The organism is Nocardia sp. NPDC052316, from assembly GCF_044547795.1.
Taxonomy (GTDB): Bacteria; Actinomycetota; Actinomycetes; order Mycobacteriales; family Mycobacteriaceae; genus Nocardia.
This window is the reverse complement of the sequence record NZ_JBIUBB010000005.1, coordinates 341,087-456,429: the sequence shown is the minus strand read 5'-3', so window position 1 is coordinate 456,429 and position 115,343 is coordinate 341,087. Positions and strand designations below refer to the sequence as shown.

101 protein-coding genes and 3 tRNA genes (2 of these 104 running past the window's edge) are annotated in these 115,343 nt (G+C 67.2%); 50 read left to right on the top strand and 54 right to left on the bottom strand.

Annotated features, from left to right (window positions below; all coding sequences use genetic code 11):
* Window positions 1–711, top strand: partial view of an NADH:flavin oxidoreductase gene (locus ACIHA7_RS25700; RefSeq protein WP_397293491.1) — the 3' portion only. 474 nt of this gene lie to the left of the window's left edge; the window shows 711 of its 1,185 coding nt (coding positions 475–1,185); its start codon lies off the left edge, out of view; the stop codon is at window positions 709–711.
* 133 nt (window positions 712–844) lie between these two features.
* Here the strand turns inward: ACIHA7_RS25700 and ACIHA7_RS25695 are convergent, their stop codons facing one another.
* Complete coding sequence (locus ACIHA7_RS25695; protein ID WP_397293490.1) at window positions 845–2,254, bottom strand: lipase family protein; 1,410 nt, start codon at window positions 2,252–2,254, stop codon at window positions 845–847.
* Window positions 2,255–3,056: 802 nt separating this feature from the next.
* Window positions 3,057–3,139 (bottom strand) — tRNA-Leu (locus ACIHA7_RS25690).
* Window positions 3,140–3,367: 228 nt separating this feature from the next.
* Here ACIHA7_RS25690 and ACIHA7_RS25685 point away from each other — a divergent pair.
* The 8 genes from ACIHA7_RS25685 (at window position 3,368) to ACIHA7_RS25650 (ending at window position 13,853) form a co-directional block, all read left to right on the top strand.
* Window positions 3,368–4,774, top strand: a complete 1,407-nt coding sequence (locus tag ACIHA7_RS25685; protein WP_397293489.1) for an FhaA domain-containing protein — start codon at window positions 3,368–3,370, stop codon at window positions 4,772–4,774.
* 205 nt (window positions 4,775–4,979) lie between these two features.
* Complete coding sequence (locus tag ACIHA7_RS25680; protein ID WP_014980860.1) at window positions 4,980–5,447, top strand: FHA domain-containing protein; 468 nt, start codon at window positions 4,980–4,982, stop codon at window positions 5,445–5,447.
* On the top strand, window positions 5,444–6,937 hold the full coding sequence (locus ACIHA7_RS25675) for a PP2C family protein-serine/threonine phosphatase (protein ID WP_397293488.1): 1,494 nt from the start codon (window positions 5,444–5,446) through the stop codon (window positions 6,935–6,937). Before ACIHA7_RS25680 ends, ACIHA7_RS25675 begins: the two co-directional genes overlap by 4 nt.
* The gene (locus ACIHA7_RS25670; RefSeq protein WP_397293487.1) at window positions 6,937–8,427 is read left to right on the top strand and encodes an FtsW/RodA/SpoVE family cell cycle protein; all 1,491 of its coding nucleotides are present in this window, start codon (window positions 6,937–6,939) and stop codon (window positions 8,425–8,427) included. The genes ACIHA7_RS25675 and ACIHA7_RS25670 overlap by 1 nt, the downstream gene beginning before the upstream one ends.
* On the top strand, window positions 8,424–9,890 hold the full coding sequence (locus ACIHA7_RS25665) for a peptidoglycan D,D-transpeptidase FtsI family protein (protein ID WP_397293486.1): 1,467 nt from the start codon (window positions 8,424–8,426) through the stop codon (window positions 9,888–9,890). The genes ACIHA7_RS25670 and ACIHA7_RS25665 overlap by 4 nt, the downstream gene beginning before the upstream one ends.
* A gap of 31 nt (window positions 9,891–9,921) precedes the next feature.
* Complete coding sequence (locus ACIHA7_RS25660) at window positions 9,922–11,430, top strand: protein kinase (RefSeq protein ID WP_397293485.1); 1,509 nt, start codon at window positions 9,922–9,924, stop codon at window positions 11,428–11,430.
* Window positions 11,427–13,331 carry a Stk1 family PASTA domain-containing Ser/Thr kinase gene (pknB, locus tag ACIHA7_RS25655; RefSeq protein WP_397293484.1) on the top strand — a complete coding sequence of 635 codons (1,905 nt, stop codon included), beginning with the start codon at window positions 11,427–11,429 and terminating at the stop codon, window positions 13,329–13,331. Before ACIHA7_RS25660 ends, pknB begins: the two co-directional genes overlap by 4 nt.
* A gap of 102 nt (window positions 13,332–13,433) precedes the next feature.
* Complete coding sequence (locus ACIHA7_RS25650) at window positions 13,434–13,853, top strand: CBS domain-containing protein (RefSeq protein WP_135234180.1); 420 nt, start codon at window positions 13,434–13,436, stop codon at window positions 13,851–13,853.
* Between the two features lie 230 nt (window positions 13,854–14,083).
* On the opposite strand, the gene ACIHA7_RS25645 is transcribed toward ACIHA7_RS25650, so the two are convergent.
* From ACIHA7_RS25645 to ACIHA7_RS25635, 3 genes are all read right to left on the bottom strand, one after another.
* Window positions 14,084–14,317 (bottom strand): hypothetical protein, encoded by a 234-nt coding sequence (locus tag ACIHA7_RS25645; RefSeq protein ID WP_397293483.1) that lies wholly within the window; start codon window positions 14,315–14,317, stop codon window positions 14,084–14,086.
* 326 nt (window positions 14,318–14,643) lie between these two features.
* Complete coding sequence (locus ACIHA7_RS25640; protein WP_397293482.1) at window positions 14,644–15,771, bottom strand: dihydrofolate reductase family protein; 1,128 nt, start codon at window positions 15,769–15,771, stop codon at window positions 14,644–14,646.
* Window positions 15,772–15,909: 138 nt separating this feature from the next.
* On the bottom strand, window positions 15,910–16,554 hold the full coding sequence (locus ACIHA7_RS25635) for an aminodeoxychorismate/anthranilate synthase component II (RefSeq protein ID WP_397293481.1): 645 nt from the start codon (window positions 16,552–16,554) through the stop codon (window positions 15,910–15,912).
* Window positions 16,555–16,725: 171 nt separating this feature from the next.
* Between ACIHA7_RS25635 and crgA the strand changes: the two genes are divergently transcribed.
* Window positions 16,726–16,989, top strand: a complete 264-nt coding sequence (gene crgA, locus ACIHA7_RS25630) for a cell division protein CrgA (protein WP_107659880.1) — start codon at window positions 16,726–16,728, stop codon at window positions 16,987–16,989.
* Window positions 16,990–17,109: 120 nt separating this feature from the next.
* Window positions 17,110–17,592 carry a PH domain-containing protein gene (locus tag ACIHA7_RS25625; RefSeq protein ID WP_397293480.1) on the top strand — a complete coding sequence of 161 codons (483 nt, stop codon included), beginning with the start codon at window positions 17,110–17,112 and terminating at the stop codon, window positions 17,590–17,592.
* Between the two features lie 91 nt (window positions 17,593–17,683).
* On the opposite strand, the gene ACIHA7_RS25620 is transcribed toward ACIHA7_RS25625, so the two are convergent.
* Window positions 17,684–18,550, bottom strand: coding sequence for a rhomboid family intramembrane serine protease (locus tag ACIHA7_RS25620; RefSeq protein WP_397293479.1), 867 nt, complete (start codon window positions 18,548–18,550; stop codon window positions 17,684–17,686).
* Window positions 18,551–18,554: 4 nt separating this feature from the next.
* Window positions 18,555–19,082: a peptidylprolyl isomerase gene (locus tag ACIHA7_RS25615; protein WP_397293478.1), complete on the bottom strand. Its 528-nt coding sequence runs from the start codon at window positions 19,080–19,082 to the stop codon at window positions 18,555–18,557.
* A 243-nt stretch (window positions 19,083–19,325) separates the two neighbouring features.
* Here ACIHA7_RS25615 and ACIHA7_RS25610 point away from each other — a divergent pair, with 243 nt between their 5' ends.
* Window positions 19,326–19,538 (top strand): hypothetical protein, encoded by a 213-nt coding sequence (locus ACIHA7_RS25610; RefSeq protein WP_397293477.1) that lies wholly within the window; start codon window positions 19,326–19,328, stop codon window positions 19,536–19,538.
* 4 nt (window positions 19,539–19,542) lie between these two features.
* Here ACIHA7_RS25610 and ACIHA7_RS25605 read toward each other — a convergent pair whose 3' ends face one another.
* The 4 genes from ACIHA7_RS25605 to ACIHA7_RS25590 all read right to left on the bottom strand — a co-directional run bounded on the left by ACIHA7_RS25605 (window position 19,543) and on the right by ACIHA7_RS25590 (window position 23,884).
* Entirely contained in the window at window positions 19,543–20,385 is an 843-nt protein-coding gene (locus ACIHA7_RS25605) for an ABC transporter permease (protein ID WP_397293476.1), read from the bottom strand.
* On the bottom strand, window positions 20,382–21,389 hold the full coding sequence (locus tag ACIHA7_RS25600; protein ID WP_397293475.1) for an ATP-binding cassette domain-containing protein: 1,008 nt from the start codon (window positions 21,387–21,389) through the stop codon (window positions 20,382–20,384). The genes ACIHA7_RS25605 and ACIHA7_RS25600 overlap by 4 nt, the downstream gene beginning before the upstream one ends.
* Before the next feature lie 1,024 nt (window positions 21,390–22,413).
* The gene (locus tag ACIHA7_RS25595; protein ID WP_397293474.1) at window positions 22,414–23,343 is read right to left on the bottom strand and encodes an acyl-CoA dehydrogenase family protein; all 930 of its coding nucleotides are present in this window, start codon (window positions 23,341–23,343) and stop codon (window positions 22,414–22,416) included.
* A 40-nt stretch (window positions 23,344–23,383) separates the two neighbouring features.
* Entirely contained in the window at window positions 23,384–23,884 is a 501-nt protein-coding gene (locus ACIHA7_RS25590) for a pyridoxamine 5'-phosphate oxidase family protein (RefSeq protein WP_397293473.1), read from the bottom strand.
* Between the two features lie 327 nt (window positions 23,885–24,211).
* Here ACIHA7_RS25590 and ACIHA7_RS25585 point away from each other — a divergent pair, with 327 nt between their 5' ends.
* Window positions 24,212–24,922, top strand: a complete 711-nt coding sequence (locus ACIHA7_RS25585; RefSeq protein ID WP_397293472.1) for a YoaK family protein — start codon at window positions 24,212–24,214, stop codon at window positions 24,920–24,922.
* A gap of 40 nt (window positions 24,923–24,962) precedes the next feature.
* Complete coding sequence (locus ACIHA7_RS25580; protein WP_397293471.1) at window positions 24,963–26,153, top strand: hypothetical protein; 1,191 nt, start codon at window positions 24,963–24,965, stop codon at window positions 26,151–26,153.
* 506 nt (window positions 26,154–26,659) lie between these two features.
* Here the strand turns inward: ACIHA7_RS25580 and ACIHA7_RS25575 are convergent.
* The 10 genes from ACIHA7_RS25575 to dnaA all read right to left on the bottom strand — a co-directional run bounded on the left by ACIHA7_RS25575 (window position 26,660) and on the right by dnaA (window position 40,082).
* Window positions 26,660–26,732 (bottom strand) — tRNA-Ala (locus ACIHA7_RS25575).
* Window positions 26,733–26,735: 3 nt separating this feature from the next.
* Window positions 26,736–26,843, bottom strand: a complete 108-nt coding sequence (locus tag ACIHA7_RS25570) for a DLW-39 family protein (protein WP_222595215.1) — start codon at window positions 26,841–26,843, stop codon at window positions 26,736–26,738.
* A 29-nt stretch (window positions 26,844–26,872) separates the two neighbouring features.
* Window positions 26,873–26,946: transfer RNA gene (locus tag ACIHA7_RS25565), tRNA-Ile, on the bottom strand.
* 156 nt (window positions 26,947–27,102) lie between these two features.
* Window positions 27,103–28,323: a DUF3566 domain-containing protein gene (locus tag ACIHA7_RS25560; RefSeq protein WP_397293470.1), complete on the bottom strand. Its 1,221-nt coding sequence runs from the start codon at window positions 28,321–28,323 to the stop codon at window positions 27,103–27,105.
* A gap of 42 nt (window positions 28,324–28,365) precedes the next feature.
* Window positions 28,366–30,888 (bottom strand): DNA gyrase subunit A, encoded by a 2,523-nt coding sequence (gene gyrA / locus ACIHA7_RS25555; protein WP_397293469.1) that lies wholly within the window; start codon window positions 30,886–30,888, stop codon window positions 28,366–28,368.
* Window positions 30,889–30,942: 54 nt separating this feature from the next.
* A complete protein-coding gene (gene gyrB, locus ACIHA7_RS25550; protein ID WP_397293468.1) occupies window positions 30,943–32,997 on the bottom strand; it encodes a DNA topoisomerase (ATP-hydrolyzing) subunit B in 2,055 nt (684 codons plus the stop codon).
* Between the two features lie 598 nt (window positions 32,998–33,595).
* Window positions 33,596–34,156 (bottom strand): DUF721 family protein, encoded by a 561-nt coding sequence (locus tag ACIHA7_RS25545; protein WP_397293856.1) that lies wholly within the window; start codon window positions 34,154–34,156, stop codon window positions 33,596–33,598.
* Window positions 34,157–34,473: 317 nt separating this feature from the next.
* The gene (recF, locus tag ACIHA7_RS25540) at window positions 34,474–35,655 is read right to left on the bottom strand and encodes a DNA replication/repair protein RecF (RefSeq protein ID WP_397293467.1); all 1,182 of its coding nucleotides are present in this window, start codon (window positions 35,653–35,655) and stop codon (window positions 34,474–34,476) included.
* Window positions 35,656–35,868: 213 nt separating this feature from the next.
* Window positions 35,869–37,044, bottom strand: a complete 1,176-nt coding sequence (gene dnaN, locus ACIHA7_RS25535; RefSeq protein WP_107653500.1) for a DNA polymerase III subunit beta — start codon at window positions 37,042–37,044, stop codon at window positions 35,869–35,871.
* 974 nt (window positions 37,045–38,018) lie between these two features.
* A complete protein-coding gene (gene dnaA, locus ACIHA7_RS25530; RefSeq protein ID WP_397293466.1) occupies window positions 38,019–40,082 on the bottom strand; it encodes a chromosomal replication initiator protein DnaA in 2,064 nt (687 codons plus the stop codon).
* A gap of 663 nt (window positions 40,083–40,745) precedes the next feature.
* On the opposite strand from dnaA, the gene rpmH reads away from it, so the two are divergent.
* The 9 genes from rpmH to ACIHA7_RS25485 all read left to right on the top strand — a co-directional run bounded on the left by rpmH (window position 40,746) and on the right by ACIHA7_RS25485 (window position 50,213).
* The gene (gene rpmH / locus ACIHA7_RS25525; protein ID WP_005516618.1) at window positions 40,746–40,889 is read left to right on the top strand and encodes a 50S ribosomal protein L34; all 144 of its coding nucleotides are present in this window, start codon (window positions 40,746–40,748) and stop codon (window positions 40,887–40,889) included.
* Between the two features lie 21 nt (window positions 40,890–40,910).
* Window positions 40,911–41,327, top strand: a complete 417-nt coding sequence (gene rnpA, locus ACIHA7_RS25520) for a ribonuclease P protein component (RefSeq protein WP_397293465.1) — start codon at window positions 40,911–40,913, stop codon at window positions 41,325–41,327.
* On the top strand, window positions 41,324–41,722 hold the full coding sequence (gene yidD / locus ACIHA7_RS25515; RefSeq protein ID WP_397293464.1) for a membrane protein insertion efficiency factor YidD: 399 nt from the start codon (window positions 41,324–41,326) through the stop codon (window positions 41,720–41,722). Before rnpA ends, yidD begins: the two co-directional genes overlap by 4 nt.
* A 4-nt stretch (window positions 41,723–41,726) precedes the next feature.
* Window positions 41,727–42,821, top strand: coding sequence for a membrane protein insertase YidC (yidC, locus tag ACIHA7_RS25510; RefSeq protein ID WP_397293463.1), 1,095 nt, complete (start codon window positions 41,727–41,729; stop codon window positions 42,819–42,821).
* Window positions 42,822–42,971: 150 nt separating this feature from the next.
* Window positions 42,972–43,478 carry a protein jag gene (locus ACIHA7_RS25505; RefSeq protein WP_370465417.1) on the top strand — a complete coding sequence of 169 codons (507 nt, stop codon included), beginning with the start codon at window positions 42,972–42,974 and terminating at the stop codon, window positions 43,476–43,478.
* Between the two features lie 146 nt (window positions 43,479–43,624).
* Window positions 43,625–44,413 (top strand): 16S rRNA (guanine(527)-N(7))-methyltransferase RsmG, encoded by a 789-nt coding sequence (gene rsmG / locus ACIHA7_RS25500; RefSeq protein ID WP_397293462.1) that lies wholly within the window; start codon window positions 43,625–43,627, stop codon window positions 44,411–44,413.
* 2,700 nt (window positions 44,414–47,113) lie between these two features.
* Window positions 47,114–48,070: a ParA family protein gene (locus ACIHA7_RS25495; RefSeq protein WP_397293855.1), complete on the top strand. Its 957-nt coding sequence runs from the start codon at window positions 47,114–47,116 to the stop codon at window positions 48,068–48,070.
* A gap of 70 nt (window positions 48,071–48,140) precedes the next feature.
* Window positions 48,141–49,160, top strand: coding sequence for a ParB/RepB/Spo0J family partition protein (locus ACIHA7_RS25490; protein WP_107653492.1), 1,020 nt, complete (start codon window positions 48,141–48,143; stop codon window positions 49,158–49,160).
* Between the two features lie 318 nt (window positions 49,161–49,478).
* The gene (locus ACIHA7_RS25485) at window positions 49,479–50,213 is read left to right on the top strand and encodes a GNAT family N-acetyltransferase (protein WP_135237720.1); all 735 of its coding nucleotides are present in this window, start codon (window positions 49,479–49,481) and stop codon (window positions 50,211–50,213) included.
* 69 nt (window positions 50,214–50,282) lie between these two features.
* On the opposite strand, the gene ACIHA7_RS25480 is transcribed toward ACIHA7_RS25485, so the two are convergent.
* From ACIHA7_RS25480 to ACIHA7_RS25445, 8 genes are all read right to left on the bottom strand, one after another.
* Entirely contained in the window at window positions 50,283–51,476 is a 1,194-nt protein-coding gene (locus tag ACIHA7_RS25480; RefSeq protein WP_397293461.1) for an N-acetylmuramoyl-L-alanine amidase, read from the bottom strand.
* A gap of 188 nt (window positions 51,477–51,664) precedes the next feature.
* Complete coding sequence (trxA, locus tag ACIHA7_RS25475) at window positions 51,665–52,018, bottom strand: thioredoxin (RefSeq protein ID WP_147139870.1); 354 nt, start codon at window positions 52,016–52,018, stop codon at window positions 51,665–51,667.
* A 106-nt stretch (window positions 52,019–52,124) separates the two neighbouring features.
* Window positions 52,125–53,111 carry a thioredoxin-disulfide reductase gene (gene trxB, locus ACIHA7_RS25470; protein WP_397293460.1) on the bottom strand — a complete coding sequence of 329 codons (987 nt, stop codon included), beginning with the start codon at window positions 53,109–53,111 and terminating at the stop codon, window positions 52,125–52,127.
* A gap of 153 nt (window positions 53,112–53,264) precedes the next feature.
* Window positions 53,265–54,110, bottom strand: coding sequence for a hypothetical protein (locus tag ACIHA7_RS25465; protein ID WP_397293459.1), 846 nt, complete (start codon window positions 54,108–54,110; stop codon window positions 53,265–53,267).
* 103 nt (window positions 54,111–54,213) lie between these two features.
* Window positions 54,214–54,888 (bottom strand): RNA polymerase sigma factor SigM, encoded by a 675-nt coding sequence (sigM, locus tag ACIHA7_RS25460; RefSeq protein ID WP_397293458.1) that lies wholly within the window; start codon window positions 54,886–54,888, stop codon window positions 54,214–54,216.
* Window positions 54,889–55,144: 256 nt separating this feature from the next.
* Window positions 55,145–59,026 (bottom strand): murein biosynthesis integral membrane protein MurJ, encoded by a 3,882-nt coding sequence (locus tag ACIHA7_RS25455; protein ID WP_397293854.1) that lies wholly within the window; start codon window positions 59,024–59,026, stop codon window positions 55,145–55,147.
* Between the two features lie 1,149 nt (window positions 59,027–60,175).
* On the bottom strand, window positions 60,176–62,701 hold the full coding sequence (locus ACIHA7_RS25450) for a DUF6049 family protein (protein ID WP_397293853.1): 2,526 nt from the start codon (window positions 62,699–62,701) through the stop codon (window positions 60,176–60,178).
* Window positions 62,702–62,859: 158 nt separating this feature from the next.
* Window positions 62,860–63,396, bottom strand: coding sequence for an NUDIX hydrolase (locus tag ACIHA7_RS25445; protein WP_107659875.1), 537 nt, complete (start codon window positions 63,394–63,396; stop codon window positions 62,860–62,862).
* Window positions 63,397–63,565: 169 nt separating this feature from the next.
* Between ACIHA7_RS25445 and ACIHA7_RS25440 the strand changes: the two genes are divergently transcribed.
* The gene (locus tag ACIHA7_RS25440; RefSeq protein WP_397293457.1) at window positions 63,566–65,026 is read left to right on the top strand and encodes a CCA tRNA nucleotidyltransferase; all 1,461 of its coding nucleotides are present in this window, start codon (window positions 63,566–63,568) and stop codon (window positions 65,024–65,026) included.
* Between the two features lie 17 nt (window positions 65,027–65,043).
* Here ACIHA7_RS25440 and ACIHA7_RS25435 read toward each other — a convergent pair whose 3' ends face one another.
* Window positions 65,044–65,991, bottom strand: coding sequence for a hypothetical protein (locus tag ACIHA7_RS25435; RefSeq protein ID WP_397293456.1), 948 nt, complete (start codon window positions 65,989–65,991; stop codon window positions 65,044–65,046).
* Between the two features lie 35 nt (window positions 65,992–66,026).
* Between ACIHA7_RS25435 and ACIHA7_RS25430 the strand changes: the two genes are divergently transcribed.
* Window positions 66,027–66,782, top strand: a complete 756-nt coding sequence (locus tag ACIHA7_RS25430; protein WP_397293455.1) for a LamB/YcsF family protein — start codon at window positions 66,027–66,029, stop codon at window positions 66,780–66,782.
* Between the two features lie 31 nt (window positions 66,783–66,813).
* Entirely contained in the window at window positions 66,814–67,515 is a 702-nt protein-coding gene (locus ACIHA7_RS25425; RefSeq protein ID WP_397293454.1) for an allophanate hydrolase subunit 1, read from the top strand.
* Between the two features lies 1 nt (window position 67,516).
* On the opposite strand, the gene ACIHA7_RS25420 is transcribed toward ACIHA7_RS25425, so the two are convergent.
* A complete protein-coding gene (locus ACIHA7_RS25420) occupies window positions 67,517–68,992 on the bottom strand; it encodes a DUF4185 domain-containing protein (protein WP_397293852.1) in 1,476 nt (491 codons plus the stop codon).
* A 206-nt stretch (window positions 68,993–69,198) separates the two neighbouring features.
* Here ACIHA7_RS25420 and ACIHA7_RS25415 point away from each other — a divergent pair, with 206 nt between their 5' ends.
* Complete coding sequence (locus ACIHA7_RS25415; RefSeq protein WP_397293453.1) at window positions 69,199–69,867, top strand: hypothetical protein; 669 nt, start codon at window positions 69,199–69,201, stop codon at window positions 69,865–69,867.
* Here the strand turns inward: ACIHA7_RS25415 and ACIHA7_RS25410 are convergent.
* The gene (locus ACIHA7_RS25410; protein ID WP_397293851.1) at window positions 69,860–71,203 is read right to left on the bottom strand and encodes a hypothetical protein; all 1,344 of its coding nucleotides are present in this window, start codon (window positions 71,201–71,203) and stop codon (window positions 69,860–69,862) included. The two genes, ACIHA7_RS25415 and ACIHA7_RS25410, sit on opposite strands and share 8 nt — an antisense overlap.
* A 67-nt stretch (window positions 71,204–71,270) precedes the next feature.
* On the bottom strand, window positions 71,271–71,735 hold the full coding sequence (locus tag ACIHA7_RS25405; RefSeq protein ID WP_397293452.1) for an NUDIX hydrolase: 465 nt from the start codon (window positions 71,733–71,735) through the stop codon (window positions 71,271–71,273).
* Between the two features lie 350 nt (window positions 71,736–72,085).
* On the opposite strand from ACIHA7_RS25405, the gene ACIHA7_RS25400 reads away from it, so the two are divergent.
* Window positions 72,086–72,847, top strand: a complete 762-nt coding sequence (locus ACIHA7_RS25400; protein ID WP_397293451.1) for a pirin family protein — start codon at window positions 72,086–72,088, stop codon at window positions 72,845–72,847.
* A gap of 188 nt (window positions 72,848–73,035) precedes the next feature.
* On the top strand, window positions 73,036–73,530 hold the full coding sequence (locus ACIHA7_RS25395) for a DUF4190 domain-containing protein (protein WP_397293450.1): 495 nt from the start codon (window positions 73,036–73,038) through the stop codon (window positions 73,528–73,530).
* Window positions 73,531–73,538: 8 nt separating this feature from the next.
* Here ACIHA7_RS25395 and ACIHA7_RS25390 read toward each other — a convergent pair whose 3' ends face one another.
* The gene (locus tag ACIHA7_RS25390) at window positions 73,539–74,048 is read right to left on the bottom strand and encodes a hypothetical protein (RefSeq protein WP_397293449.1); all 510 of its coding nucleotides are present in this window, start codon (window positions 74,046–74,048) and stop codon (window positions 73,539–73,541) included.
* A 140-nt stretch (window positions 74,049–74,188) separates the two neighbouring features.
* Here ACIHA7_RS25390 and ACIHA7_RS25385 point away from each other — a divergent pair, with 140 nt between their 5' ends.
* The 3 genes from ACIHA7_RS25385 (at window position 74,189) to ACIHA7_RS25375 (ending at window position 77,531) form a co-directional block, all read left to right on the top strand.
* Window positions 74,189–75,040 carry a helix-turn-helix domain-containing protein gene (locus tag ACIHA7_RS25385; protein WP_397293448.1) on the top strand — a complete coding sequence of 284 codons (852 nt, stop codon included), beginning with the start codon at window positions 74,189–74,191 and terminating at the stop codon, window positions 75,038–75,040.
* A 9-nt stretch (window positions 75,041–75,049) separates the two neighbouring features.
* A complete protein-coding gene (locus tag ACIHA7_RS25380) occupies window positions 75,050–75,430 on the top strand; it encodes a DUF397 domain-containing protein (protein ID WP_397293447.1) in 381 nt (126 codons plus the stop codon).
* Between the two features lie 73 nt (window positions 75,431–75,503).
* Window positions 75,504–77,531, top strand: coding sequence for a M13 family metallopeptidase (locus tag ACIHA7_RS25375; protein WP_397293850.1), 2,028 nt, complete (start codon window positions 75,504–75,506; stop codon window positions 77,529–77,531).
* Window positions 77,532–77,610: 79 nt separating this feature from the next.
* Here the strand turns inward: ACIHA7_RS25375 and ACIHA7_RS25370 are convergent, their stop codons facing one another.
* The 8 genes from ACIHA7_RS25370 to ACIHA7_RS25335 form a co-directional block, all read right to left on the bottom strand.
* On the bottom strand, window positions 77,611–78,690 hold the full coding sequence (locus ACIHA7_RS25370) for an ABC transporter ATP-binding protein (protein WP_397293446.1): 1,080 nt from the start codon (window positions 78,688–78,690) through the stop codon (window positions 77,611–77,613).
* A gap of 69 nt (window positions 78,691–78,759) precedes the next feature.
* The gene (locus tag ACIHA7_RS25365; protein WP_397293445.1) at window positions 78,760–80,088 is read right to left on the bottom strand and encodes an ABC transporter substrate-binding protein; all 1,329 of its coding nucleotides are present in this window, start codon (window positions 80,086–80,088) and stop codon (window positions 78,760–78,762) included.
* 16 nt (window positions 80,089–80,104) lie between these two features.
* Window positions 80,105–80,971 (bottom strand): carbohydrate ABC transporter permease, encoded by an 867-nt coding sequence (locus ACIHA7_RS25360; RefSeq protein WP_135234140.1) that lies wholly within the window; start codon window positions 80,969–80,971, stop codon window positions 80,105–80,107.
* Window positions 80,968–81,897: a carbohydrate ABC transporter permease gene (locus ACIHA7_RS25355; protein ID WP_397293444.1), complete on the bottom strand. Its 930-nt coding sequence runs from the start codon at window positions 81,895–81,897 to the stop codon at window positions 80,968–80,970. The genes ACIHA7_RS25360 and ACIHA7_RS25355 overlap by 4 nt, the downstream gene beginning before the upstream one ends.
* 172 nt (window positions 81,898–82,069) lie before the next feature.
* Window positions 82,070–82,972 (bottom strand): L,D-transpeptidase, encoded by a 903-nt coding sequence (locus ACIHA7_RS25350; RefSeq protein WP_397293443.1) that lies wholly within the window; start codon window positions 82,970–82,972, stop codon window positions 82,070–82,072.
* Window positions 82,973–83,272: 300 nt separating this feature from the next.
* Window positions 83,273–84,676, bottom strand: a complete 1,404-nt coding sequence (locus tag ACIHA7_RS25345; RefSeq protein WP_397293442.1) for a cytochrome P450 — start codon at window positions 84,674–84,676, stop codon at window positions 83,273–83,275.
* 161 nt (window positions 84,677–84,837) lie between these two features.
* Window positions 84,838–86,049, bottom strand: a complete 1,212-nt coding sequence (locus ACIHA7_RS25340) for a serine hydrolase domain-containing protein (RefSeq protein ID WP_397293849.1) — start codon at window positions 86,047–86,049, stop codon at window positions 84,838–84,840.
* A gap of 109 nt (window positions 86,050–86,158) precedes the next feature.
* Complete coding sequence (locus ACIHA7_RS25335; protein ID WP_397293441.1) at window positions 86,159–86,713, bottom strand: DUF6764 family protein; 555 nt, start codon at window positions 86,711–86,713, stop codon at window positions 86,159–86,161.
* A 194-nt stretch (window positions 86,714–86,907) separates the two neighbouring features.
* Here ACIHA7_RS25335 and ACIHA7_RS25330 point away from each other — a divergent pair, with 194 nt between their 5' ends.
* Together ACIHA7_RS25330 and ACIHA7_RS25325 are read left to right on the top strand one after the other, a co-directional pair.
* Window positions 86,908–87,525 carry a hypothetical protein gene (locus ACIHA7_RS25330; protein WP_397293440.1) on the top strand — a complete coding sequence of 206 codons (618 nt, stop codon included), beginning with the start codon at window positions 86,908–86,910 and terminating at the stop codon, window positions 87,523–87,525.
* Window positions 87,526–87,584: 59 nt separating this feature from the next.
* Window positions 87,585–89,054, top strand: a complete 1,470-nt coding sequence (locus tag ACIHA7_RS25325) for an MFS transporter (protein WP_397293439.1) — start codon at window positions 87,585–87,587, stop codon at window positions 89,052–89,054.
* Between the two features lie 61 nt (window positions 89,055–89,115).
* Here ACIHA7_RS25325 and ACIHA7_RS25320 read toward each other — a convergent pair whose 3' ends face one another.
* Window positions 89,116–89,790, bottom strand: coding sequence for a serine protease (locus tag ACIHA7_RS25320; protein WP_397293438.1), 675 nt, complete (start codon window positions 89,788–89,790; stop codon window positions 89,116–89,118).
* Between the two features lie 561 nt (window positions 89,791–90,351).
* On the opposite strand from ACIHA7_RS25320, the gene ACIHA7_RS25315 reads away from it, so the two are divergent.
* The 9 genes from ACIHA7_RS25315 (at window position 90,352) to ACIHA7_RS25275 (ending at window position 99,901) form a co-directional block, all read left to right on the top strand.
* Window positions 90,352–91,170: an MlaE family ABC transporter permease gene (locus ACIHA7_RS25315; RefSeq protein ID WP_397293437.1), complete on the top strand. Its 819-nt coding sequence runs from the start codon at window positions 90,352–90,354 to the stop codon at window positions 91,168–91,170.
* Window positions 91,171–92,034, top strand: coding sequence for an ABC transporter permease (locus ACIHA7_RS25310; protein ID WP_107653465.1), 864 nt, complete (start codon window positions 91,171–91,173; stop codon window positions 92,032–92,034).
* A gap of 6 nt (window positions 92,035–92,040) precedes the next feature.
* The gene (locus tag ACIHA7_RS25305) at window positions 92,041–93,525 is read left to right on the top strand and encodes an MlaD family protein (protein WP_397293436.1); all 1,485 of its coding nucleotides are present in this window, start codon (window positions 92,041–92,043) and stop codon (window positions 93,523–93,525) included.
* The gene (locus ACIHA7_RS25300) at window positions 93,522–94,571 is read left to right on the top strand and encodes an MCE family protein (protein WP_397293435.1); all 1,050 of its coding nucleotides are present in this window, start codon (window positions 93,522–93,524) and stop codon (window positions 94,569–94,571) included. Before ACIHA7_RS25305 ends, ACIHA7_RS25300 begins: the two co-directional genes overlap by 4 nt.
* Before the next feature lie 8 nt (window positions 94,572–94,579).
* Window positions 94,580–95,566, top strand: coding sequence for an MCE family protein (locus tag ACIHA7_RS25295; protein WP_397293434.1), 987 nt, complete (start codon window positions 94,580–94,582; stop codon window positions 95,564–95,566).
* A complete protein-coding gene (locus tag ACIHA7_RS25290) occupies window positions 95,566–96,672 on the top strand; it encodes an MlaD family protein (RefSeq protein ID WP_135234130.1) in 1,107 nt (368 codons plus the stop codon). Before ACIHA7_RS25295 ends, ACIHA7_RS25290 begins: the two co-directional genes overlap by 1 nt.
* Window positions 96,673–96,680: 8 nt before the next feature.
* A complete protein-coding gene (locus ACIHA7_RS25285) occupies window positions 96,681–97,772 on the top strand; it encodes an MCE family protein (RefSeq protein WP_397293433.1) in 1,092 nt (363 codons plus the stop codon).
* Window positions 97,769–98,941 (top strand): MlaD family protein, encoded by a 1,173-nt coding sequence (locus ACIHA7_RS25280; RefSeq protein WP_397293432.1) that lies wholly within the window; start codon window positions 97,769–97,771, stop codon window positions 98,939–98,941. The genes ACIHA7_RS25285 and ACIHA7_RS25280 overlap by 4 nt, the downstream gene beginning before the upstream one ends.
* A 132-nt stretch (window positions 98,942–99,073) precedes the next feature.
* Window positions 99,074–99,901 (top strand): hypothetical protein, encoded by an 828-nt coding sequence (locus ACIHA7_RS25275; protein WP_397293431.1) that lies wholly within the window; start codon window positions 99,074–99,076, stop codon window positions 99,899–99,901.
* A gap of 82 nt (window positions 99,902–99,983) precedes the next feature.
* On the opposite strand, the gene ACIHA7_RS25270 is transcribed toward ACIHA7_RS25275, so the two are convergent.
* From ACIHA7_RS25270 to ACIHA7_RS25245, 6 genes are all read right to left on the bottom strand, one after another.
* Window positions 99,984–100,556 carry a ribonuclease H gene (locus ACIHA7_RS25270; RefSeq protein WP_397293430.1) on the bottom strand — a complete coding sequence of 191 codons (573 nt, stop codon included), beginning with the start codon at window positions 100,554–100,556 and terminating at the stop codon, window positions 99,984–99,986.
* A 10-nt stretch (window positions 100,557–100,566) separates the two neighbouring features.
* Complete coding sequence (locus tag ACIHA7_RS25265) at window positions 100,567–101,037, bottom strand: SRPBCC family protein (protein ID WP_397293429.1); 471 nt, start codon at window positions 101,035–101,037, stop codon at window positions 100,567–100,569.
* A 162-nt stretch (window positions 101,038–101,199) separates the two neighbouring features.
* Complete coding sequence (gene lhgO / locus ACIHA7_RS25260; RefSeq protein ID WP_397293428.1) at window positions 101,200–102,399, bottom strand: L-2-hydroxyglutarate oxidase; 1,200 nt, start codon at window positions 102,397–102,399, stop codon at window positions 101,200–101,202.
* 21 nt (window positions 102,400–102,420) lie between these two features.
* A complete protein-coding gene (locus ACIHA7_RS25255; protein WP_397293427.1) occupies window positions 102,421–103,113 on the bottom strand; it encodes a hypothetical protein in 693 nt (230 codons plus the stop codon).
* 375 nt (window positions 103,114–103,488) lie between these two features.
* On the bottom strand, window positions 103,489–104,280 hold the full coding sequence (locus ACIHA7_RS25250) for a TIGR03084 family metal-binding protein (RefSeq protein ID WP_397293426.1): 792 nt from the start codon (window positions 104,278–104,280) through the stop codon (window positions 103,489–103,491).
* 175 nt (window positions 104,281–104,455) lie between these two features.
* The gene (locus ACIHA7_RS25245; RefSeq protein ID WP_397293425.1) at window positions 104,456–105,811 is read right to left on the bottom strand and encodes a hypothetical protein; all 1,356 of its coding nucleotides are present in this window, start codon (window positions 105,809–105,811) and stop codon (window positions 104,456–104,458) included.
* Between the two features lie 213 nt (window positions 105,812–106,024).
* On the opposite strand from ACIHA7_RS25245, the gene ACIHA7_RS25240 reads away from it, so the two are divergent.
* Window positions 106,025–106,741, top strand: a complete 717-nt coding sequence (locus ACIHA7_RS25240) for a cupin domain-containing protein (RefSeq protein WP_397293424.1) — start codon at window positions 106,025–106,027, stop codon at window positions 106,739–106,741.
* Between the two features lie 5 nt (window positions 106,742–106,746).
* On the opposite strand, the gene ACIHA7_RS25235 is transcribed toward ACIHA7_RS25240, so the two are convergent.
* Together ACIHA7_RS25235 and ACIHA7_RS25230 are read right to left on the bottom strand one after the other, a co-directional pair.
* Complete coding sequence (locus tag ACIHA7_RS25235) at window positions 106,747–107,790, bottom strand: PrsW family intramembrane metalloprotease (protein WP_397293423.1); 1,044 nt, start codon at window positions 107,788–107,790, stop codon at window positions 106,747–106,749.
* Window positions 107,787–108,329, bottom strand: a complete 543-nt coding sequence (locus ACIHA7_RS25230; RefSeq protein ID WP_397293422.1) for a hypothetical protein — start codon at window positions 108,327–108,329, stop codon at window positions 107,787–107,789. Before ACIHA7_RS25230 ends, ACIHA7_RS25235 begins: the two co-directional genes overlap by 4 nt.
* A 246-nt stretch (window positions 108,330–108,575) precedes the next feature.
* Between ACIHA7_RS25230 and ACIHA7_RS25225 the strand changes: the two genes are divergently transcribed.
* The 5 genes from ACIHA7_RS25225 (at window position 108,576) to lon (ending at window position 112,674) form a co-directional block, all read left to right on the top strand.
* Window positions 108,576–108,974 (top strand): dihydrofolate reductase family protein, encoded by a 399-nt coding sequence (locus ACIHA7_RS25225; protein ID WP_397293421.1) that lies wholly within the window; start codon window positions 108,576–108,578, stop codon window positions 108,972–108,974.
* Window positions 108,875–109,141 carry a dihydrofolate reductase family protein gene (locus tag ACIHA7_RS25220; RefSeq protein ID WP_397293848.1) on the top strand — a complete coding sequence of 89 codons (267 nt, stop codon included), beginning with the start codon at window positions 108,875–108,877 and terminating at the stop codon, window positions 109,139–109,141. The genes ACIHA7_RS25225 and ACIHA7_RS25220 overlap by 100 nt, the downstream gene beginning before the upstream one ends.
* Window positions 109,142–109,258: 117 nt before the next feature.
* Entirely contained in the window at window positions 109,259–109,870 is a 612-nt protein-coding gene (locus ACIHA7_RS25215) for a type II toxin-antitoxin system Phd/YefM family antitoxin (protein ID WP_397293420.1), read from the top strand.
* 4 nt (window positions 109,871–109,874) lie between these two features.
* The gene (locus tag ACIHA7_RS25210; RefSeq protein WP_397293419.1) at window positions 109,875–110,144 is read left to right on the top strand and encodes a Txe/YoeB family addiction module toxin; all 270 of its coding nucleotides are present in this window, start codon (window positions 109,875–109,877) and stop codon (window positions 110,142–110,144) included.
* A 169-nt stretch (window positions 110,145–110,313) separates the two neighbouring features.
* The gene (gene lon / locus ACIHA7_RS25205) at window positions 110,314–112,674 is read left to right on the top strand and encodes an endopeptidase La (RefSeq protein WP_397293847.1); all 2,361 of its coding nucleotides are present in this window, start codon (window positions 110,314–110,316) and stop codon (window positions 112,672–112,674) included.
* An 88-nt stretch (window positions 112,675–112,762) separates the two neighbouring features.
* On the opposite strand, the gene ACIHA7_RS25200 is transcribed toward lon, so the two are convergent.
* The 3 genes from ACIHA7_RS25200 to ACIHA7_RS25190 form a co-directional block, all read right to left on the bottom strand.
* On the bottom strand, window positions 112,763–113,200 hold the full coding sequence (locus ACIHA7_RS25200) for a PaaI family thioesterase (protein WP_397293418.1): 438 nt from the start codon (window positions 113,198–113,200) through the stop codon (window positions 112,763–112,765).
* Window positions 113,201–113,262: 62 nt separating this feature from the next.
* Entirely contained in the window at window positions 113,263–113,817 is a 555-nt protein-coding gene (locus ACIHA7_RS25195; RefSeq protein ID WP_397293417.1) for a TetR/AcrR family transcriptional regulator, read from the bottom strand.
* Window positions 113,818–113,877: 60 nt separating this feature from the next.
* On the bottom strand, window positions 113,878–114,483 hold the full coding sequence (locus ACIHA7_RS25190) for a DUF1707 domain-containing protein (protein ID WP_397293416.1): 606 nt from the start codon (window positions 114,481–114,483) through the stop codon (window positions 113,878–113,880).
* Between the two features lie 126 nt (window positions 114,484–114,609).
* Here ACIHA7_RS25190 and ACIHA7_RS25185 point away from each other — a divergent pair, with 126 nt between their 5' ends.
* Window positions 114,610–115,343: the 5' portion of a DNA polymerase IV gene (locus tag ACIHA7_RS25185; RefSeq protein ID WP_397293415.1), read on the top strand. 337 nt of this gene lie beyond the right edge of the window; 734 of the gene's 1,071 nt are visible here — the first part of the coding sequence; the start codon lies at window positions 114,610–114,612; its stop codon lies beyond the right edge, outside the window.

Sequence of the window (115,343 nt, the reverse complement as noted above, 5' to 3'; positions counted from 1 at the left end):
GACGCCGTGGAGTTGCATTTCGGGCACAACTATCTGATCAGCTCGTTCCTCAGCCCGGCCTTGAACAAGCGCTCGGACGAGTTCGGCGGGCCCCTGGTCAACCGCGCCGAACTGGCCAGGCGGACGGCGGACGCGGTGCGGCAGGAGGTCGGCGACGAGATCGCGGTGCTCGCCAAGTTCAATATGGACGACGGCGTGCGCGGCGGCTTCGGCGGCGACGAAAGCCTGTCCGTCGCACGGTGGCTCGCGAGCGACGGCAACCTCGACGCGCTCGAACTCACCGTCGGTAGTTCCCTGCGCAATCCGATGTATCTGTTCCGCGGCGACGTGCCGCTGCGCGAGTTCGCCGACCAGTTCCCGCCGCCGCAGCGCTGGGGTATTCGCCTGGCGGGCCGCCGATTTCTGCGCACCTACCCGTACGAGGAGACCTACCTACTCCAGCAGGCGCTGCGCTTCCGTGCGGAACTGGACCTGCCACTGGTGCTGCTCGGCGGCATCGCCTCGCGCGCCGCCATCGAGACCGCGATGGCACACGGCTTCGAGTTCGTCGCCATGGCTCGCGCGCTCCTGCACGAGCCGGGCTTGGTCAATCGTCTGTGCGCCGACGCGGCGAGCGTGTCCGGGTGTACCCATTGCAATCGCTGCATGCCGACGATCTATCGGGGCACGCACTGTGTGCTGACCGCACCCGTGCCGGACTCGGCGATCTAGTCCGCGACAGCGAGAAGGCCCGGTCCTGCTGGACCGGGCCTTCTTTCGGCGGGTCGAACCACAACGGTCGGCGATGTGGTTCGCGACGTCGGTCAGCCCGACGCCGGTTTCGCCATCCGCACCTGATGTGAAATCAGACGGGCTTGGCCGCGGAAGCGGTCAGCTCCGGACCGACGATCGCCACCCATTCGTTCATCTCCGGGGAATCGTCCTTCGCGATGGCCGCGACATCCTGCCTATTGCAGCCGCTGCCGACGGGCACACCGTCGAAACGCTCCTGCAGCCACTGATATGTGCCCGGCACCGACAAGAATGCCTGCGAGTAGGCCTCGCCGATCTGGATACGGCGGTAGGTGATCTGCCCGTCGTTCTGACAGTAGGTATCCACCAGTCGGTCGGTGGCGTAGGCGGGCATAATCCAGTCACCCATCGACTGGAAGATATATGTCGGCCGGTCGGGAGTCGCATTTCCCATCTTGACCTGATCCAGTATCTGGCTCGGGAGCGGCTCGCGCGTCATGTCCGGTGTATCGAACAGCCCCTTGATGTTCAGGTTCGGGAAACTCGAAACCGACCAGCCCTGGCACACATTGCTGTGCACGGACCGCAGGCCCTGGCCCAGCGGATTCATGTGCTGATCCAGATAGGTCTGCAATTCCGGGTATTCGCGACTCAGGCCGACAATGCCTGCGAACACCGTCCCGGCGGCGGGACCGTTGTTTTGATAGTCGACCAGATCCCGCAGGTCCGCGGCGGTCGAGCCGGAGACGGTGCCGACCAGGTTGACGTCCGGAGCGTAGGTAGCGCGCTGCTCAGCGGCGTGCATCGTCGGGATGGAGCCGCCCGAGTCGCCCCACAGGCCGACCTTGGTGTCGCGGCCCTGGTGCAGCTCCATCGGCTTGAAGTTCTCCGCGGCGCGAATACCGTCGAGGGTGATCCGGCCCGCCAGCGGCCCCGCGGCGAAGGCGGAGAGCAGGCCTTCGTGATCGGGAATGGAGACGCCCCAGCCCTTCGTGACCGCGTAAAGGGCCATCGGCAGCATGAAATTGGGGCCCATCGTGCCCGCGTAGTTCGGCGGCAGCGCCAGCAGCTGGCTGGTGTACGACGGCGCGCAGTGCGCCGCGACCGCGTCCTCCGGGATCTGCACCGACAGCAGGTTGGTCGGGGCTTTGCCGCGCGGCTTCATCACCGTGGTGACCGCGGCGATCGGCTCGTCGCGACTGTTGTTCGACCGGTAGGACAGCTGCCAGGCGTCCACATCGGGCTGAATGATCGACTGGAACGCGGGGTGCACTTCGCGCGCGGCGATGATTTCGCCGGGCTGCTTCGCCTCGACCACTTCACGCGGCGGATTGAGAAACACTTGATCCTGGGCAGGCATGGCCGGCGGAGTAAGCGCGGGCTGAATCGGTACATAGTCATCCGACGCGCACGGGCACGCCGCGGCGAATCCCGCGGTAGCCACCTGAATAACGACCGCGGCACCCGCGGCCAACATCGTTGCCCGCCCGTATCGGCGGTGCCGTGTTTTGAACATGTTCATACCTGATCCTTCAGCTGAGGGAGAGGTGCATGACAAGCTGTGACCGAAGCAGCAGCACCAAATCCCCGACGAATGCAGGTATTTGCGAAGTGACCACTCCGGTGTGAGCCGCCGCAATCGTAGATGAACATTCGAATAATCCAGCGCGAAACGCGAGAGAGAACGCATTCAAGTCGCCGCTACCTCCCACAACATCACACCACCCCGACCCCAATTAACTTCCGCCCGATACTTTTTCCGCCGCGCTTCGGCCCGAAATGTCCGATGTGAAAACAAGTCACCGATCGAAGAGAACAGTCACGTACACAATCCGAAATAACCGAAAATAACGCCCGCTGGGCGGATTTCATGTTGCACACAGCTGTGGATATCAGCAGTTGTACACAGCTTGTGGAGATTCCTCCGCAGCCCCGACACTCGCGTCGGCGAGAAACCAACTCCGCCAGTCCGAGTCGCCCCCACCGATCCCGATGCCAGAAACGAAACCCGGCGAGCACCGGACACGAGTTCCCCCGAGAACGCACCCGACGACCGTGCAACCCACGTAAGCGGTAGACCTCACACACCAGAGCAGCAGCCTGGAATCTCACGCACTCCGAGGTGGCGTCCGCGCTCACAGATCGCACATTCACCAGCAGCGCCCAGCCGCCCCACTCAAGCACCTCACTCGCGGGCGAACCATCGACATGGGGTTCGGGGGCGAAGCCCCGCCGAGCGGGCCTGGGGCTGCGCCCCACAAAGACAAAGGGACGAAACGAGAAAAGCTCGCGCTCTTTGCGAGCACGAGCTTCCCCGAGTGGAGTGGGCGAAGGGGGACTTGAACCCCCACGTCCCGAAGGACACTGGCACCTGAAGCCAGCGCGTCTGCCATTCCGCCACTCGCCCGAGCGACTCGCAAGACAGTATCACGCAGTCCGCGCCGACACGAAATCGGCTGTGTGGGGCCGTGACGCGGGGGCTGGACAGGCGCGGGAACCCGCTGATCGTGCCAAGAGTTACAGGTGTGGACGATCGTGGATATCATGCAATGAACGTGCTCGATGGGCGACACGCCATATGCGTGTGTCGTTGTTACGTATCAGCAGAAGAGACGCTCACCGAAGGGAGGCCGGAATGGGCATCGTTTCACGGTTCGAGCGTCGTCTTCAGGGCGCCGTCGGTGATGTGTTCGCCAGGGTGTTCGGCGGCAACGTCGTGCCCCAGGAGGTGGAGGCGGCGCTGCAACGTGAGGCCGCCGATCATGTCCAAGAGCTCGACGGCGGGCACCTGTTGGCACCCAACAGCTATGTGATCACTATCAACTCCTCCGATCACCAGCAGTTGGACGCCGATCACGACCTCACCACCCGCGCGTTCGCCAAACACCTGCAGGATTACATCCGCGAGCAAGGCTGGCAGACCTACGGCGAAGTACACGTGGCGTTCGAGGCATCCCCTACGCTGCACACCGGACAGTTCAGGGCTAGCGGCCGGGTCGATCCGGACGTCGGTCGCGGAGCTACACCAGCTCACAGCCCTGAACGCACGCCACAACGACCTGCACACCCGCAACCAGGAGCTGGCCCCATGACGCAGAACTCAGGCTACGACCCGAGCCGTGAGCCCGCGGAGTCCGATCCACGCAACCGCGGGTACGCCCCACCGCCTGCCGGTCGCGGCGGTGCGCAGAACGGCGCGTACCGCGAGGACTACGGTCGCGGCGCGGCGCCGTACGGCGCGGACTATCCGGCGCCGGAGGGTCAGCAGGGTTACGGCGACTATCAGAACGGCTACGACTACCAGCAGGGTGGCCAGGCCTACGGCCAGCCGGGGTATCAGGAGCCGGGCTACGCCGCCCAGCAGCCGGGCTACGCCGATCGCGGTTACGGGCAGCCGGGTTACCAGGAGCCCGCGTACGGGCAGCCGGGCTACCAGGAACCTCTGGCCTACGGTCAGCCGGGCTACCAGGAGCCGGGCTACGGGCAGCAGGGTTACGCCCAGCAAGGTTACGGCGATCAGGCCTACGCGGATCCGGCCTACGGTCAGCAAGGCGCGGGCTATGCCCAGCCGGGGTACGGCCAGCAGGGCTACCAGGAGCCCGGTTACGGCGAGCAGGCCTACGCCGAGCCCGGTGCCTACGGCCAGGATGACCAGGGTGGTTACGGCCAGGCCTACTCGCAGCCGCCGGGGTACGGCGCGCAGCCCGGCTATGGTGCCGCGCCCGCGTATGCCGCTCCCCCGCAGGCGGGTTCGGGCTACTCGGCGACTCTTCAGCTCGACGACGGCAGCGGCCGCACCTACCAGTTGCGGGAGGGCAGCAACATCATCGGCCGTGGCCAGGACGCGCATTTCCGGCTGCCCGACACCGGGGTCTCGCGCAGGCACATCGAGGTCCGCTGGGACGGGCAGACCGCGATGCTCTCGGATCTGGGTTCCACCAACGGCACACTGGTCAACGGTTCTCCCGTGCAAGACTGGCAGCTCGCCGACGGGGACGTGATCCGCGCCGGGCACTCCGAGATCCTGATCCGTATCGTCTGATCCCGTAAGCTCGCGATGCAGGTCACGACTTGGCCATCAAGGATTCGTCGGTCGTATCGTGATCGAACTCGACCTACGGCCCTATGATGCTGCCAACACACGCACGGCACCGGAACCCGGGGTCGGCAAGACCAGCATGCTGGTGGGGGTGGTCGAACCGCACCTACGGCACCGACATACACGGTCGAACAGGAGGTGGAACGCCGTGCAGGGACTGATCCTGCAACTGACCCGTGCGGGGTTCCTGCTGCTGTTGTGGTTGTTCGTGTGGGCGGTGCTGCGCACCTTGCGCAGCGACATCTACGCGGCATCCGGCATACGGATACAGCCCAGGGCCGCACGCGGTTCCGCGGTGCTGCCCTCCTTCAGCCGGGGCCAGAAGGGCGCCAAATTTCTTGTGGTGACTCAAGGTTCACTCGCCGGCACCCGCATCTCGCTAGGCACCCAACCGGTGCTGATCGGGCGTGCGGACGACTCCACGCTGGTGCTCACCGATGATTACGCCTCGACCAGACATGCGCGACTGTCCCCGCGTGGCGATGATTGGTACGTCGAAGACCTCGGCTCGACGAACGGCACCTACCTCGATCGCGCGAAAGTCACCACTGCCGTGCGGGTTCCGCTCGGCACGCCTGTCCGTGTCGGCAAAACAGTGATCGAGTTGCGATCGTGACACTCGTTCTCCGCTACGCAGCGCGTAGCGACCGCGGTCTCGTCCGGGGCAACAACGAAGACTCCGTCTACGCCGGCGCGCGATTACTCGCGCTCGCCGACGGCATGGGTGGCCATGCCGCGGGCGAGGTGGCGTCGCAGTTGATGATCGCCGCCCTGGCCCACCTGGACGACGACGAGCCGGGCGACGATCTGCTCGGCAAGCTGGATTCGGCGACCCGAGAGGGCAACGCCGCCATCGCCGATCAGGTCGAGGAGGAGCCCGAACTCGACGGGATGGGCACCACCCTCACCGCGATCCTGTTCGCGGGCAAGAAACTCGGCCTCGTGCACATCGGCGACTCCCGGGCCTATCTGCTGCGCGGCGGTGAACTCGCGCAGATCACCAGGGACGACACGTTCGTCCAGTCGCTGGTGGACGAGGGCCGGATCACGCCCGAGCAGGCGCACACGCACCCGCAGCGCTCGCTGATCATGCGCGCGCTCACCGGCAACGAGATCGAGCCGACGCTGATCATGCGCGAGGCCCGCGCCGGGGACCGCTACCTGCTGTGCTCGGACGGGCTCTCCGATGTGGTGAGCGACGAGACCATCGCGAACACCATGCGCGAGGGCACCACCGACGAATGTGCCGACCGGCTCATCGAACTCGCCCTGCGCAGCGGCGGACCCGACAATGTCACCGTCGTAGTCGCGGACGTGATCGATCTCGACTACGGCCAGAGCCACCCGATCGTGGCCGGTGCCGCCTCCGGGGTGGACGAGGACACGCCACCGCCGAACACCGCGGCCGGACGCGCGGCGGCTATGCGCCCGCCGCGGGCCGCGCCGCGCCGGGCCGCCGCGACACCCGAGCCGGAGCCGAAGGGCAAGGCGCGCAAACTGCGCTGGTTCGTCCTCGCGTTCGCGCTGGTGCTGGCCGTCGGTGTCGGACTGCTGGTCGGCTACAAGATGATTCGCAGCAACTACTACGTCGGGGCCGACAACGGCTCGGTGGTGATCCTGCGCGGGTTACCCGGCTCGGTGCTCGGTTACTCGATCCACGACGTGAATCTGGTCGGCTGCGTCAGCAAGACCGGTGAACTGTCCCTGGTCGACCCCGGCGCCGATCTGCCGTCGTCCTGCAAGCAGCTGAAGGTCACCGATCTCAAGCAGACCGGCCGCGAACAGGTCGGCAAGGGTCTGCCGCCCGGCTCGCTGGACCGGGCCAAGGACCAGATGCGCTCCATCGCGCAGGGTGAGCTGCTGCCGCCGTGCCCGGCGAAGACGTCGGTGCCCCAGCCCGGCGTGCTGCCGACCACCGAGCCACCGCCGCCCGGACCGGCCGCGCCGAGTACCGCCGCCGCCCCGACCTCCGAGCCCGCACCACCGGCTCCGCCGGTACCCGGCAACGGTGACGCGGGCACCGATCTCAAGACACCGACGAAGTCGGAGGCACCGGTTCCGTCGAACCCCCAGATCGCGGGGGAGAACTGCCGGGTGACGGACTGATGTCCGCGCCGGCACCGCCGTCCGCTGGGGCCTTTCCCAGTCCCCCCGGCGGCTTCGCTCCCGCGCCACCGCCGAGCACCAGACGCAATGCCGAGCTGTTGCTGCTGGCCGGCGCGGCGGTGATCACCACGGCCTCACTGTTTCTGGTGGAGGCCAGTCAGGAGCAATCGGTCACCTGGGATATCGCCAAGTACGGCCTGGCCTTTCTGGCGTTGTTCGGGGTAGCCCACCTCGCGGTGCGCCGGTTCGCGCCGTTCGCCGACCCGCTGCTGCTGCCGATCGTCGCGCTGCTCAACGGACTCGGACTGGTGTTGATCCACCGGCTCGACCTGGCCGATCGGCAGAACGCGGTCTACAACTCCTGGCCGATGCCATCCCCGGACGCCAACCAGCAGATCCTGTGGACCACGCTCGGCATGATCGTGTTCATCGGGCTGCTGATCGCGCTGCGCGACTACCGCACGCTGGCCCGCTACGGCTACACCCTCGGCCTGATCGGGCTGATCGCCCTGGCCCTGCCCGCCGTGCTGCCGAGCCGCTTCTCCGAGATCAACGGCTCCAAGAACTGGATCAAGATCACCGGATTCAGCATCCAGCCCGCGGAGTTCTCGAAGATCCTGCTGATCATCTTCTTCGCCTCGGTGCTGGTGGCCAAGCGCGATCTGTTCACCGCCGCCGGAAAGCACCTGCTCGGCATGGAGTTCCCGCGCGGGCGCGACCTCGGCCCGATCGTGGTGGTCTGGATCGTCTGCGTCGGCGTGCTCGTCTTCGAGAAGGACCTCGGCACCTCGCTGCTGATCTTCAGCACGGTGCTGGTGATGCTCTACATCGCCACCGAGCGGGTGGGCTGGTTGGTGATCGGCGGCGCGCTGCTCACCCTCGGATTCTTCTTCGCCTACCAGACCTTCGGCCACGTCAAGATCCGCACCCAGACCTGGCTGCACCCGTTCGACGACTACAACAACACCGGCTACCAGATCTCCCAGTCGCTGTTCGGGCTGGCCACCGGCGGGCTCGCGGGGACCGGCCTCGGCAGCGGACGCCCCAACCAGGTGCCCTTCGCCAAGACCGACTTCATCATCACCACGATCGGTGAGGAGCTCGGCCTGATCGGGCTCACCGCGGTGCTGGTGCTGTTCCTGGTGTTCATCGTGCGCGGCCTGCGCACCGCACTCGCCGTACGCGACAGTTTCGGCAAGTTGCTCGCCGCCGGCCTGGCGTTCACCGTCGCGATCCAGCTGTTCGTCGTGGTCGGCGGTGTCACCAAGCTGATTCCGCTGACCGGTCTGACCACACCCTTCATGTCCTACGGCGGCTCGTCGCTGCTGGCCAACTACGCGCTGCTCGCGCTGCTGATCAAGGTCTCGGACGCGGCACGCGCGCCGGCGCCGGCCCGCAAGAGCGTGCCTGCGGCCCCGATCGCGGAGGCGAACACCGAGCTGCTGCGCAAGCCCGACGCGGGCCGACCGGAAGCGGGGCCCGCCACATGAACACACCACTACGCCGGGTCGCGATCGCGGTGATGCTGATGATCGTCGCGTTGCTGCTCAACGCGACCTACGTCCAGGTGATCAAGGCCGACGACTACCGCACCGACCCGCGCAACTCACGGGTGCTGCTCGACGAGTACTCCCGCCAGCGCGGGCAGATCTCCGCGGGCGGCACCGTGCTCGCCAACTCGGTGGCCACCGAGGACCGCTACAAGTACCTGCGCACCTACCCCAGCTCCCCCGAGGCGTTCGCGCCCGTCACCGGCTTCTACTCGATGCAGTACGGCAGCAACGGGCTGGAGCGGGCCGAGGATTCGGTGCTCAACGGCTCCGACGGCCACCTGTTCGGCTCGCGGCTGGTCGACATGGTGTCCGGGCGCGATCCACGCGGCGGCAACGTGATCACCACCCTCGACCCGGCCATGCAGCAGGTGGCCTACGACCAGCTCACCAGCAAGGGCTATACCGGCTCGGTGGTGGCGATCGAGCCGAGCACCGGCCGGATCCTCACCATGGTGTCCACCCCCAGCTACGACCCGAACCAGCTGTCCGGCCACGACGGCGCCCGCGGCACCCAGACCTGGGAGGCGCTCAGCGCCGACGAGAAGCAGCCGATGCTGAACCGGGCTGTCTCACAGACCTATCCGCCCGGCTCCACCTTCAAGGTGGTGGTCACCGCGGCCGCGCTGGCGAACAACATCGCGACACCGGAGGACCAGTTCACCGCGGCGCCGAACATCACGCTGCCCGGCACCAGCACCACGCTGGAGAACTACAACGGCTCAAACTGTGGTGGCGGCCAGAGCGCCTCGCTCTACGAAGCGTTCCGGCTCTCCTGCAACACCGCGTTCGCCGAGCTCGGCGTCAAGGTGGGTGCCGCGAAACTCAAGGACCAGGCCGCCGCCTTCGGCATCGGCGAGAACCGGGGCATCCCGATCCCGGTCGCCGAGAGCACGGTCGGCACCATGCCGGACAACGCGGCGCTGGCCCAGAGCAGCATCGGACAGCGCGACGTGGCGCTGACCCCGCTGGACAACGCGGTGATCGCGGCGACGGTCGCCAACGGCGGCGTCCGGATGGAGCCGCACCTGGTCGACCAACTGCAGGGGCCCGACCTCAGTGAGTTGTCCAAGACCAAGCCGGTCTCGCTGGGCCAAGCGTTCAATGCCCAGGTAGCGTCATCGCTGACGAATCTGATGATCGCGTCGGAGGAGAACACCGGCGGTAGCAGGTCTTCCCGCTATCAGATCGCGTCCAAGACCGGCACCGCCGAGCACGGCAGCAATCCCCGCAACACCCCACCGCACGCCTGGTACATCGCCTTCGCGCCCGCGCAGAACCCGAAGATCGCCATCGCGGTGATCGTGGAGAACGGCGGCGACCGGGCACTCGGCGCGACGGGTGGCAAGGTGGCCGCGCCGATCGCACGTGCGGTCTTGGACGCCGGTCTGCGAGGGGGCTGAACGATATGGATGTGCGAGTGAAGGTACGGGGATGCTGAACAACGGTGCGATGATCGCCGACCGGTACCGGCTGCAGCGCCTGATCGCGACCGGCGGCATGGGCCAGGTCTGGGAGGCGCTGGACACCCGGCTGGATCGCCGGGTGGCGGTCAAGGTGCTCAAGTCGGAGTTCTCCGCCGACCCGACGTTCCGGCAACGGTTCCGCACCGAGGCAAGGACCACCGCCCAGCTGAACCACCCCGGCATCGCCGGAATCTACGACTACGGCGAGACCACCGACCCGCAGGGCAGTGAAACCGCCTATCTGGTTATGGAATTGGTCCAGGGTGAGCCGCTTAACACGGTGCTGAACCGGCTCGGCAGGCTCTCGGTCGGCCAGGGGCTGGACATGCTCGAGCAGACCGGTCGCGCGCTGGACGTGGCGCATCGGGCCGGCGTCGTGCACCGCGACGTGAAGCCGGGCAACATCCTGGTGACGCCGACCGGTCAGGTGAAGATCACCGACTTCGGCATCGCCAAGGCGGTCGACGCCTCGCCGGTGACCAAGACCGGCATGGTGATGGGCACCGCCCAGTACATCGCGCCGGAGCAGGCGGTCGGCGAGGACGCCACCGCCGCGAGCGATGTGTACTCCCTCGGCGTGGTCGGCTACGAGGCGCTCGCCGGGACCAGGCCGTTCAGCGGCGACGGCGCGATCACCGTCGCGATGAAGCACGTGCGCGAGACGCCGCCGCCGATGCCGGACGATCTGCCCGCGAACGTGCGTGAACTCATCGAGATCACCATGGGCAAGGATCCGAAGGGTCGCTACTCACGCGGCGGCGAGTTCGCCGACGCGGTCGCCGCGGTGCGCGCGGGCCGTCGGCCGCCGACCCCGGCCGGGGCCAACCCGTCGATGTCGATGACCGGAGCCACCCGGGTGCTGCCGCCCGGACCGACCGTCGCATTGCCTTCCACGCCATCGGATTTCGACGGCGCGACGGTGCACTACTCCACGCCCGCAGGCGCGGCACTGCACAACGCGGGCTACGCCAACGGCACCGGTGCGCCCGCGACGATGCTCAACAACGGGACCGGCGGCAATCAACTGCCGCCGGAGAACGGCAAGAAGTTCACCACCACGCAGAAGTGGATGGCCGCGCTCGGCGCGGGGGCGATGCTGCTGCTCGCGATCGTGCTCTACCTCATGTTCGGTGGGGACACCAACCCGGATTCGAAGGTCCCGCCCGCCACCACGACCACGCAGGCGCCGAAACCGCCGCCGCCCCCGGTGACCAGCACTACCACGCCCAAGCCAGTTCCGCCGCCGGTGGTGACCACGGAGCCGACCACCACCGAGCCGACCACCACCACGCCGGAACCGACGACGACCACGCCGTCGCCGACCACAACGCCGCCGAGCAGTACGAAGCCGACGACGACGACACCGGCGACGACCCTGCCCCGAATCCCCACTATCGACATACCATTTCCGGGGAACGGTGCCCGAAGTTCCGCCACCACCAGCGTGCCCAAAACCTCTTCGCAAGGACAACAATGACGACCCCGAAGAATCTCTCCTCCCGCTATGAGCTGGGCGAGATCATCGGGTTCGGCGGCATGTCCGAGGTGCACAAGGCGCGCGATCTGCGGCTGAGCCGGGACGTGGCGATCAAGGTGCTGCGGGCCGACCTGGCCCGCGACCCCACCTTCTATCTTCGGTTCAAGCGCGAGGCGCAGAACGCCGCCGCGCTGAATCATCCGGCCATCGTCGCGGTGTACGACACCGGCGAGGCCAAGGTCGACGACGGGCCGCTGCCGTACATCGTGATGGAGTACGTCGACGGCGACACGCTGCGCGACATCGTGCGCGGGCAGGGTCCGCTGCCGCCGCGGCGCGCCATGGAAGTCGTCGCGGACGTGTGTGCCGCATTGGATTTCAGCCACAAGGCCGGCATCGTGCACCGCGACATGAAGCCGGCCAACATCATGATCAACCGGGCCGGCGCGGTGAAGGTGATGGACTTCGGCATCGCCAGGGCGCTCGCCGACAGCTCCAACCCGATGACCCAGACGGCCGCGGTCATCGGTACCGCACAGTACCTTTCGCCCGAACAGGCGCGCGGCGAGACGGTGGACGCTCGTTCGGACGTTTACTCCGTCGGTTGCGTGCTGTTCGAAATCCTCACCGGTGAGCCGCCTTTCACCGGTGACTCGCCGGTCGCGGTCGCCTACCAGCACGTTCGGGAGGACCCGCGGCTGCCGTCGCATGTGCACCCGGGGGTGCCGCGCGAGTTGGACTCGGTGATCCTCAAGGCGATGAGCAAGAACCCGGCCAACCGCTACCAGAGCGCGGCCGAGATGCGGGCCGACCTGATCCGGGTGCTCGGCGGGCAGAAGCCCATCGCGCCGATGGTGATGACCGACGAGGACCGCACCACCGTCTTCGGCTCGAACGAGCCGGCACCGCGCAGCTACCGCACCGTCGAGCGCAACGACGACACCGCCGAGCAGGGTCCGCCGGAGTCGGGCGGGCCGCGCCGCTCCATCTATGTCGCCGTCGCCGCGGCCGCCGGTGTCGCCGTGCTGCTCGCCCTGTTCTGGGTGTGGGTCGGACCGGGCAGCAAACCGGAACAGGTTGCCGTGCCCGACCTTTCGGGCAAGTCCGCGCAACAGGCGGCCGACACGCTCCAGCAGGCCGGTTTCGCCGTCTCCATTCAGCAGAAGCCGGACAGCAAGGTGGCCACCGGCAACGTCATCTCCACCGCGCCGCTCGGCGGCGCGCGGGCGGACAAGGGCAGCAACGTCACCATTCAGGTATCCACCGGGCCGGCCCAGGTGCAGGTGCCGAAGCTCGACGGGATGAGCCAGCAGGAGGCCGAAGCCGCATTGCGCAACGGCAACCTACAAATGGATCCGAATGTCGTGCGTAAGCCCTCCAGCACACAGGACACCGACAAGGTCATCGGGCAGGATCCGTCTGCGGGTTCGCGGGTAGACGTGGACCGAGCCATCGTCGTCACCATCGGCACCGGCCCGGAACCGGTCCGGGTGCCGAACGTGATCGGTCAGGACATCGACGTCGCCCGGCCGAACCTGGTGGACAGCGCCGGATTCAAGATCTCGATCCAGGAGGTGCCGTCGTCGCGGCCCAAGGGCGAGGTGCTCTCGACCAGCCCCGCGGGCGGCACGACGGCGGAGAAGGGTTCGACGGTCACCGTGCAGGTGTCCAGCGATCAGATCAAGATGCCGTCGCTGGTGGGTCTCACGGTCGCGCAGGCGGTGGACAAGCTGCGCGCGGAGGGCTGGACCGGCACGCAGAGCCAGATCAGCCAGTCCCCGCAGGGCACCTTCGACACGAGCAGCGTGGGCCGGATCCTCAGCCAGCAGCCGTCCGCCAGCGGTTCCATCCCGAAGAACGGGACCGTGTCGGTGGGGGTGGGCGTCCTCGGCCCACCGTGAGGTAGCGGTATCGCCGAAACACCGACCGGTCGCTGTGCTCAGCGGCAGAATTGGGTCTGCTCCATCCGGATCAGCAGTGCTGAGCAACGAGGAGGAAGCCTTATGACTACCGCCAGGGACATCATGAAACCCGGTGCGCAGTGGATCTCCAAGGAGGAGACCGTCGGGAAGGCCGCCCGGGTGATGGCCGAACTCGGCGTCGGATCACTGGTCATCGCCGACGACAACGATCGCATGTGCGGCATCATCACCGACCGCGACATAGTCGTGAAATGCGTTGCGCAGGGCCGTTCCCCGGCCACCACGCGGGCCGAGGAACTCTGCGAGTCCACGCCGCGCTGGGTCGCCGCCGACGCCGACGTCGAGGAGGTGCTCGACGAGATGGAGAGCCATCGGGTCAAGCGGATGCCGGTGATCGACAACAAGCGGCTGGTCGGCATGATCAGCGAGGCCGACCTGGCCAGGCACCTCGACGACAACCAGCTCGGCGAGTTCGTGACCGCGGTCTACGGGCGGCCCTAGCCCCCACTCGGACGGCGTGCTGAGCACGAGGCCTCCGGCGTTCGGGTTCTGCTCGGTCGCACAACTCACGGCCGGAGGCCTCGTCCGCGGCGGGCATCCGCACGGTCCGCTTGGGCCGCGCTCGCACCGTCGCGGTATTTCGGTGTCGAAGAGCCGCAGGTGTCCGGTGATGACAACTTCACCTAACGCAGTGCGGCGCCGGTTGTTTCACCCGAACAGCTGAATTCCGCTCAGTAGTGCTGGTAATCGGATCCGGGACCGGCCATGCAGGTCACCTCACCGATCGGCACCCAGCCCGTTATATGCGGAAGGTGCACGATGTAGTAGTGCACGTTTCCTTCCTTTTTGTACAACTGATACCCGTAGGCATAGCCATCCTCTTTGATTTCGGTGAACTTACCGTCCTGCCCGCAGTGCAAAGGGGGTTTGAGCAGGCTTTGCGCTGAGGCAGTGCCGGCAGCCATGCTGCTCAACATAATGGCGGCGGCGGACGCGCCGACGAGACTCGCGGCGAGCCTCCGAAGGTTTATCATGGAAGTGTTCCAATCTGTGTTGTGAACTGTGAATTGCTGCATGCGTGCAGCTCCGGGTGTTGGGGAGTGGCAGCTCCCCAACACCAGGTTCTTCAAAGATCTTGTGTTCTATAGGATCTGACGCGTCGAGCCCGGAATCGGTTCCATCGAACTCGGAAGTTTTCTCGACAGCCGAAAATGTCAGCCATCGACGTCGGCTCACGAATCTCGTGACGCCGCAACAACGTCGAACACAGCGTGCTGAACTTTGGTCCGCCTCAGGACAGCTCCAGGTGACCGTTCATCGACATCGCCTCCGCCGCCAGCTCGGTCAGCTCGATCACCTCGACGCCGTGCTCGCGCAGCTTCTCTACGCCGACGCAGTTGGTCACGAAGGTCGCGGGCTCGCGCCAGGCCAGCACCACCCTGGGAATCCCGGCCCGCAGGATCCGGTCGGTGCACGGCGGCCTGCTCGCGGTGGCGCGCTGCGAACACGGTTCCAGCGTGGTGTAGATCGTGGCTCGAGCCAGTCGTGGGTCGTCCGCGTCGAGCTTGTCCAGCGCCGACTCCTCGGCGTGCACCTTCGCGTCGGTCTCGCGCGAGTAGCCGGTGGCGATCTCCACCTCGTCGGCCACGATCACCGCGCCGACGGAGAACGCCGTCTCGCTCGGCGGGCACCGCCACGCGAGTTCGATGGCCCGCCGCATATACCGGGTGTCGCGCTCCGCCATAGGTTCGGACTTGGGGCGGTAGCGCAAGACCGCGACGTCGCCGAACAGGGCGACATCGACCAGCCGCATGCGGCGGTGCGGGGCGCCGGGATAGCTCGCGGCGTCGAGGAATCGCGGGGCTTCGGGGTCACCCACCAACAGAGGTGCGACCGCCAACTGCAGTTCGTCGGCGAGATCGGCGGCGAGGAAGGTCGTGTGGATGCGGGTGCCGCCCTCGACCATGAGGCGGGCGACGCCGCGGCGACCGAGATCGTCCAGGAGGGCGCCGAAGTCGAGTTCGGCACCGAGCGAGACGACTTCGGCGAGACCGGACAGACGATCGGCGAGCCGTGCCGCGCCCGTCTCGGTGGTGTAGACCAGCTTGTCGCCGCCGTGGTGCCAGAACCTCAGGCCCGGATCCAGGTCACCGCTCGCCGTGACGGTGATCTTCAGTGGGTACTCCGGCTTGCCCGCCTCGACCCGTGCCGTCCTGCGCTCGGCGCTGTCGACCAGCAGCCGAGGGTTGTCGCGGCGCAGCGTTTCGGCGCCGATCAGGATCGCGTCGGAGTCGGCGCGCACCTGATCCACCCGGTCGAAATCCGCGGGGTCCGACAACCGCAGACGCTCAGGGCTCGCATCGTCGATGTATCCATCGATACTCACCGCCACCGACAGCAGCACATAGGGACGGGTCACACTCACACCTCTCGTCGCTGACCGTGTCGGCTCACTGCCTTATCTCCCGGTCGTTGACCGCAGCCGATCACCGCACGCCTCCCGGTCGCTGACCACGTCCCCGCACCGCCACACCTTCCGGTCGCAGACTGTGTCCGACTACTGCAGCACCAGCGCCGCGACCTCCGCCTCGAGCATCTCCACCAGACCCTCGGCCGGTCGCTCGCCGCAGACACCGAGCCAGTTGGCCAGCATCCGGTGCCCACCCTGGGTCAGCACCGATTCGGGGTGGAACTGCACGCCGTGGATCGGCAGGGTGTGATGCCGCATGGCCATCACGATGCCGGATTCGGTGCGTCCGAGTACCTCGAGTTCGTCGGGCAGCGTGTCCTCCAAGACCGTGAGCGAGTGGTAGCGCGTCGCGGTGAACGGGTCGGGCAGGCCGGCCAGCACGCCGGCGCCGAGATGGAAGACCGAGCTGGTCTTGCCGTGCAGCAGTTCGGGCGCGCGGGTCACCGTCGCGCCGAAGGCTTCGCCGATGGCCTGATGGCCGAGGCACACGCCGAGCAGCGGCACGGCCTGCCGGGCGCAGGCCCGCACCAGGTCGATACTGGCGCCCGCGCGATCGGGCGAACCGGGCCCCGGGCTGATCAAGATGCCGTCGAATTCGGCAACGACGGCGTCGACATCGGCCAGGTTCTGGTCGTCGTTGCGCCACACCACGGCCTCGGCACCCAGCTGCCCGAGGTACTGGACCAGGTTGAAGACGAAGCTGTCGTAATTGTCGACGACCAGAACACGCATGATCCGAGATTACGTCCCCGCACGGCACCGCGTCGCATCCATTACCAGTTGGGATAGCCTAGAGACACACCGGAGGGCGCCAGAGCCTCGTCCACCGTGGCGAGCGAGCTCCGCACAACCACCCGCGCCTGCCCCGCCGGTACCGACCTGCACGCCGAATACGAGGACGTCATGCCCAAGTCGAAGGTCCGGAAGAAGACCGACTACACGATCAACCCTGCCAGCCGGACGCCGGTGAAGGTGAAAGCCGGACCGTCGCCGGTCTGGTACGTCACCATCATGCTCGGTTTCATGCTGGCCGGGCTGGTGTGGCTGCTCGTCTATTACCTCGCCGCCGATCACATCAGCTGGATGAGTGACCTGAACGCGTGGAACTTCCTGATCGGATTCGGCCTCATGGTCGTCGGTCTGATCATGACCATGCGGTGGCGCTGACACCACATCTGGGCTGTTCCAGGCGGCGCGGACACCACATCTAGATTACAGACGTGTCATTCATGCACACCTGTGGATGAACCTGTGGACAACTCGAGGAGTGCTTGGGGAAAGTGACCCGTGACACCTGATTCTCCCGATCCACAGCCCCGCGAGGCCACGCCTCGGCTCGCCTGGACCACGCCGACACCGGCCCTCGTCGCGGTGACCGGTGGCGGCGTCGTGCTGGCCGTCGCGGCGATCCTCGCCAACGACGCCGCGAGCCGCCTACTCATCGGGCTGGCCGCAGCCGGTCTCCTGGTGCTGGCCGGGCTGGGCTTTCGGCAGCGACCACGGCTGACCGCCGTCCCGGGCGCCGAGCCGCGACTGGTCGTGCGCACGCTGCTCGGCGCCGACGAATACACCCGCGACCAGATCATCCGCGCCAGGGTGGTCGACTATCGCCGGCTCGGCCGCAAGATGCCGATGCTGGAGATCGACGTCGACCGCGACGGCACCGAGCGACTGCTGATCTTCGGCCGCTGGGATCTGGGTGCCCGCCCCGACGACGTCTACGACACCGTGGTCCGCACCCTCCGGTTGTCCGGCGAGACCACCCGCTGAACCGCCGCACGTCGCAGCGACGCCGTTGGTGGCTCGGCCGCGCGGTGTAGCTTTCCCGTGTTTCACGTGGAGCCAGCCCCCGAATGCCGGGTCAGGTCAGCGACATAGCGGTAGCGCCGATCACCCCGAATGACACCAGCGCGAGGAGCGCAACCGCGATCCAGCCGACGAGACGTGCGGTCTCTTGCGATTTCACGCGCAGCCAGCCCGGCAGGAACAGAATGCCCAGCGTCGCGAGCGTGCCCGCGGCCAGGCCGCCGAGATGCCCCCACAGCGAGATGCCCGGCAACGAGAAGCTGATGAAAACGTTGATGCCGATCAGGATCAGCATCTGATTCGGGTTCTGCCGCAGCCGGATCAGGATGACGGTGATCGCTCCGAACAGGCCGTAGACCGCGCCCGACGCGCCCGCGGTGAAACTGTCCTGCGCGAACACCATGACGGCGGCGGAACCACCGAGCAGCGACACCAGATAGACCGCGAGATAACGCAGCCGTCCGAGTACCAGCTCGCCGTCCCGGCCGATCACATACAGCGCGAACATGTTGAGCAGCAGATGGATCGGGCCGTAGTGCAGGAAGCCGGAGCCGATCACCCGCCACCACTCGCCTGCGGCCACCGCGGGCGGATAGAGCATCCAGTCGATGAACAACGCCGAGGTCCGGTTCGCCGTCAGGCTCTGCGCCTGCACCGCGGTGATCGCGTAGATCGCCACGTTGATCGCGATCAACGCGTAGGTCACGTAGGGCAGCGACGCCCTGGCCACCGGTGCGCCTGCGACGGTACGCACCGGTGCCACGTCACGCTGCCCCTGCCGCAGGCAGTCGACACAGTGCTGGCCGACGGCGGCGGGGCGCAGGCATTCCGGGCAGGAGGGCCGTCCACAGCGCGTGCACGCCAGGCCGGTCGGACGATTGGGATGGCGAACGCACGTCGGCGCAGGCGGCTGGGCGGTCATAGGCTCATTCGATCGTGATCTTGGTGATTTCGACGGGTTCCAGGGGGCGGTCGTTGCGATCGGTCGGTGTCTTGGCGATGGCGTCGACGACTTTGCGCGACTCCGGATCGACTACCTCGCCGAAGATGCTGTGCTTGCGGTTGAGGTGCGGCTGCGGCCCGACGGTGATGAAGAACTGCGACCCGTTGGTCGCCGGTCCGGCATTGGCCATGGCCAGCAGGTAGCCGCGGTCGAAGCGCAGTTCCGGGTGGAACTCGTCGCCGAACTCGTAGCCTGGTCCGCCGCGCCCGGTGCCGGTGGGGTCGCCGCCCTGAATCATGAACCCGTCCATCACCCGGTGGAACACGGCGCCGTCGTAGAACGGGCCGGAGCTGCCGCCGCTCGCGTTCGCGGTGGTGTACGGCGCCGAGCCGTCGGCGAGCCCGATGAAGTTGCGGACCGTCTTGGGGGCGTGGTTACCGAAGAGCGAGATCTTGATGTCGCCGCGATTCGTGTGGAGCGTCGCCACAGCGGTCTGATTCGGTGAGGTCACGCCGCAATGCTACGGTCCCGCCGCTCAGGAACCGCAGCGCACCGGCGGGTGCCACCCGTGTCGGGTCGCGTCGGTCACCGAGTTCCGGTGCGCCCGGCGAAGATACCCGCGACGCAACGGTCGTCGTCCGCGCCGCCGCGTCGGCCCATTGCCCGAACCGACGGGTGGTGGTCACGGTGCACCCGGGCGGGCCGCTGAGCTGGAGCTACTGCATGAACGGCGCGGTTGTGCCAGCATGGGCCAATGACCATGGGGCCCCTACATGTATCCGCACGTACTCGTAACCGGCTCATTGTCGCGGCGGCCGTCACGCTGGCCGGTGGCGTGGCCTGGCTGGTACGCAGCAAGCGGCCGCAGCCGCCCGCGCCCGCCCCGGCGCCCCCGCGCATCGGCTACTCCCGCAACGGCTCCGCGCCGACCCCGGTAGCCGGAGCAGGCGCGGAGAACGGCCGCTAGCGGTTCAGCGACTGACGGTCTTCTTGTACTGCCGGACCGCTAGCGGTACGAAGACCGCCATGATCACCACCACCCAGATCAGCGTGGTCACCTCCGGGTTGCGCAGCGACCACGCGGTGGGCGGCGGCGCCACCGCACTGGTGTTGCCGAAAAGATCGCGGGTCGCCTGAGTGAGCGCGGAGACGGGATTCCACTCGGCGATCACCCGCAGCACCGTCGGCAGCTTGTCGCTCGGCACGAAGGTGTTGCCGATGAAGGTCAGCGGGAACACCACGATGAAACTGGCGTTGTTGAACACCTCCGGTGCCCGCACCAGCAGCCCGACGTAGGCCATGATCCAGGACACCGCGTAGGCGAACAGCAACAGCAGCAGGAACGCCAGCACCGCGTCCAGGAACGACCCGCGGATCCGCCAGCCGATCGCCAGACCGGTCAGCGACATCACCGTCAGGCTGACCACGTTGATCACCACGTCGCTGAGCGTGCGCCCGATCAGTACGGCCGACGGGGCCATCGGCAGCGAACGGAATCGGTCGATGATGCCCTTCTGCATGTCCTCGGCCAGCGCCGCCCCGGTGAACGACGCGCCGAACACCACGGTCTGCGCGAAGATGCCGCCGATCATGAACTCCCGGTAACTCACCCCGGGGATCTCGATCGCCGAGCCGAAGATGTAGGCGAACAACAGCACGAACATGATCGGCGAGAGCGTCGAGAAGATCAGCACGTCGGGCACACGCCTGATCTTGATGACGCCGCGCTTGGCGATGGTGAGGCTGTCGCTCACCACCATCGACAGTTTGTCGCCGAGCGAGAGCCGCTCGTGCGCCGGAGCCATCGTGGTCATCGGGTCGTTCCTTCCACTGCGGCCTGCCGCTCTGTGGCGGCGCGGCCGTTGTCGTTGGTCAGTTCCTCGGCCTCGTGCCCGGTGAGGGTCAGGAACACATCGTCGAGTGAGGGCCTGCGCAGGCCGACGTCGTTGATCCGCACATCGTGTTCGGCGAGCTGGCCGATCGCCGTGACCAGCGCCTGTGATCCGTCGGCCACCGGGACGGTGAGCCTGCGCAGCCCGGGCTCGACGTGAATCTCGCCGTCGGCCAGGCCTTTCAGCGCCTGCATCGCGGTACCGAGGTTGTCGGCGTGGTCCACGGTGAGCTCGATCCGGTCGCCGCCAACCAGGGTTTTGAGCTCGTCGGCGGTGCCGCGGGCGATGACCTTGCCGTGGTCGATCACCGCGATGGCGTCGGCCAGCCGGTCGGCCTCGTCCATGTACTGGGTGGTGAGCAGCAGCGTGGTGCCGCCGGCCACCAACTCCTCGATGACGTCCCAGAGCGCGAGCCTTGCGCGGGGGTCCAGGCCGGTGGTCGGCTCGTCGAGGAACAGCACCGGTGGGTTCGCCACCAGCGCACCCGCCAGATCGAGGCGCCTGCGCATACCGCCGGAGTACGTTTTCACCGGCCGGTCGGCGGCGTCGCTGAGCCGGAACCGCTCGAGCAGTTCGCGGGCGCGCTCCTTACTGCGCTGCACCCCCATGTGATACAGCCGCCCCACCATTTCCAAATTCTCGAAGCCGGTGAGATATTCGTCCACCGCGGCGTATTGGCCGGACGCGCCGATGCGGGAGCGCAGGGTCCGCGGCTCGCGCAACACATCGATGCCCGCGACGGTCGCCCGCCCGGCGTCCGGCACGAGCAGGGTGGTGAGCACCCGGACCGTGGTGGTCTTACCTGCGCCGTTGGGTCCGAGTAGCGCGGTGACGGTCCCCGCCGGGACCGAGAGGTCGAGTCCATCGAGGGCGACCAGATCGCCATATCGTTTGACCAGACCCTCGGCGACTATTGCGTCGGGCATGATTCTCCTGAGTTCGTGAGTTTTCGTGGGATGTATTTGCACGACGCCAGTGGTCTGGTGCCGACCGAATTCGCTGGGCCGGGGAAATGGCCGATACCCGAGCCAGTATTGCGCCACCCACCGACAATTTCATCCGATTTGCGCCGGTTTTCGATCTTGAAATGACGGAAGCCCGCGACCACCGGGCATCCGCGGTTGCCGAGGTTGCCCTCAGGGCGCGCCGAGGCGCGGCCATGGCGCGCGAAGTGATGCGTAATCGCTCGATCCTTCTGTTGGCGGGCGGCGAAGTCTTCTCTCTACAAAGTACAGAGTTTATGCCGGGTTGCCCACCCCCGATTCGGCCTGGACGTCCCTCCCACAGACGAAGGCCGCACCTCGATCCAGGCGGTGCTCGGGGGTGCCGGATCGAAGTGCGACCGGTTCGATACTCCCGCGCGCGGCCCTCCGAGTCGTGCGTAGCGGACTACCCGAATCATCGCCGCGCGGTACTCGTGCACCGGGGCGCGCCCACGCGAAAGCGCCCGGGCCCCTTGCTCGCTCGGACCATTCGATCGGCCGGAACCCGCTGAACACGAACACATGTTCGCACCGGGGTACGACAGGTTCCGGCAGACGAATACCGACGCACATCGGCGTCGGCCGCCCACCCGAGCCGAATCGTCCTCGAGGGACAGCGATTCTCCACACACAGCGACCGGTCGGCTTGTTTTATCCAGCTCCGACAGCCCCGGGTCGGAGCGCGAAACGAGCGACGATCAGCCTGCGCAACAGTGGTTTTGGCAAACACCAGGCCACCGCCGAACAGTGGCCCCCCGAAGCGCCCCACCTACCCGAAACGGTCACGAACTAGCAGAAAGTAAGCCGACCCAAAAAATCTTCAAAAAGTGGCACTCCCCACGCGCACACAATCGGGAATCATCGCGTAGGATCATTCAAGTCGGCCCCTCCCCCCCGGGCCGACCTTACGCGGGCCTCGGCTAACTCCCCCCCTTCGCCGAGGCCCGCTCCCCATTTCCGGACCAGGTCAGACGACCCGATTCTCGCCGGGTAGCACCGATCGCCAGGCCGTAGCCAGACGCTGATCACGCACCCGCCCGGCGACCCCGAGCAGCGGCCGATCGCGTTCCCACCGCTGTCCGATCACCGAATCCACGGACGCCCACAGCGAATCCAGCTCCGCCAGCAACCGCTCGACGGACTCGAATATGCCGCCGAGCGCGATGTGCACGCCCGGCGAACTCGGCGCATCGAGGTCGAGCCCACGGACCGCCGCAGCCAGGGTGAGCAGTCGCTCCAGCACGGCGCGCGGCCAGCCCGCTTCGCGCGCCACCCGCACCAACCAGCCGAGCGCCGCGGCCAGCACATGGATGTCTTCGATCGTGCGAAACGGCTTGAGGTAATCCAGGTACCCGTCACCCGGTAGTACCTCTGCCGCAACATCTGTCAGCGTGACCATGGCATGCGGGATTTCCGGGGCAAACGGAGTCTCGGGCAGATTCGTCACGTGCACCCCGGTCGCCCGGGCATCGACCACGGTAGCGCGCAACCGATTTCGGCCGTCCTCGCCCGCGCCCACGCTGGCGATCACCACCAACCGCTGTGCCAGCATGCCCAGCGTGGCAAAGGTTTTGGTGCCGTTGAGCCGGAACTCGCCGCGATCTTCGGTCAGCATGGTCCGGATCGCCGCGGGATGCCCGCCGTCCGCCTCGGTCGCACACAACGCGACCAGTTCGTCAGCGGGCAGATCGGGGATCAGCGTGCGCACCGCCTCCTGATACCCGGACAGGAACGCGAAACCGAGCCGGTCGGCCCCGAATCCGCCCGAGAGGGCGACATCGACCGGCTTGCCGAATCGATTCGCGGCCACCCGATGTCGTGTCCACGCCGCGCCGACATCGTCGAGCGGCGTCGCGGCGAGCGGTTCGGTCAGCAGGAAATCGAGCACGGAGTCCACCCGTGCACGGTAACCGGCGATGCGACCGGGAGCAGTTCGGTCACCCGGCGGCGCGTGCCGCCTCGGGCCGCGCCTGCCAGATCCGGCTGCGCAGATCGCGGCCTCGGATCACCTGCATCCGCCAGGGGTCCAGCCGCAGGATCTGCAATGTCGGGTCCTGTGGCGAGTGCCAGAACTGGCCGAGGTCGTATCCGGCGCCCGGCGGGCTGGTCTGCCGATACAGCTGCCACACCCGCTCCCTGATCTCGGGCGCGTCGACCCACTCGGCCGTCGCGTCCACCGCCACCGAATTGTTGCCCGGTGCCCAGTAAGAGAAGTTCACATGGGGATTGGCGGCGATGTGTGCCGCTTTGACCGGGGTCTTGTAGGTGGCCAGCCAGCCGAGCGGAGTGCCGCCCGCGTGCTCCCAGACCGGAATGAGCACCCGCGTCCTCGGCCGGTGCTGCTTGTCCACGGTCACCATGGTGGCGTAGCCGATCTGCCCGACGTAAGCGTCGAACTCCATCTCGATGTCGGCGAAGGCCGTCACCTTGCTCGTCATGCTGCCATTCCTTTCGTGCGACCGGTCACAACGGACCGGCCACTCAGCGACGTACGCACGCTCCGCCCACCTCGCTGCCGAGCCGATCCGGTCGGTTACTTATAGTAACTGACAGCATCATGCGTCACCTGGGCTGAACAGGAAAGACGGCACTTTGAAGTCACTTGGTTACTCCACGGATACCGGCGACCCGATCGACCCGCCCATCGAACGAACCGCTGATTCGATGCTGGTGACCATCCGGCAACCTACGGCGCTGCGCATGCGCGTTCGGCCGACGAGCGGTAACACTGAGGAGAACCATCCGCCCCGAAGGGAGCCCGACCTGTGCCGAAACCGGACGAAGCGCGCAAGAGGGCACTGTTCGACAACGAGGCGCGACTGTCCTGGGTCCTGGCCGCGCTGGCCGGATTGATCGGCGCGGCGGCGTTCATGCATACCGCTGGCTACTTCGTCACGTTCATGACCGGCAATACCGAGCGCGCCATCCTCGGCCACTTCAACGATCAGAAGGACACGGCGGCCGCGGCGGCGGGACTGCTCGCGTCGTTCGTTTCCGGCGTCGTGGTCGCCTCCTGGTGCCGCAGACACTACTGGTCCGGGCATCCACACGGGCCGACCCTGCTGACCACCTTCAGCTTGGCCACCGCGTCGATCATCGACATCGTCCGATTCCAGAACCCGGAGACCGCCGATATCGACTTCGTGCCGATCCTGTTCGTCGCGTTCGGCGTCGGCGCGCTGAACACCTCGTTCGTGAAGGACGGCGAGGTGTCGGTGCCGCTGAGCTACGTCACCGGGACCTTGGTCAAGCTGGCACAGGGCATCGAACGCCATATCAGCGGCGGCGACTACGCCGATTGGCTCGGCTACTTCCTGCTCTATCTGAGTTTCGCGCTCGGCGCCCTGCTCGGTGGCCTGTTGAGCATGCTGGTCGCCGGCTGGGCGATGCTGATCACCGCGACCGTTGTCTGTCTGATCGTGACCGGCTACACCTACCTGCACCTCGATCGGCACGGACCGCTGTCGGGCCGCTGACTCCTGTGCACTCGTCGGTCGGTCCGGTTACGGTTGCCGCGTGGAGGAGAAATTCGGGGTCGACGCCGATCAGTTCGCGGCGCTCGTCCTGCAGCAACTGACCGAGGCCGGCCAGCACGACGCGAAGTACGATCCGGACGAGTTCACGATCACCGTCGGCGACCTGGAGATGTACCTGGGCAATGTCTTTCGGGAGGCCGCCCACCTGCCTGCCGACGACCGGGACGCTCGGATAGCCCGGTACATCGCGGGTATGCAGGACGCGGACGCGCCGGAGACCTGGGCCGAGTGCCGCGCCTTGCTGCGACCGATCCTGCGCCCCAACGGCTTCGGGCTCAACACCCCGACCAAGGAGATGCTGCCGATCGCCCGCCCCGTGCTCCCGTTCCTCGACGAACTGGTCGCGATCGACAAGCCCCATTCCCGCTCGATCGTCTCCGGTGCGACGCTGGAACGCTGGGGTGTTACCGCCGACGAGGTCTTCGCCGCCGCGCGCGAAAACCTCACGGCCCTGGTCGGTTCCCACGGCTTCACCGAAGCGGGCCTGCTGCATTTCGCCGACAACGGCGACGGCTACTGCACCTCCTGGCCGCTGATCCCCGGCTGGCTCGCCGGCTCCGGCGACGGCACCCACCGCCCCATCGCCTTCATGCCCGACGTCGACACCTTGCTCATCGCCCCCGACGACGGCGACCTCACCTCCCTGTTCAAGCACGTCGAGCAGCAGTACCGCGCCGCCGTCCGCCCCGTCTCCCCGCAGGGTTACACCGTCGATGACGACGGCACCGTCATCCCGCTCGACCAGGTGCCCGACCACCGTCACCACGCCCTCGCCCTGCGCGCCCGATGCGGTTTGGCCATCACCGAATACGACGCCCAAACCGAGGCCCTGAAAACCGCGATGGACCGCGACTTCGTCTACCCCCACCACGACGACCTCGACCCAGCCTTCGTCGCCTCGGTCCTCTACGTAGCCTCCGACGAAGGCCCGCACACCGTGACCGTCTGGGGCGAAGACGTCGAATACCTACTCCCCGAAGCCGACCGCATCCTCTTCTGCACCGAAGAAAACGGCGAGATGCAGACCCTCTTCGAGGTCCCCTTCGCCGCCGCAGCCGAAATCACCGGTCTGACACCAATTCCCGGCATGTCCCCCCGCCGCTACGAAATCCGCCACTGGCCGAACCCCGAAACCCTCGCCCGCCTGGAGGCCGCCGCAGTACCGCACTGAGCTCCGAACGCGGGCGGCACGTAACCGCGTGCCGCCCTGAAAGGTTCAGTAACAGGTAGGGGCCCAGCGGAAAACGGTCGCCTGCCAAATGGCTCGAGACTGCCGCCTACATACCGGCTTCATTCTCGTGAAACAAAGAACCGCCCAGCACCACAGCCGTGTCGCTGAATACAAGCGACCTAAGCGTCAGCAAGGCAAGGAAGCTATCTCAGGTACGCGACCACACGAAGGGGTCCGGGGCGGAGCCCCGAAAACACCAAGCCAGCACACAACCCCGAAAAGGCGCACCTGAGAAGGGGGGTCCGGGGGGCGAAGCCCCGCCGGGCGGGGCGTGGGGGGGGGGGCCCCCCCCCCCCCCCCCCCCCCCCCCCCCCCCCCCCCCCCGCCCGGGGGGGGGGGGGGGGGGGGGCCCCCCCCCCCCCCCGCGGGGCGTGGGGGCTCCGCCCCCACAAAACACGCGGAACAGAAAAGGCCCACGCCCTCCGTGGGCATGGGCCTGGTATCTGTGGAGCCTAGGGGAATCGAACCCCTAACCCCTGCCTTGCAAAGGCAGTGCTCTGCCAATTGAGCTAAGGCCCCGAGTCAGCGGGTGGTGACTTCGTGCCACAGGTCGGCGTCGGTGCGCTGGCGCAGCTTGGAGATGCCGATGAGAACCGCGACCACGGCGCCTACCGTGACAAGAAACTTCATGGTTCCCACCCTACTGTGATGTTCGGGAGTGGGCCTAGGAGGACTTGAACCTCCGACCTCTTCGTTATCAGCGAAGCGCTCTAACCGCCTGAGCTATAGGCCCGTATGACTCTTGTGTTCTTCCACCTGAGCCGAGGCTAGAGATTACCCGACTTGCCCGTGAACGACCAAAACGGCTGGTAGCAGGGGTGCAGATCAATGAAAACGGCCGGTGCCGTCCCGGGTGGGGGACGGCACCGGCCGCTGGGTGTTCGACATGCTAGTCGGGATCGGCGAGCGTCACCTGGATGCCGCCGACCAGATCACAGCACTGGTTGTAGATGAACGTGCCGACGGTGCCGAGCGCGGTGAACAGCACCACGTTGATCAGCCCGATGACGCCCGCGTAGCCGAAGACCGTGCCCGCGTCGATGAGCCCGACCGACCCGCTGTCCTGGGAAACCATGTCGGTGAAGGTGTTGTTCAACCGTTCCCAGACGCCCATGCCCTCGAGCACGATGTACAGCAGGCCGACCGCGAGCATCCACACGAAGAACATGGCCACGCTGATCACCAGCGAGATCTTCAGGGTGGACCAGGGGTCGATGCGGCGGATCTGCACGGTGGCCCGCAGCGGCTCGCCGGTGGCGACGGCCGCGGCGACCGCGACCGGCACCGCGGGTGAGATGGGCGGCTGCTGCCCGGTGTGGTGTTCGGCCGACGGCGGCAGCGGGTGCCTGATCTCGGACAGGTCCGGCATGTCCTTGATCAGCTCGGGGCGCGCGATGCTGCGGGTCGGTCCGTCGATGCCGACGGACTTCACCATCGCCGCTTCCTTGCGGGCCGCCTTGGCGGCGAGGTCGGCGGTGGTGCGCGCGTTGGTGACACCGCCGCCGAGACCGCCGCCGCCCGAACCGCTTTGGCCCCCTGAGCCGCTCGGCCGTCCGGTGACCGGCGCCTGGCCCGGCCGGTACAGGTTGGACTGTGGTTCCCGCTGCGGCAGCTGCGCCCAGCCGTCCTGGAACGGCGATTGGCCACCGCCGTTGCCACCGGACTGATCCCCCGACTCGGGCGCACCGGGCTCTGAGTTGTTCATGCGGACAGTCTGATCGAACGGATCTTGGCCGCCGTGACCGGGAGCCTGCTCCGCCCCCGATTGCTTGCCCGCGAAATCGCCTTGCTGGTCCTGCTTTTCGCGTTGCTGTCCGCCCTGCGGCCCGCCGGATCGGTCGCCACCTTGCTGGCCACCGCCCTGCGGGCCGCCGTGCTGGGGCTGGCTGCCGTGTTGCTGCCCGCCCTGCTGGCCAGCGGCGGACTGCCCACCACCCGGTTGGCCACCGTTCGGCTGGCCGCCACCCGGCTGCCCGCCACCCGGTTGGCCGTTCTCGGCCGACGAGTTCGGCCGGGGGATCGGCCGCGGCGGAATCGGTGACGGTGCGATCCGCTCGGTCACACCGTTCGTCGGGTGCCGCTCGTCATTCGGCTGATTCGGAGTGGTCAATGGGAATCCTTAGATCCGTTCGTTGCCGCCGCTGTTGGGTTACTACTCAGAGGAACCGGTGTCGCTGTTCTCGCCGGCGAGCAGATCGGGATCGGGCTCATCGGCATTGCGCGCGATAGCAAGCAACGTATCGCCCTCACCGAGGTTCATCAATCGCACGCCCTTGGTCTGTCGTCCAGCCTTGCGAACCTGCTTGGCCACCGTCCGGATGACACCACCACCGGACGTGATCGCATACAACTCATCCTCGTCCTCGACGATGAGTGCACCGACCAGGGTGCCACGCTTGGGGTCGTACTGGATGGTCAATACGCCTTTACCACCCCGACCCTGCGCCGTGTACTCCTCGATCGCAGTCCGCTTAGCGTAACCGCCCGCGGTGGCCACCAGCAGATATGTATCCGGCCGCACAACGTTGAGCGACAAGAGTTCATCCGAGGCGTTGAACCGCATGCCCTGCACACCGGAGGTCGCGCGGCCCATCGGACGCAGCGCCTCGTCGGTCGCGGAGAACCGGATGGACTGGCCGAGCGCCGAGACCAGCAGCAGGTCGTCGTCGGAGGAGCACAGCACGGCGCCGACCAGTTCGTCCTCGTCGCGCAGGTTCACCGCGACGATGCCGCCGGTGCGGTTGGAGTCGAAATCGGTCAGCTTCGACTTCTTCACCAGGCCGTTCTTGGTGGCGAGCACCAGGTACGGCGAGTCCTCGTAGGACTTGAGCTGGATGATCTGGGCGATCTTCTCGTCCGGCTGGAAGGCGAGCAGGTTCGCCACGTGCTGGCCGCGTGCGGTGCGGCTGGCCTCCGGCAGCTCATAGGCCTTGGCGCGGTAGACCCGGCCCTTGTTCGTGAAGAACAGCAGCCAGTCGTGCGTCGAGGAGATGAAGAAGTGCTTGACCAGGTCGTCCTGCTTCAGCCCGGCGCCCTGTACGCCCTTGCCGCCGCGCTTCTGGCTGCGGTAGAGGTCGGTCTTGGTGCGCTTGGCGTAGCCGGTCTCGGTGATCGTGACGACCACGTCCTCGCGGGCGATCAGGTCCTCGTCGGCCACGTCACCGTCTGCGGCGATGATCCTGGTGCGCCGGTCGTCGCCGTACTTCTCGACGATCTCGGCCAGCTCGTCGCGCACGATGGCGCGCTGGCGCTCCGGCTTGGCGAGAATGTCCTTCAGGTCGGCGATCTCGAGTTCGATCTTGGCCAACTCGTCGATGATCTTCTGCCGCTCCAACGCCGAGAGGCGGCGCAGCTGCATGTCGAGGATCGCGGTGGCCTGGATCTCGTCGATGTCCAACATCTGCATCAGGCCGGTGCGCGCGGTGTCGGTGTTGGCCGAACGCCGGATCAACGCGATGACCTCATCGAGCGCGTCGAGCGCCTTGACCAGGCCGCGCAGGATGTGGGCCCGCTCCTCGGCCTTGCGCAGCAAGTACTTGGTGCGCCGGACGATGACGTCCAACTGGTGCTTGACGTAGTACCGGATCATCTGGTCCAGGCGCAGCGTGCGCGGCACACCGTCGACGATGGACAGCATGTTGCAGCCGAAGCTGGTCTGCAGCTGGGTGTGCTTGTACAGGTTGTTCAGCACGACCTTGGCGACGGCGTCCCGCTTGACGGTGACGACGATCCGCATGCCAGCGCGGTCCGAGGACTCGTCGTGGATGTCGGAGATGCCCGCGATCTTGCCGTCGCGCACCTGCTCGGCGATCGAGTTGATGAAGTTGTCGGTGTTGACCTGGTACGGCAGCTCGGTGATGACGAGGGTGGTGCGACCCTTGTTGTCCTCCTCGATCTCGACCACACCGCGCATCCGGACCGAGCCGCGGCCGGTGGTGTAGGCATCGTGGATGCCCTGGCTGCCGACGATCAGACCGTAGGTCGGGAAGTCCGGGCCCTTGACCCGCTCCATGCAGGCGGCCAGGGTGGACTCTTCGTCGGCATCGTAATTGTCCAGCGCCCAGTAGATCGCCTCGGCCAGCTCGCGCAGGTTGTGCGGCGGAATGTTGGTCGCCATGCCGACCGCGATGCCGTTGCTGCCGTTCATCAGCAGCGCGGGCACCCGGCTGGGCAGCACGGTCGGCTCCTGCGAGCGACCGTCGTAGTTCGGGATGAAATCGACCGTCTCGTGGTCGATCTCGCGCAGCATCTCCATCGCGAGCGGGGTCAGCCTGCACTCGGTGTATCGCATGGCGGCCGCGCCGTCGTTGCCGCGGGAACCGAAGTTGCCCTGGCCGTCGACCAGCGGGTAGCGCAGCGACCACGGCTGAGCCATGCGCACCAGGGTGTCGTAGATCGAGCTGTCACCGTGCGGGTGGTAGTTACCCATGGTCTCGGCGACCGGGCGCGCGGACTTCACATAGCCGCGGTCGGGCCGATACCCGTTGTCGTACATGGCGTACAGCACGCGCCGGTGCACCGGCTTGAGGCCGTCGCGCACCTCGGGCAGCGCGCGGCCGACGATCACGCTCATCGCGTAATCGATGTAGCTGTTCTGCATTTCCTGCTGGATGTCGACCGGATCGATCCGGTCGCCGCCGGTGCCTCCGTACGGAGGCAGCGTCGTGTCGGTCATGAAGTCTCCTTAGCGGGCCTGGTGCGGTTGCGGTGACGGGGCACGCGCACCGGCTTATACGTCGAGGAAGCGAACGTCCTTGGCATTACGGGTGATGAAGCTGCGGCGGGCCTCTACGTCCTCACCCATCAGCACGCTGAACAGCTCGTCAGCCGCGGCGGCGTCGTCCAGGGTGACCAGCTTGAGCACGCGCACCGACGGGTCCATGGTGGTCTCCCACAGTTCCTTGGCGTTCATTTCGCCGAGACCCTTGTAGCGCTGGACGCCGTCTTCCTTGTTGATCTTCTTGCCCGCCGCGAGGCCGGCTTCGAGCAGACCGTCGCGTTCGCGGTCGGAGTAGGCGAACTCCGGATCGCTGCGCTGCCACTTGAGCTTGTACAGCGGCGGCTGCGCCAGATACACATGCCCCTGCTCGACCAGCGGACGCATGAACCGGAACAACAACGTCAACAGCAACGTCGCGATGTGCTGACCGTCGACGTCGGCGTCGGCCATCAACACGATCTTGTGATAGCGCAACTTGGCGATATCGAACTCGTCATGGATACCGGTACCGAAGGCAGTGATGATCGACTGGACTTCGTTGTTCTTCAACACCCGATCGATACGGGCCTTCTCGACATTGATGATCTTTCCGCGCAACGGCAGGATCGCCTGATACATCGAGTCACGCCCGGACTTGGCCGAACCACCGGCGGAGTCACCCTCGACGATGTAGATCTCGGACTTGCTCGGATCCTTGGACCGGCAATCGGCCAGCTTGCCCGGCAGACCACCCAGGTCGGTTGCGCTCTTGCGGCGCACCAACTCCCGGGCCTTACGGGCGGCGACCCGCGCCTGCGCCGACGAGACCGCTTTGTTCACAATGGTCTTCGCGTCGGCCGGGTTGGCTTCGAACCAGTGCGAAAGGTGCTCGTTGCACGCCTTCTGCACGAACGACTTGACCTCGGTGTTGCCGAGCTTGGTCTTGGTCTGGCCTTCGAACTGCGGTTCGGAGACCTTCACACTCACGATGGCGGCCAAGCCCTCGCGGATGTCGTCACCGGTGAGGTTGCCGTCTTTCTCCTTGAGCAGCTTCTTGTCTTTGGCGTACTTGTTGACCACCGTGGTCAGCGCCGCACGGAAGCCTTCCTCGTGGGTACCACCCTCGTGGGTGTTGATGGTGTTGGCGAAGGTGTGCACCGACTCGGAGTAGCCCGAGTTCCACTGCATGGCGACCTCGAGCTCGTGGCCGGTGCCCTTGCCGGTGAACCCGACGACGGAGTTGTGGATCGGCTGCTTGGTCCGGTTGATGTGGCGGACGAAGTCCTCCAGGCCCCCCGGGTAGTGGTAGATACGCTGCTTCACCTTGTGTTCGACTGGCGCGCCGGCGTCTTCGGCCTCCGCGTGCTTCGGCGCGTCGGCCGTCTCGCTGACCACCTCGTCGGTGACCTCGGCGTCGGTGACGCGCTCGTCGGTCAGGGTGATGGTCAGTCCCTTGTTCAAGAACGCCATCTCCTGCAGCCTGCGGGCCACGGTCTCGAAGTTGTAGGTGGTCGTCTCGAAAATGTTCGGATCGGCCCAGAACCGGATCGTGGTGCCGGTCTTCTTGGACGGATCGCCCTGGAGCAGCTTGCCGGGAACCGAATCCTTGTAGGTCTGGGTCCAGTGGTATCCGTCGCGGTGGATCTCCGCCTCCAACTGGGAGGACAGCGCGTTCACCACGGAGATACCGACGCCGTGCAGACCACCGGACACCGCGTAGGAGTCGGAGTCGAACTTGCCGCCCGCGTGCAGCTGCGTCATGACCACCTCGATGGTCGGGACACCCTGCGCGTGCATGGCCACCGGAATGCCGCGTCCGTCGTCGACCACCTCGACGCCGCCGTCGGCGAGCAGCGTGACATCGACCCGGGTGGCGTACCCGGCCATCGCCTCGTCGACGGAGTTGTCGACGACCTCCCAGATCAGGTGGTGCAGGCCACGCTCACCGGTGGAACCGATGTACATGCCGGGACGCTTGCGGACCGCCTCGAGTCCCTCGAGAACCGTGATGGACGAGGCACCGTAATCCGCCTTGCCCGAGGAAGCGTTGGTCGAGCCCGATGCGTTGGAGTCGTTGGCAGCCACTGGTCGGTAGCTCTCCTTACTTGCTGATCCTCCTGGCGGGGCACTGCACAGCACGCGTTGGTCCCTGGCCATGACTGCTCGAGAAATACAGGGCCACGCGGGCTGTACGGAACGCGCCGAAGGTGATCGCCGCTAGTTACGTCACCATCCTACTGGTACACCCAACCTACAGCGCACCTACGACACCCCTGACAGCTCCGTGAATGCGAGAAATCGGATTGCGGCGAGTCTGTTCCGCCCTCCGAGGCTTTCACTCGCCTCTGGGAGGATTCGGGCGGTGCGTGCCGAAGGGTCACCGGCACCGCACACGGCGATGGGGCGGAATGCCCGTATTTCACGACCCGCGGGCGTAGCCGAGGAGTTACTCGCGCGGCTCGCCAAGTGCTGTGCGGTGCCCGCTCCCCAGCGGGGAACAGGCTGCGAGCAGGGCGGGAGATCAACCACCCGCGGTGGGGCCGGGTTGCACAGAGTACGAACGTGGCCGGCTGCGGGGGCGCTGGGCTGCTGTCGGCACAATCCAGCTACTGACCGCTCGGGCGAAAGCCCTTGGCGCAGCGAGCGATACCGCGACGCGGTTTCACGTGGAACGCCCTTCGGTCTATCCGTAGGTATCGCGGGGTCCGCGACCTTTGACGTGACGCTCACCCTTGCGCCAGCTGGGTGCGGCAGGGCCGGTGATCTTGAGCGACGTCACGACACCCGGTCCGACCGCGGCGTTGATCTTCGCCAGGATCTGACTCTGCAGCATGCGCAATTGGGTTGCCCACGCGGTGGATTCGGCGGCGATGCTCAGCACGTTGTCTTTCAAGGTCAACGGCGTGGCATGGGACGCGATGTCCTCGCCGACGACGCCTGCCCAGCGGCCGAACACCATCCCCTCGGCGACCTTGGTGGACCAGCCGCGATTCTTGGCCAGCGAACCGGTCAGCTTCCCGAACGGCTGCGGATCCCGGGAGTCCGGCCCTGCCCCCGACCAGCCGGTGCGCCTGCGCGCGCCGGTCCGCAGCTTCCGCTGGGGCGAGGATCGCCCCTGCCCGACCGACTTGCCACTCGCCTTCGCCGCCGCGCGGGCCTCTTCCAGCGCCCGCCTTGCCAGGTCGATACCGCGCAACTCCGGCTCTTTACCTGCCGGTTCGGCGCCATGTTGATCGGTCACCAGGCTCCTCGCTCCTCCACCCCTCCGAGTACTCAGGCCATACAAGTCGGGTGCCCCGTACGCCGCTCACAGGGGCGGCGGTCGGTGCCTACTCGACTTTTGGGCGTACCCGGTGAGGTACCGATGTACTTACGAAATCAGTTGTCACGTGTCTCGCCAGCTGACGTCAGGTCGTACAGCGAAGGTTCTCGACCTGGTCACTGTACGACAGGTCAACGACAATTCAGGGGCAGCGGCAGCCGCCCCGAGGCACCGGTTATCAACAGGACCTGTTGATAACCATGCTTTTCTGTGCATACGTCATAGTGCGAACGCGATCGTCACGGTGACGGTGCGGCTGGCTCGGCGATCCTGGAGGTTCGGCCGTCCGGTCCGCCGCTGGTCTCCACCCGCAGGGGCACGGCGGCGAGTTCGGCCGGGACGTCTTCGGGCACCGCCGCGGTGATCAGGACCTGTTCCGCGCCCGCCGCCACGGCCGCGAGGGCGGTGCGGCGGCGGCGGTCGAGTTCGGCGAAGACGTCATCGAGCAGCAGCACGGGTTCGGAGCCGGTGACGCGCAGCAGTTCGAACGCACCGAGGCGCAGCGCAAGAGCGAACGACCAGGATTCACCGTGGCTGGCGAATCCCTTGGCCGGTGCGTCACCGAGGTTCAGCTCGAGCTCGTCGCGGTGCGGACCCACCAGGCAGACGCCGCGTTCCAGCTCCTTCGGCCGGGCAGCGGCGAGCTCGCGCAGCATGACGGCTTCCAGGGCTTCGGTGTCGTCCGGCTGGGGTTCCCGTGCGGGGTCCAGGAATTCGGGCGGCAGCGTGGCGCTGCGGTAAGCGATTGCGGCAGGCCGGGATTCGGGCGCGATGGCGGCGTAGGACTGCGCGAGGTACGGGTACAGATCGTGCACCAGGCGCAGCCGGTAGGTCAGCAGCACCGAGGCGTGCGTGGCCAGGTGGCCGTCCCACACGTCGAGGGTGCCGAGGTCCGCCTTCGACCTGGCTTGCCGCCCAGCGGATTTCAGCAGCGCCGAGCGCTGCCGAAGCACCCGGTCGTAGTCGCTGCGGACGGCGGCGAGCCTGGGCAGGCGGGCTGTGCACAACTCGTCCATGAACCGGCGCCGCTCCCCCGGATCGCCGCGCACCAGCGCGAGATCTTCCGGAGCGAACAGCACCGTCTGCAGGATGCCGAGGATCTCCCGTGGCCTACGGGCCGGCGACCGATTGATCTGGGCTCGGTTGGCGGCGCCCTGGTTCAGCTCGATGTCGATGCGCAGTTCGCGGCCGCTGTTGACCACGGACGCGCCGACTCGTGCCTTGTCCGCACCCAGCCTGATCAGCGGGGCGTCGGCCGCGACCCGATGCGAGCCGAGGGTGGCCAGATATCCGATCGCCTCGAGCAGGTTGGTCTTGCCGTTGCCGTTCGAGCCGAGGAAAACCGTTCGGCCTGGGGACAATTCGAGTTCGGCGTGTTCCCAGGAGCGGAAGTCACGCAGTGACAGTGTTCGGATGAACATCCGCTACCAGGCCCCTACCTGCACGAATTCGGTCTGGAGATGTTGTGCACACCCCTTCGACACCGGCGCCGAAGCCCACCCACAGCGTGTGGAAGACCTGTGCATGAATGGTGTCCGCCTCGACCGACTTGCCGCCGAATCCCACAGCGGCGCTACTGGTTTCGCAGCGGCCGAGGCAGGAATCGAGCTCGGAACGCGGTCGTGCACCGGGGATCAGCCCGGCAGCCGGACCGGCATCAACAGGTAGGTGTACGGACTGTCCAGCGCGGCGAACGCGCCCGACTCGAGCACCTTCGGCTCCTCGTCGACCGCGGGCAGCAGCACGGCGGGTCGGCTCGGCGTGGTGAACCCGAAGGTGACCCGCTCGGCGTGCAGCGCGGACAGGCCGTCGATCAGGTAGCCAGGGTTGAACGCGATGGTCAGCGATTCGCCGCGGAAGTCGGCCTCCAGCCACTCCTCGGCGCGACCGGCGTCGTCCCCACCGGCGGACAGCTGCAGGCCCTCGGTGGAGAACTCCAGGCGCACCTGGGCGCCACGCTCGGCGACCAGGGCGACGCGCTTGATGGCCTCGGTCAGCACCGACACCTGGAGGGTGGCAATGGAGGTGTGTTCCTTCGGCAGCAGCTGGCGGAACTTCGGGAATTCGGCATCGAGCAGCCGGGTGGTGGTCCGGCGGCCCGCGTTCACGATGCCGAGCAGGCCGTCCGAGCCGGCACCGGTGCCGAGCGAAAGCTGCACAGGGGCATCGGAGGTGCCCAGTGTCTTGGCGGCCTCGGACAGGGTCCTGGCCGGGATGAGCACCGCGGTCTCGATATTCGCGTCGGCGGGCGACCATTCGATGTGCCGGACCGCGAGCCGGAACCGGTCGGTGGCCGCGAGCACCACCTTCGAGCCCTCGATCTCGACGCGGATACCGGTGAGCATCGGCAGCGTGTCGTCCCGGCCCGCCGCGACGGCGACCTGGCCCACCGCGTTGGCGAACACGTCGACGCTCAACTCGCCGGACTGCTGCGGTACCTCGGGAAGCTGGGGATAGTCCTCGACCGGCATGGTCGGCAGGGAGAACTTCGCACTGCCACAACTGATCAACACGCGCGTGCCGTCGACGGACACGTCGACCGGCTTGTTCGACAGCGCCTTGGTGATGTCGGCGAGCAGCCTGCCGGAGACGAGCACCTCGCCGGGCCCGGCGACCTCGGCGGCGACGCGCATCTGCGCGGAGACCTCGTAGTCGAAGCCGGAGACGGTGAGCCCGCTGTCGTCGGCTACCAGCAGCACACCGCCGAGCACCGGCACGGGAGGCCGGGACGGGAGGCTGCGCGCCACCCAGGCAACGGATTCCGCGAAGTCCTCTCGGGCGACCCGAAACTTCATGCTTGCAAGCTCCATCGCCCGATCTGTCCTCTCCCAGTTCCGTGAGCTGTTATGCGGTGGCCGGACATTCGTCCTCCAAGCCTGTCGGCTCGTTCAACATTGGTTGTTCGCGAAGGGTGCTGGATCGGCCGCCATCAAAAGTGTGGCACAGGCGACCGACAACAAACCGTACCCGCGACTGGAGCTATGGCCTAGCCCGACCCGCTACATGGCTGGCGAGTCTTCGGGCCGGGCATGGAGAGGACGGGGCCCGGTTCCGTGGCAGGAGATGGGTTGTCGGTGATCCGGTGCGGAGCCGGGTGGCGACGAGACCATCAGTGAGTCATGGATCGAGTCCGCTGCGATCGATGGGTGTGCGCGACCGACGCATCGAGGATCGCGTGCGGATCCACTCCGGTTCTTCTCCTTGCCTGGGGACAGGACTCCCTCGAGACGTGACCCTCTTCGACCGACTTTCCACACACCTGTTTTCAAGAGAGTTCTTCTAGAAGAAGAACTGAAGTAGTAGTAGGCACTGTGGAATCTGTGCACTGACGCCGTATCCGCTGGTCAGCGGGCGTGGTGCCGTGGGGATGAGCAGAGGGTGTCTCGAGGATGAACGAGGGGCGTCTGTGGAGTTCTGAAGTTGTCCCAGATTCATCCTCGAGCGCTCCTCGAGTTGTTCCACCGAATTCACCCGGTTGTTCACACGTGTGTACCGATGCGTGGACAACTCGAGGAATCCTCGAGGACTCCACATGGAGTCCTCGAGGATTCCCCAACCCCGTGACCGAACACCGCGCTGGTCACCGCCTGTGCGCAAGCCGGGCTGGGGATGCTGGGGATGAAGGCCTGTTAGCGGAGGCGGCACGGTCCATCCCCACACCTGTTAGCCAATCGGTGCACAAACCGGTGGATTCCTCGAGGACTCCACAAGGATTCCTCGAGGAATCCACAGGCCAAAAAAAGCACCGCCCCAGGTCAGGGCGGTGCTCGGTTGTTAGTAAAGCTCAGCGCGAGCGCTGTTTGATGCGGGCTGTTAGTTCTTGGACCTGGTCGTACACCCGGCGCCGCTCGGTCATCTCCTTGCGGATCTTCTTCTCCGCGTACATCACCGTGGTGTGGTCGCGGCCGAACGCCTGACCGATCTTCGGCAGGGACAGATCGGTGAGCTCGCGGCACAGGTACATGGCGATCTGGCGGGCCTGCGCCAGCGGCCGCGCCTTGCCCGGGCCGGTCAGCTCCTCGAGAGTGGTGTTGAAGTACTCGGCGGTGACCGCCATGATCGTCGCCGCGTTGATCTCCAGCGCCGCGGTATCGGGCATCAAGTCGCGCAGCACGACCTCGGCCAGCGGCAGGTCCAGCGGTTGCCCGTTCAGCGAGGCGAACGCGGTCACCCGGATCAGCGCGCCCTCCAACTCGCGGATGTTGCGCTCGACCCGGGTGGCGATCAGCTCCATCACGTCGTGCGGCACGTCGAGGCGGTCCATCCTGGCCTTCTTACGCAGGATGGCGATGCGGGTCTCCAGCTCGGGCGGCTGCACGTCGGTGATCAGGCCCCACTCGAACCGAGTCCGCAGCCGCTCCTCCAGCGTTGCCAGCTGCTTGGGCGGGCGGTCCGAGGAGACGACGATCTGCTTGTTGGCGTTGTGCAGGGTGTTGAAGGTGTGGAAGAACTCTTCCTGGATACCTTCCTTGCCCTCGATGAACTGGATGTCGTCGACCAGCAGGATGTCGGTCTCGCGGTAGCGGCGCTTGAACGCCACCTTGCGGTCGTCCCGCAGGCTGTTGATGAAGTCGTTGGTGAACTCTTCGGTCGAGACGTACTTCACCCGCATGCCGGGAAACAGCCGCTGGGCGTAGTGGCCGGCCGCGTGTAGTAGGTGCGTCTTGCCCAAACCCGAAGCGCCCCAGACGAATAACGGGTTGTAGGCGCGCGCGGGCGCCTCCGCGATGGCGACCGCCGCGGCGTGCGCGAAGCGGTTGGACGCGCCGATGACGAACGTCTCGAAGGTGTACTTCGCATTCAGGCTGGCCGAAGAACTCGACGGCGCCGAGCTCTCCTGCGACTTGGTGAAGTAGGTCGGCCAGGAATTACGGGCGTTGACCACGGGCTCGTCGTCGCGGTCGGCGCGTGGGTTCTCGGACTCACGGACCGACTCGTGCGCGGCCGCCAATCCGGGATCGTCGGATTGGGCCTCGCGCACCGGCGCCCGGACCGGACCGCGTACCGCGGCGGGGCCTGGATCGGGTGTGAACAAGGACTCCTGGCCGGGCGGGATCGATTCGCGGCGCGGGGGCAGGCCCTGTTCGCGTCGCTGCGCGGGGGTGGGTTCGTGGCGCTGCGCGGGCTGCAGGTCGACTTGCGGGGCGTATTCGTCGCGGACCGGGTATTCGTCGTGGCCGTAGTCCTGCCGGTCGTACTCGCCCGCGGACGCGTACTCCGGCGCGTACTCGGTGTCCGCGTACTCGGAACCGCTGTTGTAGCTGGGGGTTTGTGCGTATTCATTGGTCTGGGCGTAGCGCGGCTGCTGGTAGTCGTCGTGGCCTTGGTATTCGCCGCCGGGGTAACCGGCCTGGCCGCGGCCGTTGTCGCCACGTCCGTTGTCGCGAGGTCCACTGTCGCGGGAGCCGTGGTCCCGATGGCCGTTGTCCCTCGGCCCGCTATCGCGCTGTCCGGTATCGCGAGGACCGCTGTCGCGGTGCCCGTTGTCCCTGGAGCGCTCGGGCGTGCTCGTCATCCTGGCGTGCCTAGGGTTGTTGCCCGCCCGCTCGGTGCTCTGGGCGGCAGGCGCGGCGATGCGCACGCCGAGCCCTTCCACCTGGGGGCCGAGGCGCCGGGCCAGTGACCGCAGGATCGGCTCGCGCAGATCGCGTTCGATGGCCTCTTGAGCCAACGAGGAAGGCACCGAGAGCAGGGCGAACCCCTGCGCCACCGTCAGCGGCTTGACCAGTTTCAGCCAGGCCTGCTGCGCTCGGGTCACCGGCGGAATGGCACCGTCGGATGAGCCGGTGGTCAGCTCGGCAACTACCTCGGGCCACACCGTGGCCAACACGTCCTGCTCGTCGTCCATGCAGTTTCCTCCCCGGAAGTAGGTCGATAGGAGCAGACGGTCGGGGCACGCGGGGAGGTGGTGGTGACGACCATGCTCGATCGGTACCGTGATCCCGCATACGTCCGTAACCGGTCCGGACGCCGCCCGGATCCCCATTCCGGGCCGCGGCGTGGCACCGTCGGCCCTACGAATATGCCACTCCAGGGGTCTTTCCACACAATTATCCACAGATGTGGAGAACCCTGGGGAGTTGTGAAATGCGGCTGCGCGCCCTGTTCATAACGCTCTGACCTGCGGTTGTGTAGCAACCCTTCGGCAAAGCAGGTTGCCGATGCGGTCGGGCGTGGCTAGGGGTGTGGACGAACTCACGGTAATACTCACAGGGCGGGACAGTGATATGCACAGCCTTGGAGTGTCGCCCCGCGGTTCCTGCTGGTCGGGCGATCGGGGCAGGCCGGGTGGGGCGAGTTTGACCCGTTCCTGGGCGATCAGTACCCTCGTACAGTCACCCTTTGGTGCGGTGGCGGTCTTGTGCTGACCGCGTGTGGGTCGTGATCGACCGACTGTGCGCCAAGACCGACGCGCCGATGATGACCAGACCTGCGATTCATCGCGAATACCTGTTTCACCGAAAAAGCTTCGGGCATCAACTGATGCCCACTGACTCGAGGAGTGTTGACCGTGGCCAAGGGCAAGCGGACGTTCCAGCCGAACAACCGTCGTCGGGCGCGCGTCCACGGCTTCCGTCTCCGGATGCGTACCCGTGCGGGTCGCGCCATCGTTTCGGCGCGCCGCCGCAAGGGCCGCGCCGAACTCACTGCCTGATCCTCGCTCGCGGACGCTCGGGTGTTGCCTGAGTCGTATCGGTTGCATCATCGTGCCGACTTCTCCCGGACGGTGCGCCGCGGCCAGCGAATCGGGAGGCGCGATCTGGTCGTGCACGTGCTCACGCACGGGTATGACGGAGTCGTGGACGTACATGGACGACAGGGTGATCCAGCCGGTGCGCTGGTCCGCGTAGGCGGGCCGCGCTTCGGGCTGATCGTCAGCAAGGCGGTGGGCAACGCGGTGATTCGACACCGTGTGGCCCGCCGCCTGCGTCATATGTGCGGTCAGATGATTCCGGAGCTGCCCGCCGACACCGATATCGTGATTCGGGCGCTGCCCGGAGCGGCCGACGCCTCCGCCGAGGAGCTGCTGCGTCAGCTGCGCGGCGCCGTGCGCAAGCTCGGTGTCGGCTCGGCAGGGACCGGTCCGGTATGAGCCTGCCCGCGAAGATCGGCCGGTTACCGGCGAACGCACTGATCTTTCTGATCGAGTTGTATCGGACCTACGTCTCCCCCACCCGCATGCCGGTGTGCCGATTCACCCCGACCTGCAGCGAGTACGCGGTCACCGCCTTGCGGACGCGCGGGCTGTTCGTCGGCCTCATATTGGCAGCCGTGCGACTGGCCAAATGTGCGCCCTGGCACCCTGGTGGGTGGGACCCCGTTCCGGAGCGGAAGCGAAGCACCGTTCGCACCGCACCAGGGACCGTGGCAGCCACCGAGCCGGCGCCGCAGGAAACCAGCCTGCAGGCCGATCCGGTGTCGGAGCCGAACGCTTGGAAAGGATCACCGCGCGCGGTGATCGGCGATACGAACGACGGGAGTGCATAGAGCCGTGCTCGACTTCATTTATTATCCGGTGTCCTGGATCTTGTGGTTCTGGCACCGGGTTTTTGCCGCAGTGCCCGGCCTCGGTAAAGACAGCGGTCTTGCCTGGGCGCTTGCCGTCGTGTTCCTGGTGTTCACCCTCCGAGTGCTGCTCTACAAGCCGTTCGTGAAGCAGGTGCGCACCACCAAGCAGATGCAGGAGCTGCAGCCCCAGATCAAGGAGCTGCAGAAGAAATACAAGAACGACCGCCAGAAGATGGCGGTCGAGATGCAGAAGCTGCAGAAGGACCACGGCTTCAACCCGCTGATGGGCTGCCTGCCGATCCTGGCGCAGGTGCCGGTGTTCCTCGGCCTGTTCCATGTGCTGCGCTCGTTCAACCGCACCGGCCACGGCTTCGGCCAGCTCGGTCTCTCGATCACCGAGAACGCGAACACGCCGAACTACGTCTTCAACGCGGCCGACGTCCAGTCCTTCCTGAGCGCCCGTATCTTCGGCGCGCCGATCTCGGCCTTCATCACCATCCCGAACTCCGAGCTGCAGGCCTTCGCCATCGACGGCGGCGTCCCGAGCAAGGTGGCCATCGCCGCCGTGGCGATCCCGCTGATGATCATCGCCGGTCTGGCCACCCACTTCAACGCGCGCGCCTCGGTCGCCAGGCAGACGCCGGAAGCGGCCGCCAACCCGCAGGCCGCGATGATGAACAAGCTTGCGCTCTGGGTGTTCCCGCTCGGCGTGATGGTCGGTGGTCCGTTCCTGCCGATCGCCATCCTCCTGTACTGGGTCTCCAACAACATCTGGACCTACGGCCAGCAACACCTCGTCTTCGGCAAGATGGAGAAGGAAGAAGAGGCCAAGAAGCAGGCCAAGATCGAGCAGCGGGCGCAGAACGCGCCGAAGCCAGGCGCCAAGCCGGTCAATACCCGGAAGAAGACGGCGACCGACGCCGTCGAGGACGCCATCGACGCTGTGGACGCGGTCGACGCCGCCCCCTCCACCAACGGGACCGGCAAGTCCACCGGCAAGGCCGCGGGACAGCGCAGGCCGGGTGGCCAGAAGCGACCGGGCAACCGAGGCCGAGCGAACCAAAAACGCCGACGCTGATCGCATCTCGGTGGCCGGCGGGCCACCACGCTGAGCAACCCCTTGATCGCGCACCGTCCGGCGGCGAGCGCACGGCGAGCGTGATGAGCAGATGAAGGAAATCAAATGACAGTTGAGACCGACGGAGGGGACGCCACAGTGGCGACGACGATGGTGAACGCGGAAACGGACGCCGACGATGTCGTGAACGATGCCGAGGAAGCCCTGATCGAAGAGGGCGAAATCGCGGGCGACTACCTGGAGCAGTTGCTCGACGTGCTCGACTTCGACGGCGACATCGACCTCGACGTGGAGGGCGACCGTGCCATCGTGAGCATCGACGGTGGCCGGGATCTGTCAAAGCTGGTGGGCCGCAACGGTGAAACGCTCGACGCGCTACAGGAGTTGACCCGGCTGGCGGTGCAGCAGGCGACCGGTGTGCGCAGCAGGCTGATGCTGGACGTGGCGGGTTGGCGCGCCAAGCGCCGCGAAGACCTGAGTGCGCTCGGCACCGCCGCCGCACAGCGAGTGCTGGAGTCGGGGGCGCCGGAGTCGCTGGCTCCGATGACGCCGTTCGAACGCAAGATCGTGCACGACGCGGTGGCGGTGATCGACGGCGTCAACAGCGAGAGCGAGGGCGTCGAGCCGAACCGGCATGTGGTGGTCGTTCCGGCCTGAGCGCCGGACACGTTAGGGCACGGCGCATTTCGTCACCCTGACGGATAGTGGTTGGATAGGGCCTCTGGTCTTCGGATCGGGGGCCTTGTTCGTGTCCGGCACCTGATTGTCCGTTTGTCGCCGTTGATCGATTCGAGTTCGGAAGGATGTTTCACGTGGAACGAGATCTCGGTGGAACCACCGCGTTGCCTGCCGAGCTGGAACCGCCAGCCGCGGCTGCCGCGGTGTTCGGCGACCGACTCGATCTCGCACGCCAGTACTGCGCGGCCCTCGCGACCGCAGGCGTCGAGCGCGGGCTCATCGGCCCCCGCGAGGTACCCCGTCTCTGGGATCGGCACATCCTCAACTGCGCGGTGATCGGCGAACTGATCGCCGAAGGTTCTTCCGTGGTCGACATCGGCAGCGGCGCCGGCCTGCCCGGCATCCCGCTGGCCATCGCCCGCCCGGACCTCCGCATCACCCTGGTCGAACCGCTGCTGCGCCGCACCATCTTCCTGAGCGAGTTCATCGAGGCGGCCGGCCTCGACGTCACCGTGGTGCGCGGCCGAGCCGAGCAGTCCGGCGTCATGAAAGAAGCAGGCGGCGCCGACGTCGTCACCTCCCGCGCCGTCGCCCCCCTCGGCAAGCTCGCCCAGTGGTCCCTCCCCCTGCTCCGCGACCACGGCCGGATGCTCGCCCTCAAAGGAGTCAGCGCCGCCGAGGAACTCGAGCGCGACGGCGAGGCACTCACCCGAGCCGGTGCAGGCAACACGATGGTCGTCGAATGCGGCACCGGCATCGTCGCCACCCCCACCCTGATCATCAGCGCCGAACGACTCCCCCGCGCCGAGCGGACGCATCGACCACGGAGCGAGAAGGCGACCGCGCGCCGAGAGGCCAGGGCGGCGAAGCGCGCTGACAAGCCTGCCGTGGGTCGGATCCGGAAGGCGAAGTAGGAAGTCGGGCGTTGCGATTCGCGTGTGAGTCGTCTGGCTCGGTCGGTTTCACGTGAAGCGTTGGGAGTTACTGCTCCCCGCAGCGAAGGTGTCTGCCGCGTGCGCTCCCGCGGTTCCTGCCGGTGTATGACCTGATCGGTATCACCGCGCGTGGCCGGGTGCGCCCGCACGTTCGATAGTCCGCAGGCGTGCCGGATCCGCGAGTGCATCGCCCATCCCCCTCACCGGTCGGAGGCGAACCCATCGCCGATCGGAAGAGTGGCGGCGGAAAGAGCCCATTCGCCGATCAGAAGAGCGGCGGCAAGATGCCCATTGCGCGGATCTCGCGGCCGCCATTCGTCGGGAACGGTTTCTCTGAGCCCACGCGATGCGCCTTGGCCGGACTCGGGTCTCGGTATGCCGAAGGTCTGCGAGGGCCGACCTGAGGAGTTCGCTACTGCATCGTCATCGCTAACAGCACGGACAGTTTCCGCAGAGCCTCCCCGCGATGGCGGAGCAGCCGCACGGGTCGTTTGCTGGCTCGGTTCTCGAACCAGCGGACAGAAGGACCGACTGGCGCGCACCCGGAGCGTCGGCGCCGGAATCGATCGGCTGCGCGGGTCCGCCGAACTGTTTGTTGGGGAGTGGCGTTGCTGCGCGAGCGCGCGCCTGGGTTGGTTCAGGCTCGTCGGTTTACCGGGGCTGGATATTAGTGCGTTCTCGGTAAGCAGTTTGTGCGCCCATGCGGTGATGGGATCCGTAGGTCGTGCGTGGCCCGACCGCTGTCCCAGGAGTGCCGAAGGGTTCGCGAACGAGGTTGATGCGGATCGGTGTGCTGAGGTACGACCGTCGTCCTCGGCCATTGGCCGAAGGCATCCAAACATCAGCGGATGGACTAGGCCCGCAGTCCAACGGGCATCGGGCCAACGGGCCAACGAGTCCAAAAGTCCGCTGCGGATACGACTGCGGCGGCGCGTTCGGCCTCCGCGGGTCCGCGGGCCTACAGGCTTACGGGCCTACGGGCCCAAGGGGCCGCTGCCGGACGCGACTGCGGCGGCGCGTTCGGCCTCCACAGGTGCGCGGGCTTGCGGGTTCACGAGCTATCGGGTCCACGGGCCTACGGGCCTACGGGCCTACGGGCCTATGGGCCTATGGGTCCGCTGCCGGACGCGACTGCGGCGGCGCGTTCGGCCTCCGCGGGTGCGCGGGCTTGCGGGCTTGCGGGTTATCGGGTTCACGGGCGGGCCTACGGGGCCGCAGGGCCGCGGGGCCGCAGGGCCGCGGCCGGACACACGACGTCGGTGGCGCGTTCGGCCTTCCGCGGGTCCGCGGGCTCGCGGGCTTGCGGGTCCACGAGTCATCGGGTCACGGGCCATCGGAGCCATCGGGTCCGCTGCCGGACGTGACTTCGTCGGCGCGTTCGGCCTCCGCGGGTCCGCGGGCTTGCGGGCTCACGAGTCATCGGGTCCACGGGCCTACGGGTCCGCGGGTCCGCGGGTCCGTAGCCACGGAGCCTCCAGCCAACTGGCCAACTGGCCAACGGGTCCACGGATCCGCTGCCGGGCATGACTTTGGCGGCGTGTTCGGCCTCCGCGAGTCATCGGGCCGCCGGGCCGCCGGGCCGCCGGGCCGCCGGGCCGCCGGGCCGCCGGGCCGCCGGGCCGCCGGGCCATCGGATAGTCGGGGCGCCGGGCCATCGGGCCATCGGGACACGGGGCCGCCGGTCCTACGGATCCGCGAGTCACGGGTCTATCGGGCATACATGCCCATATGCCTACGGGCCATCGAGCCATCGGTACTGCAGTGCCGTTGGTTGTGGACTGGCGCGTGAGTAAATGTCTGTGGTGGGCGGCCGCTAGTCCTTTCGCTGCGCCGAATATCGGCACGGCGGTTTCACATGAAGCATGCGGGGCTTTTCGCGTTTCGAGCCGGCCCCTCTCCTTGTTTCACATGAAACAGGGAACGTCGGGGTTCCGGATCCGATGATGATGAGATGGAGCCGCGAGCCTCAGGACTCCTGGGATGCGGGGTCACGTGACGCATTGCTGTGCGGGAGGCGGTGAGCCGCTCCTTCGGCGACGCGGGCCGAACAATGGGTGCGGATGCGCCTTACCGATGTGGATGTATCCAGGCAGTCGACTCGAACGTCCGAAGCAACTTGTGGATGTTTCACAGGAAACGCAGACTGCCGTTGCCTCCCGTACGGCCACCAGCCTCGTGATTGGAGGAGTCGGTTTCACATGAAACAACGAGCCGACGCGCGAGTCGCTTCATCGCCAAGTTCGGCCGAGGCGAGCTGTCCAGTGGGTGCCGAGTCGAGCCTCACCCCGGACTTCCCCGCGGCGATTGGACCAGGCAACCCCTTGGCGGACCCGTGTTTCATGTGAAACATCGGAGATCGGTGGCCGAATGGGGACAGATTGGCGTGTCCTGGGTACATTGCCGCGATTCAGCTTTCCTATCCCGCTCGCGGCTGGCAAGCTAGTGGGCGTCGGGCGTGAGCGTAGGTGCCACGGAGGAATTGGTGTCGCGACGAGAGCTCCGCTCGGTCGATCGGGCGCCGCGAACCCGGTTGAGCATCATGTTCGAACCGACACAGCTGTTTGATGACACGGCGCCGACGCTCGTCGGAAGCGTGATCTGAAGTTCTCGGGTTAGGAGCTGTCTATGTCGAGCGGTCCGGCGAATGTTTCACGGGAAACTACGTCGCGCGTGCCGGGAATGCTGGACTCCAGCAATTTCGACACGGAGACATTCGGAAGCACACCGTTTGGGAACATCTCCCCTAGCGAGACCCCGATCGCGGCCGAAGCACAACGCGCCAGCCAGATTCTCCATCCAGGAAAGGTGACAGTGCCGAAACCGCACGAGCAACGCATCATCACCATCGCCAATCAGAAGGGCGGCGTCGGCAAGACCACCACCGCGGTGAATCTCGCGGCCGCCCTGGCGCATCAGGGGATGACCGTCCTCGTGATCGATCTGGACCCGCAGGGCAACGCCAGCACCGCCCTCGGCATCGAGCACCATTCGGGTGTGCCGTCCAGCTACGAGTTGCTCATCGGCGAGGTGTCGGTCAGGGACGCGATCCAGCAGAGTCCGCACAACGAGCGACTGCTGTGCATCCCGGCGACCATTGATCTGGCGGGCGCGGAGATCGAACTGGTGTCGATGGTGGCCAGGGAGGGCAGGCTCAAGGCCGCCATCCAGGAGGCGAACATCGCGGGCTACGACATCGACTATGTGATGATCGACTGCCCGCCGTCGCTCGGCCTGCTGACCGTCAATGCGATGGTCGCGGCCAAGGAGGTGCTGATCCCGATCCAGTGCGAGTACTACGCGCTGGAGGGTGTCGGGCAGTTGCTCCGCAATATCGGGCTGGTGCAGGCGCACCTGAATCCCGATTTACACGTGTCGACCGTGATCCTCACGATGTACGACGGCCGGACCAAGCTGGCCGACCAGGTCGCCGAGGAGGTGCGCGGGCACTTCGGTGACGTGGTGCTGCGGTCGGTGATTCCGCGCAGTGTGAAGGTGTCCGAGGCGCCGGGCTACGGAATGACGGTGCTCGATTATGATCCAGGCTCCCGAGGCGCGATGAGCTACCTCGATGCCGGACGCGAAATGGCGGCCAAGGCGACGGCGTTGGCGCATGCCGTGGCCGAAGCCGCGGAGTGAGCTGGCTGGATGAGAGCCGGGTCGGCAAGACCCGGTTTGGTGGCGGAACGAGGAAGGGGTCTGTAGACCGATGAGTCAGGCGAAGAAGGGTGGGCTAGGGCGCGGTCTCGCCGCGTTGATCCCGACGGGACCGGCGGCGGCGCCGGGGCTCAGCAGTCAAGCGGCCAGCGTCATCGGTCTGGATCCGATCGGGCCGCAGCCTGCCTCGGCCTATCTGCATCGGGTCCCGGACCCGGCGGAGGACGACCTCTCCCCGGGCGGCGCGACCTACCGCGAGATTCCGCCGGAACAGATCGAGCCCAACCCGAAGCAGCCGCGCCAAGTGTTCGAGGCGGAGGCGCTCGACGAGCTGGTGCACTCGATCAAGGAATTCGGCTTGATGCAGCCGATCGTGGTGCGTCGGGTCGAGCCGGGTGTCGACAAGTATCAGCTCGTCATGGGCGAACGCCGGTGGCGCGCTTCGCAAGTTGCGGGTCTGGCCGCGATCCCGGCGATCGTCCGGGATACCGCCGACGAGTCGATGCTGCGCGACGCCTTGCTGGAGAACATCCACCGGGTGCAGCTCAACCCGCTGGAAGAGGCGGCGGCTTATCAGCAGCTGCTCGAGGAGTTCGGCGTCACCCATGAGGTGCTGGCCGATCGCATCGGCCGTTCCCGCTCTGCCGTGACCAATATGATCCGCCTGTTGAAGCTGCCGATCTCGGTGCAGCGTCGGGTCGCGGCGGGCGTGCTATCGGCCGGACACGCGCGTGCCCTACTCGGGCTGACCGCCGGAGCGGACGCGCAGGAGGAGCTAGCCAAGCGCGTTGTCGCCGAGGGGCTCTCCGTGCGGAGCACCGAGGAGGCGGTCATCCTGGCGAACCAGGAGACGACGCCCGCTCCGGACCCGGCGGCGCCGCCTACCCCGCAGCGCAAGCCGATTCACATGCCGGGTTTGCAGGATGTGGCCGACCGGTTGTCCGGTTCGTTCGACACCCGCGTCATCGTGAGCATGGGCAAGCGAAAAGGTCGGATCGTCGTCGAGTTCGGCTCGGTCGACGACCTCGAGCGGATCGTCAGCTTAATGGAGCAGAGCAAGCGCGATTTGTGACAGAAGTGACCAAAATAGACTTGTGAATGCGACGGGTACGAGGCCGGAGCTGAAACGTCACTGTGACGCAGACGCTTTCGTGAGTTAGCGAAGCACACGAACCGCCCGAACGGACCAGCACAAGTTCTTGACCAACAGCACAGCGACGTGGAATGAGGCGGGTTCTCTTGATCGCTTATTCTTGCTGGCAAGAAAATAGTGGTGCGGTGTGAGTGAACGAACCGCGTGTCAGTGTGCCCCGCGCGCACTGGGGCCGAGCGCAAGCGAGGCGGCGACATGAGTGTGGACGAATCGGACAGCTGGAGGCTGAGCAGAGCAGTGTCGACCAGCGTCACGGCCCTAACCCTCGGCGGGCTCGACAAGCTCCCCGCGCACTCCCGGCGCTGCGTGTTCTGGGAGATGGATCCCGCCGTCGCCGAGGACTCGCGCGGCTTCAGCGACCCGGTCTTCGAGAAGGAGGCTTGGCTGTCCACCGTGCTACTCGAGTGGGGCTCCTGCGGGCAGGTGGCGAACGTCGACGGCAATGTGGCGGGGTGTGCGCTGTATTCGCCCCCTAGCGCCGTGCCGCGAGCCACCCTCTTCCCCACGTCGCCGGTAAGCCCGGACGCGGTCCTGCTGACCACGCTGCAGGCCGAATTTCCCTATCAGGACGCGGAGGTTGCCCACCAGTTGATGCAGGCTGTGGTGGCCGATCTGGTGCGCCGCGGCGTGCGCGCGCTTGAGGCGTTCGGGATTCGTTCCGATCCGCCCTCGCAGGCGCTGTCGGAGCGCTTCGGCTCGATGACGCTGATGGAGCGAATCATCTCGCCGATCAAGGGTTCCGGGGCGAACGCGCCGGGTTCGAAGACCGAGTGCTCGCCGGAGACCTGCATGATCGAGGCGGACTTCCTGGAGGAGGTCGGCTTCAAAGTGGTCGCGCCACACCACCGTTTCCCGCGACTGCGCCTGGAACTCGACTCCGATCACTATTGGAAGGAAGACGTGGAGCGCGCGCTCGATCAGCTGCTCGCCGCCGCGGCGATGACGCCCCCGGCCCGAGTGGGCGTTCGCTGACACTCGCTGGACGAGGACAAAACAGAGCCCCTGCCGATCCGATCGGCAGGGGCTCTGTGCTTCGACTGACTACATACGGTCGGCGGCGGCGAGTTCCTCCGCCAGCAGTTCCGCGAAAGTGTATGTGCCCGTTGGCTGGTCGTCCTGCCCCAGCAGGTACAGCCGCTTGACCGAGATCAGGATGGCCTCGGCGATCACGTCACGCATACGCGGATTGGTGAGCACGGTGGCGTCGTATTCGTTTGTCAGATAACCGATATCGACCTGCACGGTCGGCATCTTGGTGAGCCGCAACAGATCCCAGGTTCTTGCGTGCGTCCGGCAGTCCTGCAGCGAGGTGCGCGCGACGACCTCACGCTGGATGAAGCCGGCCAGCACCTGCCCGATCATCGACACTGAGCCGTGCGAGTTGCCGAAGTAGAAGCCGGCGACACCGTTGGCCAGCGGACTCGGGTTGGTCGCGCAGCGCAGCGAGATCATCAGGTCGGCGTCGAAGGTGTTCGAGATCTCGGCGCGTTCCGCGTCGGTCGGGTTCTTGCCCCAGGACCGCGAAAGGAAGGTCTCCATCCCGGTGGCCGCCATCCGGCCTTCGAGCCGACTTGCCAAGTCCCACAGGATCTCCGACTCGTACACGTCGCCGAACTCGGTCGGTACCGGATGCCCCTTGTCGGGCCCGCCGAGACCGGGATCGATGATGATCCGCTTGCCGGTGAGCTGCGGCCCGGCCCGGTGCACTACTTCCTCCTCGGCGATCCGATGCGGATTACCGCCGGTGACGCGAGCGCCGAGCAGGTCGAGCGAGCGCAACGTATCCGGCCCGCAGATCCCGTCGGCGGCCAGCCCGATCTCACGCTGGAAGGAGGACAGTCCCTCATGCGTGTGCGGGCCGAAGTAGCCGTCCACCCGGTGCACGTAGAAACCCAGATCCTGCAGCTTGCGCTGCAGCGTCGCGACATCGTCGCCGTATAGCGGAGCGGAGAGCTGATAGATCAGCGTGCGGGCACCGAGCCGATAGGACGCCTCTTTCAGCGCCCGATAGGTGGCCGGGCCGACGACACCGTCGACGAGCAGTCCGCGATGCTGCTGGAACGCGCGGACCGCCGAGTCGAGACGATGATCGAAGGAGGCCTCGGTGTCTTTCCAGTACTCGCGGGCGTCGGCGTTTTCGGTATCGACGTGCGCGTGTAAGAACCCGAGACTTGCCAGGGTGCTCCGAACCTCTGCTACGGCTGGACCGCTATCGCCGTGACGAAGTCGGTGCATGCGTGAGAGCCCTTTCCTTCCGTCAATCCGGGTACCCACTCATGCGATGGGATACATCTTCGCACGACCGGCGTCGGTCGATTGTCTCAGACCCGGACGGGAATTCGGCATTCCCGGGTCCAGGCATCCTACGGCGCGTCGATCGATCTCGACGACCTTTGGTGCCTATGGCATCAGCGCGACAGGTGTCAGATTTCGCCGTCGAGTTCGCGCAAAAGGGCGGCTTTGCCCTTCGCTCCGACGATCTGTTTCACCGGCTTACCGCCGCGGAAAAGCATCATAGTTGGCAGCGACAGGATCTTGTAATCGCGGGCAGTGCCCGGGTTCGCGTCGACGTCCAATTTCGCGATGGTGAGTTTGTCCGCGTGCGTGCCCGCGATCTCCTCCAGCACCGGAGCGATCATCTTGCACGGACCGCACCAGGTGGCCCAGAAATCGACGAGTACGGGCTTCTCACTGAGCAGCACGTCGTCGGCGAACGAGGCGTCGGTGACGGTGATCGTCTTCTTGTCACCAACGGTGGTCTTGGCACTATCGGACATGGGTTTCTCCTTGCTGAATGCGGTGCACCCGTGGGCGTTCGTGGCCGGGGAAGCTCCCGCTTTAGGGCCCCGTCGCTCCGTTACCGGGCGACGGGGCCGCAGAGGGTCAGTTGGCGGGTACGGCGACGTTGTGGCCGGCGTGATCCAGGGTGTTGGAGCTGATGTCGCCCTGCTCGGCGAGCCAGCGCTCGGCGTCGATGGCCGCGCGACAGCCGGTGCCCGCTGCGGTGATCGCCTGACGGTAGGTGTGGTCGACCAGGTCGCCCGCGGCGAACACGCCGGGCACCTTCGTCGCGGTCGACGGGTGCACCACCTGGACGTAGCCCTCGTCGTCCAGCTCCACCTGCTCGCGGACCAGTTCGCTACGCGGATCGTGGCCGATCGCGACGAACAGGCCGGTCGCGGCCAGCTCCGAGGTCTCCCCCGTGCGGGTGTCGCGCAACACCAGGCTCGTCACGCTGGTGTCACCCTTGACCTCGGCGACCTCGGCGTTGAGCAAGAACTTGATCTTCTCGTTGGCCTTGGCCCGCTCGAGCATGATCCGGGAAGCCCGGAACTCCTCGCGGCGGTGCACGATGGTCACGCTGCTGGCGAACTTGGTCAGGAAGGTGGCCTCCTCCATCGCGGAGTCGCCGCCGCCGACCACGACGATGTCCTGGTTCTTGAAGAAGAAGCCGTCACAGGTGGCGCAGGCGCTCACGCCTCGGCCGAGCAGCCGCTGCTCACCGGGCACGTTGAGGTAGCGGGCGGCCGAACCCATGGCGAGGATCACGGCGTAGGCCTGGTAGGTCTCGTCGCCGACGGTGACGGTCTTGATCGGGCCGCTGAGGTCGAGCGCGTCCACGTCCTCGGTGCGGATGTCGGCCCCGAAGCGCTTGGCCTGCTCGCGCATCTCCTCCATCAGGTCCGGGCCCATGATGCCCGCGCGGAAGCCGGGGAAGTTCTCTACTTCGGTGGTCGTCATCAGCGCACCACCGAATTGGGTGCCTTCGAAGACCAGCGGCTGGAGCTCGGCCCGGGCCGCGTACACGGCGGCCGTGTAGCCGGCCGGTCCGGAGCCGACGATGATCAGGTCGCGAACTGGCGCACTCATGAGGCCCTTCCGGGGGAGAAATCAATGGACGTCTCGGTCAACAACAGGGTAATGGCTATTGTTCCTGCACCGGTCGGCTACCACGTGAGGTTCGGCTCAGTGCCGTGTGGGGAGCGCTGAGGCACCCGGGGCAACGATTGTCGGGTGCGTCACTCAGCCGATGTCTTGCACGGTCAACTGCTGGGGATCGCCTGTGGTGCAACCGGTTCCGACGACCAGCGCGGTGATTTTGGGGGTACGCGGGCCGGTGAGCAGGATGAGCACCGCGTCTTTGCCGTGAAAGCGCATGTTGTTCGAGCCCAGAATGGTGCGGTCCAGACCGTTGGCGCGCATGCAGCGCTCCCTGGCGGCCGCGCTGCCGAGCAGGCCGGTGGCGTCGTTGCGGCCGAGGGCGCTGAGCATCGCAGGCGCACTGAGATCCTCGCCGAGGTGGGCGACGTCGGAGGTCGGCTGCGCGATGGGCGGTGCGTCGTTGCCGCGCACCGCGGTGAGCGCGATCGAGGCGCAGGCGACGACCGCCACCGCGGCCGCCGCGGCGGTGAGCCAGCGCAGCCTGCTGCGACGACGGTCATCGAGGGAGATCGGCGCGGCGGGCGGAGTGGAAAGCGCAGGCGTTGCGGTGCTTTCGAGTGGTGCTGCGCCGTCTCGTGGTGCTGAATTTTCCTGCAGTGCCGCGTTTTCCGGCGGGGTCGAGAACGGCAGCCGATAGATGGTCGCGCCCGCTTCGGTGGGCTCCTCGTGCAGGTCGAAGCCTTCTACGAACTGTTCCAGCTCGGCGGCGAGGTCGGCGGGCATGCGGTGGATGATGCGGTCGCTGCGCCCGAGGGCGCGCAACTCGGCGCTGACCTCATCGAGCGCGTGCACGAAACGCAACGCCTCCCCGTCCTGCCGGACGGCGGGCCACAGCTGCTCGCGCAACTCGGGTGTCACATTGTCGGCGTGCAGGTCGGCGAGCAGCTCGGCCGAGAACGGAGGCTGCGGCACGGACCGGGTTGCCATCGCACCTCCAGTATTCTCATCTGACATCGCGGGGGTCCCCTCGAGGGTGGGGAACTACATGGACATCGTCTACGGGTTCGTCACTATTAATGACGCAGCTCAACTACTTCCGGTTCCCCGGATCACGTAGAAATTCCAGTCGTTCTTGGAGACGTTGCCGACCGCGGGCGCAGCGGCTCTTGATCGTCCCCTCCGGAACACCGAGCATAGCGGCGGCTTCGGCCACGCTATACCCCTCGAGATCGATGGCAACCAGAGCGGTGCGCTGGTCCGGCGGCAGCGCGAACAGCGCCTGGTCGACCACCAGCGACATCTCCATCTCGGCCACCGCGTCCCGGTCGTCGCGGGGTTCGGGCATCGTCTCGGGATCGAGGGAGACGGCCTTGCGGATCTTGTTGCGCCGGATCCGGTCCAGACAGGCGTTCACCACGATCGCGTGCAGCCAGCTGCGCACCTCGGCCTCGGCGCGGAACGAGGCGGCGGTGCGGTGGGCCGAGAGCAACGCGTCCTGCAGCGAATCCGCCGCGTCCTCGCGCGTATAGGAAGTGCGCAGGGCGGTTTGCCACAGATGATCGTTGTGCCTGCGTAGCAGCTCGGCGAAGGCGTGCCGCTGGCCGCCGACATGCGCCTGTAGCAGCTCGACATCGGTGTAGTCGGCGCCCACGAACGAGCGTTCGCGGTACGCGACAGACCGCGATGTCCCCCCGCGGAAGTCCTCGTTCAGTTCCGACGACAAAATGCTAACCCCTTGGACAGCGCTCACGGTGGCGACGGACATGGCTGACCATCACCGAAATTTCGCAGCATCCAGGATCGAAACACCAGAACCCGGGAAGCTCCCCTGCTGAGAGCGCCAGGAGATCATATCGTTCGTCGCGATTCGTCAGCAACTAAACGGGGGATGCGGTGGCAGACATCCTGCGGAGCGGGCAGGGCGCCACATGATTTCGCGAGCACCGGGGGTAACCCGCCGGATTCGGACTGACCGGGTCGATTCACCAGTCGTCAGTCGCCGGCCGCACTGCGGGGACAGCTCAAGCGGCAGCGTCGAAACGTATATCAGCGATCGAAGTTTGGAACTGACCACCGGAGTTTCCCAGTCCGGTGATCCAGACGAGCACATAGCGGGCGGCTTGATCGGCCCGTACCGGGATGTCGGTGGTTCCCTCACCCAGCTTGGCCGTGCCGATGAGCTGGGTCTGGTCCAAGGTCGGCTGCGCGGTGGGCGAGGTGCGGATCTCAACCGTGGTTCCCGGGCTCGGCGAGTTGATCGAGACGCTCGTCAACTTCGCCGGGCTCGGCAGCGTCGATAGCAACCCGACCCCCTTCTTGAGCGCGGGGAATTGCTGGAAGTACTGATCCGTGCGCCACAGGGTTGCGGGGTCCTGGTCGAGCACCGCGTTGACGTTGCCGACCCCGTCCGGGGTGCCCTCCGGCGAGAACACCGTCACGCCGGTCACCGGAATCGGCACCCCGCCCGAGCCGGTGGTCGGTCCGGCGGCCGCGGGGGTCGTTGGTGGCGCACTGTTGGTGGTGAGACCGATATTGCGTTGCTCGTTGAGCGGTGCGTCGGAGGCGCCCGGCGCGAACACGCTGACCATCCACCAGATCACGATGCCGACCACCAGCGCGGCCAGGATGCCGAGGCCGACCATGATCCACATCATCCGCTGGGATCTCTCGCGTTCGGCCGCGAGCAGGTCCGGGTCGGCGAGCGATTCGTCGGGTGCGGCAGGCGTGGCCCGCTGGCCGAGCCGTAACACCGGGATGAAATCGGTCTTCTGATCCACCACCGACGCCTGCTCGAGCACGTGCTGCACGGTCGCGGCGGTGCGTACGCCCTTGTTCGACTCCAGCGACCGCACCGCGACCGCTGAGATCTCGAAGGGCACCTCGGGTCTTATCTGGCGTGGCTCCACCGGTGTGCCGTCCGGGCCGAAGTCGGCGAGCCGCAACCCTCCGACGGTCGCGGCGGTGCCGGTGACGCCGCCGGAGCGGATCGGCCAGCGGGCGGTGATCAGCGCGTAGAGCATGGCGCCGAGGCCGCGGACATCGGACTGCGCGTCCGAGTCGGCGAGGGTGCCCGGGAAGGCGAGCACCGCGTCGCCGGTCGCACTGATCCGCACCCGGTCCGGGTGATCGATGGACAGCGAGCCGCCACCGCGATGGGCCAGTTCGGCAGCGGAGGCCAGGGCACGGATCGCGCGGGCGGCACCGATCGGTGAGGGCACCGTCTCGGCCATCTCGCGCAGCGAGCGACCCGGCGTCCACTCGGCCACCACGATGCCGCCGGAACTACCGCGCACCACATCGAGTACCCGGGCCAGGCCGGGTGAGTTGATCCGCCCGAGCCGCAGCGTGCGGGACAGAATGGCCTGCGGACCGTCGTGCCCGGAGTTCTCGCTGGCCTTCTGGTCGGCGTCGACGAAGGTCAGCGCGACCTCGCGGTCGAGCTTGATATCGAGCGCCTGCCAGAACTTGAGGCCGCGTGCGCCGCCGTGCCCGGCGAGCAGGCGGTACCGGCCGCCCGCCACCGACGCGCCGGGAATCAGCTTGGGGCCGCGCGGCGTACGCCGGGCACCGCCGCCGAGCGGCGGCATCTCCGGCGAACCGATCGGGATCATCCCGGTGTCGTACATCGGATCGCGCGCCGGTATCTGGCCCTGGCGATCGTGTGGCACCGCGTCGTGTTCCTGCGATGCGTCGTGCTCCGGTGTGGTCCCGTCGTGATCCCGAGCGTCGTAATCGGGCGAGCCGGTGCCGATCTCGCGGTTCGCGTACGCGGGATCCGACGGCTCTCCCCCGGGTGGCGGAGCGTCCGTCGAAAGCCCGCCTGCCGTGGTCGCAGAAGAATCAGCGGCTGGGACGCCGCCCACCGCGTCGTCGCTCACCCTCGGTCCTCCTTCGCCCTGGTATGTCGAGGTTCCGGCGATTTCGCCACTTGTGCTTCTCTGCCGAACAGGGTACGGGAACTCGCCCATGCCGGTGATGTCAACGGCATCGGCTCGGATCACGGGCAAGACCATGGTCTGAGCATCCATGTACGGGTCGTACCCAGGGTAGGCCAAATACGGATCTGGCCTGCGCAATACCTGAGTTGCGTACTGATCGTCGACGGGGCCGTCGAGATCGAGATCCGGCGCGGGCGGCGTCCAGCCGAGGCGGCGCGAGATCGCGACGGTGATCGCGACGATCTCCGGCACCCCGGCCAAGCGCATCAGGCCGAAGGCGACCGCGAACATGACGATCGCCGTGATGGCCACCCGAATCAACGAACCCGGTCCACCGAAGGATGCCGTCAGACGGTCCAGGCCGAGTACCCGGTCCACGATCCACATGACGGCCCCACCGGCCACCGACGCGAACAGGACCCGGGTAATGGTCCGGCTGACGTTCGACATGCGCAGGTCGCCGAGGCTGCGGTGCAGCAGCCACCCGCCGACCACCGCGCCGACCGCGAACCCGAGGCCGTTGGCGACGCCAAGCGCGATCACCACGTGCTCGGCGTCGGTGACCATCGGGGCGATCGCCGAGAAGACGATCTTGGCGGCGGTGATGCCGAGGATGATCCAGGTCGGGATCCACGCCTGCTCCCTGGCGTAGAACACCCGCAGATGAATCAGCACCAGCGCATAGGGAATCAGCGAGAACGCCGACCAGCTGACCGCGAGGCCGAGGCGCGAGGCGTCGTCGCTGCCGAAGTTGCCGTATCCGTACAGGGCCTGCCCGACCTGTGGTCCAGCCAGCGTCAGGAAGGTGACCACCGGAAGCAGGGCGATCATGGTCAATCGGGTCGCGGCGGACAGGTCGTCCACCACCGCGGGGGTGTCGTCGGCGGCGGCGTTGCGGCTCAGCCGCGGCATGATCGCCGTGAGCACGGTGACGCCGAGGACGCCGTAGGGCAACTGCAGCAGCAGCCACGCGTTGTTGTAGATCGCCGGGCCCGCCGCGTCGGCGTGCGAGGAGATTCGGGTGGCGAAGACGAAGCCGGCCTGACTGATCAGGACGTACAGGATGATGGCCGCGCCCATCCCGCCGAACTGCTTGAGCCGGTCGTCGACACCCCAGAGCGGCCGCAGATCGATGTGCTCACGCCGGATCGCGGGCACCAGGCTGATCGCCTGTACCACCACGCCGAGCGTGACGCCGACGCCGAGAACCAGCAGTTTCGGCTCGCCCATCCGCACCGGGTTCAGGCTGATCTCGCCCGGCATCAGCACGTAGAGCCCGAGCACCGTGAGCACGACCAGGTTGTTGAGCACCGGTGCCCACGCACCGGGTTTGAACTGCTGGCGGGTGTTCAGGATGGCCGTCAGCAAGGCGGACATGCCGTAGAACAGGATCGCCGGCAACAGCAGGAATGCCAGGGCCGTGGTGAGCCCGGTGTTGACCTTGCCGTCGTCGGACAGGAACACGTACGTGGTCAGCAGCGGGGCGGCCGCGGTGGCCAGCAGCGCGGCCGTGGCGAGCACGACGAAGGCGGCGGTAACGAGTCGTCGGACGAAGGCGGCCCCGTTGTCGGGGTCCTCCTGTTCCGCGCGCACCAGGGTCGGCACCACGATCGCGGTGAGCACCGCGCCGAGCACGAGTTCGGCGATCATGTTCGGGATCTGGCTGGCCACGGTGAACGCGCTGGCGATGGCCGGGCCGAGCACGGTGAGCAGCAGCAGCTGTTTACCGAAACCGGTCACTCGGCTGATCAGGGTCGCGAACGCGATCGACCCGGAGTCGCTGAGCAGTCGGGAACTCGCACTCGGCTTCTGCTCCGCAGCCTTGGTGGCGGCGGGCCACTCCTTGGTCCGTGGCCGGTTACCGACCTCGGCGGGCTCGGCGACGGCGGGCGCGGGTGCCCTGCGGCGCGGCGGCGGGTACGGCTCGGGCCGCGCTTGCGGCGGGGCGTACCGCGGCGGTGGCATCCGGCTGGACTGCGGCGGACCCGCGGGTTTCGGGGCGGGCTGTCCTGGTCGCGGCGCACCGGTCGGGATCGGTCCGGATTGACCGGGCGCCGGTCGCGCCTGGCGTGCGTCACCGGCCGGGCTTGCGCCGGGCTGACCGGCCGCGGGTCGCGCTGGGCGTGGGTCGCCGGCCGGGGTTGCGCCGGGCTGGCCTGGTGCGGGGCGTGCCTGGCGTGGGTCGCTGACCGGGATCGCACCGGATTGACCGGGCGCGGGTCGCGCTGGGCGTGGGTCGCCGACCGGGGTTGCGCCGGGCTGACCGGAAGCGGGTCGCGCTGGGCGTGGGTCGTTGCCGGGAATCGCGCCGGGCTGGCCGGGTGCGGGTCGCGCCGCGCGTGGGTCGCTGACCGGAATCGCACCGGATTGACCGGGTGCCGGTCGTGCCTGACGTGGGTCGCTGGCCGGAATCGCGCCGGATTGGCCGGGGCGCGGCGGGCTGGCGGGAATCGCGCCGGACTGTCCCGGCGGCGGCCCGGGACGCTGACCGGGCGGGATCGGGCGGGGCTGCTGGGGCGGCGCCGGGTATTGCCGCTGCCCGGGATGCGGTGCGGGTGCGGGCCGTTGGGCCGGTGCCGGTGCGGGCGCCGGACGTTGCGGGGGCGCCGGTGGACGTTGCGGCGGTCCCGGTGGCATGCGCTGGCCCTGCCACGGCTGCGGCGGCCCCGACGGCCTGCTGATCTTGGGGACGCGGGGCGGGGGTGGTTCATACGGCCCGGCGTTCATGTCCGGGTCCTCGGCCTCCGCCTGTGGCGGTAGCCGTTCCCACGGGGCAACGGGCGCCCGACGGGCCGGTGGGCCGTCGCGCCGATCGGAACCAGGCCGATGCGCCGATGAGTCATCGTCGCTCATCATGCCTCCTGCGCCCGGCGCGACGGTGCATCCCGGTCGGCTCGGCGAGCGGCGTCCACGCTGAATCGCTCACCGTTCCTCCTGGTAATGCCCATCACTCGCACCACCCCTGCGCCGGTGCGAGCTTTCCGCGATTGTCCTCCACTCTGCCACTGCGGTTTGTCGGACGTCCAAATCCGGTAGCCGAGACCGCTGTTCGCCGGGCCGAGCCGGGTCGAGCGATCGAACGGGACACAACAGGGGGCGCTAGCTCACCGTCCCTCACTGTGCCTCCTGATGCTCCTGCTGGATGACTCGTTGCTTGGCGCGCCGGTACCGATTGACTCGACGCCGGGTGCTCGGGTCGAAACCTTCGTCGGCCGGATCCGGCTGACCGCGGAACCGGCGCCACAGGCGGCGTCCGGCCAACAGGAGCAGCAGTATTCCGGCACATGCGGTAATTATGGCCAGGGCCTGACCATAGGCGTTCGAACGAACCGAAACAGAGGTGGCATTCCCCAGCGGAATGCCGTCGGGTGTGGTAAGGGATATCGGAATCACCAGGTTACGGCTGTCGCTCACCTCGGTCGGGATTTGGAACGAGCGTGTCCCCTTCGGCGGCAGCTGTTGCTCGTCGATGTCGGTGATCTTCGTCTCGGCGGGGGCCTCGATGCGGAATTTGATCCGGACCGACACCGGCAGATCGTTGCGCGCGACCAGCAGCAATGGACTCTGTTCCGAGGCGAGGGTGTACACGCCACCCGGCGGTAGCACGGTCACCGAGCTATAGATTTTGTCCATCGCCCGCGTCGTCTGATCGATCCGCCGCTGCGCGAAGGTATCGGCCTGAGTGGCGTCGCCGGTCCGCCGGTCGGACAGGCTCAGCACCCGGATCAGGTCGTCGCGCAACGGATCGAGGAACTGACGCGGCGTCGGCTCGGACTCCGGCACCTCGACCAGCGCGCGCATCAGCTCGCTGATCCGATGTCCCTGGTCGCGCACCGGTGCCAGGAACCGGTCCGGCACCGCGTCCTCGGCGGCCTGCGGCAGATAGTCCAGCTCATAGGGTCGCGGGTCGGCCGGTTGCGCGACCAGCGTCTGGAACGGGCGCGGCGTGGCGAGGTTGCCGCGCACCAGCAGCTCGAGCTGGCGCAGCAGTGCGGTGCCCTCGTCCTTGCTCGCGCTCCACTGTTGCGGCGGCACGAGCAGCAGGGAACGCGGCTGATCCGGCTGTGGGTTGAGGGCGGTCCAGGAGATCGCGCCGAGTGCGTCCTGCAACCGCGCGACGCGGGAGTCGTTGGTGACCTCGTAGCGGACCTTGGCGGGGGTGAACGACGGTGTCGGCGGATTCGAGCCCACCGCGGCGAGCGCGGTGGCGGACCAGATGTCGAAGGTCGCCACGTGCAGCGACGGATCGACGGCCGGGGCAGGCGGATTCCCGTTCGGCGGCGGGTCCGCGGCGGGCGGGGTGGCCGCGGCGGGCGGTGCCGGTGGCACGGCCGCGGTGACCTGGGGCAGTCGCACCACATCCGGGCCGGCGGGCGGCGTGGTCAGGCTCCCCGTGCTCTGCAGCGCGGTGGACCTGCTCTTGCTGTCGCCGCGGCTGATGGTCGATCTGGTCAGCTCGGACGTGCCCGCCGTGCCCTCCGCCGCGACGGCGGTGTCGGCGAGTACCGCGGTGCTGAAACCGTGACCGCGTAACAGGACTCCCGCGCCGTCATCGATGGTGCCCGCGTCCGGCAGGCTCACTCCGCGCACCGACTTGGTGGCCAGGATCGTGTCGACGATCTCGGCGGGCGCGTTCATCGCCCGCGCCGAGAGATCCGGATCGTTGACCGCCGCCAGCGCGGCGAGATCCACCTGCGCGAACGGCAGCGCCACGGTGCACATCGACCCAGCGAGCGCGCGCAACCGGTCCAGCCAGGTCTGCGCCTGCGCCGCGCCGGTGCCGGGCCGGGTCGCGCCGTCCGGATCGGACGGGCTGGCCAGCACCCGGTAGCCCCTGGTCATCGCCTGCACGGTGACCAGCAGATCGGGGTCGACCGCCAGGCACACCGAGGCCGCTAGCGCGCGGTCGCGCAGGGGCGAGGTGTCGAACACCGTCTCCAACGCGCCGAGCAGCTGGTCCAGGCGGCCGCCCTTGGCGAGCGAGGCGGCCAGTTCGTCGTCGGTGAGCTCGACCTTGCGGTCCGGCGATCCGGGGATGCCGGCCACCATGCGCGGCCGGTCGGCCAGCGGCCACAGCAGCGTCGTCGCGACCGGCGCGTCGGTCGGCGCGGTGACCGCCTCCGCCGCATCGCCGTCTTTCGCGGCGGGCGGCACGCCGAGCACCGGCAGCAGGAACCTGGCGTCGTCGAGCCGGGCCGGATTGCCGTAGTCGGGTTTGCCGTTGACGTTCAACAGCAGCGGGTACACACCCGGTTCGCTGATGCGCAGCGTCGGTGCGCCGGTTCCGTCCGGCCGCAGCGGGATGGTCACGGTGAATTTGGTGCGTTCGCCCTTGTCGAGCTGCGCGGCGACCTCTTCGAAGTCGCCGAACACGTCGTAATTGATCTGATCCTGCTGCAGGGTGGCGCGCAGATCGCCCGGCGTCGCGACCGCGGCGGCCCGCTGCACCCGGACGGTGACGCCGGAGACCATGCGATCGCCGATGTTGGTGACGGTGCCCGAGACCGTGATGGTCCGGTCGCTGGTGGTGGTCACCGCGGTCGGCGTCACCGAATCCAGCGACAGCTTCAGGAAGGATTTGGTCGTCGAGCCGGAGCCGGACCCGGTGGGCTGGGCTTGCGCGTCGGCAGGCGCCAGCATCGGCAGCGTCGACGCCGAGCCCAGGATGGTCAGGGCCGCCACGATGATCCGCAACAGTGCCGACCGTGCGCCACGGGCCCGTCGCCCGGGGCGCGGCGTACCTGCCGCCCGGCCACCGCCCCCCACGGAATCGCTGTGCGATGCCGAAACGTCTGGGGTCATCGCTTGCCGGTCTCCATCCGGTCGATCAGCTTGTTCGCCACTTCGGCCAGGCGGCGTTCGTCCGCGTAGGCCAGTCGAGAATTCAACTCGCTCAACGGCACCCACGCCACCTGGGTGACTTCCACGTCGGCGTCGGACAATTCGCCGCCGGTGGAACGCAGTAGATAATGATGCACCGTTTTGTGTACCCGCCGACCATCGGTGACGAACCAGTAATCGATGCTGCCCAGCTCCGCCACCACCACGCCGTTGATGCCGGTCTCCTCGGCCACCTCACGGATCGCGGTTTGCTCGGAGGTCTCCCCCTCTTCGATATGCCCCTTCGGCAGCGACCACAGCAGCCGTCCGCGCCGGTCCGTTCGCCCGATCAGGGCCGCGCTTCGCTTCTCCCTCGGGCCGTCCAACCCGTCGACGACAAGCCCGCCAGCTGAGGTTTCCCGCACCGTACGCATGCGTGGTTTCGCCGCGTTGGCGGCCGAACCGCGGCGCCGAGGCTGGCGGCGTCGACTGTTCGCACGATCGGCCGGAGACACCAAAACATCCTACTGTGCGCATTTGCCAAACCTTCGGCACGGCGCTGAACTCGCCGTCCCGCCGCCCGAGCACCACCCCGCATCGAATCGCGGTCCGATGCTGCTCTATCCGGCCGCGAACCAGCAGCGCCGCGGGCGCGGCAAATGACACTCGGTAAGCTGCTGATTCGTGGTTTCGACCGAGTCCGAGGACGCAGAGCTGGATAGACGTACCCGATTGCTGGCAGCGGCGGCGGTGACGTTGGGCAGGCTCTCCGATGTGCTGGAACCGCTCGGCGCGATGTTCGCGGCGCGGGGGCACGAGTTGTATCTGGTCGGCGGCAGTGTCCGCGACGCGGTGCTCGGCCGGCTCGGCACGGATCTGGACTTCACCACCGACGCGCGCCCGGAGCAGGTGCAGGAGCTGCTGCGCGGCTGGGCCGATCATCTGTGGGACACCGGTGGTTTGGCGTTCGGCACGGTGAGCGGGTCGAAGAGCGGCCAGCAGCTGGAGATCACCACCTTCCGCAGCGACAACTACGACCGGGTTTCGCGCAATCCCGAGGTCACCTTCGGCGACAATCTCGAGGACGACCTGGTGCGCCGCGACTTCACCGTGAACGCGATGGCGGTGCGCATCGGCGCGGACGGCTCGCTCGACTTCGTCGACCCGCTCGGCGGGATGGACGCGCTGCTCGCGGGTGTGCTGGATACTCCTGCGGCGCCCGAGGATTCGTTCAACGACGACCCGCTGCGCATGCTGCGCGCGGCCAGGTTCGTCGCCCAGCTGGGCTTCGAACTACAGCCGCGGGTGCACACGGCGATCACCGCGATGGCCGAGCAGATCGATCGGATCACCGCGGAACGGGTCCGGGTGGAGCTGGACAAGCTGATCGGTGGCGCGCACCCGATCGACGGCATCAACATCATGTGCGAGACCGGCCTGGCCCAGCGGGTGCTGCCGGAGGTGCCCGCGATGAAGCTGGAGATCGACGAGCACCACCAGCACAAGGACGTCTACTGGCACTCGCTCACCGTGCTGCAGCAGGCCATCGATCTGGAGGACGGCGACCCGGACCTGGTGCTGCGCTGGGCGGCGCTGCTGCACGACATCGGCAAGCCGGACACCAAGCGCAACGAGCCGGGCGGCGGCGTCAGCTTCCACCACCACGAGGTGGTCGGCGCGAAGATGGTGCGCAAGCGGATGCGGGCGCTGAAGTATCCGAAGCAGTTCACCGAGGACGTGGCTCGGCTGGTGTTCCTGCACTTGCGTTTCCACGGTTACGGCAAGGGGCAGTGGACCGATTCCGCGGTGCGCCGCTACGTGACCGACGCCGACGATCTGCTCCCCCGCCTGCACAAACTGGTCCGCGCCGACTGCACCACCCGTAACAAGCGCAGGGCCGCGGCGTTGCGCAGTACCTATGACGAGCTGGAGTCACGGATCGCGAAGTTGCGCGAGCAGGAGGATCTGGCGAAGGTCCGGCCCGATCTGGACGGCAACGCGATCATGGAATTGCTCGGCCTGCCACCGGGTCCCGAGGTCGGTAAGGCGTGGCGATTCCTGAAGGAGCTGCGGCTCGATCGCGGGCCGATGACTCGCGACGAGGCGGAGGCGGCATTGAAAGAGTGGTGGAAAGCCCAGGGCTAGGCCCGGTGCCGACGTGTCTAGAAGATGATCAGCGTGGTTCCGGCGACGATGGCGGACCGGATCTGCGCCAGATCGAAGGACCCGCTGATCTCGGGCAGTTCGATCCGGAAGCGCACCAGGTCGCCGTCGCGGGTGGCGTGCACGATGCGCGCCTGATTCGGCAGTTGTTCCAGCAGCAGCGCGGGCGCGCCGATCATCCGGCGCGGTATCCGCAGGCCCAGCCAGTTGGCTCGATGGAGTTCCACGGTGACCCGGTTGTCGGTCACCGAGGCGTCCACCAGCGCGGTCAGCCGCCGATGCCGATGCTTCGCGCGGATCAGGCCACTGGCGTCGACGGCGAGCACCCAGTCCAGCGGCTGGCTGTTGATCCAGCCGACCAGGGCCGCCGTGGTGACCGTGCCGTCGAGGTCGAGTCGCGCGGCCCGCACCCTGGTCGGCACGCCGGGGATCAGCCGGACGCCGTGCGCGATCACCGTCACGGCCTCGATCGGATGGTCGTCCCAGCGCAGCCGGGACAGCACCGTCTTGGTCTGGAAGTGCGCGCCGCGCCTGCGGACCTTCAGTACTTGCAGAGTGGCGTGCAGATCGTGCCCGAGCAGGGTCGCGCTGACCTCCTGCCCACCGAATCGGCTGAGGATGCCCTCGCTGAGCACGGTCATCAGGGCGTCCGGCATCAGCGCCGTGACGGTGCCTGCGCCGAGGTCGGCGCCCGCGTCCACCCAGGAGGTGGTGACGGCGATCCATTGCTCCAGCCAGGACTGCTCGAACAGGCGTTTGCCGAGATCGACGGCCCGCAACGGCGACCAGGACTTCGGATCGAAATACGTGGCCATGATTGATCCGAGCGTACTGGCCGACGCCGGACTCGACCATCGTGCTGTGACCCAGGTCGCGCCTGCCCTGGAGTGGTACCCGCTGAGCAGGCGTTCTTGCTTGTGGAACACCGCGCCGAGGAGAATCGACATGCCGTCTACGACACACCGCCACGGAAAGGGTGCATATGCCGCTGGATCTCAACAGTGATCTCGGCGAGGGCTTCGGTCCGTGGCAGATGGGCGACGACGCGGTGATGCTGGACATCGTCACCAGCGCCAACATCGCCTGCGGGTTCCACGCGGGTGACCCCTCGATCATGCGCCGGACCTGCGAGCTCGCCGTCGCGAAGGGGGTACGGATCGGCGCCCACGTCGGCTACCGCGACCTGGCCGGATTCGGCCGCCGCGAGATCACCATGGACCCCGCGGAACTGCGGGACGAGGTGCTGTATCAGATCGGCGGTCTCGGCGCGTTCGCCAAGGCCGCGGGCGACCGGGTGCGGTACGTGAAACCCCATGGCGCGCTCTACCATTCGGCCGCGCGCGAGCGGCGGTTCGCGGACGCGGTGCTGGCCGCGATGCTCGACTACGATCCGGAGCTCGCACTGCTCGGCCCGGCGGGCAGCGAGTTGGCGCACGCGGCCGAGGCGGCGAAGGTGCGCTTCGTCGGTGAGGGCTTCGCCGATCGCGCGTACACGCAGGCAGGCACGCTGGCCAAGCGTGGCTTGCCCGGAGCCGTGCTGGACACCGATGCCGCGGTCGCGCAGGCGGTTTCGATCGCGATGTCGGGCTCCGCGCGCACAGTCGACGGGTCCGGTGAGGTCGCGGTGCAGGCGGCCAGCCTCTGCGTGCACGGCGATACGCCCGCCGCGGTCGAGATGGCCCGGCGCATCCGCACCGCCCTGGACGAGGTCGGGGTCCCGGTCGAGCCATTCGTCTGAGCATGATCTTTCGGACGTGAGGCGCGCTGCGATGACGGACCAGGACGAGCTCGACCCGGACCGGCTGATCCGGGCGGCAGGCGACGGCGCGTTGCTCATCACCCCGAACCGGCACGACGATGTGGTGAAACTCGCTGCGGCCCTGCGTGCCCGCCTGCCCGACGGGGTCTGCGACGTGCTGCCCGCCGCGGAAACCGTTCTCGTGACCCTGCTTTCGCCGGAGCACGCGGAGTCCGTCCGCCGCCAGCTCGCAGCGTTGTTACGCACGGTGCGACAGCCTGCGGCAGAGCATGATTCGGACATTGTTTCCCGTGGAACACTGTCGGACAACGACTCTCCGGAGCAGCCATTGGTCATCCCGGTGCGCTACGACGGCGCCGATCTCGCCGAGGTCGCGCGGCTGCTCGGGATCGGCCAAGCCGAGGTGGTCGCCGCGCATACCGGGACGGTCTGGCGGTGCGCGTTCGTCGGATTCGCCCCTGGCTTCGGCTATCTGGAGTCACCCGACGGTCGGTTGACCGTGCCGCGGCGCCCGCAGGCCCGCACCACCATTCCGGCCGGCGCGGTCGCGCTGGCCGGCGGTTACACCGCGGTGTACCCGCGCAGCACGCCCGGCGGCTGGCACCTCATCGGAACCACCGACCTGCGGATGTGGGACGTCGGCCGCGATCCACCCTCGCTGATCCACGCGGGCGGCTTCGTCCGGTTCGTCGCGCAGCGGGACTCGGCCTAGGTCAATTCGGTGAATCCAGCTGCGCGTGCATGAGATACACGTTGTAGCTGTCCCAGGACGAGAGGGTGAAGTACACGTCCGTGCCGGTCGACCAGGGATGGATGAAGCCGCCGTAGGACTTCGGATAGTCGGCGGTGGAGACGAGCGACACCGGCTCGGTCCAGCTGCCTTGCGGTTCGGCGGCGTTGCGCAGCACGATCGAACCGCGGCCCGAGTCGAGATACACCATCTGCCACTGCGCGTTGTCCCGGTCGTAGCGCACCGACAACTCGCTGGCCAGGCCGAGAAACAGTGGGGTGGCCTGATTCTCCGCCGCCGGTGCCCAGCTGCCGTTCACCCAGTACTGGTAGGCCGACTTGTTGAGCACCTCGGCTTTCGGTACCCGGGCCAGCCCGACCACCCCGAGGCGGCCATTGGGTGTGCCGAACATATAGACATGCGCACCGTGCGGCACCATCGCCGCGACCTGGAAGCGACCGACCCCGAAGATGTTGTCCCACCTGGCGTGCTGATCTTTGGTCCAGGTGCGGCCGTTGTCGTCGGAGTAGGCGAGACCGCCGTAATTGCTCGCCCACATGCCGGGGATGCGACTCCACCGATTCACCGACATATAACTCAGATACTGGCGGCCGTCGAGGGCGAATCCGGAGGTCGGAATGGTGGTGGTCTCCCAGTTCTTGAGTTTGCGGCTGCTCAGGATCTCGGCGGCGTGGCACCGGCTGTCCTGCACCATGCTGTCCAGCGAAAGGCCGTCGGACAGTTCGCGATCGGTGCTGTAACCCAGGACGTTGCTGCGCCAGTCCTGGTGGTCCTCCCCCGCGCCACCGACCTGCCACCCTTCGCCGAAGGTGTCGCCGAACGCGACGGCGACCTCACCCGGCTTGGTCTCCCACATCACCCCGAGGTCGGTGCCGTCCACCTGCCAGCGCAGGTCGGTGCGGTTCGGGGAACCGTGCCCGGTGATTTGACCCGCCAACTCCACCGATCCGACGCGCGGCTCGGCCACCGCCGGGGCGAGCGGGCCGGGTTCGGCGGGGTGCACCACCGGCGGCGGCGCGGGCTGCGGTGCGTCGCCGGTGCCGCCGGGCACCGGTATCGGGATGGGTTCGATCTCGGGTTCGATCTCGATGCGCGGCACCTTGATCGGCCCGCCTGCCGCACTCGGCCGGGCGCCGGTGTCCGGGGCCGGGCTCGGATCGGGGTCCACCTCAGGCGGTTTCGAGATGTCGCGCACCTCGGGGCACGGGTTCTGGCATGGATCGACGGGCAGCGGTCCCGCGTCGATCCTGGTGTTGTCCTGGGCGGGCCCCGGCACCGTTATCGGGGTGAGTTGCGGGACCGGCACCGGAATCACGATCCGGTCCGGCAGTGCGGGCTCGCGGTCGAGTTGGCGTGGGTCGAAACCGACCTCGCCGCAACTGTTCACCGGTCGCGGCTCCCACGGCAGCGGGGTCGCCTGAGCGATCGGTCCCGGCATCGTCAACAGCCCGCCGAGCACAGCGCCGAAGAAGGCAGGCGCACAAGAGGATTTGCGGCCGAATCGGTTGGTTGCATCGAGATTCCGCGCCGGAAATCGCATGTCTGGCAGACTCCTGTCGAATCGGGCCGAAGCGAAAGAAAACCTACCGGAATCATCTGTGTGAAATAGGGAACCGAATGTCGGTCGCGCGCGTCCAAACAGCTATGAACGAGATCGAGTACGTGTTCGGCACGGGCGACGGCCCGGTACACGTCTGGTCCAGCGAAGCCGATCTGGACCTGGCCCGGTCGGGCACCGCCGACGCGGTGCGACTGGACTTCGACGGCGACGGTCTCGCCGACGACGCCATGTGGGACACCGCCGGATCCGGCATCGCCGACGTGGCGGCCCTCGATCTGGACGACGACGGTGTCCTCGACCACTTCTATACCGACCCGACCGGCCTCGGCACCTGGAATCACCACATCACCGGCTCCGCGGTCGACGCCGTCAGCGAACCGCTGGACTGGATCGTGCGGACAGATCACGTCGATGCCGAACAGCACGCCGTCCCGGCCGACGCCGGTGCCGCGCAGCCGGATCGGCTATCCGCGCCGCCCAGTGTCGACGCGGAAGAACTACCGCAGGTCGACCACCCGACCACGACGACGGACCAGCTACCGGGAACGGATCATCCGGCCAAGACGACGGACGAGCCACGGGGAACCGATCACCCCGCAGCAACAGCAGACGAGCTACCTGGAGCTGATAATTCCGCAGCGACAGCAAACGAGCTACCGCCGCAAGGCAATCCGGTCGACCTACCCGACTACCTCGCCCAGCGAATGAATCCCACCGGCCGCTACCTGGACGACGATCCGATCATTACTTGACTTCGACATCACCGATATTCTTCGACCGCCGCCGCGCATTGACCGCGATGGCGGCAATACCCGCGCAATAAATTCCGGCACCCGTCAGAATCACGGGCAACGACCGCCCGTCATCCGGGATAACCAGTGCCGCAGCGGCAATCGCCAGGATGAACGCGATATTGAAAACCGTGTCCTGCAACGCGAATACCTGTCCACGGCGCGCGTCGTCGATATCGACCTGCATGACCGCGTCTCCGGTCAGTTTGATCGTCTGCCCGGCCAGCCCGAGCAGGAACGCCCCGACCAGTAGCAGCTGATGTGCGCGCGGCACCGCCGAGCCCGCCTCGGCGAGGGCGATCGGCGTGACCAGTGTCAGTTGCACCATCGTCGCCGTCACCAGGCCGGCCACCACGGTCTTCGACCGCCCGAGACGCGGGATCAACAGCGGCGCGACCACGGCCGCCACCAGCATGCCCGCGGCGATGGCGGCGATGGCCACGCCGAAACCGAGCAGCCCGCTGTCCAACGCCGAACCTTCGGCAGGCGCCTGACGCAGCACCAGCACCATGACCAGGGTGTTGATGCCGAACACGATGCGGTGCGTGCCGATGCCCAGCATCGCGGTGGTCACCTGCGCCGACTCCCACACCGCCGTCGCGCCGGTGCGCAGTCCGGTGGCGATGGCGTGCAGCGTGCTCGCGCCGGCGGCACGGTCGGCGTCCGGCCCGAGCACTCGAGGCGCGAACCCGGCCGCCAGCAGTGCGCTGGTCATCGGTCCGAGGCTGCTCACCGCGACCGCGACCGCCGACGCGAAGTCGCCTGCCCCGATCAACCCGATCACCGCCACCGAGGTGGCGGCGCCGACCCCGGCACAGCCCGAGGCCACCGTGGCGAGCACCGAGTTCATCGGCACCAGCCAGTGCTGGTCGAGCACCCTCGGCAACGCCGCCGACACCCCCGACAGCACGAACCGGCTGATGCCGACCACGGCCAGCGCGAGCAACAGCAGCGGCGTCTCCCCGACGCCCGCGAGCAACCCCGCGCACACCAGCCCGATCAACACCGCCCGCGCCACGTTCGCCACCAGCAGTACCGCGCGTCGATCCCACCGGTCCAGCAGCGCCCCGGCATACGGCCCGATCAGCGAGTACGGCAACAACAGCACCGCGAAACCGGCGGCGATGGCCAGCGGATCGGTCTGGCGCTCGGGATTGAACAGAATCGCCCCCGACAGCGCCGCCTGGAACATGCCGTCGCCGAACTGGCCGGTGAATCGCACGAGGGCCAGGCGCAGCACGCCGGGGCTTTCCCGCAGCGCGGTCCACAGCGGCTGCGGCCGCTCGTCCGAATTAATGGAGCTCTCCGAGCAACCCGTGGTGGACACGCGGTGAGGCTACTGGGTTCGAGGTAGACACGCAGAATCAGTGCGAGTCGGCGACCAGCGCGCTGACCGCCTCGCGCATGTCCGGTGCCATCGGCAGCCGGTCGAGGGCGTCGGCGTCGATCCAGGCGAACGCGTCGTGTTCACCGGGTTCCAGGGCCACCTCGCCCGGTTCGACGTCCACCACGAAGCTGTACTTGCGGACCCTGGCCTTGGTCCGGGTGGCGTAGTCGATGCCGCCGAGGAAGTCGGTGATGCGGCGCACCCGCAGGCCGGTCTCCTCGAACAGCTCACGGGCGACGCATTCGGCGAACGTTTCGCCGGATTCGACCCCACCGCCGGGTAGTTCGTACATGCCGCCGTGATAGTCGTCCGGGACCCGGCGCACCACCAGGAGTTTGCGGTCACGGAACACCGCGACGCCGACGACGAAATGGGCGATGCCGTCGCGGTGGGCCTCGCTGCGAAGTTGTCGCTCGATGCGGGTGAGCGTCTCGGGTCGCATCTCGTCGTCACCTCCGGTTGCGTTGTGGCGCATCGTGTTACGAATCACGCATGAGTGTGGCACCGGCCGATGTCTTGCCTACCGGCGAGGTCGCCTACCGGTTCGGTGGACCGGTAGGTGCTTCATCGCCTGACGTTCACCCGCTGGTCGCTCGCGTAAAATGCCGAGTGCAGGACAATTTACTAGGAATGTGGAGTACCGCCACGGATGTGCTCCTACCCTGAATGGTGATCGGTGCACGGTCCCGAGAGGAGGACCACGATGTCCACACTCACGCCCGCGCCTCGTCGGCGCCCGGCCTCGGCGTGCGCGCCGCACACAGCGACATGACTGCCTCACTTCGTTCGCTCATGACACCACACATCGACGTCCATCGAGCAGGCGACCGGATGAAGACGCGGGTTTCCTGGCTGGATTCGAAGCATTCGTTCTCGTTCGGGGAGCACTACGATCCCGATAACACCCACCACGGCTTGCTGCTCGTGAACAACGAGGATGTGGTCTCGCCCGGTCAGGGCTTCGACACGCATCCGCATCGGGACATGGAGATCGTCACCTGGGTGCTCGGCGGCAGCCTGGTACATCAGGACTCGCTCGGCCACAGCGGCATCATCTACCCGGGGCTGGCCCAGCGGATGAGCGCGGGCACCGGCATCCTGCACTCGGAGAAGAACGACGCGTGGCGGCTCGACGGCGCCGAGCACGACGAGCCGGTGCATTTCGTGCAGATGTGGGTGGTTCCCGACGAGCCCGGCCTGACGCCCGGGTACCAGCAGCTCGAGATCGATGACGCGCTGGCGGCGGGTGGCCTGGTCACCGTGGCCGCGGGCCTGCCGCGCTACCGCGATCGCACTGCCATCGCCATCAACAGCAGCCACGCGGCGTTCCATGTGGCCAGGATGACCGGCGCGCCTGATGTCGCCATCGATCTGCCGGACGCTCCCTATCTGCATGTCTTCGTCGCTCGCGGCGAGGTGGAGATGGAGGGCGTCGGCACCCTGGACGAGGGCGACGCGGTCCGGCTCACCAGAAGCGGCGGCCAACGGGTGATCGCGCACCGGCCGTCGGAAATTCTGGTGTGGGAGATGCACGCGCGGTTGGGCGCTCAGTAGACCTGTCGACGAATTCGAGGTGGCTGCCCGCGCGCCGAGGAAGCGGACTCCGCTGGGCTGCGACAAAATGGGCATACCTCGCATTAACATCCGCTCGTAGCGCATGCGATCAGTAGGCGATCCTCGCGTACCCACCGGGGCAACCGGTCCGGATCGAGCAGCGCGAGGCACCGACGGAGAGGAAATCCATGTCGCAATACCCGCCTCCCGGCCAGTACCCCCCGCCGCCCGGGTACCCGCCGCCGCCCGGCCAGCAACCCGGGCAGCCCGCGTACTGGCAGGAGTCGCCGAAGGGTAAGGGCCTGGCGATCACCGCGCTGGTGCTCGGCATCCTCGCCTTGCTCAGCTTCTGGACGCTGGTCGGCGGCTATCTGTTCGGCGCCTTCGCCGTCATCTTCGGTGTGGTCGCGCTGGTGAAGGCGCGGTCGGGTCGCGCGGGTGGTACGGGGATGGCGATCACCGGCCTGATCCTCGGCGTACTCGGCTTGATCGGCGCCGTCGTGGTCACCGTCGTCGGCTACAGCTTCTTCGTCAACAGCGGCGGCAAGGACTTCGTCGACTGCGTGAACAAGGCGGGCGGCGATCAATCCAAGATCGACGCGTGCGAGAGCGAATGGAACCAGCGGCTCGAGGACAAGTTCAGCGTCACGCTGACGCCGCCGCCCGTCCCCACGCCTCGCTGACCTCGGGTCTACCCCGCGCTGAGCGCGGCGCAGGCGCGGGTGGCAGCCAAGACGTCGCCGAGCTCGTGGCGAAAGTCGCGCTCCGGCGCGGCGATCCACTTGCGGTAGCCGGTGCCCTCGTCGGTGGGCGAGGGCAGCACGATGTGGCTGCCTGGCAGTGCGACCGCGGCGCAGACCCGGAACAGGTCGGCGAACAGTTCGGTGTCCAGATACGAGTTGTCGGTCGGGCCGGTCAGGAAGGTCCACCGGTCCGAGCGCGGATGCGCGATGATCGGGCCCGGCCGATCCTCGGGGGTGGCCGCGATCAGCCGCGCACGCACCCGGCGGCCCAGTGCGGCGGGCATGACTACCGCACCAACCGCGCCTACCTCCAACATGATTCGGCCGAGGGCGGGGTCGACGACGCCGTAGAGGCCGTGGTCCTTGCGGTAGCTGCGACAGCGGGCGAGGGCGTCCTGCATCGTCGCGTAGCCGGAGGACGCCGGATAACTGCCTGCTTCAGTGCGGGACAAACTCATGACGAACCTCGCCTCGATGCGGGTGGATCGCGTGAACTGGGTGAGAATCGACCGCTGAGCCCAGACCCTAATGCCGCGCAAGTGGGTTGACAATAGTCACACGCCGGTGCCGGGGTCGCGCGCCGGTACCATCGCCAGTCATGGCACCCGTCTCGCCCGCCGTTGCCCGTTGGGAGCTGGTGCTGCGGCTGCGGGAGCTGCGCGAACAGCGCGGCTTCGACTCCGCGGGCTTCGCCAAGCTGGTCGGCTTCACCCCGGCCAACTGGTCGCACGTGGAAAAAGGCCGACGCGTACTCACCACCAACACCATCGGTCCGGTGCTCGAGCTGCTCGAGGTGGGGGCCGAGGAACGCGCGGAGCTGCTCGCCCTGCTGGACGCCAGTAAGCAGCGCGGCTGGTGGACCAAGTCGTCGGCGCTGATCGGGCCCGAGCTACAGCGGTTGTACGGCATGGAATACGGCGCGCAGAGCATCCGCAGTTACGACAGCCTCATCGTGCCGGGTCTGTTGCAGACCGAGGCCTACGCCAGGGCGCTGATCAGTGCCGATGTGATGATCCGGCCGGTCCAGGTCGAGCAGCTGGTCGCCATTCGGATGCGCCGACAGCAGCGACTGCGCGGCAGCGAGCCGGTCGAGCTGACGGCCGTGATCGGCGAGGGCACCCTGCTGCAACAGACCGGCGGACCCGATGTGCTGCGCGGGCAACTGATCCACCTGGCCGAGCTGATCGACGAACTCGACACCGTCGAGGTGCGGGTCATCCCGTTCACCGCCACCGCGGGTGCGGTACTCGGCGGATCCAGCTTCCATCTGATCGACTTCGCCGGCGAGCAGTTACCGACCTTCGGCTGGGCGGAGAGCGCCGTCTTCGGCGGGGCGGTCGACGACCCGGAACTGGTGCGCGATCTGAGCTTCGCCTACGTGCGCGCACAGGAACAATCGCTGCCGCATGACGAGTCATCGACCCTGATCAGGGCGTATGCCCGGAGGTAAAATCCTGCCATGGCCACCACCGCTACTCCCCGGTCGGTTTTCACTGACTGGTTCCGGTCGACCCGATCCAACAACGGCAATCAATGTGTCGAGGTCCGCTTCGATGGTGACGCGGTGCTCATCCGTGACAGCAAGTACCGGCGCGATCCGGCACACCGCCCCGCCGACGAGCCCATCATCACCGTCAGCGCGCGCGAATGGTCCGCGTTCCTGGATGCCCTCCGCGCGTCGCAACCTTCGCCCGGCGCGCTGACCGCGGCCACCGCCGCCGACGGGCACACCACGCTCCGGCACGGCACCACCGTTCTGCGCTACACCCCACCAGAGTGGGACGCCTTCCTGCTCGGCGTGCGCGACGGCGAGTTCGACCGCACCGCACTCACCGTCTGAGACCTCCACGAACAATGGACCTTCACCCCCGGTCGTTCGCGGCAGGGGGCCGACATCGCGCACGGTCGGCATACTGGAGATCGTGACTTCCGAGCTGACCAGTCCTTCCGGTATTGACCTGTCCTATCTCGACCAGGGCGTGCGGGCGCAGGACGACCTGTTCGCGCATGTCAACGGCGAATGGCTGGCCAACCACGAGATACCGGCCGATCGCGCGGTGGACGGCGCTCTGCGTACCCTGTACGACAAGGCCGAGCGCGACGTCCAGGTGATCATCCAGAACGCGGCCGCCGAGCAGGCGGAGCCGGGCAGCGATGCGCGCAAGATCGGCGATCTGTTCACCAGCTTCATGGACACCGAGACGGTGGCCGCGGCCGGCCTCGCGCCGATCTCAGCGGAGCTCGCTGCGATCAACGAGGTCACCGACCGGAGCGCGTTCGCAGCGTTGCTCGGCTCGTTGCAGCGGACCGGCGTCGGCGGGGCGATCGGCTACTACGTCGACACCGACGACAAGAACTCCACCCGCTATATCGTGCACGCCACCCAATCCGGCATCGGACTGCCCGACGAGTCGTACTACCGCCAGGACGAATCCGCCGAGATCCGCGCGGAGTACATCGCGCATATCGGTCGCATGTTCGCGTTGGCCGCCGCCGATCCCCGCATTGCCGCGCTGCTGCCGCAGGAGCTGGACACGGTCGGGCAGCGGGTGTTCGAGCTGGAGCGCAAGCTCGCCGCCGGACACTGGGATGTGGTCCGCCGCCGCGACGCGGTACTCAGCTACAACCTGACCACCTACGACGCGCTGGTCGCCGACTACCCCGCCTTCGACTGGGCCGCGTGGACGTCGGCGCTCGCGGCAGGGGTCGAGCGGCCCGGCCCCGAGCTGTTCGCCGAAGTCGTTGTCCGGCAGCCTGATTACCTGCGCACCTTCGCCCAGGTGTGGGCCGAGGAGTCGCTGGCCGACTGGCAGGCGTGGGCCGCCTGGCGGCTGCTGCGTTCGCGCGCACCGTATCTCACCGATGCGGTGGTCGAGGAGAACTTCGGTTTCTACGGCCGCACGCTGACCGGCGCTCAGGAGAATCGGGAACGCTGGAAGCGCGGGGTCTCCCTGGTGCAGGACCTGCTCGGCGAGGCGGTCGGCAAACTGTATGTGGCCGAGCACTTTCCGCCGACGGCCAAGGCCAAGATGATCGAACTGGTCGGCAATCTGCAGGAGGCCTACCGCCGCAATATCGCCCAGCTGGACTGGATGGGACCCGATACCAGGGCGGCGGCGCTGGCCAAGCTGGAGAAGTTCACCCCGAAGATCGGCTACCCGGACAAGTGGCGCGACTATTCGGACGTGCTGATCGACCCTGCTGACCTGGTCGGCAATTACCGCAACGGTTATGCCGCCGATCACGACCGCGACCTGCGCAAGCTCGGTGGCCCGGTCGACCACGACGAATGGTTCATGACCCCGCAGACCGTGAATGCCTACTACAACCCGGGCATGAACGAAATCGTCTTCCCCGCCGCCATTCTGCAGCCGCCGATGTTCGACATGAACGCCGACGACGCCGCCAATTACGGCGGCATCGGCGCGGTGATCGGCCACGAGATCGGTCACGGATTCGACGATCAGGGCGCCAAATACGACGGCGACGGCAACATGGTCGACTGGTGGACCGATGACGACCGCACCGAGTTCGGCAAGCGCACCAAGGCATTGGTCGACCAGTACAACGTGCTCTCGCCGAAGGACCTGCCCGACGAGCACACCGTCAACGGTGAATTCACCATCGGTGAGAACATCGGCGACCTCGGCGGCCTGTCCATCGCGCTGCAGGCCTACCAGATCTCCCTCGACGGCGCCGAGCCCCCGGAGATCGACGGCCTCACCGGTCTGCAACGCGTCTTCTTCGGCTGGGCGCAGGTCTGGCGCACCAAGGTTCGGGCCGAGGAGGCCATCCGCAGGCTCACCGTCGACCCGCACTCGCCGCCGGAATTCCGCTGCAACGCGGTGGTCCGCAATATCGACAGCTTCCACGAAGCCTTCGATGTGCAGCCCGGCGACGCTCTTTACCTGGATCCGGCACAGCGCGTCAAGATCTGGTAGTCGCGGTAGGCGCGAGCATTTACCGAGCAGGTAGTGTTCGCGCCTTTCGCTGAGGTGCAACGGGAGCCGGGGCACGCCGTCAACGCAGGCGTTCCTCGGTTTCCGCGTCGAAGAAGAACACATCGTCCAGCTTGGGTCGCAGCCGCAACTGATCGCCGAGCGCCACCTGGAAGCGGCGGTCCACCCGGGCAACTACCTTGCCGGAGCGGCTGTTCCAGTCTTCCGCGATGCCGTGGCTGTAGACGAACGACTCCGCGCCCAGCTCCTCGAGCAGCTCGGCGGCGACCGTGAGACCGTCCTCGTCGGTGGTCACCTCCCACGACTCCGGGCGGATGCCGACCACCACCCGGTCGCCGGTTTTCGCGGTGCGCGGCAACGGGATACGCAGCTCATCGAGGATCGCCGCGCCGTCGCGCACCGGTGCCTCCAGCAGGTTCATCCCCGGTGAACCGATGAAGCCCGCGACGAAGGTGTTCACCGGATTGTCGTACAGCTCACGCGGCGCGGCGATCTGCTGCAGCTTGCCGTCGAGCAGCACCGCGACCCGGTCGCCCATGGTCATCGCCTCGACCTGATCGTGGGTGACGTACACCGTGGTGGTGCCGAGCCGCTTCTGCAGCGCGGCGATCTGCGACCGGGTGCTGACGCGCAGCTTCGCGTCCAGGTTGGACAGCGGCTCGTCCATGCAGAACACCTGCGGCCTGCGCACGATCGCCCGGCCCATCGCGACCCGTTGCCGTTGTCCGCCGGACAGTTTGGCCGGTTTGCGGTCGAGCAGGTGCTCGAGTTCCAGCATCTTGGCCGCCTCCTGCACCCGGAACAGGGTGTCGGCCTTGTTCATGCCCGCGTTGCGCAGGGCGAAGCCCATGTTCTGCGCGACGGTCATGTTCGGGTACAGCGCGTAGCTCTGGAACACCATCGCCACATCCCTGGCGCGCGGCGGCAGCCCGGTGACGTCCTTGCCGCCGATCAGGATTCGGCCCGCCTCCACCGATTCCAGCCCGGCCAGCATGCGCAGGCTGGTCGACTTGCCGCAGCCCGATGGGCCGACGAGCACGATGAACTCCCCATCGGCGATGTCGATCTCCAGGCTGTCGACGGCGGGTGTCGGCGCACCGGGATACAGGTGCGTCACACCGTCGAACTGCACTGTGGCCATGGGCGTCGATCTCCTCGTGTGAACTCACGGTGGCGGCCACCCGAGGTGACCGCCACCGAGGTGCGGTAATTACTTGGGCAGCTTCGGCGTGATCTGCCGGTCGATGATGGCCTGCAGCTCGTTGGTGACATTGGCGAAAACCGTCGCCGGGTCGGCGTTCTGCAAGCCGATCTGCTCCAGTCCGGTGCCGATGATCTTGTCGCCACCCGGCACGAACACCCGGGCGTAGTCCTGCGACTTGGTCAGCGGCAGCTGGTCGATGGCGACCTTGGCGTTCGGGTTCTTCGCGAGGAAGTCCTGCTCGCTCGGGTCGGCGATCGCCGACTTGCGCACCGGCATGTACCCGGTGGTCTGCGAGAAGTACGCGGTGTTCGCCGGGTTGGTGATGAACTCGATGAACTTGAGCGCGTTCAGCTTCCGCTCATCGGAGATGCGCGCCGGGATGGCCAGACCGGCGCCGCCGGTGGTGACGCCCGGCCCGTTCGGGTGCGGCAGGAACGCGGTGCCGAACTGCAGCTTGCCCTCCGCGTTCTGCTTGATGCCCTTGAGGTCACCGGTGGAGGCGATGGTGGAGGCGATGACGCCGGTGCCGAAATCGACCGCGATCTGCGGCTTGATGCCCGCGTACTTCTTGGTGTGGATCATGTCGCGCAGGAATTGACCCGCCGCGATGGTGCCCGGATCGTTGAACTTCAGCTGCCATTGATCGGAGTAGGCGCCGCCGAAGGTCCAGTTCGGCCCCTGGAAGGTCCAGGCCAGGTAGTTTTCGGCGTTGCCCCAGCCGTGCGCGAGTTTGCCGTCGCCGACGACCGCCTGGATCTTCGGGCCCCACTCGTCGAACTCCGGCCAGCTGTTCGGACCACGGTCCGGCAGACCGGCTTTCGCCCAGATGTCCTTGTTGTAGTAGAACAGCGGCGTCGACCGGGAGTACGGCAGCGCGTAGTGCTTGCCGTTGAACAGGTAGTCCGCGGCCAGCGAGTCCACGTAGTCGTCCAGCTCGACGCCCGCGTGCGCGAAGTGCTGGTCCAGCGGTTCGATGGAGCCGTTGAGGGCGTAGTTGAACCACCAGACATCGGACAGCACAACGACATCGGGCAGCTCGCCGCCGGACAGGGCCGCGTTGAACTTCTGCGACACCTCCTCGTAGTTCTTGCCCGCGTCGATCAGGTTGACCTTCAGGTCGGGGAACTTCTCGTGGAAGCGCTTGATCAGCTCGTTTTCCTGATCCTTCGAGCTGCCGGGGTGGTTGGACCAGAAGTTGATGGTGTTCGCCTCGCCGGACTGCTTGGCGCCACCGCCGGTGCCCGCGCATGCGGTGAGCGCGGCGCCCGCGGCGACGGCGCCGGCCAGCCCGATGAATCCGCGCCGGGACAGCGCGGGGAACTGAGAAGTGGACACGTGATTTCTCCTGTATCTAACCCTTGACCGCACCCGAGGTGAGGCCTTTGATCATGTGGCGCTGCAGCAGCAGGAACACGATGAGAATCGGCAGCATGGTCAGCAACGTGCCCGACATCACCGGGCCCCAGTTGGTTACGCTCGGGTTCTCGGTGTTCTGCAAGAGGGTCAGGCCGACCGGCAGCGTGGCCACCTCGGGGCCGTCGGCCATCAGGAACGGCCAGAGGTATTCGTTCCACTCGTTGACCAGCGTGACCACCGCGAAGGCGACCATGGTCGGCCCGGACATCGGCAGCACCACCCTGGTCAGCAGCCGCCACCAGTTGGCGCCGTCCATCCTGGCCGCCTCGATCACTTCCGAGGGCAGCGACAGGAAATGGTTGCGCATCAGGAATGTTCCGAACGCGACGCCGCAGAGCGGAACGATGATGCCCACCAGGGTATTTCGCCAGCCGAGTTGCGAGACCAGCGCGTAGTTGGAGATCACGGTGATCTGGTTGGGCACCATGAGCGCCGAGATGATCACCAGGAACACCACCGATTTACCGGGGAACCGCAGGAACACCAACCCGTACGCGCTGAACACGCCGAGCACGAACTTCACCGCGGAGACGACCGCCGTGACGATCAGCGAGTTGCCGAAGAAGGTCCAGAACGGCAGCTTGGTGGTGGCGTCCCGATAGTTCTCCGGATGCCAGCTGTGCGGCCAGTAGACCGCGGGCTGCACGTAGATGTCCGGGCGCGCCTTGAACGAGGTGATCACGATCCAGAACAGCGGTACGCCGACGATGATCAGCACGCACACCATGGCGGCGTAGCCGAGCAGCAGCACCCCGCGCTGGCGGCGTCGGTAGGAATCTGTCTCGGCGCCTGCGCTTTTCACTGCTCATTCCGATCCATGACGCGAACCTGCACCAGCGTGACGACCAACAGCACCAGGAACATGATGGTGGCCACGGTCGCGCCGTAGCCGGCGCGGAAGTTACGGAAGGACTCTTCGTACACCTGGTAGACCATGGTGGTGGTGCCGGTGCCGAGCGGCCCGCCGCGAGTCATCACGTTGATGATGTCGAAGACCTGCAACGAATTCAGTAGCACCGTGATCGACAAAAAGAAGGTGGTCGGCCGCAGCTGCGGCAGCAGCACCTTGGTGAACGTGGTCCACCGGCTGGCGCCGTCCATCTCGGCGGCCTCCATCAGCTCGGCCCGAACCCCTTGCAGCGCGGCCAGATAGATGACGAAGCTGTAGCCGAGGTTCTTCCAGATGTAGGTCACCGTCACCATGAACAGCGCCCAGTTCGGGTTCTGGTAGAAGTCAGGCACGGTGGCGACGCCGAAGCGGTGCAACACATCCTGGACCAGGCCGAAGCTCGGATCGAAGATGAACTGGAAGGCCACGCCGATGGCGGCGCCGGAGATCACGAACGGCGCGAAGATCGCCGAGCGGACCACATTGCGGCCGAACAGCTTCCGGTCCAGCAGCAGGGCGAGCGCGAGGCCGAGCACCATGCTGCCGACCACCGCCGCCAGGGTGAAAACCACTGTGTTGCTGACGATCTCCCAGGAGTCCGAGCGGCCCCACCACTCGCGGTAGTTCGCTACCCCGATGAAGGTGGCCACCGGGTCGGAGATGTTCCAGTCGTAGAACGAGAGCCGGATGTTGTCGAGCAACGGCCGATAGACGAACAGCGTGAGCAGCGCGAGATTCGGTACCACAAGCACCAGGAACAGGGCGTAGTCCGACCAGGGCCGGTTCCGCATACCGCGTCCGCGCGGTGGGGGGAGTACACGTTCCGGCTTCGCTCGCACGCCGCGCACTCTACGGACAGGAGCAAACAGTCGGTTAACGCTGTCCGGCGGGGCACTGAACTTCTCGAGCACGCGCCCAGTGAATCAAGAAGCCGAACATCACGATCGGCAATTTGCTTAATTGATCGTAATGTTCGGCTTCGTGACGTGTCTTCAGTTGTGCGGGAGCGCCTTAGTTCCAGTCGCCGGCGAGGCCGTCGCTGGTGCCGATCGAGCCACCCTTGGTGTTCTCGATGATGACCGGGTCACCCTTGCGGGAGTTCTCCATGAACCACTTGGCGTTCTCGGTGCTCACGTTGAGGCAGCCGTGGCTGACGTTGGAGTTGCCCTGCTGGCCGACCGACCACGGGGCCGCGTGCACGAAGATGCCGCTGTTGGAGATGCGGGTCGCGTACTCGACCTCGAGCTTGTAGCCCTCGGGGTCGGTGGTCGGCACACCGTAGGTGGACGAATCCATGATCATCTTGCGCAGCTGCTCGCCGACGATGTAGGTGCCGTTCGGCGTCTCGTGCTTGGTCTTGCCCATCGAGGTCGGCATCGTCTTCACCACCTCACCGTTGCGGGTGATGGTGATGGTCTTGGTGTTGTCGTCGGCCGTGCTGACGAACGCGTCGCCGATCTTGAAGGAGCTGCGCGTCCCGCCCGCCTCGACCTGCACGTCGGTGTTGTCCGGCCAGAAGTCGTTGGGCCGCCAGCGCACCTGCTTGTCACCGCGCCAGTAGAAGTGGCCCGGTGCGTTCTTCGAGGAGGTGACCTTGATGAACTTCTCGGCGGCGGCCTGATCGGCCACCGGCTCCTTGAAGTTGATGATGATCGGCTGGGCCACCCCGACCACCTCGCCGTCGGCGATGTTGATCGACGGCGGCGCGAAGTTGGGCTGCTGTGGCGCCGGGTCCTGCGCCGAACCGGCCGATCCGGAGCCGAGTCCGGGGAACGGTTCAGCGTCGGCGGGCGCGACGAGCAGAACGCCCGCCGCGATCGTCGCGGACAACAGGGCGCCCGCCCGCAGCCTGCGGGTCAGCTGTGCTCCCCGGCGGTGGGCAGGTAGCGACCCGGTGTGCGAAGCGGCATGCATAGGTTTCTCGTCCATTCCATCTCTCGGCGCACGCGCACAGGCGCACGCGTGTCTCGAGATCTCTCATCGGCGTGAAGCAGGCAGGGCTGCCCCACGGGTATTGACGGCCCGACCCTGCATCCTTCCTACCGTCCCGATGCGGCCCGAAGCCAGTTGCGGTTCACAGTGATTCGTTCCGACCGTTCGGTGTGGCAGCGGTCACACAACCGGGTAGCCGCTGGCCGGTTCGGTGAAAGGTACCGGTCACGTCGGCGAGTCCGGCATACGGTTCGACGCCGCTGGTGGGTCGCCGTGTGGGGTCTACCAAACGCCTTCGTGACGTAAATCACTCAGCACGTCGAACGGAATCGGGCGATGCGGACCGGTTGCTATGTTGTGCGGCACCGACATCGGCGTACGGCCGTTCGCATACCGTGGCGCCAAGCGGAGCCGCACGCGGTTCACGATGGTAGCCAACGCGATTCGCAGTTCGTAGTCCGCCAGCGCCGCCCCGACACAGCGCCGATGGCCGCCGCCGAACGGGGCGAATTCGAACGGCCGATACTTGCGCTCGATGAACCGCTCCGGCCGGAAGCGCTCCGGCTCGGACCACACCTGCGGGTCCGAGTGCAGCAACGGCACCGCGACCCCCATCGTGTCCCCCGGCGCCAGCGCCACCCCGCGCAGCGTGAACGGCGCGTTCAGTCTGCGCACCACGATGGGTACCGGTGGATGCAGCCGCAGCGTCTCCTGGCACACGGCGTCGAGGTAGGGCAGCGCCGCCAGCTCGACCGGGGCCGCGTCCGGGCCGGCCGCGCGCAACTCCGCGCGCAGCCGGGCCAGGGTGTCCGGTGCGCGGTGCAGCTGGAACAGGGCCCAGACCAGCGTCGTCGCGGTGGTTTCGTGCCCGGCGACCAGCAGGGTGCGCAGTTGGTCGCACAGGTCGTCGTCGGTGATCGGGGTGCCGTCGTCGTAGTGGGTGCTCAGCAACGTGCCGAGGATGTCGGTGGTCGGCGGGCCTGCCTTGCGCCGGGCGATGTCGTCGAGGATCAGCCGATCCAGCCGAGCCCTGGCCGCGACGAACCGATCCCATGGCGCGTGGCCGAACAGTCCGTGCCGCAGCACCGGCACCAGCATGAGCGGCCCGGAGAAAGTGGCGAGGAATTCGCCGACAGCATCGGTGTATTCGGCCCGCCGCGCCGGGCTGTCGACGCCGAACACCGCGGTCAGGATCACCCGCAGCGTGATCGCCCTGGTGGCCGCCCGCGCATCGATGCGGGTGCCGGGCCGCCATGCCCGGCCGGTGTCTCCCGCCAGTTCCTGGTGCACCGAATCCTGGATGATTGCCCCGTATTCGCGGATCCGCGCACCGTGGAAGGCCGGGGCGAGCAGCGCGCGGTCGCGGCGATGCCGCTCGCCCGCGGTGAGGATCAGCGAGGCGGTGCCGACCAGTGGCTCGATCGGATTCGGTCGCGGCGGAGCGGTCGCGTCGACCGGCGCGCGGAACAGCTCGCGCGCACCCTCGGCGGTGCCGGTGAACAGCGCCGACCCGAAGCCGGGGAAGCGCACGAAGAACGGATCACCCTCGCGCGTTCGGCGCCAGCGGAAGTACCTGTCGAAGTCCAGGCCCGCGGCCAGCGCGTGCAGCATCATCAGCCGAGGTGCTTTCGGCACGGCGACAGCACGCGACTTGCCCGCGCCGGACCCGGCTGTGCCCACTTCCATATCTATAGGTACGAACTCACCCGCAGTTGGGTTCGACGCGGCCGCGCAGTTGCAACCGGTGCTGGCGCCGAAGTTTCAGCTACGGCCCGCGCGAAGTTTCCGCCGCGACCCAGTGGTAAGTCTGGGCCGCGGCCCAGACGCCGAACGGCGGGCTGGAACCGTTAGCCAGCTGTTTCGTCGACGACCACGGAGGGTTTGATCCTGCGGACGGTATTGCGCGCGGTCGCCGCCAGCCGCGCCATCCTGGCGTCCCCGAGCGCGGTCACCGCGTTGCCGAGCCGGTTGGTGACGAACGCGACCGACATACCCAACTCCGGATCGGCGTAGGCGCCCGATCCGCCGACGCCGTAGTGACCGAACGCTTTTCGCGGCTGCTGCTTGGACATCAGCACCGGCCGGTGGTATCCGAGGGTGAAGCGCAGCGGCAGCCCGAGCACGTAGTCGCGGCTCTCGGCGGGCTGCGCCTGGTTGATGGTCTCGATCGTCTCCGGCCGCAGCAGCCGCACGGTCGCACCGCCACCCCGGTGCGCCGCGAAGACCTCGCCGTTGTTGGCCAGTGCCCCGTACATCCTGGCCAGCGCGCGGGCGGAGAAGACGCCGTTCCAGCCGGGCATCACCGCGTCGTGCACGCGCGGGTCGCGCACCAGTTCGTCGAAGCTCTCCGGCATACCCGCCTCGGCGAGCCCGCGGATCGGGCGCACCCAGGACAGCACCGACGAGGCGGTGTTCCAGCGGATCCCCGGCGGGCTGAGGTGCGGAAAGATCTTGGCGATCCGGTAGCGCTCGGATTCCGGTACCCGGAACCAGAATTCGTCGAGGCCGAGTGGCCCGGCGATCTCGCGGCGCAGCACTTCGGTGAACGGGTCCCCCGTGACGCGCTGCACGATCTCGGCGACCAGCCAGCCGAAGGTGATCGCGTGGTAGCCGGAGGTGCGGATGCGGCGCGGGTCGGGCGGGCTGTCGGCCAGCGCCCGGATCACGGCGTCGTAGTCGAGGATGCCTTCCCGGCCGGGGACCAGGCCGCGCACCCGGTGCAGGCCCGCGCGGTGCGCGAGCACGTCGCGCACGGTGATGTCGTCCTTGCCGTGCGCACCGAACTCGGGCCAGTACGTGGCGACCGGTGCGGCATAGTCGACCAGGCCGCGCTCGGCCAGCCGGTGCAGCACGGTGGCGGCGACGCCCTTGCCGGTGGAGAAGGTCAGCGCGACGGTGCTGCCGTTCCAGCGCCGGTCCTTACCGGCCCAGCCTGCCCAGATGTCCACGACCGGGGCGCCGTCGAGGTAGATGGTCAGCGCGCCGCCGCCGCGGCTCGGTTGGGTGAACATGCCGAAGAATTGGTCGGCCAACCGGATGAAGCGCGGGTCGACCAGCATCTCTTTGGGGGCGGCCAGCTTGCCCGCCGCGGGATCGGCGGCGCCGAAGTCGCCCGCCGTTGCCGAAACCATGGGGTCACCTCCTGACCACCGATCATCGGACCGTTACTCAGGGTAGCTGGTGCGCCGGGGTCTGCCAGCGGCCGAAGGGCGTGCTGAAACAGGCGTCGCCGGTATGGGAATTCCAGGCGAAGGCACCGGTGCCGAGGCACACCACGGTGTTCTCGGCGGTTTGCACGGCCGCGCGCGAACCGTCGAGGGCGACCGACGCGGCGATAAGCGGTGCGCCCGCAGGTGAATCCACTGCGCTGTCAGAATTCGCAGCGCCGTCAATGGAACTGCGTGCGATCGCGTCCTGGCCGATGCCGAGTGCGATCGGAATCCCGCCCGCCCCATCGCTGGCACCGACGCCACCGGCCATGCCGATGCCGATCGCCCTGGCACCCAGGGTCGCGTTCGCGTAGCCGACACCGTCGATTCCCAGAGATTTCGCCTGGCCGAGCAGGTCGGTGGCGGCGCGGCAGGCGGTGCGGCCGTCGATGACCGTGATGTCGGTGCCGTTTTCCGAGGTGCAATGCACATCGGTTGCTGAGGCCACCGCAGGCCACACCAGAGAGGTGATCACCGCGGCGGCCGAGCAGACGATCATGCTGATCAGCTTCACGGGTAACTCCTCTCCAACGCTGAAGTCCACCATACCCAGATGGGTTGCTGGAACCCCGATTCCACGGTCGAGTCGACGTGTGCGCGCTCGATGGTGTATGCATGGCGTGTATTTCAAGCTCAGCTATATTTTGTGTACTTCGGATTCTTACGGGGGTTTGAGTTCGGAGCGTTACAGCTCGGGAGGACTGTTACGTGTCTGGTCAACTGGCCTGGGGTCGTGTCGCGTTCGCGGCGTTTGTCGCGGTGGCCGCCCTAGCCGTGGTGGGCTGTAGCTCGACCATCAGCGGCCGCGCGCAGCCCGCGGTGGACAACGGCACCATCAACGCCGTGTCGATCACCAGCACGCCGAAACCCTCGGGCAAACCGACCACCGGCAGGCCGACGCCGACCACCAAGGGCGGCAACACCGATTTCGAGGCCAGCGAGGGCGACTGCGTCACGCTCGGCGGCACCACCTCGAACGCCACCATCGCGAAGGCGTCCTGCGGCAGTCGCGCGGCCAACTACAAGGTGATCGGCAAGGCGCCCAAGAGCACCCAGTGCGTGAGCGACGCCGACAACTACTACGCCGAGACCCTCAACGGCATCGAGCAGGGCGCGTACTGCCTCGACATCGACTGGGTCGTCGGCGGCTGCATGGATGTCGGCGGTGACGACCCCAAGCGGATCGACTGCACCGGCACCGCCCCGACCAAGGGCGTCAAGGTGGTCAAGCGGGTGGACGGCGCCGACGACGTGAGTGTCTGCGGCAGTGGCACCGGCTACGTCTACGAGGAGCGCCGGTTCGTCGTCTGCGTGCAGGAGCTCTGACACTTTCGCGCAGCGGTGAACTCCCGAGGATTCGGACATCGGGCAGCTAAGTTGTCTCGGTGAGCACGATTGATCTTCCCCGGCTGAAGTCGTCCACCGGCCGCTGGATCCTGCTGGCCACCATCCTCGGTTCGTCGGTGGCCTCGCTCGATGCCACGGTGGTGAACATCGCGCTGCCCCGCATCGGGGAGTCGCTGCACACCGATGTCGCCGGGCTGCAGTGGACCTTGAACGGGTACACGCTGACGCTGGCCTCGTTCATCCTGCTCGGCGGCTCGCTCGGTGACCGGCTCGGCAGGCGCAAGGTGTTCGTCTGGGGCACCATCGGTTTCGCGATCGCGTCGGTGCTGTGCGGTGCCGCGATGAATATCGAGATGCTGGTGTTCGCCCGCATCCTGCAGGGTGTGGCCGGTGCCATGCTGACGCCGGGCAGCCTCGCGCTGATCTCCTCGTCCATCGACCGGCGCGACCAGGGCGCGGCGATCGGGTTGTGGTCGGGCTTCGGCGGGGTCGCGGGCGCGCTCGGGCCGTTCCTCGGCGGCTGGCTGATCGAGCTGGCCGGGTGGCGCTCCATCTTCTTCATCAATGTGCCGCTCACCCTCGTCGTGGTGCTCGTCGCGCTCAAACATGTGCCGGAGAGCCATGATCCGAACGCCAAGTCGCAGTTGGACGTGCCGGGCGCCCTGGTGGTCGCGGTCGCGCTCGGCGCGCTGACCTTCGGCCTGATCGAGACCATGCCGCTGCTGCTGGTGTCGGGGGTGCTGCTGCTCGCGGCGTTCGTGGTGATCGAGCTGCGCAGCGACCACCCGCTGGTGCCACCGGCGCTGTTCGCGTCGCGGGTGTTCACCGCGGCGAACCTGGTCACCCTGGCGGTCTACGCGGCGCTCGGTGGCGTCTTCTTCCTGCTGGTGCTGGAGTTGCAGCTGGTGGCGGGCTATTCACCGCTGATGTCGGGTGTGGCCACCGTGCCGATCACGCTGATCATGCTGGTGCTGTCGGCTCCGGCCGGGCGCTGGGCGCAGGTGCACGGCCCGCGCATCCCGATGACGATCGGGCCGCTGCTCGCCGCGGGTGGGCTGGTGCTGTTGCTGCGCATCGGCCCGGACACCGTCTATCTCACCGATGTGCTGCCCGGCGTTGTCGTGTTCGGCTTCGGTCTCTCGGCCCTCGTCGCCCCGCTCACCGGCGCCGTGCTCGGTGCCGTGCCGTCCAGCGAGGCGGGCATCGCCTCGGGTGTGAACAATGCCGTCGCCCGGACCGCGCAGTTGCTCGCCGTCGCCGCGCTGCCCGGCCTGGCCGGCATCTCGGGTGCCTTAGGCGATCCCGTCGCCTTCCATCACGGCTTCGGCACCGCCCTGTGGATCTGCGTCGGGCTGCTGGTGGCGGGTGCGGTGCTCGCGGCGCTGCTGCTGCGGCAGCCGAGGCACCCCGCCACCCTGGACAGCGTCGACTGCCTGCCGCAGTGCGGGGTGGCCGGACCCGCGGTCGCGCCGCATGGCTCGGAAGCACCTGCTACCAACGAGAAATGAGCGGGCGCAGACGGTTTCTCAACCGCGCGCCCGCTCACTTCTCTTGTCTGGTGGAGACTTCTTAAATCGGCGTGAAGCCTGCGCCTACGCCGCCGCGGGCGTTGATGTCGCCCATGATGGTGCTCATGTTGGTGCCGACCTCGGGGCCGAAGCAGGCCAGGGCGAGGTAGGCGTTCACCATGCCGACGAGGGTGGAGCCGATGACGACCGGCGCACCGGAGTCACCCTCCACCACGCACATCTGGCTCCAGGTCTCCATGTTCGACGCGAACACGTCGCCATAGCTGATGCCACAGGTGTTGCCGGTGGTGCGGCCTTCCTTGCACACGATCATCGGGAACTGCGGCGGTGCGCCGAGCCCGGTGATGGTGACGTTGCCGATCCGGTTCACCGGGATGATCGCGCCCGGCGCGAACTCGATGACGGCGTAGTCGAGATCATGGTTGGAGTAGACGAACCGGCCGATCACACCGGCGCCGCGGTTGACCTCCGCGTACACCTCGGCACCGGGGTCGCCGCAGTGGCCGGCGGTGAGACCGACGAGCCGGCCCGCGTTGTCGTGGCCGACGGTGGTGACGGTGCACTCGAATTGGTTGTCGATGATGATGCCGGAGCCGCCGCCCACAACCGGCGGACCCGGCTCGGCCTGAGCGGCCCCCGCGCCCGTCCCGAGTAGCGCCGCACCGAGGGCTACGGCGAAGGCGGCGTTGGCCACCTTGGCGAGTTTGCTGAACATGTCCCTCCAGACGTCGGAAGCCCGCACGATATCAATTTGTCGCACCCATCGTGTCAGTATTCGGGTCCGGGCGCGTCATCTACTACGGGGTGTCCACGGCGGGCGAGCCTCAACCCCTTTTTCGACATAAGCTTAATTATGTCTCTTATTATCCATAATAGCGACAAGCTATCAAAAGGGGCGATGTCCGTTTCGAGTTTGTCCTCGAACTGTAGTACAGCCCGTTCTGTTCGGTTCCGGAATCAAATGTCATTTTGCATGAATTCTATCCGAATAAATTGCCGCGATGATGGTGTCTGGGCGGTCGATTCGCCCGGTTGACCTGTAACTTGTTCCAGAGAATCCACCCTTCGTTTTGGGCTGTGACCCAATATCGGTGGCGGCCGCCATAGCGTTTCGACCACAGTGACGATCGTCTATGACTGCAATCACAGGAGGGTGGTGTGTTCTGGCTTACTACGTAGTAAGGTGCGTCAAGCAAACAAGTCGTCGGGGCAGCCAACCGGCGTCGAGAGGGGTTAGCCAGTGCAGTCGACCGAGAGTCCGCCAACAGGATCACGGATGAGTGATGCGGTCGATTGGACCAAGGGTTACTGGGCAGACCATCCGAAGGCTTCGCTGGAGACCTTCGGTCGCCAGATCACCATGGGGATCGCCGCGGTCGCCGAACTGTTCGTCGCCATCTTCCGGCGCCGCTTTCCGTTCAACGAGTTCATCCGCCAGTGCGCGTTCATGGCCAGCGTCTCCGCGGCCCCGACGCTGCTGGTCGCCATCCCGATCGGCGTCATCGTCTCCATCCAGGTCGGCTCGATCGCAGGCCAGGTGGGTGCCACCTCCTTCATCGGCGCGGCCAACGGCCTCGGCATCATCCAGCAGGGCGCTCCCCTCGTCACCTCGCTGATGATCGCAGGCGCCGTCGGCTCCGCGGTATGCGCCGATCTCGGCTCGCGCACCATCCGCGAAGAGATCGACGCCATGAAGGTGATGGGCGTCGACCCGATGCGCAGGCTGGTCGCCCCCCGGCTCGGCGCGGCGATGCTGGTCAGTGTGCTGCTGTGCGGCTTCGTCGTCTTCGTCGGCTTCCTGACCGGTTACATCTTCAATATTTTCGCTCAGGGTGGTACGCCGGGTTCCTACATCGGCACCTTCTCCTCGTTCGCGGTAACCCGCGATCTTCTTGTCGCACTGATCAAATCGCTGATTTTCGGTCTGCTCGCCGCGATCATCGCGTGCGATAACGGATTGAATGCGCGCGGTGGTCCCGGCGGCGTCGCCAACGCGGTGAATTCCGCGGTGGTGAGTTCCGCCATCATGTTGTTCGGGGTGAACCTCATCATCACCCAGGTGTACAACGCACTGCTCCCGTCACAGGTGGTCTGAGTGTCGTCGACATATGTTCCGCCGCTACTGCGGCCGTTCCAGCAGTTTCGCAAGGGCGCGCAGGCGCCGGTCGATCTGCTCGCCAAGCTGGGCCACCAGGTGTTCTTCCTGCTGCGCTCGATCGGCTCGATCCCGTTGGCGCTCAAGCACTATCCCAAGGAAGTGTGGCGGCTGCTCTCCGACGTCTCCTGGGGCAACGGCAATCTGGTGGTCGGCGGCGGCACCATCGGCGTCGTGGTCATCCTCAGCGCGTTCGGCGGGATGACCGTCGGCATCCAGGGGTACAACTCGCTGAACCTGCTCGGCCTGAGCCCGATCACCGGCGCGGTCTCCGCGTTCGCCACCACCCGCGAACTCGGCCCGCTGCTCGCGACGATCGCCTTCGCCGCGCAGGCGGGCTGCCGGTTCACCGCACAGCTGGGCGCCATGCGCATCTCCGAGGAGATCGACGCGCTGGAGTCCATCGCGATCCGGCCGCTGCCCTACCTGATCAGCACCAGGATGTTCGCGGCGATGGTCGCCATCATCCCGCTGTACTGCCTCGGCCTTGCCATGGCCTACCTGTCCTGCTCGCTGACCGTGCAGCTGATCGGCGGCACGCCGGGCGGTACCTACCAGCACTACTTCTACCAATTCCTGGTACCGACGGACGTGATCTACTCCTTGCTCAAGGCGATCCTGTTCGTCGCGATCACCACGTTCATCCAGTGCTACTACGGCTTTTTCGCCTCCGGCGGACCGGAGGGGGTCGGCGTCGCGGCCGGCCGGGCGATCAAGGTGTGCATCATCGCGGTCGTCTTCGCGAACCTGTTCATGACATTGGCGATCTGGGGAGTCAACCCCGGCATCAGGATCTCGGGGTAGCACCAGATGATCATCGATCCCAGTGGGCGTGGACCCACGATGCGTCAGTTGCTGCTCGCGGGCGTCGGCGGCTTGGTCGTCCTCGCGCTGGTGCTCGGCTTCCTGATGGCCCGATACCAGGGCTACTTCGTCGAGAAGGTGAACGTCACCGCGAACCTCACCACCACCGGTGACGGGCTGCCGTCGGACGCCGACGTCAAGTTCCGCGGCGTGCTCGTCGGCGCGGTCAAGGAGGTCGAGGTCGCGGCCAAGGGCGAGCTGCAGAAGGTGAAGATCGAGGTGAAGCCGGAGTTCGCCGCCGGCGTGCCCGCCAACGTCACTGCCAGGGTGGTGCCGAGCAACCTGTTCGCGGTCACCTCGGTCGAGTTGGTCTTCAACGGCCCGGCCGACCAGTACCTGCGCGAGGGCTCGGTGATCGAGGAGGATCGCAGCAAAGGCACGCTCGCCCTGCAGGACACGCTCACCACGGTTCGCAACATCCTGGACCGGATCGATCCGATGGAGTTCGGTCGCGTACTCGGCACGCTGTCCCAAGCGCTCGACGGCAGCGGCCGGATGCCCGGCTCGACCGTCGAGCGGTTCGACCGCTGGCTGCAGTCGGTGGACGACTCGATCCCCGATCTCGGCGTGATGCTCGGCGACTTCTCCAGCTCGTTCCACGCGTTGAACGAGTCGTCGCCGGAACTGCTCGACGTGCTCGGCACCTCGGTGGAGACCGCGCGGACCATCGCCGACCGGCGCAGCGAGCTGGTCGCCCTGATCACCGGGACGGGCAGCACGGTCGACAGCGTCAACGGGCTGTTCGCCCGCAACGGTGACGTCGGCAAGCAGGTCACCGAGGGCATCAGCGATATGTTCGGTGCGGTGGCCGCGGATCCCAACGCGATCACCCAGACGATCCTGAATCTCAGCGAGACGGTCCGTAAGTTCGACACCACGTTCACCTGGGGCCCGCAGAAGCAGCAGATGTGGAACGCGGGTGTCACGCTGACGCCGTACAAGCCGTACACCGTGGCCGACTGCCCGCGCTACGGCGAGCTGGCGGGCCCGAGTTGCTTCACCGCGCCCGCGGTGAACGAATTGCCGCCGCTGCCCGACAAATTGAAGCCGAGGGCGCTCGAGTCCGCGGCCGGACTGCCGCCGGTGGTGCCGATGCCGGGGCTGCCGCTGATCCCCGGTGTCACCACGCCTGCTCCGCAGCCGGTCCAGGCCGGCGTGCCCGGTGCGCCGTTCGCGGGCACCCCGCTCGAGGGTCTGTTCCCGATGTTGCCCGGCCTGTTCGGACAACCGGCCCCGGCCGCTCCGCAACCGGCGCCGCAACCGCAGGCCGCGCCCGCGCCCGTCCCCGCGGCGGGCGAGATCTCCTACCAGGGTGACGCGGCCATCACCAAGCTGCTCGGCCGCAAGCCGACCACCGCCGAATATCTGCTGCTGAGCTCGATTCTGAAGGGCGGGACCATGCATGTGGCCGACACCGGGGTGGGCCGATGAGTATTCGTAAACCACTGATCGGCTTCGGCATCTTCGCGCTGGTGTCGATCCTGGTCACCGTCGTCGTCTGGAATACGCTGGCGCGCATCGTCGATGGCGACACCCGCACCTACTCGGCGACCTTCACCGACGTGCTCGGCCTGCACGAGGGTGACGACGTGCGGATGGCGGGCGTGCGGGTCGGCAAGATCGAGAAGATCGAGCTGGTCCGTGATCAGAAGCTGCGCAAGCAGGTGGCGAAGGTGAGCTTCGTCGTTCAGCGCGATCAAACGCTCTACGACGACACTAAAGCCCTTGTCCGCTACCAGAACTTGATCGGCCAGCGGTACGTGGCCTTGGCGCCGGGCAAGGCGTCCGGTCCGGCACCGCTGCCGGACAACGCGTCGATTCCGCTGGAGCGGACCGAGCCGTCGTTCGACGTCTCCGGTCTGCTCAACGGTTTTCAGCCGCTGTTCCAGGCGTTACAGCCCGAGCAGGTGAACCGCCTCTCCGAGACCTTCATCCAGGCACTGCAGGGTGACGGAGTCTCGTTGAGCGCGTTCATCATGCAGGCCGCGCAGCTGGCCACCGACTTCCAGCGGCGGGACGCGATCCTGGCCGATGTGATCACCAACCTCTCCGGTGTGATGGCGGGGTTGGCCAAACGAGGTGATGAATTGGAGACCCTGGTGACCCAGACCCGGGCCTTGATCGGTGGGTTGTACGAGCAGGGCCAGTCGCTGCAGACCTCGACCGTGCAGATCGCCAACGCGACCAGCTCGCTGGTGGACATGGTCGGCCACATCCAGCCCAAGCTGCAGACCGCCCAGAATTCGACGAGCGCGGCGCTGACGTTGCTGCTGGACAACGGCGCCAAGCTCGATCAGATGGCGATCGACCTGCCCAACATCATCTCGATCGCGGGCAAGCACACGGCCGAGGGCGGCTACGCCAACGCCTACCTCTGTGGCTTGGATATCTCGCTCTACGGGGTGCTGTTCCCGCGCGGGTTCATCCACAACCTCGGCATCGGTGGCAAGGCCCAGTCGGCGGTGTGCCGCCCATGATCTCGAAGATGAAGGCAAGGTTCGACAACAACCGCTACTTCTGGCTCGGCATCCTCGGCGGTGCGCTCATCGTGGTGCTGCTGCTGGCCTCCAGCGCGGTCAAGTTGCTCGGTGTCGGCGAGCAGACGGTGAAAGCCGAGTTCGTCCAGGCCGCGGGCATCAAGGTCGGCGATCGGGTCAACGTCGCGGGCGTGACCAGCGGCCGGGTGGACGGTGCGAAGCTCGAGGGCGACCATGTGCTGCTGACGCTGAGCGTCAAGAACGGCGTGAAGCTCGGCCCCGACGCGCGCGCGTCGATCAAGATGGCCACGCTGCTCGGCGCCAGGTATGTGGACCTGGATCCCGGCGACGGCTCCGGCCTGAAGGGCGGCCGGATCCCGTTGTCCAACACCGCCGTTCCGTACAACCTGGCCGACGTGGTGCAGGAAGGCACGCCGAAGTTCGAGGCGCTCGACACCAAGAAGCTGTCGGAGTCGCTGAACCTGATCAACCAGCAGATGGGCGATTCGCCGGAGCTGGTGGCGCAGGCGCTCGACAGTGTCGGCGCGCTGGCCAAGGTGATGGATGCCCGCAAGGACGAGGTCAACAGCCTGCTCAAGGATCTGAACCGGGTCACCCAGATCCTCGCCGACAACCGCAACAGCGTGCTGCTGGTGATCACCCAGGGTGAGGCCATCGCGAACCGGGTGATGGAACGCCAGGGTCTGCTGCGCCAGCTGCTCGACAACATCGCCGAGCTCACCAGGCAGCTGCAGGAGATCGGCGCGCAGAACGACAATCAGCTCGGCCCGACCATCGTGCAGCTGAACACCATGTCCGAGGGCCTGCAGAAGAACAAGGAAAATCTGGACCGGCTGTTGTCGCTGATGCCGCCGACGGTGCGCTACCTGGCGAACTCCTGGGGCGGCAACGGGCCGTACGGCTCGGTCGGGCTGCCGTGGATCTTCCCGGACAACTGGTTGTGCCGCGCCAACGTGATCGAGGGGTGCCAGTGATGACCTGGACGACGCAGAACCTGCGCAGAGTGGCCAAGACGCTCGTCGTCGGCGCCGCCGCGCTGACCGTCGGCAGCTGCTCGCTGGTGCCGAGCTCGGTGAACGACGCACTCGGCCGGACCATTCGGGTCACCGCCGACTTCGAGAACATCGCGGGCATCTACGAGGGCAACCCGATCACCGTGCTCGGGCTCGACGTCGGCAAGGTCGACAAGATCGTGCCGAAGGGCACCCTCGTCGAGGTGCACATGTCGATCAACAACGACGTGAAGATTCCGAAAGACGCGATGGCCGCGATCATTTCGCCGTCCATCGTCACCGACCGGCACGTCGAGCTCACCCCGGTCTACACCAAGGGCGACACCCTCACCGACGGTGCGCATCTGCCGCTGGCCAAGACCAAGACACCGGTCGAACTCGACACGATGATCAAGACCATCGATCAGTTCGCCGCCGCACTCAAGCCGGAGCCGGGCACCGAGGGCATCGGCCCGCTCTCCGGTCGGGTGCTGTATCCGATGGTGAACGGCAACGGCGAGAAGATGCGCGACACGCTCAACGCGTTGTCCGGCGCGCTGAAAGTCGGTGTGGACAACAAGGATGCGGTGTCCAACATCATCATCAAGCTGAACGAGCTCACCACGATGCTGGCCGACAACGACCAGTCGGTGCGCGACTTCAGCAACCGGATGACCCAGATGACCGGGCTGCTCGCCGAGCAGGCCCCCGGTCTGCAGGCGACGCTCGATCAGATCAACGACTTCCTGGCCAACACCAGCGGCACGCTCGGCCAGTACCAGGATCAGCTGGCGAGTGCACTGGCCGGCCTGACCAACGTCACTGCCCAGCTGCGCGAGAATGCTTACGGCATCACCGAAGTCGTCGACGTGGCGCCGATGGTGTTCCAGAACATCGACCGGATCGTGAACCGCGAGGGGCGCTACGTCCGGCTGCACGCGATCATCGGCACGGCACTGTCCGGTGAGATGGTGAGCGTGTTCTGCGAGCGGATCCAGATGAAGGCGGACGGTTGCCGCACCGGAAACATGCAGGACTTCGGGCCCGATTACGGCCTGACCGCAGCGCTGCTCGGACTGACGAAATGACGTACCGAATGACGATCAAGGCACGCCGCGCACTGATCGCGGTCGCGGCGGTGGCGGGTGTGGGCATCACCTCCGGGTGTGGTCTCACGGTGGAGAAGCTGCCGCTGCCCAAGCCCGGTGTATCCGGCGAAACCTATACCGTGCACGCCGTTTTCGAGAACGCGCTCAATCTGCCGGACCAGGCGAAGGTGAAGATCGGCGGCTCGGATGTCGGCGTTGTCTCCAACATCAAGACCAAGAACTTCCAGGCCGTCGTCGACCTGACGATCAGCAAAGACATCGAGCTGCCCAAGAACAGCACCGCCGAGCTGCGTCAGGCCACGCCACTGGGTGACGTGTTCATCGCGGTGTCCAAGCCGAAGACCGAGCCGGGCGCGGAGATGCTGCGCAACGGCGACACGCTCGGGCTCGACAAGACCTCGGCGGGCGCCACCGTCGAGCAGCTGCTGATCTCGATCTCGATGCTGTTCAACGGCGGTGGCGTCGCCAGCCTCGCCAGGCTCACCTCGGAGCTCGACTCGATCGTGGGTGGTCGCGGCGGTCAGCTTGCCCATCTGATCACCGAAATGACCGGTGTGGTCGGCAGTTTGAACGCCAACTCGGCGAAGGTCGACAGCGTGCTGAACGAATTCAGCGCGCTGGCGACCACCATCGAGACCCGCCGCGCCGAGCTGGGCCAGGTGGCCGACACGCTGCCGCAGATGATCGGCGCCATCGCCGAGAACAACAGGGCCATCGGCGATCTGCTGACCAAGGTGTCGACCACCAGCGCGGCGCTCGGCGACTACGCCGACACCTCCGGCCAGCAGCTCGGCAGCCTGCTCGACAACACCCGCCAGTTGATGGACGCGCTGTCCGCGACCGGCGACAACCTCGGCATCCTGCTCGATCGGGCACGCGAGATCCGGCCGAAGGTCGACGCGACCTTCAAGGGCAAGAGCTTCGCCGTCTACGCCACCCTGACCAACCTCGACCTCAGCGCGGTGACCGACCCGCAGCACGGCGGCCTGCACGACCTGCGCGACGTACAGGATCTGGCGGGCAGCCTGATCCAGGTGCTGCAGATAGTGCAGAACCGGGTGGAGGGTGGCCACCGATGATCGCGAAATTGATGCAGCACAAGCTGGTGCTGTCGACCATCGGCCTGGTGCTGGTGTTCGTGATCGGCGCCAGCTACCTGATGATCAGCATCATGCGGGTGAACCCGTTGAAGTCCACGTACACCGTCACGGTGAACCTGGATCGCTCCGGCGGTCTGCAACCGGGCAACGACGTGACGCTGCGCGGCTATCGGGTCGGCAAGGTCACCTCGATCAAGCTGACCGACCGCGGCCAGGCCATCGCCGCGGCGGCGGAGATCGAGAGCAAGTACAAGATCCCGGTGGACACCGCGATCTCGGTGCAGGCGCTCTCCGGCGCGGGCGAGCAGTACATCGACTTCCGCCCGGCCAGCGAGCAGTCGCCGTTCCTCGGCGACGGCGCGGTGATCAAATACGATGCGGCCAAGATCAAGACGCCGACCCCGGTCTGGTCGGTCCTCGACAACGCCAGCGCGCTGATCGCGCAGGTCGATCCGGACAAGTTCGGTGTCATCCTGCACGAGCTCGACATCGCGCTCAGTGGCGGCCCGGATCAGTTGCGCGGCATGGTCAACGGCATCAGCCTGGCCATGGCAGGCTTCGACAATCTGCTGCCGCAGACCACGAACCTGATCGCCAACCTGCGCACCATCGCGAACACCACCTCCAACGCCCAGCCCGACCTCGGCACCCTCACCCGCAATTCCGGCGCGCTGTTCAACCAGTTCAACAACGCCAACGCCGAACTGCAGGGCATCCTCGAGCGGGCACCGGGGCAGTTGGCCAGTCTCGGCGCGGTGCTGGACAAGACCAGTGATCCGATCACCAGCCTGGCCACCAACTTCGCGGCGATGACCAAGGCCGCGCAGTTGCGGCTGCCCGCCCTGCGCGCGCTGTTCCCCTCGCTCGCGCTGGGTGCGGACGCGCTGGGTGTGCCCGCCCACGACGGCGAGTTCCACGCCATCCTCGACATCTGGCCGCGGCCGTTCTGTACCTACAACACGCCGCAGATGCGCAACGAGGTCATCCAGGACGGCTCGATTCCCAAGTGGAACTACTGTGAGAATCCGCCGCCCGGCCAGGAGATCCGTGGCGCGGCCAACGCGCCGCGCCCCAATGTGCCGAACAACGGCGCGCACATGCCGCCGGGTGTAGATCCGAACGAACGGACCCTGCCCCCGATCAAGTGAGTTGTACCCGGTCCCGCGGTAAACCCGTGGGTCCGGGCATACTCGCCGAGAGAACGCGTACGGTTCGCCCGCGATGCGGGCCCGTCAGTCGATCGGTGCGCCCGCGCGCCGGGAAAGTGCAGGTTTGTATCGATGTCCACCGATGACGCTGACACCAACAAGGACGCCGAGGATGCGGTGACCGAGGACGCTGCGACCGAGAAGTCCGCCGCGGCGGCGAAGCCCGAGCTGGCCGAGACAGAAACGGCAGCGACCGAGAAGAAGGTGGCGGCCGTCAAGAAGCCTGCGGCCGACAAGAAGGCCGCGGCGGCGTCGGCGGGCGATGCCGGTGCGACCGCGAGTTCGGCCGGTGCGAAGCGGTCCGCGTCGCTGCCGCTGATCGCCGCGTTCGCGGCGGGTGTACTGGCGGTGGCCGCGATCACCGCGGTGGTGGTGTTCTTCCTGCAGGGCAAGGATCGCGGCGAGAAGCTCGACGCGATCCGCGATTCCACGCAGGCCGCCTGCACCTTCGGCAAGGACGTCTCGGTCTACGACTACACCAAGAACCTCGACGACTACTTCACCAAGGTGAAGTCCGGGGCGAGCGGCGAGTTCCTCAAGGAGTTCGACGACGCGACCAAGGCGCTCAAGGACGCCATGGTGCAGGCGCAGGTCAAGTCCTGGGTCGATGACGTGCAGTGCGGTTACCAGTCCGGTGACAAGACCGAGGCCAAGGTGCTCGTCACGCTCACCCAGTACCGGACCAATTTCACCCAGTCGAACCCGGAGCGGCAGTTCGTCGTGGTGATCGCGCAGCTGACCAAGTCCGGGGACAAGTGGCTGGTCGAGAAGCTCGATTCGCCGATGCTGAAGGGTGCGGGCACCGGTCTGCCCGGCGCTCCGGGTGCCCCGGTACCGGGCGAGGCCCCCGCGCCTGCGCCTGCGCCGAGTGGGCAGCCTGCCCCGCAGCCGGGCAACTAGCCTGCTGTCGCAAGTCTGACGAACGCCTCCGGCGGTGGGGTGACACCACCGCCGGAGACTGTTCGATCTGGTCGCGGACCGATCAGAACAGCGTCAGTGTCTGCGGCGCCGACGGCGCGGCCGCCTTCCCCGCGGCCTGCTCTCGTGGCGCTTCCGGCGCCGCCGGCGTTTCTTCCACAATCACCGCGGGGATTTCCGCGGTGTTCGCCTCGGCGACGGCCGCTGTCGCGGCGGCCTTCCGAGCCGCTTCTCCGGCAAGCGCGTCGGCCTGCTCGTTGAAGTAGTTGCCGACATGTCCACGGACCCAACGGAACCGGACCGGCCCTGGCCTGCTTGCGATCGCTTTGTCGATCTGCCGGATGAGTTCGACGTTCTTCACGGCACCGCCGCTCGAGGTGCGCCAGCCGTTGAGTCGCCAACTGGAGATCCACTCCGACGCGCACTTGATCGCGTAGAGCGAATCGCTTTCGATCAGTAGGGGTTCGGAGCCGGGATGGGCGAGAATCGCCTCCAGCACCGCGCGTAGCTCCGCGACCTGGTTGGTGCCGGACGCGGCACCACCACTCAGCGCGGAGCCCTGATGATTGACCCAAGCCCAGCCGATGGCGCCGCCGGGGTTGCGGAGGCAGGATCCGTCGGTGCTCACGATGATCATGGCTGGCACCCTACGCAATCCGACCGACAAGATCGGTACCGTGGAATTCTTCTATCTCCCTTCGCAATTGGGACTCGGTGCGGCGGAGCGCCGATTTGACGGCGGAATCCACCAGACCGGTACAGAGTCGCCCCACCATGCCGCGCGGGGGGCTGTACTCCGCCTCGGACGTCAGCACCGACCGCCCGTATCCGAGCGGATCGAAGCGCAGCGTCAGGGTCCCGGACAAACGCCCACGCAGCGTATACCCGATCACCACGTTGCGACGATATTCGGTGACCTCGCATGTCATCGTCGGCCGCCACACCATCAGCCGTGCGGTGGTCGCGTACATCGCGCCGAGGCCGGAGTCGAGCTCGCCGGTCGGTTCGAAGTCGGCGACCGCGAACATCCAATCCGGCACGAACAGATGGTTGTCCGTATAGGTGAAGGCGACCTCGACAGGCGCTCCGACGTCACTCGCGTACTTGATACGGCCCATGAGGCCCTCCCGGTTCCACGACTGGCGTTAAAAGTACTACAGATCTCCTCTTTATTGGAGGGTTGCGCGGTATTCGGTGCGGCGGTTTTTCACAGTGCGACCGGCCGGTTGCTCGGTTACTCTGCGCTGGTCAGAGCGCTGATCGGACCGGTCGGTCGTGTTCTAGTCGTTGTCCAGCTGGTCGACGATGTACTCGGCGATCGGCATCGCGGAGGTGGCCGCCGGCGACGGCGCGTTGAGCACGTGCACCGAGCGCGCGGTGCGCTCGATCATGAAGTCGTGCACCAGGGTGCCGTCGCGCAACACCGCCTGTGCGCGGATGCCCGCCTCGCGTGGCCGCAGATCGGCGAGGGTCAGCTCGGGGCAGTACCGACGGCACTCGGCCAGATAGCCGCGCTTGAACAGCGAGTTGCGCAGTTCGCGCAGCCCGGTGCGGACATTCGCCGCGGCAACCCGGTGCACACCGGGAAAGCCGAGCACCGCCCGCGCGTCCCTGGCGTCGAAGCTGCCTTTGCGATAACCCTCCCTGGCCAGGCCGAGCACCGCGTTCGGGCCGACGGTCAGCGCGCCGTCGATGGTCGGGCTCAGATGCACGCCGAGGAACGGCAGCGCCGGATCGGGGATCGGGTAGATCAGCGTCCGCACCAACCCGGCCCGCTCCGGCGGCAACTGGTAGTACTCGCCGCGGAACGGCACGATTCGGAAGTCGTTGCGCAGGCCCGCCATTCGGGCCATTCGATCGGCCTGCAGGCCCGCGCAGACCACGAGGGTGCGTGCCGTCCACGAGCCGGTCGGTCCCGCCGCGGTCACCGCGGCGTCGGTCTCGGCGAGCGAGGTGATCTCGGCGCCGAGGACCAGCTGCCCGCCCGCCCGGCGGACCTCATCGGCCAACGCCGCGGTGATCGCGGTGTAGTCGACGATGCCGGTGTCCGGCACGAACAGCGCGCCGACCCCGGTCACCCTCGGCTCGCGCCGATGCAGTTCGGCGGCGTCGAGCAGCTCGACCGCGACACCGTTGCTGACCGAACGCTCGTGCAACGCCAGCATCCGCTGCCGCTCGGCCGCATCGGTGGCGACCAGCAGCTTGCCGCAGACCTGGAACGGAATCGCCTGTGCCGCAGCGAATTCCTTGGTCCAGCGGGCGCCGCGGCGGCACAGTCGAGCCTTCAGGCTGTCCGGCGGATAGTAGATGCCGGAATGGATGACGCCGCTGTTGTGCCCGGTCTGGTGGGTGGCCAGCGCGGCGGCCTTCTCCAACAGGACCAGGGTCGCCCCTGGATGTCGCTGTAGCAGTCGATGCGCCGTGGCCACCCCGACGATGCCGCCGCCGATCACGCAGAAGTCGTAGGTGCTGTTCGGCATACGAGAACAGTAGGCCGAGAGTTATACCGAGACCGAAGGTTCCGGGCCGCGCTGGGTGCTCGCGCGGGGTGTCTGCTTCGCCGGCGTCGTTGGCGAGTCGGTGCCGGGCGCGGGGATCGCGGACTTCGGTGCCGGGTTGCGCTCGAACCGCAGGTCGTGGTCGCCGAGTGACGGGTCGGTCAGCATCAGCACCACCGCACCACTGCGGGTGTCGAATTCGGTGCGCAACTCGGTGATGTCCGCGCGATCATCGAGCCGTTCCTGGTTCGGTCGGCCGGTCAGCACGGTGCGGGCGTTGGTGCCGAGGGTGATGGCGATCGTGTCGGCGGGTGCGGCGGTGACCTGGGCGTCGAGGTAGGCGTCGCCGAGCAGCAGGGTGCCGCCGACGGTGGCCCGACGCGGCGCGGGCAACGAATAAGTTTGTGATTCAGCCGCTTTCGGTGCTGGAACGGCCACGTCGTGCGAGTGCCGGCTGTAACTCGGGGGCAGTTCGAAGCTGCCGCCGGTCAGCACGGTGTCCACCCATTCGGGATCGTTCGTCGCATCCTCGACGGCCTGCACGGGTGGTGCGGCGAGGGCGCCGCCGGGCCGGTCGATGTCGGCCATCTGGTGGACGATGTAGGTGCCCGCGACCACGGTGAGGCTGAGACTGGCGGCACCCGCGAGAACGATCGCGGCGTGCCGGGCGATCTGGGCATGCTTGTTTCTTGTCACGATGCGGTCCTTCCTGTGCCCCTGCTCCCCCTGGCAGCCGGCCCGCATCGTTGAAAGCCGTACGGTGGTCCAGGTTACGGCGCGGCCCTCGGGGGTATCGCCTCGGGGAGACCAGAATCACAGTCCACAGCACGGGCCGCCGGCGACCAGTCGGCCGATCCGCGGGGTGCTTTATGTTTCCAGCACCTCGAGCGGGGGTAAATAGACTTTGCTGGCGAGCGTCATCCTCGACTGCCACATCGAGACACCCGGCCAATGGCGTCCGGCCGACACGAACGGCGCACCCAAGTGTGGCGCTCGCCCGCTCCCCCATCTCATGGATCGGGTCGGGTGCTGGCAGCGGCCGGATGTTCGCATCCGGCCGCTGCCGCCAGGTCAGGCGAATTGGCCTGCGGTCCGCCCCGTTCCGGTCGGTCCGGCGAAGGCCTGTGCGAGGGTGAGCCACACCGTCGCGTCCGCGCCGACCGCCTCGATCGCCAGATCGTCCCGGTGGCGGCGCTGAGTCACCAGCAGACAGAAGTCGAGGGCGGGCCCCGACACGCGTTGCGCGGCGTCCGCGGGGCCCCACGACCAGATCGTGCCGTCGGGCGCGGTGAGCTCGACCCGGAATTCCTCGGTGGGCGGTGTCTTTCCGTGCACGGTGTAGGCGAAGTTCCTGGTTCGCACGCCGATGTGAGCGACGGTGCGCAGCCGCGCGGTCGGGGTGCGAACGACGCCGAGGGTGTCGGCCACGTCCTGGCCGTGCGCCCAGGTTTCCATGATGCGGGCGCTGATCATGGAGGCCGTGCTCATCGGCGGGCCGAACCAGGGCAGCTTGCGGCCGGCCGGAACGGCGCGCAGGGCATCGGTGAGCGACTTCCGGCCGCGATGCCACCGGTCCAGCAACTCCGCGGGCGGCGCGGTCGAGGCTTCCTCGGCGGCCTCGTCGACGAAGGTCGAGGCCTTCGGCGCGGCCTCGAGTACCAGTTGCTGGAAGCGGTCGGCATCGGCGGCGGCGAGCGTCGCGACCTCGTCGGTCCAGGCGAGATGGCCGATCTGATGGGCGATGGTCCAGCCGGGGGCCGGGGTCGCGCGGGCCCAGTCGGCCGCCGCCAGCGGGGTGAGGATTCCTTCCAGCTCCGCGCACTCGTCGGCGAAGTCGTTGAGCAGCGCTTCCAGGTCAGCCATCTGTTCCCTGCCTCATCGCGGGGTGCACGGACCCGTGCGGGTTGTCGCCGCCGAGCTTCACGCACGCCTGTGCACGCACACCACCTCGTGTGCTGTCGCGGTCCAGCATCGCAGTGGGTACAGAAAAATGCAAGCACGCGTGCTTGTATTTCTGATGAGGCCCCAGAAGCGCTGTCTACCAGCCGAAAACGATCAGATGCGAGGCACCGACGACCAGCCCGAGCACCGCGCCGTGCAGATAGAGCAGCCACGCGTCCTGCTCGACCGAGGCATAGAACATCTCCATGAACTCCCCCGGCGTCAGCTGACGCAGCTTGCGCGCCGCGAACACGTCGATGGTCTTGGCCTGCTCCCTGGTGAACTCCTCGTCCTCCACCAGACTCGGCGCGAGCCCGACGGCCGCCCCGGCCGCACCCGCCTTGAGATTGTCGAACTGGCGGCGCCCGAGAGCCGCGCGGACGAACGAGGTGGTCGGGCCGAGCTGCCGGTGGATCTCGTCGGAGATCAGCCGCTCCAGCAGCTGCCGGGTCTTGTCGCCGTTGGGTCCGTCCAGCAGTTCCTTCGACAGGTTCGGCAGCGTGAGCACCTGGTAGGCGAGGATGTGGGCGAGGTCGGTCGCCGCCTGCGGCTGCCGTTTTGCCAGCAGCGCCTGCCGCCACAGGTACCTGTACCAGGGCTGCGGGTCGCCCGGCTCGAACACCATCTTGACCGCGATGACATTGACGATCACGCCGATCGCCGCCGAGGCGAGCAGCACGATCACCCAACCCGGCACCCAGCCGAACACCGGAATGCGGTGGTGTACATGCAGATACAGCGCGAGCAGCAGGCCGAACGGCGCGCCGAGCAGCCCGATCCGGACCATGAAGCGCAGCTCCGGCGCCGCGATCGTGGTGGTCAGATCCTTCAGAATGCCGGGGTTGTCCTGCAGGTACCGGATGACGAAGCTCTTGATGTCGATGAGCTGATCGACGTTGTCGCCCAATGATTCGAACGCGCGCCGCGACAGTGCGGGCATCTCCCGATCCACCCGCTGGTAGATGACCTGTTTCGCGGCGCGCGGCACCGAACGCCACAGCTCGGGGTTCTCCCGGTTCATCAGCTCGTCGACCAGCGGCTGCACCTGCTTACGGGCGAGCACCGCGACATAGTCGGCGATGCCGTCCAGGTCGAGTTCGTGGATGAAGTCGCGCGGGCTGCCGATCCGCATCAGCGCCTTGTCGACGCAGATGCTGGCCATCTTCTCGGCCCGTGCCGGGATGAACCCCTGGAAGCCGAGTCGGCGTCCGTCGCCGGAGAACGTCGGCAGCACCTGCACCCGGCGCGGGAAGTACGGGTACAGCAGGTGCAGTCCTGGAATGCGGACGCCGCGAAATCGTTCCGGCCAGAACAACATCAGCACGCCGGTCCAGTTGGTCAGCCAGCCCGCCAGCGCGCTGAAGATCGGGAACGTCACCAGATCGACCACGAACTTGGACTGGCCCGTCAGATCCTCCCAATCGATGAACACGCCTGCGGCGAGTGAACTCATCGATGGATCTCCCTAGGCCGAACCGGCGGAACCGCCGGTATGAGGTATCAAGGCCCCAACATTGTCATTGCGCCGGAGCGAGTGTCAACGCGGCGCGGGATAGGGGTTGCGATCGCATCGCGGGGCTACCATGAGCGCGCCCGAGCTGGACCTGGGCGTGAGCCTGACATCCCCTTCGCGCGGTCGCGGACCGCCGACGTCGCAGGAGGTCGCGTGTCCGAAAAGCCAGTGCCCGAAGACCTACCCGCCGATGCTGACGAGGCCCGGTTGAGCAGGCGCCGGGTGATCGGGACCGGCGCCGCCCTCGGTGGCGCGGCGCTCGGCGGGGCGCTCGCCGCGACGGCGGGCGGCGCGGCCAGGGCCGAGCACGGCAGCGCGACGCCCGCGTCGGACGCGAATGCGAAACTCGACACCGAGGCGCACCTGTTCCGGCTCACCTCGGCCGAGCCGAACCGATACGACGGCGGCACCCTGCGCGGCGCACACGAGGGCACCTTCCCGGTGCTGACGGGCCAGCAGGCGTCGGTGTACTACGTCGAACTCGAGATCGGCGGCCTCCGCGAGCCGCACTGGCATCCGACGGCGTGGGAGCTCAACTACATCATCTCCGGCAAGGCCGACTGGACGATTCTCGGCACCCACCCCGACGGCACCTACCGCAGCGACGCCTTCGAGGCGAAGCAGGGCGATCTGGTGTTCGTGCCGCAGGGCTTCTTCCACTACTTCGCCAACTCGAGCACCGAGCAACCCCTGCAGGTGCTGGTGGTCTTCAATACCAGCGCCCAGGAACCCAACGACGACATCGGCATCGTGGCCACGGTGAATTCGCTGCCGCGCGAGATACTCGCCGCCGCGTTCGGGGTGCCGGTCGCGGCCTTCGGCGATATCCCCACCGCGGTGAAACCGGTGGTGATCACCAAACGCGGGTAGTCGCGTCATGGCACGCGGATACCGGATCGCGCGCCGGTCTCCTGAACCCAGTCGAGCAGCGTACGTTGCCTGCGCAGCAGGTCGCGACGGTTGTATCGACCGCTCAGCCGTTCGGCGTTGCGGGCCCGACGCCTGCTCTGCCGGGAGATCAAGGTGCTCAGCTCGCCGGCCGGTGCGATCCCCCTGGTCACCGCCCAGCCGACCACCGCGCGGAACCAGTGGCGTTCGGTGCGCAGCACCCAGGTGTAGACGACGGCGAAGATCAGGATGTACAGGACCGTGCGCGCCGCGATCGAGCCGACCGGGACGCTCGCCGGGCTCGGCGCGTCCCAGCCGAAATGCAGTGCGGCACCGAGCAGATAGAACTGGACCAAGACCTGTGCGCGCCGCCTGCCCGGCCAGTCCGCGCGGGCCACCGCGAGCACGATGCCGATACCCGCCAGGGCGGTGAGCATCCAGTGGGAGGTGATTCCGGTGAGCAGCCGCACGAAGCCGACCAGCATCGCGTTCGCGGGATCGTCTTGCGCCGAAAGCAATCCTGCGTTGGCCGAGTAGGTGATGTTCTCGACGACCTGGAAGCCGAGGCCGGTGCAGCCGCCGAGCAGCAGTCCATGGATCGGCCGATTCAGCAGCGGCCTGCCGAGCCACGCGACGGTGAAGACGCCGATCCCCTTGATCGCCTCCTCCACGATCGCGGCGGAGATCGGGGCCTGCCAATCCATCGCGAACGCGTCACCGGCCAGGTTCTGGATGATGCGCATGTTGTGGTCGTTGGCGAACAGGGCGATGCCTGGGCCGGCCATCGCGCCCCAGGCAAAGCCCATGACGAGCGGTGTCCTGATCCGCCGGTGCGCGCGGAGCCGATCCAAATGCAGGATCAGCCAGCCGAATACGACCAGGGTCGCCAGCGTGAACGGCAGGCCGACCAGAATGTCGCGCCAGGTCAGCGCGGCGACCGGGGCCAGCTGGAGTGCGAGGCCGACCAGGCCGAGCAGCGAGGTCAGGCAGTACACCCACCACAGGGCCGACTTCGGCTGGAGCCAGCTCATCGGCGCACCGTCAGCGAGTCGAGTACCGGTGCCAGTTCGGGCAACGTGGCGTCGTCGCCGATGAGCACCAGTGTGACCGCCAGATTGTCGTTGCCGAGAATGGCGCAGACCCCCGCCCGGTCGGTGCCGCGGCAGGTCGGCCCGCTGAAGCCGTTCGGTGTCTTGACCTCGCCGCCGTCGAAGTAGGCGTCGAAACCCTGGACGTCGAGTACTTTTCGTCGCCACTCGACGGCTTCGGGGAAGTCCGTGACACCGTCGATCACACTCACCGCGAGTCGCGAACCATCCGGCGCGATGAGCACGGCGGTCGTCTGGTCGCCCGTCGGTCTGCGGTGCCAGCCGCCTACTCCGCCGAAGGCGACGGTGTCCGGCTCCGTTCCCGGCGCGGTCAATTCGATCACACTGTCCGGGGCGACCGCGGTCTCCCTGACCGGCACGAGTGCGGCGACGACCGCGGGGATGACGAGCAGCGCCGCGACCACCGCGAGCACCAGCCCCGCCTGCTTCCAGTCGTTGCCGGTGCGGATCGGCTGGCTCATGTGCTCCCCTCGGCGTTCTCACTCGATGGCGCGCTCTAGGCGAGAAACTGCCGCCGACCAGCGGTGCAGTCGCCTCCACGGTAAGCCAGTTCGGGTCGATTCCTCGGGAACCGGGCCGTCTCGAATGCCCAGTTCGGGTAGATCCGCAGCGGACCGTAAACAATCCGTAAACCGGTCCGAGCACAGTAGGGACACACCAGCACGGCGGGTTCGCAAAAGGATTCGCCCCACGAAAGGAAGCACCTCATGCGCAAGCTCAAGCTCCAGGTCCAGACCAGCGCCGACGGCTACATGGGCGGCCCGAACGGCGAAATGGACTGGATGACCTTCCCCTGGACCGACGACGTCGGCGCCTACATCAACAACCTGATGGCCTCGGTCGACACCATCGTCCTCGGCCGCAACCTCGCCGAGGGTTTCATCCCGGTCTGGGCCAACCGCACCGAGGCCGACGGCGAGGACCAGGAAACCATCGACTGGATGAACAACACCCCCAAGATCGTCTTCTCCAACACCCTCACCGAATCCCCTGGCCCAACGCCACCATCGCCAACGGTGACCTCACCAAAACCGTCACCGACCTCAAGAACCAGCCCGGCGGCGACCTCATCGTCTACGGCGGCGCCACCCTCGCCGCCGCCCTGATCGCCGCCGAACTCATCGACGAACTCCACCTCTTCGTCAACCCCACCGCCATCGGCACCGGCCTCCCCGTCTTCGCCCCCGGTACCTACCAACCCCTCCGAACCGTCGCCGCTACCCCCTTCGAGTGCGGTATCACCGCGCTCCACTACGCCCCGAAGGGTGCCTGAGAGCAGGGGACAGCGACGGACCCTGGCAGCGAAGTTTCGGCCGCCGTCATAAGTAGTACGACATGTTGTACGAAAAGGATGTACGATATGTCGTACGACTTTGAAGGGGGATTGCCGATGTCAGCACTACCGATCTCGACCGTTCGTCAGGACCTGTTCGGGCTGGTGAAGAAGGTCAATGAAGACCACGATCAAGTGACCGTGGTTACCAAGACCGGTGAGAACGCCGTGCTCATGGCCGAGTCTGATTGGAACTCGATCATGGAGACGTTGTACGTGCTCCAGACCCACGGCGGTGCGCAACTGCTGGCCTCGGCCCGAGACGCACGCGAAGGGCACACGGAGGCTCATGCCCTCATCGACCCGGACGAGGAGACCTCGGCCGAACGGCCGACTCGGGCTTTCACGCTGCGCCGCGGTGACGTGGTCTGGGTGGTCGAGCCCAAGGCGTTCCGCGACGAACCGGAAGCCGACGACGTTCCGACCGAACTTCATGCCGAGGGAGCGCAGCGATACGCGGTCGCGCCCGCCGCGAAGCTGTGGGCACTCGCTGAGAAGTTCTGGGGTGACAACGCAGGGCGCACCGATTCCGCAGATCGCTTCAAGCGCTTTATGGACGAGTTGGATCGCGTCGCCGCGTCAGACGAATTGGTGTCGGTGTGGGTAGCCGAGCCGGACGGCACGACCACGAGCCATCGGTCCGCGCATCCACGCCGACGGAAGGCCTGATGGCGTGCCCGATCGAAAGCTGACATTCACCGCTCAGGGGTGGCGTAGCTATGCATCCTGGCTGGCCAGGGATCGCGCGGTACTGAAGGCGGCGAACAAGATGATCAACGCCGTGCTTGCCGATCCGTTCGCCGGGATCGGCAAACCCGAGCCGCTGCGGCATCAGCTCGCCGGGCACTGGTCGCGCCGGATCAGCCAGGAGCACCGGTTGGTCTACTACGTCAGCGATACCGAGATTGTCGTTGTGCAGGTGGGAAGCCACTACGACGACTAACGGTCGTGGAGTAGTTCTTCGCCCAGAGCGAACGTGGGAAAAGTTCGGAACAAAGTGGTGGGGGGTGGGGTTGAGTTGGTATCGCTCAACTTTTGGAAGGGTCGAACACGTGACTACACCACAGAACCTGCCGGTGCTGTTCCTGACCGATCCGATCGTGCTGCCGGGCATGGTCGTGCCCATCGAACTGGACGAATCGGCGCAGGCCGCCATCGACGCCGCGCGCGCCGCCAAGACCGATGCCGTGCTGCTCGCGCCGCGGCTGACCGAGGGCTACGCCTCTTACGGCGTGGTCGCCACCATCGAACAGGTCGGCCGGATGCGCGGTGGCGCGCCCGCTGCCGTGTTGAAGGCCGAACGGCGGGCCAAGATCGGGCACGGGGTGACCGGGCCGGGTGCCGCGCTGTGGGTCGAGGCGGAACCGGTCGAGGTGCCCACCCCGGACGGCCGGACGAAAGAGCTGGCCGCCGAGTACAAGAAGCTGGTCGTCTCGGTGCTGCAGCGGCGCGAGGCCTGGCAGATCATCGACGCGGTCAATCAGCTGAGTGACCCGTCGGCGATCGCCGACACCGCGGGCTACGCGCCGTACCTGACCGACGATCAGAAGCGTGAACTGCTCGAAACCCCCGATGTCACACAGCGTTTGAAGACGCTGATCGAGTGGACCAAGGCCCACATCGCCGAGGCCGAGGTCACCGAGAAGATCAGCGACGACGTGCGCGAGGGTTTGGAGAAGAGCCAGCGCGAGTTCCTGCTGCGCCAGCAGCTCAACGCGATCCGCAAGGAGCTCGGCGAGGACGAGCCGGACGGCGCCGACGACTACCGCACCAGGGTCGAGCAGGCCGACCTGCCGGACAATGTCCGCGCCGAGGCCCTGCGCGAGGTCGGCAGGCTGGAGCGCGCCAGCGACCAGAGCCCGGAGTCCGGTTGGATCCGGACCTGGCTCGACACCGTGCTCGAGTTGCCGTGGACGGTGCGCACCACCGACAGCACCGACGTCTCGACCGCCCGCGCGGTGCTGGACGCCGATCACCACGGCCTGGACGAGGTCAAGGACCGGATGGTCGAGTACCTGGCCGTGCGTTCCCGGCGCGCCGCACGTGGACTGGAGGTCGTCGGCGGACGCGGCTCCGGCGCGGTGCTCGCGCTGGTCGGCCCGCCCGGCGTCGGCAAGACCTCGCTCGGGGAATCCGTGGCCCGCGCGATGGGTCGCAAGTTCGTCCGGGTCGCCCTCGGCGGCGTGCGCGACGAGGCCGAGATCCGTGGCCACCGGCGCACCTATGTCGGCGCGCTGCCCGGCCGGATCGTCCGCGCCATCAAGGAGGCGGGTTCGATGAACCCCGTTGTCCTGCTGGACGAGATCGACAAGGTGGGCTCGGACTTCCGGGGCGACCCGGCTGCCGCGCTGCTCGAGGTGCTGGATCCGGCGCAGAACCACACGTTCCGCGATCACTACCTCGACCTGGATCTCGACCTGTCCGACGTGCTGTTCATCGCCACCGCCAACGTCATGGAGACCATTCCCGGCCCGCTGCTGGACCGGATGGAGCTGATCACGGTGGACGGCTACACCGAGGACGACAAGGTCGACATCGCCCGCGACTTCCTGGTGCCGAGGCAGCTGGAGCGCAACGCGCTGACCACCGACGAGGTGACCGTCACCGACGCGGCGCTGCGCGAGATCGCCGCCAACTACACCCGGGAAGCCGGGGTGCGGCAGATGGAACGGTTGATCGCCAAGGCGTTGCGTAAGGCCGCGACGCGCCTGTCCGAGGTCGGCACCGACTCGGGCACAGCCGAGCTGGGTTACGACGCCGAACTGGGCTACGACGCACTGGTGCAGTCCGACAGTCCGGCGAAGCAGGCGCTGTTGATCGACCTGGACGATCTGAAGGAGTACCTGGGCCGTCCGCGGTTCACCCCGGACTCGGTGGAACGCACTGCGGTGCCGGGTGTGGCGACCGGACTCGCGGTCACCGGTCTCGGCGGCGACGTCCTCTACATCGAGGCCAACGCCGCGGAGGGCGAACGCTCGCTGACCCTGACCGGCCAGCTCGGCGACGTGATGAAGGAGTCCGCGCAGATCGCGCTGACCTACGTGCGCTCACACCTGGAAGAGATCGGCATCGAGCCCTCGGTGCTGGATCGCAATATCCACGTGCACTTCCCGGCGGGCGCGGTCCCCAAGGACGGGCCGTCGGCGGGTGTCACCATGGTCACCGCCTTGGTGTCGCTGGCGCTCGGCAGGCAGGTGCGCGCCGATGTCGGCATGACCGGTGAGGTCACGCTGAACGGGCGGGTGCTGCCGATCGGCGGCGTCAAGCAGAAGCTGCTCGCCGCGCAGCGGGCCGGCCTGAAGACGGTGTTCATCCCGGCCCGCAACGAGCCGGACCTGGACGACGTCCCGGCCGAAGTGCTTGCCGCACTGGATGTCCGCCCCGTCGCTGACGTGGCCGACATCCTGGCCTACGCCATCGAGCCGGTCGCCGAACCGGCCTTGGACGGGCGGGCCTTCGCGGCCACCGCCTGACGGCGAAAAGGAAGGGCCGGGTACCTCACGAGGTACCCGGCCCTTTCCTATGCGGTGCAGGGCCGTTCGATTGCCTCGCGGTGAGTTGTCAGGTGTTGCTCACCAGTTCGCGCTCGACCGACCGTGTGGTGCCCTGCGCGACCGCGCACAGCACCGGCTCGGTGTCGGCATCCTCGGCGAAGATCTCGCAGCGGACCACGGCTTGGCGGCGGGTGGCGTCGGTGACGGTGGCGACGGCCCGTAGCCGCAGGCCGGCGGCGGGGCGCAGGTAGGTGATGGTGAAGCCGCCGGTCAGCACGTTGGGGCCGAGGGCGGTGCCCGCGGCGAAGGTGAGCGCGTTGTCGGCCGCGTAGGACAGCACGCCGCCGTGCACGAAGCCGAACTGCTGGCCGAGTTCGGGGCGGATGGGGATCACCAGAGTGACGGTGCCGTCGCCGAATTCGGCGATCTCGGTGCCGACCAGCTCGGCGAAGGGTTGTGCGGCGAGGACCTTCTTGGCGAGGTCGATATCGATGGTCGCGGTCATCAGCTGTCCTTCGTTCACGTGTCGGGGCGCGATAGTCGTTGGGGCGAAGCGGTTTTCAACGGTCAGGGGGTTCGCAATGCGAGCCACGCCGCGTCGGCGAGGTCGTCCGCGACGTCGGTCGGCGCGACGAGCATGTCGCCGCCGAGCCACTGTCGGCTGTATTCCTGCGCGGGCCCGAGCCACAGCGCGTAGACCAGATCGAACGACAGATCGCGCACCGCCCCGTATCCGGCGTGCGTGCGCCACCAGCGCAGGACATTGCGCAGGAACTCGCGATTGCTGTCACTTTCCCGCACCCCCGGCGGCCGGGCAGAGGTGAGAACTTTTGCCCGGTATTGGTTCTCGGCCACCCAGCGCAGGTGTTCCCGTACCCCCGCCGTGATCCCCGCCCTGGCATCGGCGCTGTCGCCGACCGCCGCCCAGAAGTGCTGCTGGTAGTCGACGAGCGCGTTGGCCCACACCTGCCGATACAGGTCCGCCTTGTCCGGAAAGTGGTGGTAGAGAGCGCCGACGCTGGCACCCGCCGCGTCGCGGATCTGGGCCAGTGTCGCCTCCAGCGCCCCCTGCTCCGCGAACTGGCGCTCGGCCGCTAACAGCAACCGATCTCGAATCTTCATAACCAGAATTTAGTTCTGTTTTTCGGACCGCGCAATGGCCCGATCGGCAATACGGTCGAGTCAGGCCGGGCGCGGCTTACCCAGCAACCAGGCCAGGAAGGTGCGGCGGGGTCGCCGCGGATAGCGCGCGAGGAGCGTGCCGGAACCGACCCGACCATCCACCCGCAACAGCGGCGCGCCGGGCCGAACCGACTCGGTGACCTTGCTGCGCACATCACCGCTCTTGGCCCGCACCCGGTCCACGTCGACCATCCACCCACGCGGCACGATCAGTTCGAGGGTGCCGGAGCCGACCGACGCGTGCAGCGCCACCTCGCGATGCGGGCAGAAGGCCTGGGTGAAGTCGATGGCGATGGTGCCGGAGCTGCACTCGGCGGTGATCTCGGCGGGCACGATCCACTGCCCGCCCTTCTTGCGCGTCCCGCTGCCGACACTGAGCTCGATCGGTTCGCGGGCCGCCGCGGTCGCGGGCAGATCCGCCGTGACGGCCACCAGCTCATCGGTGGTCCGCGCCGAGTAGACGGTGACGAGTCGCCGATCCAGCTCCAGCAGATCCAGCCGACCCTCCTCGACCGCGAGGTGCAGCTGCCGAGCGGCGATCTCCCGGTCGGCGTGGCCGACGCGAACCTCGGGCAGCGCGGTGGGCTCGTCCTGCGGATCGGTCATAGGAGTGCTCCCCCTTTGGTGGTTCTCCCCGAATCGTACGGCCTGGTGGCGCGCGAGACGCCGCCGTCAACGCCGATCGGGCCGGAAGTCCGGCTGTCTGTCACCCCCGTGCGGTAAGACGGACATATGGCCAGGTGGCTGCTGCATGTCGATCTCGATCAGTTCCAGGCAGCGGTGGAGTTCCGCAGGCACCCGGAGCTGCGCGGCCTGCCGGTCATCGTCGGCGGCAACGGCGATCCCGCCGAGCCGCGCAAGGTGGTGACCTGCGCGTCCTATCCGGCGCGCGCGTTCGGCGTGCGGGCCGGGATGGCGCTGCGCAGCGCCCAGCGCAAGTGTCCGGAGGGCGTGTTCCTGCCGTTGGACATGGCCAGCTACGAGGAGGCGTCGGAGGAGGTCATGTCGCTGCTGCGGACCTTTCCCGGCCGCGTCGAGGTGTGGGGCTGGGACGAGGCCTTCCTCGCCACCGACACCGCCGAGCCCGAGGCCCTCGCCCGCGAAATCCGCAGTGCCATCGAGCAATTGGAGCTGACCTGCGCGATCGGTATCGGCGACAACAAGCTCACCGCCAAACTGGCCACCGGCTTCGCCAAATCGACGGGCAAGTCCGCCGCCGGACCGGCCACCGACCCGGGCGCGGCCGCAGGCATTTTCCGCCTCACCGCCGCGAACTGGACCGAGGTCATGGCGCACCGCCCGACGAATGCCCTGTGGGGCATCGGCACTCGGATCGCCGCCCGGCTCGCCGACCTCGGCATCCACACCGTCGCCGACCTGATGGCCGCCGACCGGCAGCGCCTCGCCGCCGAATTCGGCCCGACCACCGGCCCTTACCTCTGGGTCCTCGGCCACGGCAAAGGCGA

Coding starts and splice junctions, on each gene's coding strand:
- ACIHA7_RS25270 (WP_397293430.1), bottom strand. CDS start 100,556: ATGATCATCGTGAGCACCGACGGATCCTGCCTCCGCAACCCCGGCGGC.
- ACIHA7_RS25315 (WP_397293437.1), top strand. CDS start 90,352: ATGAGTGATGCGGTCGATTGGACCAAGGGTTACTGGGCAGACCATCCG.
- ACIHA7_RS25340 (WP_397293849.1), bottom strand. CDS start 86,049: ATGCTGGTCGACCCGCGCTTCATCCGGTTGGCCGACCAATTCTTCGGC.
- ACIHA7_RS25695 (WP_397293490.1), bottom strand. CDS start 2,254: ATGAACATGTTCAAAACACGGCACCGCCGATACGGGCGGGCAACGATG.
- ACIHA7_RS25300 (WP_397293435.1), top strand. CDS start 93,522: ATGAGTATTCGTAAACCACTGATCGGCTTCGGCATCTTCGCGCTGGTG.
- ACIHA7_RS25430 (WP_397293455.1), top strand. CDS start 66,027: ATGCCGCTGGATCTCAACAGTGATCTCGGCGAGGGCTTCGGTCCGTGG.
- ACIHA7_RS25590 (WP_397293473.1), bottom strand. CDS start 23,884: ATGACGAGCAAGGTGACGGCCTTCGCCGACATCGAGATGGAGTTCGAC.
- ACIHA7_RS25320 (WP_397293438.1), bottom strand. CDS start 89,790: ATGTTCAGCAAACTCGCCAAGGTGGCCAACGCCGCCTTCGCCGTAGCC.
- lhgO (WP_397293428.1), bottom strand. CDS start 102,399: ATGCCGAACAGCACCTACGACTTCTGCGTGATCGGCGGCGGCATCGTC.
- ACIHA7_RS25190 (WP_397293416.1), bottom strand. CDS start 114,483: ATGACCGATCCGCAGGACGAGCCCACCGCGCTGCCCGAGGTTCGCGTC.
- ACIHA7_RS25415 (WP_397293453.1), top strand. CDS start 69,199: ATGAACGAGATCGAGTACGTGTTCGGCACGGGCGACGGCCCGGTACAC.
- dnaN (WP_107653500.1), bottom strand. CDS start 37,044: ATGGAGCTTGCAAGCATGAAGTTTCGGGTCGCCCGAGAGGACTTCGCG.
- ACIHA7_RS25225 (WP_397293421.1), top strand. CDS start 108,576: ATGCGCAAGCTCAAGCTCCAGGTCCAGACCAGCGCCGACGGCTACATG.
- ACIHA7_RS25490 (WP_107653492.1), top strand. CDS start 48,141: ATGAGTCAGGCGAAGAAGGGTGGGCTAGGGCGCGGTCTCGCCGCGTTG.
- ACIHA7_RS25380 (WP_397293447.1), top strand. CDS start 75,050: ATGGCCACCACCGCTACTCCCCGGTCGGTTTTCACTGACTGGTTCCGG.
- ACIHA7_RS25670 (WP_397293487.1), top strand. CDS start 6,937: ATGTCCGCGCCGGCACCGCCGTCCGCTGGGGCCTTTCCCAGTCCCCCC.
- ACIHA7_RS25395 (WP_397293450.1), top strand. CDS start 73,036: ATGTCGCAATACCCGCCTCCCGGCCAGTACCCCCCGCCGCCCGGGTAC.
- ACIHA7_RS25230 (WP_397293422.1), bottom strand. CDS start 108,329: ATGAGCCAGCCGATCCGCACCGGCAACGACTGGAAGCAGGCGGGGCTG.
- ACIHA7_RS25635 (WP_397293481.1), bottom strand. CDS start 16,554: ATGCGTGTTCTGGTCGTCGACAATTACGACAGCTTCGTCTTCAACCTG.
- rsmG (WP_397293462.1), top strand. CDS start 43,625: ATGTTTCACGTGGAACGAGATCTCGGTGGAACCACCGCGTTGCCTGCC.
- ACIHA7_RS25275 (WP_397293431.1), top strand. CDS start 99,074: ATGTCCACCGATGACGCTGACACCAACAAGGACGCCGAGGATGCGGTG.
- ACIHA7_RS25370 (WP_397293446.1), bottom strand. CDS start 78,690: ATGGCCACAGTGCAGTTCGACGGTGTGACGCACCTGTATCCCGGTGCG.
- recF (WP_397293467.1), bottom strand. CDS start 35,655: ATGTTCATCCGAACACTGTCACTGCGTGACTTCCGCTCCTGGGAACAC.
- yidD (WP_397293464.1), top strand. CDS start 41,324: ATGAGCCTGCCCGCGAAGATCGGCCGGTTACCGGCGAACGCACTGATC.
- ACIHA7_RS25400 (WP_397293451.1), top strand. CDS start 72,086: ATGACACCACACATCGACGTCCATCGAGCAGGCGACCGGATGAAGACG.
- lon (WP_397293847.1), top strand. CDS start 110,314: ATGGTCGTGCCCATCGAACTGGACGAATCGGCGCAGGCCGCCATCGAC.
- trxA (WP_147139870.1), bottom strand. CDS start 52,018: ATGTCCGATAGTGCCAAGACCACCGTTGGTGACAAGAAGACGATCACC.
- sigM (WP_397293458.1), bottom strand. CDS start 54,888: ATGTCCGTCGCCACCGTGAGCGCTGTCCAAGGGGTTAGCATTTTGTCG.
- ACIHA7_RS25285 (WP_397293433.1), top strand. CDS start 96,681: ATGACGATCAAGGCACGCCGCGCACTGATCGCGGTCGCGGCGGTGGCG.
- ACIHA7_RS25290 (WP_135234130.1), top strand. CDS start 95,566: ATGACCTGGACGACGCAGAACCTGCGCAGAGTGGCCAAGACGCTCGTC.
- ACIHA7_RS25195 (WP_397293417.1), bottom strand. CDS start 113,817: ATGAAGATTCGAGATCGGTTGCTGTTAGCGGCCGAGCGCCAGTTCGCG.
- ACIHA7_RS25200 (WP_397293418.1), bottom strand. CDS start 113,200: ATGACCGCGACCATCGATATCGACCTCGCCAAGAAGGTCCTCGCCGCA.
- ACIHA7_RS25450 (WP_397293853.1), bottom strand. CDS start 62,701: ATGCTGGCGCCTGCCGACGCGCAAGCCCAGCCCACCGGGTCCGGCTCC.
- ACIHA7_RS25295 (WP_397293434.1), top strand. CDS start 94,580: ATGAAGGCAAGGTTCGACAACAACCGCTACTTCTGGCTCGGCATCCTC.
- ACIHA7_RS25645 (WP_397293483.1), bottom strand. CDS start 14,317: ATGGCTGCCGGCACTGCCTCAGCGCAAAGCCTGCTCAAACCCCCTTTG.
- ACIHA7_RS25480 (WP_397293461.1), bottom strand. CDS start 51,476: ATGCACCGACTTCGTCACGGCGATAGCGGTCCAGCCGTAGCAGAGGTT.
- ACIHA7_RS25245 (WP_397293425.1), bottom strand. CDS start 105,811: ATGAGTTCACTCGCCGCAGGCGTGTTCATCGATTGGGAGGATCTGACG.
- ACIHA7_RS25305 (WP_397293436.1), top strand. CDS start 92,041: ATGATCATCGATCCCAGTGGGCGTGGACCCACGATGCGTCAGTTGCTG.
- trxB (WP_397293460.1), bottom strand. CDS start 53,111: ATGAGTGCGCCAGTTCGCGACCTGATCATCGTCGGCTCCGGACCGGCC.
- pknB (WP_397293484.1), top strand. CDS start 11,427: ATGACGACCCCGAAGAATCTCTCCTCCCGCTATGAGCTGGGCGAGATC.
- ACIHA7_RS25495 (WP_397293855.1), top strand. CDS start 47,114: ATGCTGGACTCCAGCAATTTCGACACGGAGACATTCGGAAGCACACCG.
- ACIHA7_RS25685 (WP_397293489.1), top strand. CDS start 3,368: ATGGGCATCGTTTCACGGTTCGAGCGTCGTCTTCAGGGCGCCGTCGGT.
- ACIHA7_RS25390 (WP_397293449.1), bottom strand. CDS start 74,048: ATGAGTTTGTCCCGCACTGAAGCAGGCAGTTATCCGGCGTCCTCCGGC.
- ACIHA7_RS25465 (WP_397293459.1), bottom strand. CDS start 54,110: ATGGCAACCCGGTCCGTGCCGCAGCCTCCGTTCTCGGCCGAGCTGCTC.
- ACIHA7_RS25250 (WP_397293426.1), bottom strand. CDS start 104,280: ATGGCTGACCTGGAAGCGCTGCTCAACGACTTCGCCGACGAGTGCGCG.
- ACIHA7_RS25350 (WP_397293443.1), bottom strand. CDS start 82,972: ATGCATGCCGCTTCGCACACCGGGTCGCTACCTGCCCACCGCCGGGGA.
- ACIHA7_RS25265 (WP_397293429.1), bottom strand. CDS start 101,037: ATGGGCCGTATCAAGTACGCGAGTGACGTCGGAGCGCCTGTCGAGGTC.
- ACIHA7_RS25660 (WP_397293485.1), top strand. CDS start 9,922: ATGCTGAACAACGGTGCGATGATCGCCGACCGGTACCGGCTGCAGCGC.
- ACIHA7_RS25650 (WP_135234180.1), top strand. CDS start 13,434: ATGACTACCGCCAGGGACATCATGAAACCCGGTGCGCAGTGGATCTCC.
- ACIHA7_RS25455 (WP_397293854.1), bottom strand. CDS start 59,026: ATGCCACCGCCGCGGTACGCCCCGCCGCAAGCGCGGCCCGAGCCGTAC.
- ACIHA7_RS25420 (WP_397293852.1), bottom strand. CDS start 68,992: ATGCCGGGACCGATCGCTCAGGCGACCCCGCTGCCGTGGGAGCCGCGA.
- ACIHA7_RS25610 (WP_397293477.1), top strand. CDS start 19,326: ATGACCATGGGGCCCCTACATGTATCCGCACGTACTCGTAACCGGCTC.
- ACIHA7_RS25665 (WP_397293486.1), top strand. CDS start 8,424: ATGAACACACCACTACGCCGGGTCGCGATCGCGGTGATGCTGATGATC.
- ACIHA7_RS25280 (WP_397293432.1), top strand. CDS start 97,769: ATGATCGCGAAATTGATGCAGCACAAGCTGGTGCTGTCGACCATCGGC.
- ACIHA7_RS25600 (WP_397293475.1), bottom strand. CDS start 21,389: ATGCCCGACGCAATAGTCGCCGAGGGTCTGGTCAAACGATATGGCGAT.
- ACIHA7_RS25620 (WP_397293479.1), bottom strand. CDS start 18,550: ATGACCGCCCAGCCGCCTGCGCCGACGTGCGTTCGCCATCCCAATCGT.
- ACIHA7_RS25215 (WP_397293420.1), top strand. CDS start 109,259: ATGTCAGCACTACCGATCTCGACCGTTCGTCAGGACCTGTTCGGGCTG.
- ACIHA7_RS25425 (WP_397293454.1), top strand. CDS start 66,814: ATGACGGACCAGGACGAGCTCGACCCGGACCGGCTGATCCGGGCGGCA.
- ACIHA7_RS25405 (WP_397293452.1), bottom strand. CDS start 71,735: ATGCGACCCGAGACGCTCACCCGCATCGAGCGACAACTTCGCAGCGAG.
- crgA (WP_107659880.1), top strand. CDS start 16,726: ATGCCCAAGTCGAAGGTCCGGAAGAAGACCGACTACACGATCAACCCT.
- dnaA (WP_397293466.1), bottom strand. CDS start 40,082: ATGGACGACGAGCAGGACGTGTTGGCCACGGTGTGGCCCGAGGTAGTT.
- ACIHA7_RS25235 (WP_397293423.1), bottom strand. CDS start 107,790: ATGAGCTGGCTCCAGCCGAAGTCGGCCCTGTGGTGGGTGTACTGCCTG.
- ACIHA7_RS25385 (WP_397293448.1), top strand. CDS start 74,189: ATGGCACCCGTCTCGCCCGCCGTTGCCCGTTGGGAGCTGGTGCTGCGG.
- ACIHA7_RS25605 (WP_397293476.1), bottom strand. CDS start 20,385: ATGACCACGATGGCTCCGGCGCACGAGCGGCTCTCGCTCGGCGACAAA.
- ACIHA7_RS25345 (WP_397293442.1), bottom strand. CDS start 84,676: ATGGAAGTGGGCACAGCCGGGTCCGGCGCGGGCAAGTCGCGTGCTGTC.
- gyrA (WP_397293469.1), bottom strand. CDS start 30,888: ATGACCGACACGACGCTGCCTCCGTACGGAGGCACCGGCGGCGACCGG.
- ACIHA7_RS25505 (WP_370465417.1), top strand. CDS start 42,972: ATGGTGAACGCGGAAACGGACGCCGACGATGTCGTGAACGATGCCGAG.
- ACIHA7_RS25435 (WP_397293456.1), bottom strand. CDS start 65,991: ATGTCGATTCTCCTCGGCGCGGTGTTCCACAAGCAAGAACGCCTGCTC.
- ACIHA7_RS25570 (WP_222595215.1), bottom strand. CDS start 26,843: ATGAAGTTTCTTGTCACGGTAGGCGCCGTGGTCGCGGTTCTCATCGGC.